The following is a 115,343-nucleotide window of genomic DNA, read 5'->3' on the forward strand; positions in this document are numbered from 1 at the left end:
CCACCGGCCTCGACCCGGCCAGCCGGGCGACGCTGTGGGAGATGGTGCGGGAGCTGGTGCGCGACGGGGTCGCGGTGCTGCTGACCACCCAGTACCTGGAGGAGGCGGATCAGCTCGCGGACCGGATCGCGGTGATCTCCGCCGGTGAGGTCGTCGCCGACGGCACTCCCGACGAGCTCAAGCGCAAGGTCGGCGGCGAGTGGCTGGAGGTCGTCGTGTCCGCGCCGGAGCGGGCGGACGCAGCGCTGGCCGTGCTGCGGCCGGTGGCGGTGGAGGCTCCGCTGCTCGACGACGCGGACGGCCGGATCCGGCTGCGGCTGCGCGACGGGGTCGCGGGCCTGGAGCGGGCGGCGGGCGCGCTGCGGACCGCGGGGGTGGAGGTCAGCGACTTCGCGCTGCGCCGGCCGACGCTGGACGACGTGTTCTTCGACCTGGTGGGGCGCTCGGCGAAGTGATCCCGGTGCCCGACGGCGCCCTGGCGGTGTATCCGCCGGGGCGCCGTTTCGCGTTGCGCGGCAAGGAAAAGGCCTGATCAGGAGCGGTCCGGGGGAGTCGGGGAGACCCGCCTTTGACAGCGGCTAGGTCACGTGTCAGTCTGTTATTACAGATGAAGCACTGGGGATGATCGAAACTTCCCGGGACGAGTGCGACCGGCACGGACTGCGGGAGCGCTCCTCGTCCCGGTGAGCACCGCCGCGCCCCGCTCGGTGGCGCCCGTCGAACGACCGGCGCCGAGCACGTGAACACCGGGCGGAGCGCAGCGGAAAGAGCCCCGGACAGAGAAGGGATCCCGGTATGGTCGGCGCCTTGATCGTGCTGGTGGTCGTGGGGGGAATCTCGGTGAGCCTGGTGTCGTACTTCCGGTTGCAAGCGCACCGGGTCGACGCCGTGGCCAACGCCCACTACCGCACCTTCGTCGAACGATCCGTGGCGGAGCAGGCCGGGCTGCGGTTCCGGTTGGGTGAGCTCTCCGCCCGGGTGGAATCCGTGGAGCAGTTGTTGAGGAGCTACGAATGACCGCCGCAGGCAGCGCGCACCGGACGCACGGCAATCCCCTCCGGATGTTCTTCTCACCCGCCCCCTGGGCGGCGACCGGATACCTCGCCACCTACATCGTCACCGGCACCCTGCTGTTCTCCGTCGCGCTGACCGTGGTGCTCACCGCGGGCGTGCTGAGCATCGTCTGGGTCGGGCTCCCGCTGCTGGTGGCCGCCGCGGTCGTGGTGCGCGGCAGCGCCAACGTGGAGCGCTTCCGCGCGGCCCTGGTCACCGAGCCGATCCCGGCCGCCTACCGGGAGGTCGTCGGCAGCGGGCTGTTCGCCCAGCTCAAGACCCGCTGGGCGGACCCGGCGACGCTGCGGGACCTGGTCTACCTGGTGCTGCTCTACGTTCCGCTGCTGGTGCTGGACACCGTGGTGCTCGCGGTGTGGCTCGCCTTCGTCGGCATGATCACCGTGCCGCTGTGGTTCTGGTCGATCCCGCAGGACTTCGACGGCGGCACCACCGCCCACGGCGTGATGATCGGCTACCTGGAGCAGCCGCGGAATTCCTTCGGTGGCGGCGAATTCGGCATCTGGGTCGGCGACCTGCCGACCGCGCTCGGCGTCGCCGCGGTGTTCTTCGTGCTCAGCCTCGCGCTGTCCTACGTGGTCACCGGCGCGGCCCGGCTGCACGCCGGGATCGCCCGCGCCCTGCTCGCCCCGTACACCGACCCGCTGGCCCCGGCCAAGCGGACGCTCGACGAGGCCGGGCCGCTCTCCCGCTCGGCCGTCGACTGATCCGGCGCCGGGGGCAGACCCCCGGCGCACCCCCTCTCCGAGAACCGAACCGAGATCCGCCCCGCATGCGCCGAACCGCGGCGCACGCGCGGGGAGACGTGTCCGCGCAACATCCCGACCGGAGTGATGACGCGACCGCTCCGGCAGCTCGCCGGATAGGAGTTGAGCAACGTGCAGAAGCGATCCGTGACAGTGCGGATGGCCCGATGGAGCGCCACCCATCCGTGGAAGGCGATCGTCGGCTGGGTGGTCTTCGTGGCCGTCTGCGTCGTCGGCAGCGGCATCGCGGGAACGGTCGACGCCACCAGCGCCGACTACCGCATCGGCGAGGCCGGCCGTGCCGAGGCGCTGCTGGCCGAGGGCGGCATGACCGACCCCGTCGTGGAGAAGGTGCTGATCACCTCGCCGTCCGGCGGGCTCCCGCCCGAGGCCGGCGCGGCGGCGCGCGAGGTCTCCGACCGGATGCGGGCGCTGCCCGCGGTCGCCGAGGTCGGCGAACCGGCCCCCGCCCCCAGCGGCGACGCGCTGCTGGTCCAGGTGCGGATGCACGGCGACGACAAGCAGGCCCTGCCCGAGGTCGGCGCGCTGCTGGAGCAGACCGCCGCCGTGCAGCAGGCCCACCCGGACCTCAAGGTCGAGCAGACCGGCCAGGTCTCCATCGACCAGGGCATCGACGAGCAGCTAGGCGAGGACCTGGCGCTCGGCGAGAAGATCACCCTGCCGGTCACGGTGATCATCCTGCTGATGGTGTTCGGCTCGCTGCTCGGCGCCGGGGTGCCGGTGCTGCTGGCGCTGTCCTGCGTGGTCACGGCCATGTCGTTGTCCGCGCTGACCTCGCACCTCATCCCCGACGTGGGGACCGTCAAGAACATCATCCTGCTGCTCGGCATGGCCGTCGGCGTCGACTACTCGTTGTTCTACATCAAGCGGGAGCGCGAGGAACGGGCCCGCTCGGGCGGCAGGCTCTCGCACTTCGCGGCGATCGAGGTGGCGGCGGCGACCTCCGGGCACACCGTGGTCGTGTCCGGCATCGCGGTGATGGTGTCGATGGCCAGCCTCTACCTGGCCGGTGACGTCGTTTTCGCTTCGCTGGCAACGGGTTCGATCGCGGTGGTGCTGGTCGCGGTGATCAGCTCGCTGACCGTGCTGCCCGCGGTGCTGGCGAAGCTCGGACCGCGCATCGACCGCCCCAAGGTGCCGTTCTTCGGCAAGCTCGCCGAGCGGCAGGGCCCCGGCAAGTTCTGGCCCGCGATGCTGCGCCCGTCGATGCAGCGCCCCGGAGTGACCCTCGCGGTCTCCGCGCTGGCGATGCTGCTGCTGGCCGCCCCGGCGCTGACCATGCAGCTGGGCCTGCCGGGCAACAACACGCTGCCCAAGGGCATCCCCGGGATCCAGGTGAACGAGCGCCTGGTCCAGGAGTTCCCGGCCGAGGGCGCCTCGAACTTCGTCGCCGTCCGCTCCGACCCCGCGCACGCGGCGGCGGCCGGGCAGGCGCTGGGGCGGCTGGCCGAGCAGGCCCAGCAGGACCCGGCGATCACCCGCGCGGCCGACGCCCAGGTGCGCACCTCCGCCGACGGGCTCGTGCACACCGTGCAGCTCGGCATCCCGTACGCGACGGACTCCCCGGAGGCCGCGAACTCGCTGCAGCGGCTGCGCGAACTCGCCCCCGCCGAGCTCGGCGGTGTGCCGGGCACCGAGTTCGCCGTCGGCGGCGGCGTGGCCCGCAACGTCGACACCGCCGGGCACCAGTCCGAGACGCTGCCCGGCGTGGTCGCCTTCGTGCTGCTGCTGACCTTCGTGATGATGCTGATCTCGTTCCGCTCGGCGGTGCTGGCGGCGATGTCGATCGTGCTGAACCTGCTGTCCGCGGGCGCCACCTTCGGCGTGCTGGTGCTGGTCTTCCAGAGCAGCTGGGCGGAGGGGCTGCTGGGCTTCGAGTCCGGCGGGTTCATCGTCTCGCGGGTGCCGCTGTTCCTGTTCGTGATCCTGTTCGGACTGTCGATGGACTACCACGTCTTCGTGGTCAGCCGGATCAGGGAAGCGGTGCGGCGCGGCCTGCCGACCTCGAAGGCGGTGCACGAGGGGATCACGTCCTCCGCGGGGGTCGTCACCAGCGCGGCGATCGTGATGGTCTCGGTGTTCCTGAGCTTCGTGTTCACCGGCCTGCCGGAGATGAAGCAGCTCGGGCTCGGACTGGCCGTGGCCGTCCTGCTGGACGCCTTCGTGATCCGCGTGCTGGTGCTGCCCTCGCTGATGGTGCTGCTCGGCGAGCGCACCTGGTGGCCCGCCCGGATCCGGTCGCCGCGCGGCGGTCGCGACCAGGACCGGGAAGCGGTCTCCGCCGCGGCGAGGTGAGGCCGGGCGGTGCCCCGGCGAACGCGCCGGGGCACCGCGTCCGCCGCGCAGGGCGGATGCGGCGAATCACGTATCTTGGCGTCGCCGGGATCGATGTCCGAAAGTGAGGAGGAGGGGTCGTGAACAGCGAAGAACTGCTGGCCCTGCTCTCCGCGATCGGGCACACCCAGCGGCTGCGGATCATCGCCGGGTTGTCGGACGGGCGGGTGCACGTGAGCGAACTCGCCCGCAGGCTCCGGCTGTCCCGCCCGCTGCTCTACATGCACCTGGAACGTCTGGAAGGTGCGGGCTTGGTCACCGGTAAGCTCGAACTCTCCTCGGACGGCAAGGCGATGAAGTACTTCGAGCTGGTGCCGTTCGAGCTGGACTTGACGGTGGACACGGTCCTCGCCGCGCTCCGCGCGGACGAGGAAGAGGACCACTGACCGCTCGCCCGCAGGCGCGAGCGGTCGACCCTGGGGAGGAAATCTCGACATGTCCGGAGCGTTCGTGGCCATCCTGATCGTGCTGATCGTCGTGGTCGGCATCACGGTCAGCGTCAGCGCGTACTTCCGCCTGCAACGGCATCGCGCCGACGCCGTGGCGATGGCCGCGTACCGGAAGCTCGCCGAGGAGGCCGTGGCGAAGCAGGATTCGCTGCGGGAGGAGATCGCTGAGCTCAGCGGGCGGATCGCGGAGGTCGAGCGGCTGCTCAAGAGCATCGACTGACCCGGTCACCGCCGGCGACGAGTCCGCCGCCCGGCCGTTCCCGGAATTCGGGCGCGGCCGGGCGGTTTCGCGTTTCCGGGGCTCGATCAGGCGCTCTCGGCCGCGGCCGCGCGGCCCGCCTGCCTGCCGGAGAACAGGCAGCCGCCGAGGAACGTCCCTTCCAGGGCGCGGTAGCCGTGGAAACCTCCGCCGCCGAAGCCGGACACCTCGCCCGCCGCGTAGAGGCCCGGGATCGGCCGCCCCGCCGAGTCGAGGACGCGACCGGACAGATCCGTCTGCAGCCCGCCGAGGGTCTTGCGGGTGAGGATGTTCATCCGGATCGCGATCAGCGGTCCCGCCGCCGGGTCGAGGATCTTGTGCAGCGGCGTGGTCCGGGCGAGGCTGTCGCCGGAGTACGCCAGCGAGTTGCGGATGCCCATCACCTGGGTGTCCTTGGTGAACGGGTTGTCGACCTGCTGGTCCCGGGCGGTGATCTGCCTGCCGAGGGCGTCCGCGTCGACCAGGTCCGAGCCCACCAGCGCGTTCATGCCCTTGACGAGCTCGGCGAGGTCGTCGGCGATGACGAAGTCCTCCCCGTCGTCCATGAACGCCTTGACCGGGGGCGGGGTGTCGTGGAACAGGCGCCCGGCCAGGTAGGCGGCGAGGTCCTTGCGGGTGAGCTCCGGGTTCTGCTCCGAACCGGAGAGGACGAACTCCTTGTCGATGATCCGCTTGTTCAGCACGAACCAGGAGTGGTCGTGCCCGGTGCGCGTGATCATTTCGAGGGTGCCGAGTGTGTCGTAGCTCGGGATGCCCGGATTGGGGAAGCGGCTTCCCTCGGCGTCGAACCACATCGAGGACGGGGCGGCGAGGACGCGGATCCCGTGGTCGGGCCAGATCGGCGAGTGGTTGATCAGGCCCTCGGTGTAGTGCCACATGCGGTCGCGGTTGACCAGGCGGGCGCCCGCGGCCTCGGTGATGCCGAGCATCCGCCCGTCCACGTGGGCGGGCACCCCCGTGATGAGGCGGGCCGGTGGTTTCCCGAGGTAGGACGGCCAGTTCTCGCGCACGAGGTCGTGGTTGGCGCCGATGCCGCCCGCGGTGACGATGACGATGGGGGCGCGCAGCTCGAAGTCGCCCACCTTGGTGCGCGAGCTCGGCGTGCCGCGCTCGGCGTCGCTGGGTTCCAGCACGCTGCCGCGCACGCCGTCGACGACGCCGCCGGTCGTGCTGAGCGAGTCGACCTGGTGGCGGAACCGGAACGCGACCTTCCCGGCTTCGGCCGCCTCGCGCACGAGCTTCTCGAACGGTTCCATGACGCCGGGCCCGGTGCCCAGGGTCAGGTGGAAGCGGGGCACTGAGTTGCCCGGACCGTCGGCCATCTGCCCGCCGCGTTCCGCCCAGCCGACGATCGGCACCCAGGTCATGCCCAAGCCGGACAGCCAGGACCGCTTCTCCTCCGCGGCGAACTGCAGGTACGCCTCCGCCCAGCGCGCTCCCCAGTGGTCCTCGCCCAGCGGGTCGTCGACGCCGCGGTCGAAACCGGCGTTGGAGAACCAGTCGGCCCGCGCCAGCTCCAAGGAGTCCTTGATGCCCGCGGCGCGCTGTTCGACGGAGTCGATGAAGAACAGCCCGCCCAGCGACCAGAACGCCTGCCCGCCCAGGCTCGCCTCGGGTTCCTGGTCCACCAGCAGCACCCGTCGTCCCGCGGCGACCAGCTCCGAGGTCGCCACCAGCCCGGCGAGGCCTGCTCCGACGACGATGGCGTCGGCCTCGGTGCCGGCGGCGGCACCGGCGGAGCCGGGGGACATGCCGAGGCCGGCCACCGCTCCGGTCGCGGCGAACGCGCTCCCGGCGGCCAGGACGTCGCGACGGCTGATACCTCGGTCTTCTGACGAACTCATCGTCGAGTCCTCCACATCGGCGTGAACGGGCTCCCGCGTGCGATCGCGACGTCCCGCGGCAGGCTCCGCACCGCCTCGTCGGAGTGCGGGCGAGCGCGGCCACCGGGGTCGGACGCGACGCCGGCTCCCACTTGCTACTGGAAAGTAGCAATCTTCGGCGGGCCGGTGCGTCTGCTGAATGGCGGGACCGCGCGCTGCTCCCGCGGCGCCGGTCAGCGCTCCGGGGCGAGGCCGCGGTGCGGTGCGGCGGCGTCCAGCCGTGCGTAGGCCTCGTGCGACGCGGTGAGCAGCGACTCGGTCGGCAGCAGCGCCGGGCGGATCTCGCCCGCCGCCAGCTCGTAGGCCTCGTGCAGCTCGACCAGCGCGCCGCGCAGCGCGGGCGGGTGGACCGGCTCCGCCGCGCTGAGCGTGCGCACGCGGGCCAGCGCCGTGTGCACCCGGGAGAGCCACGCGCGGTTCGGCAGCAGCCAGGAGATGCCGACGGCCACCGCCGCGCCCAGCAACGTCGCCCAGAACCGGTGGGAGGCGAGCACCGCCGGATCCGCCGGGGCGCCCAGCGCGCTCACGAGCAGCGCGACCGGCGTCGCGAACAGCAGGCCCAGCGCGTAGTTGAGGGTCACCGTCATCTCCGCGCCCCACTGCAGCAGCACCAGCGCGACCAGCAGCACCCACACCGCCGGGTGCGCGGAGAGCACGGCCACCCCGATCAGCACGCCGGCCACCGTGCCGGACACGCGCTGCACCATGCGCGGTACGGACGTCGCGGTGCTCGTCGCCTGCAGCACGGACACCGCGGACACCGCCGCCCAGTAGGCGTGGCCGATGCCGAGCAGGTCGGCGACGCCACCGGCGAGCAGCGCGGCCACGAAGACGCGGGCGGCGTAGGGCAGCAGCCAGGAACCGGCGCGCCGCGGGCGCACGGCCGCGCGCAGCACCTCGCGGATGATCCGCCAGCGGGACGCCGGGATGGGGGCGCGGACGTCGGCCGAACCCGCCGGGCGCAGCTCGGGGACCGCATCGCCCGCGCGGATCGCGGTCGCGGCGGTGCGCACGTCCTCGGCGGTGATCGCGGGAGCGTCCGGGCCGAGCAGCACCTCGCTCGCGTCCACGGCGCGGACCAGGCCCCGGTGCGCGGGGGAGTCGCGGTGCCGCCTGCCGACGAGCGCGACGCTGTGCCACGCCGACTCCACCGCCACCGCGGCCTGGTGCCGCGCCGCCAGGTCGGAGCGAGCCACCAGCGCGGTCGCGGTCGCGTCCAGCGCCGCCGCCACCGCCCGGCGCTGTGGCGCCAGGCCGATGACCGCCGCTCCGGTGACGTTGACGATCCAGGCGAACGCCGCGCACAGCGCCGCCGCCGCGAGGTGCGGCCCGAGGTCGGCGGCGACCAGCGGCAGGTGCGCGCACGCGCCGACGGCGAATGCGAAGATCAGCCCGCCGGGCGGACCGACCTTGACGGCCGCGCAGAGCACGGTGGCCGCGGCGCCGACCAGCGCGGTGGCCGCCAGCGCCACCGCCTCGTGCCACGGGGTGCCACCCGCGAACACGGCGATCACGTCGCCCACGGCCACGGCGAGCACCATGCCGACCGCCACCGCGCCCAGCGTCCTGGCGTGCCGGTAGTAGGGCTCGGTGCGGCCGTAGACGCTGCTCAACGCGCCGAACACGGCGCCGGGCAGCAGGTCTAGCCGGTCGATGAGCAGCAGCACGGCCAGCGGGACCGCCAGTGCCAGCAGGGCGCGGGCGGCGGGCCAGAGGAAGGGGCCGTTCCGGCGGAGCCGGAACGTGTCCCGAAGGTTGCGGGTCAGGACGGTTCCGGTCACCTGGGCAGTGTAGAGAAAATAGTTTACTAGTGAAACGATGGTGAGATGAAGCGGACACCGGATCTCATCGACGCGGCCCGGTCGCAGTGGGGCGAGGCGCGCCCGGACGTGGACACGACCAGCATCGACGTGATCGGGCGGGTGCTGCGCGCGGCGGCGGTGCTGCGGCGGCGGCTGGACGCGACGATCGCCGAGGGCGGCCTCAACCGCGCGGAGTTCGACCTGCTGTGCGCGTTGCGCCGCGGCGGTACGGCGGTCACCCCGGGGCGGCTCAACGAGCTGACCGTCTCCTCCGGCGCGGCGACCACGAAGCGGCTCCGCGAGCTCACCGAGCGCGGGCTGCTGGAGCGCTCCACGGATCAGCGCGATCGGCGCAGCGCGCGAGTGCAGCTCACCGAGCGGGGGGAGCGGCTCATCGACGGGTTGTTCCCGCAGGTCATGGATGCCGAGCAGGCGCTGCTGGCGGGGTTGAGCGCGCGGCAGCGGGAGTCGCTGGCGGGCGGACTCGCCGACCTGCTGCGCGCGGTGGAGGGTCCGGGCGAAGCGCGCTGACGGTCGCTCCTGCGGACGAGCAGGGACACATGCACCGTCAGCGAAAGAAAATCTTTCGTGAAGACCGGCATCTGGAGGAAAAATATTGTGATCTTGTCTGCGTGATGGTCATAATTTTTCGTGAACAGTGACGGCGCCACCGCGACCGCACTACGCACGAGGAGGCTGACATGACCGCACAGCAGGAAGCCGTTCTCGACCAGCCCACCACCGCGACCACCGAGGCCGAGCAGGCGGTGCCCGCGCTCCGCGCGCAGGTCACCGGTGACCTGCTGGACATCGTCGTCGACCTCGACTCCGGGCACGGCTGCCGCCTGCGCGACCTGCGCGACGGCACCGAATACCTCGACATGACGATGTTCTTCAGCTCCGCGCCGCTCGGCCACGGCCACCCCGGCCTGCGCGAACCCGAGTTCGAGGCCGCGCTGGTGCGGACCTCGCGGGTCAAGCCGGCCAACCCGGACTTCGCCACCGTCGAACAAGCCCGGTTCGCCGAGACCTTCCGCCGCGTCGCGGGCGTGCCGGAGCTGCCGCTGCTGTTCCTCATCGACGGCGGCACGCTCGCCGTGGAGAACGCGCTCAAGGTCGCCTTCGACTGGAAGACCAAGCACAACGCCCGCCAGGGCATCGGCGTCCGCGGCAGCAAGGTCCTGCACCTGGAGCGCGCCTTCCACGGCCGCAGCGGATACACGTTGTCGCTGACCAACACCGATCCGGCGAAGATCCGCGACTACCCGATGTTCGACTGGCCGCGCATCCCCAGCCCCGCGATCGAACCCGGCCCGCGCTGGGACGACCCGGAGCTGCTGGCGGAGGAGCGCGTCGCGCTCGACGCCGCCGAGGCCGCGCTGCGCCGGTACGGAGCCGAGATCGCCTGCTTCGTGTACGAGCCGATCCAGGGCGAGGGTGGTGACCGGCACCTGCGGCCGCGATTCCTCACCGCCGTGCAGGAGCTCTGCCGCGAGCACGACGTGCTCACCGTCGCCGACGAGGTGCAGACCGGCGCGCTGACCGGCGCGGTGTGGGCGCACCGGGAACTCGGGCTGGAACCGGACCTGGTGGCGTTCGGCAAGCGGCTGCAGGTGTGCGGGGTCATGGGCGGGCGCCGGGTGCTCGACATCGCCGACAACGCGTTCCGCGAGCCGAGCCGGATCAGCTCCACCTGGGGCGGATCGCTGGTGGACATGGTGCGGGCCACCCGGATCTTGGAGATCGTCGAACAGGACGGCTTGTTCGAGCACAGCCGCCGGATGGGCGAGCTGCTGCTCGGCGAGCTCGGCGCGCTCGCCGCCGAGTTCCCGGAGGTGATCCGCTCGGCGCGCGGACGCGGCCTGATGTGCGCGGTGAGCTTCCTCGAACCGGCTCGGCGGGACGCGGCGCTCGCCGTGGCGCGGGATCGGCACCGGACGCTGTTCCTGCCGTCCGGCCCCGACTCGCTGCGCTTCCGCCCGTCCCTGTCGGTGTCGCCGGAGGAGATCACCGAAGCCGTGGCCGCCCTGCGCGCCACGCTGACCGAACTCTCCTGACCCGCACCGCGACGACGTGCGCGGACCGCCCGGCCGCCGGGCGGTCCGCTGCACGCTCAGCCGGGGCGGGTCAACGCCAGGAGGGGAGCCAGAGCTCCGCCTGCCAGTGCTCCTGGGTGATCAGCGCGCCGTTCAGGATCGGCCACAGCCACACGAAGTTCGCCACCACGATGCCCACGTACAGCGCGACCACCAGCAACCCCGTCTTGCGGCGCTCGGTGTGCTCCTGGGCCGCGCCGAGGATCTCCCCCAGGACGAGCACGATCCCCAGCACCAGGAACGGCGCCATCGGCGTCGCGTAGAAGTAGTACATCTGCCGGTCCAGGTTGATGAACCACGGCAGGTACCCGGCGCCGTACGCGACGAGCACCGCCGTGTAGCGCCAGTCCAGCCGGCTCGTCGCGCGCCACACGGCCCACGCCGCCACCGGCAGCGCGAGCCACCACATGGCGGGCGTGCCCAGCAGCATCGTGGCCTGCACGCAATTGGACTCGCCGCAGCCGGTCAGCCCCGACTCGTAGTAGTAGAGCATCGGGCGCATGCCCATCGGCCACGCCCACGGCTTGGACTCCCACGGGTGCGGGTTGTTGCCGGTGTCCAGGTGGGTGTGGAAGTCCAGCACGTTGAGCTGGTAGAACAGCAGCGATCGCAGCGGATCGGGCAGGAAGTTCAGCCCCACGTCCTCGGAGATGATCGCCGCGTGCCGGTCCGTCGCCGTCTCGCTGGCGAACCAGTTCGCCCACGTCGCGAAGTACACCGCGATCGGCAGCACCAGCAGCGAGCCCAGTGCGGGCACCGTGTCCCGCAGCAGCGCGCCGACCCACGGCCGCTCCACCCCGGCGGTGCGCCGGGACAGCGCGTCCCAGAGCACGCTGAGCAGGCCGAAGGCCATGATGTAGTAGATGCCGTTCCACTTGACCCCGCAGGTCAGGCCCAACGACAACCCGGCGGCGAAGCGCCACCAGCGAAAGCCCATCCGCGGGCCCCACCTGCTGTCGCCGATGCGTCCTTCGGCGACGACCACGGCCAGCCGGGCCCGCATCTGATCGCGGTCGACCAGCAGCAGCGCGAACGCCGCCAGCACGAACAGCGCCTGGAAGATGTCGAGCATCCCGACGCGCGACTGCACGTGGCTGAGCCCGTCGCAGATCAGCAGCACCCCGGCGAGCGCGCCGAGCAGCGTGGACCGGGTGAGCCTGCGCGCGATGCGCACCAGCAGCACCACCATGACCGTGCCCGCCAGCGCCGCCGCGATGCGCCAGCTCCACGGGCTGTAGCCGAAGATCCACTCGCCGAGGGCGATCAGCTGCTTGCCGACCGGGGGGTGCGCGACGACCTCGTAGCCGGGGTTGTCCTCGTAGCCGCCGTTGCGCAGCATCTGCCACGCCTGGATGGCGTAGTACTTCTCGTCGAAGACCGGAGTGCCCTTGTCCGTGGCGCGCCCGAGGTCCCAGATCCGGACCACGCCCGCGATCAGCCCGATGACCAAGGTGATGATCCAGCTGCGCAGCCGGTCCGACGGCATCTTCGGGGCGAGCAGCGCTCGGGGGTCCCAGGAGCCGGGTTCGGCGGCGGGGGGAGTGCGGCCGGGCCCGACCATGTTCTCGGCTTGGCCGCCGGCGGAGTTCGGCACGAGCACGCTCACACCTGAATCGTAGGGTTGAGCTCATGGACCTCGAATCCGGATCGGGCACGTTGGTGCTCGCCGCGACTCCGCTCGGCGACGCCCGCGACGCGTCGGCTCGGTTGATCGACGCCTTGGGCTCGGCCGCGATCATCGCCGCCGAGGACACCCGCCGGGTGCGTGCGCTGGCGACTTCGCTGGGGGTGAGCCCGTCCGGGAAGATCGTGAGCTACTACGAGGACGTCGAGGCGGCCCGCACCCCGCGACTGCTGGAGGCGCTCCGGGACGGCCGCGACGTGCTGCTGGTGACCGACGCGGGCATGCCGAGCGTGTCCGACCCCGGCTACCGGCTCGTGTCGGCCTGCGCGGCCGACGGGCTCGCGGTGACCTGCCTGCCCGGCCCGTCCGCGGTGACGACGGCGCTCGCGGTGTCCGGGCTGGCCTCGGACCGGTTCTGCTTCGAAGGCTTCCCGCCGCGCAAGTCCGGGGAGCGGCGCCGCTGGTTCGGGCGCCTCGTGGCCGAGCAGCGGACCTGCGTGTTCTTCGAATCGCCGCGCAGGCTCGGCGACACCCTGGCGGACGCGGTGGAGGTGCTCGGCGCGGATCGCGCGGCCGTGGTGTGCCGGGAGCTGACGAAGACCTACGAGGAGGTGCGCCGCGGCGACCTCGGGTCGCTGGCGGAGTGGGCGACCGGCGAAGTGCGCGGCGAGATCACCGTGGTCGTCGCGGGCGCGGTGCCCGTCTCGCAGGACCCGGCCGACCTCGTTCCGCAGGTGGAGGAGCGCGCGGCGGACGGCATGCGCTTGAAGGACGCCGTCGCCGAGGTCGCCGAACTCAGCGGAGCCCGCAAGAACGACCTGTACACAGCAGTCCTCGCCTCCCGGCAGTGAGTTCTTGGTCCCGGCCTGCGTAGGGGTCGGGTGGCGGAACCTCAGCTGCTTCCTCGCTGCGGGATCATTTTTCCAAGTGGCTCCGCCACGAGGAAAAATGCTGTCCTCGCGAGGAAGCAGCTGAGAACCCGCGGGTGGTCACCTTGCTCAAGCCGGTCACTGCTCAGCGGCTTCGCCGCTGACAAGACACGAGAGACACGTGGGACGTGGGTGTTGCTCGGGGTGGATGAGCGCACCGGGTGGGGCCGGAGAACGTAGCGTTTCGGGCATGGTTCGGGTCATCGGGACTACCAAGCTGGCGGCGATCACGGGGGCGGAGTCGCGGAACGCGGGCTCCGGGGTCACCGCGACCGATCTCGGCATCCTGTGGGACGACGGGCGCGGTGGCGTGCTGGCCGCGTTCGGCGACACCTACGGCGACCGCTGGGGCGGCAACGGCGCGGGGCCGAAGCGCGCGGACTGGCGGTACAACGTGCTCGCCCGGTCCACCGACACCGATCTCGACTCCGGTCTCGCCTTCGACTGGGTCGTGCGGCGCGCGGACGGCTCGGCGGGCCAGTTCCTGCCCGGCGACCGCACCGGGACGCGCGAGCACACCGTGATCCCCACCGCGGGCATCGCCATCGGACGGCGCAACTACGTGCACTACATGTCCGTGCGGCGCTGGGGGATGCCCGGTGTGTGGCACACCAACTACGGCGCGCTGGCCTACTCCGACGACGGCGGGCGGAGCTGGACGAAGTCGCCCACGGCGGTCTGGCGCAACCACGGGCAGCGGTTCCTGAGCCGGTTCCGCCGCCGCGACCAGGGCGGGCACCCGTTCCAGCTGATCGCGTTCGCCGGAGTCGTCGACGGTCGCGTGCACCTGCTGGGGACGCCGAGCGGGCGCTTCGGCGCCGGGCAGCTCGCGCGGGTCGGCGCGGACGACCTGCTGGAGCCGGCGGCCTACGAGTACTGGACGGCGCGGGGCTGGGCCGCGGATCCGCACGAGGCGCTGCCCGTGCTCGGCGCCCCCGTCGCGGAGCTGTCCGTGCAGTTCAACGAGCACTTCGGCCGCTGGTTCGCGGTGCACCTGGACGAGCGTCGCGCCGCGATCGTGCTGCGCACCGCGGATCGGCTCACCGGGCCGTGGTCGGCCGGGCAGGTGCTGGCGGCGGGCTCGCGGTTCCCGGCGCTCTACGGCGGATTCCAGCACCCGTGGGCGGCGGACCGCGCTGCGGTCTACTTCACGATGACCCAGTGGCGGCCGTACAACGTGTCCTTCCTGCGCGCCGACCTGGCGTGATGCCCGTTCCCGGAGGCCTCTCGCGGGGACCGTAGGCTCGGAATCGCCGGTGGCGGCGCCCGGCCGGGACCGCGTCGGCAGGAGTGCGGCACGGAACGGGGCCCGCGCGGCCCGCGAGGGGTGAACGGTGAGCAAGAAGGACAAGAAGGAACGACCGCCGATGCCGGAGGCGCTGCCCGCGCCCGCGGTGGACGCGCACACCCACCTCGACGCGTGCGGCGCGAAGACGGCCGAGGACGTGCGGGAACTGGTGGATCGCGCGCACGCGGCCGGGATCACCAGGGTGGTCACGGTCGCCGACGACATCGAAGCCGCGAACTGGGCCGCCGAAGCGGCCACGTGGGACGACCGGGTGTTCGCGGCGGTCGCGCTGCACCCGACCAGGGCCAAGGACTTCACCGACGCGGACCGGCGAGTGCTGGAGGAACTGGCGGAGCGGCCCCGGGTCGTCGCCATCGGCGAGACCGGGCTGGACTACTACTGGGACTTCTCGCCGCCGGAACCGCAGCACGAGGCGTTCCGCTGGCACATCGACCTGGCCAAGCGCACCGGCAAGCCGCTGATGATCCACGACCGGGACGCGCACGAGGACATCCTGCGCATCCTGACCGAGGAGGGCTCCCCGGAGACGGTGATCTTCCACTGCTTCTCCGGCGACGCCGAGTTCGCCCGCGCCTGCGTGGACCGCGGCTACGTGCTCTCGTTCGCCGGCACCGCGACCTTCCGCAACGCCAACGCCGTCGGCCTGCGCGAAGCGGCCCGGCTGGTCCCGGTGGAGCAGATGCTGATCGAGACCGACGCGCCGTTCCTCACCCCGCACCCGTTCCGCGGCCGGCCGAACGAGCCGTACTGCGCCAATTACACCCTTCGGGACCTGGCGGAGCTGCGCGGCGCGGATCTCGCTGAACTGATCGTGGCCACGACCGCCACGGCCGAGCGGGTCTTTCGCCTCGATCAGGTAGCAGCCTCCTGACCTGCTCTGACTGAGCGTGTTGTGTTATTGCGCCGAACACGCGCACTGACTTGCGGTCACCTCCCGGCGACCTAGCGTCCCCTCCGGAAGCCGGGAGGGGACGCACTCGGCGATCGGCCACAGTGGACCGGGAGGTTCGCGGCGAGGCCGGGGCCTCTGCCCGGAAGCACGGCAGTCAGGACCTGTATGCGCATCCGTGGCATCACCAGGATCGGAATCGCCGCTGTGATCACGTTGTGCGGCGCTCCACTCGCCACCGCCGCTCCCGCGGCGAACGGCCCGGGACTCGAGCCGGAGACTCGTTCCGGCTCGGTGTGGGACCGGCTCGCGCACTGCGAATCCGGCGGCGACTGGGCCACCAACAGCGGCAACGGCTACTACGGAGGTCTCCAGTTCGACCGCCGCACGTGGTCCGCGTACGGCGGCGGAGCCTTCGCCGGCCTCCCGCACCAGGCGTCGCGCGATCAGCAGATCTCGGTGGCGAGCTCGCTGCGCGAGGACCGCGGCGGCTACGGCGCTTGGCCGTCCTGCGCCCGCAAGCTCGGGCTGCCGCGCTGAGCGGTGCGCCACCCCGGCCCCGAGACCGCTCGACAGTGTGAGCAAGTGACGTTCGTCATCACCCTGCGCATCCGAGTGGCCGGTGTCGACCCCGACGCGGACGGCGGGAGATGACCGCGCTCTTCCGCCGTCCGTGCCCCAACCCCCCGTCGACGAGGTCGATCAGGCCCCGAGATCCCCTGGCCCCGTGATCCGCTCACCAGGAACGACCGTGATGTCCACATCGGACTGATCCGTGGATTTGCATGATCGGCTGAGAAACCGTTGGGGTAGTGGGAAAATGGGGATCGGACCGCGCCGGATCTCACTGTTCGATCACTGACGGTGCTCGGTTGCGCGGCATTTCGGCGTAACCCAGGTCACAGAGCAGGGTGGCCCCTTGGCGGGCCCGCTCGATCACGCTAGAGTCTCGGCCTCGTAACCGATGACAACGAAGTCACGGAAACGCCCGCTAGTCGCCGCCGGGTACGTCGGGGAAGTCGGTGCCACCGATCGGGCTGGGAACGAGACCAGCACGCATCAGGTATCGGCTGAAAAGGCGCTTGGCTACGGGAGTCGGATACGGAAACGAAGCACGAAGTCGCGTAGCGGCAGGTGAAGGAGTTCGTGGACAGGCATGTTCGGCGAACTCCCCATGATCACCCGCGCGCTGCGGGCGGCTTCTCGCTTTCGAGAGGTAGCGACCCTGTGAACGGACGAGGCATCCCCGGTGCCCACGGCAGTACTGCTTACAGCGATCGATCGCTGGGCGGTGCAGGCCAGGATCACGGCTATTGGGCCGAATCCTTCAACGCGTCAACGGACTGGTTCAGCCCGGTGAGCTCGGAGCAGCAGACCGCGGTCGGCCTGCTCGATCGCGAGAGCGACACCGAGATCACGGCGGAGCAGCCGTTCGCCCCCATCACCGGCCGGTACCCGGCCCAGGACCACCCGAGCTTCCCGCCCGGCGCGCTGGAGATCACGCCGGACGACGTGCTCGAGGCGCTCGGTCCGCAGGCCGACGAGATGCTCGCGACGGCCGACATCGACGTCGAGGAGCTCATCCGGCTCGTCAACGCCGAGACCGTGGTGATGCCGCCGCTGGTCCTGCCGGACGAGCCCGAGGGCGCGACCGCACCGTCCCCCGAGGTCGTCGAGGCGATCACCACGTGGAAGCAGCGCTTCCTCAAGGGCGCGGTCGCCGCGGTCATCCTCACCCTGACCGGCACCGGCGGCGCCGCGGCGGCGATGGACAAGTCCGTCACCGTCGAGGTCGACGGCAAGGAACGCCAGGTCAACACCTACGAGTCGACCGTCGGCGAAGTCCTCGAGGACGAGGGCATCAGCATCGGCGAGCACGACGCGCTGAGCCCCTCCCCGCAGTCCAAGGTCGGGCACAACGACACGATCACCCTCGACCGCGGGCGTCTGCTGAAGATGACCGTCGACGGTGAGCAGCGCGAGGAATGGGTCCGGTCGGTGACCGTCGGCCAGGCGCTGCGCCAGCTCGGCGTCGCCGACGACGGCGCCTGGGTCTCCTCGGCGCGCAGCATGGCCGTGCCCGAGCAGGGCATGGACCTCACGGTCAAGACCGCCAAGGACATCACCATCACCGATGGTGCCGGTGAGCCGCGGCAGCTGACCACCACCGCGGTGACCGTCGACGAGCTGGCCAAGGAGCAGAACCTCCAGCTCGGGCCGGAAGACCACATCACGCCCGGCGGCGACCAGAAGATCACCAGCGGCGCGCAGGTCCAGATCGTCCGCACCGGCAGCACCGTGGTGAACGTGACCATGCCGATCGAGCCACCGGTCAAGGAGATCGAGGACGACTCGATGCTCAAGGGCGAGGAGAAGGTCGAGGACCCGGGCGCGCCCGGCGAGAAGATCGTCTTCACTCGCGTGAGCACTCGCAACGGCGAGGAGACCGGCCGCGAAGCGGTGGGCGAGAAGGTCACCAAGGAAGCCAAGGAGAAGGTCGTCCGGGTCGGCACCAAGCAGCCGCCGAACGGCGCCGTCTGGGACAAGCTGGTCCAGTGCGAGGCCGGCGGCAACTGGGCGATCAACACCGGCAACGGCTACTACGGCGGCCTGCAGTTCGACAAGAGCACCTGGGACGCCTACGGCGGCGACCAGTACGCGGCCTACCCGCACCAGGCCAGCCGCGAGCAGCAGATCTCGGTCGCGACCAAGGTCCGCGACGCCCGCGGCGGCAGCTACGGCGCCTGGCCGGGCTGCTCCTCGAAGCTCGGCCTCTGATCCAAGAGACCCCCCCGATCGGCCACCGGCACCCCACCGGTGGCCGATCGTCTTTTAGCCCCAGGCAGCCGTGGGCGGCGAAGCCGTGCCGTGGGCTGCGAAGCAAGCCTGCCTTGCGGCCGAAGGCCGTGCCTGTATGTGCGAAGCACATAGCCCACGTCGAAAAGACGACCACCGGCGGGTTCTCAGGTGTCTTCTCGCGAGGACGGCTTTTTCCCTCGTGGCGGAGCCACTTGGGAAAAAGATCCCGCAGCGAGAAGACACCTGAGGTTCCGCTACCCGCCCCACTACGCAGCTCAAGCGGAAGCCCCGAGTAACTTCTCACCCGTGGAACAGCACGCGAATAGGGCGCGGTTGCTTGGGCCGGCCGATGTTCGCCGGCTGGCCGAGGAGCTGGGGATCCGCCCGACGAAACGACTCGGGCAGAACTTCGTGCACGACCCGAACACGGTCCGCCGCATCGTGGGCGCCGCCGAGCTCACCGCCGATGACGTGGTGCTGGAGGTCGGTCCGGGGCTGGGGTCGTTGACGCTGGCGCTGTTGCCCGCGGCGGCGGGCGTGGTCGCGGTGGAGATCGATCCGGTGCTGGCGGAGCGGTTGCCGCGTACCGCCGCCGAGTTCGCCCCGGACCACCAGGGCGAGTTGCGGGTGCTGGAGGCCGACGCGCTGCGCGTGCGCGGCGCGGACTTCGCGGAGCGTCCGCCGACGGCGCTGGTCGCGAACCTGCCGTACAACGTGGCGGTGCCGGTGGTGCTGCACCTGCTGGCCGAGCTGCCGTCGTTGCGCACCGGTCTGGTGATGGTGCAGTCGGAGGTCGCGGATCGGCTGGCGGCGAAACCCGGCAACCGGACTTACGGCGTGCCGAGCGCGAAGGCCGCGTGGTTCGCCGACGTGCGCCGCGCGGGGCCGGTGCCGCGCACCGTGTTCTGGCCGGTGCCGAACGTGGATTCCGGGCTGGTGTCGTTCACCCGGATCGATCCGCCGTCGGCGGCGCCGCGCGCGCAGGTGTTCGCGGCGATCGACGCCGCGTTCGCGCAGCGGCGCAAGACGCTGCGGGCGGCGCTGTCCGGCTGGGCCGGGTCGGCGGCGCGTGCGGAGCAGGTGCTGCGGGCTGCCGGGGTGGAGCCGACGACGCGGGGCGAGCAGCTCTCGGTGGCGGATTTCGCCCGGGTGGCCGATGCCGCCGCCCAGCTGGTGCGCTGAGTTCGCACCTGAACGCGCGGCGTTGCCCGAGCTTCGACCGAACGGGTCCAAAAGCGTTGCGATGCTCACATATGGTCACTGGAATAGTTGGGTTGATCAAGAATCCCTGCTCGTGAGGGGGATGTGATTTGTCAAACGATTCCACATGGTGACCGTCCGCAGCTTGCATTCGCCGACACCCCTGCGTTCTACTATGCGGGAAATCCATCCCGAGCGGCTGAGAGACCTGGCTCCACGACGCCGCAGCAACCACTCCACGAGTGAGCAGGTGCTAACGCCAGGGTCGATGGAGTTGTGGTGTCTGAAACTCTGCTCGAAGGCGAACGCGCGCCCCGGACCAGCCGTCGGCGTGCCCGCGGTGGTCGCGCCCGGACCGGATCCGGCCCGCACGGCCTCGCGCTGACCCAACGCCGAGTGATCGATCACGGACGCCGCACCACGACGGCCTGTCGCCGCGTCCGCTGACGACCGAAGTCGTCGCAGCCCCTTCCCCAGCCTTTCTGTTCCTCCTTCCCGGCCGATGCGGCATGCCCGCCGGTCCGGCGTGAGCTGATGCGGAGCGATCGTGATCACAGTCGAGAACCTCACCAAATCCTTCCGGCACGACCAGTCGAGTCGAGCCGACGTCGTCGCGCTCGACAACGTCTCGCTGGAGGTCCCCGCCGGTGCCGTGTGCGGCGTCGTCGGCCCCAGCGGAGCGGGAAAGTCCACCCTCGCCCGCTGCATCGCGCTGCTGGAGAAGCCCGACCGCGGCGCCATCCGCGTCGACGGCACCGACCTCGTGGCGCTCGAAGGCGCCGCGCTGCGTGCGGCGCGCCGCCACATCGGGGTCGTGCCGCAGGGGGATTCGCTGCTGCGCCAGCGCACCGCCGCGGGCAACGTGGCGCTGCCGCTGGAGGCGGCCGGGATGGCCGCGCCGCAGCGCCGCAGCCGCGTCGCCGAGCTGCTCGACCTCGTCGGGCTCACCGACAAGGCGCCGGTCTACCCGGACCGGCTCTCCGGCGGGCAGCGGCAGCGGATCGCGGTCGCCCGCGCCCTCGCCGCCAAGCCTTCGGTGCTGCTCGCCGACGAACCGACCTCCGCGCTGGACCCGAGCACCACGGACTCGGTGCTCACGGTGCTCGACCGCGCCCGCTCCGAACTCGGCGTCACGGTGCTCGTGGTCACCCACGACATGACCGTGGTGCGCCGCATCGCCGATGACGTCGCGGTCCTCGAAGACGGCCGCGTCGCCGAACACGGCAAGGTGCTCGACCTGGTCGCCGATCCCGGCAGCCGCGTCAGCACCAGCCTGCTGCCCGAGACCGACCAGGCGTCCGCCGTGCCCGGTGTGCGCCACGACGTGGTCGCCGAAGTGGTGCTCGTCGGCTTCGCCGCCGTCGGCGCGCTGCTGCCGGAGGCGTCGAGCCGCTTCGGGGTGGAGCTGTCCATCCTCGGCGGCGGCCTGACCCGGCTCGGCGACACGCCGGTCGCGAAGTTCCGCATCGGACTCACCGGTGAGCGCTCGGAGCAGGCGCTGAAATGGATGGTCGACCGCGACGCGCACGTGCGGCGCGCCCCGGTCAGCGTTGATGGAGTAGCTGCGTGAGTGATCCGACCCCTTGGGCGGAAGTCGTGGAGATGCTCGGTGAGGCCACCGGCGAAACGCTCTACATGGTGGTGGTGGCCACCGTGCTGGCAGTGCTCGGTGGCCTGCCGCTCGGCGTGTTCCTGCACTTGAGCTCGCCGGTCGGGCTGGACCCGCGGCCGACGCTGCACCGGATCCTCGGTGTGGTCGTCGACGTGGTCCGGTCCGTGCCGTTCGTGGTGCTGCTGGTGGTCCTCGCCTCCTTCACGCGGCTGCTGGTGGGCACTTCCATCGGCAGCACCGCGGTGATCGTGCCGCTGACCATCGGTGCGGTGCCGTTCTTCGCGCGGCTGACCCAGAACGCGTTGCGCGAAGTGAGCTTCACCGTCGTCGAAGCGGCTATCACCACCGGCTCCGGCCGGTGGCGGATCGTGTGGACGGTCCTGATCGGCGAGGCGCGCGCCGCGCTGGTCGGGGCCGTCGGCGTCACCGCGGTGGCGCTCATCGGCTACGCCGCGATGGCGGGCGCGATCGGTGGCGGCGGGTTGGGGACCACCGCCATCCAGGACGGCTACCAGGCCTACGACGAGCGGGTGCTCTACGGCTCGGTGGTGGTGCTCGCGGTGCTGGCCTTCGCGATGCAGCTGCTCACCGACTTCACGGCGAAGGCCGTGGACCGCCGTCGCACCGCGACCGGCTAGTCGCCACCGCACTTCAGTCGAATCGGCCGACGGCAGGGGTCCCCGCGGACCCGCTGCCGGTACCGGTGCGCGTCACCGGACGGCCTCCATTCCAGAAAGGACGCACTGATGCGTATTCGTTCCCTGGCGGTCGTGCTCACGGCCGCTTCGCTGGCGCTGGCGGGTTGCGGTGGTAGCGGCACGGAAGCCGCGCAGGACCCGAACGCTCCGCTGACCATCGGCGTGAGCCCGCAGCCGCACGGCGAGATCCTCAAGTACGTCGACGAGAACCTCGCTCCGAAGGCGGGCATCGACCTGGAGATCGAGCAGTTCGACGACTACAACCGGCCGAACGAGGCCGTCGCCAACGGCGAGCTGGACGCGAACTACTACCAGCACAAGCCGTACCTGGCGGAGTACCAGGCGCAGCGCGGCGGTGAGTTCGAGTGGGTGCAGACGGTGCACCTGGAGCCGCTGTCGATCTACTCCAAGAAGGTCAAGTCCCTCCAGGAGCTGCCGGACGGCGCGCGGATCGCGCTGCCCAACGACCCGTCGAACCTGACCCGCAGCCTGAAGCTGCTGCAGGACAACGGCGTGATCAAGCTCAAGCCGGGCGCCGAGCAGGGCGCCGGGGTGCGCGACGTCGCGGAGAACCCGAAGAAGATCGAGTTCCAGGGGCTCTCCAGCGACCAGCTGCCCCGCGCGGTCGACGACGCCGACGCGGCGATCGTGAACGGCAACTACGCCCTCAAGGCCGGTTTGAAGGACCCGCTCGTCGTGGAGAAGGCGGAGAACAACCCGTACGCGAACGGCCTGGTCGCGTCCCCGGCGATGGCCAAGGACCCCCGCATCCAGAAGCTCGCCGAACTCCTGCGCTCCCCCGAGGTCGAGGACTACATCAACAAGACCTACGGCGGAGTCTCGGTAATCCCGGCTTCCTGACCCGAAGGCCGTGAGGCAGAACGGCGAAAGCCCCAGCCTCACGGCCAAAGGCCGCGCCTGACGGCGAAGCCGTGCAGTGGGGCGGGCGAAGCCACGCCTGCCCTGCGGCCAAAGGCCGTGCTTCGCGGCGAAGCCGTGCCTGGGACGAGCGAAGCGAAGTCTGCCTTGCGGCGTAGCCGTGCCTGTATTCGCGCAGCGAATAGCCCACGTCACAAAGCCGACCACCGGCGGGTTCTCAGTCGGTCTCTCGCGAGGACAGCTTTTTCCCTCGTGGCGGAGCCACTCGGGAAAAAGATCCCGCAGCGAGAGACCGACTGAGGTTCCGCTACCCGGACACCCCAGCAACACCAGCCGTGGAAGCAATCCTGAAACCCGACCTTCCACGCACCACCGCAACCACACGCCCAAACCCGGGAAGGCTCTAAACCCGACCCCACACGCCAAGCCGAACGCAGCTCTAAAACCCAACCCACACGCCAAGCCGAACCCCACTCCAAACTCGACCCCGCACGCCGAGCAAGGCATTGCTGAGGTGCCCCAGAGGGGGCGTGCGCTGTGAAGTCGGTGCTGGGGCGGCACCGGGCTGTTGCGGACACGTACGCTCTAGGAGTGCTCTCCGTGGTACCCACCCCCATCACCGTGCGTGTCCCGGCCAAGGTGAACCTGCATCTGTCGGTCGGCGATGCTCGCCCGGACGGCTACCACGAGCTGGTCACCGTCTTCCAGGCGTTGTCGCTCACCGATGAAGTGACGGTGCAGACCGCCGACGAACCCGGCATCGAGGTGCACGGCGAAGGCGCCGATTCGGTGCCGACCGGGCCCAGCAACCTCGCGTGGACCGCTGTCCGCCTGCTCGCCGAACATTCCGGGCGCGACCCGGAGGAACCCGGTGTGCGGCTCTCGATCCGCAAGGGCATTCCCGTGGCGGGCGGCATGGCAGGCGGCAGCGCCGACGCCGCGGCCGCGCTGCTGGCGCTGAACACCTTGTGGCGCCTCGAAATCGGGCGCGACGAGCTCAGCGACATCGCCGCCAAGATCGGTAGCGATGTGCCGTTCTCCTTGCAGGGCGGCACCGCGTTGGGAACCGGGCGCGGTGAGCGGCTGGTGCCGGTGCTGGCCCGGCACACCTTCCACTGGGTGATCGCGCTGGACCGGCGCGGCCTCGAAACGCCCGGTGTCTACGGCGAACTCGACCGGCTGCGCGGGGACACCGGGCCGCACGGCGTCGGTGAGGTCGAGCCCCTCCTGGAGGCGCTGGCTTCCGGTGATCCGCGGCAGCTGGCGCTGCTGCTGGGCAACGACCTCCAGTCCGCGGCCGTGTCGCTTCGGCCGAACCTGCGCCGCACGCTGCGCGCGGGTGTCGAAGCGGGTGCCCTGGCCGGGATCGTGTCCGGTTCCGGGCCGACGTGCGCGTTCCTGTGCACCGACAACGACGCCGCGGTCCGGGTGGCCGCCGAGCTCTCCGGTGCGGGCGTCTGCCGCACCGTGCGGGTCGCGCAGGGCCCGGTGCCCGGCGCCCGGATCGTCAGCGATGAGCGCGCGGACCGGCCGACCCCGCCCCAGGTCCACGCCTGAACCACCCCTCACGTTCCTCTGGAGATCAACACCCCCGATGGCGAACCTGATCAATCTCGAATCGGTGAGCAAGAGCTACGGAGTGCGACCGCTGCTGGACGGCGTCTCGCTCGGCATCAACGAAGGCGAACGCATCGGGGTCGTCGGCCTCAACGGCGGCGGCAAGACGACGCTGCTGGAAGTCCTCTCCGGGGCGGAGGCCCCCGACTCCGGGCGGGTCAGCCACTCCCGCGACACCCGGATGGCCGTGGTCACCCAGCGCACGGAGCTGCCGCCCGAATCGACCGTGCGCAACGCGGTGCTCGATCCGCACGGATTCACCGCCGAGCACGAGTGGGCGGCCGACGCACGAGTGCGATCGGTGCTCACCGGGCTCGGCATGACGCGGCTCGGGCTCGACACGCCCGTCGCGAACTTCTCCGGCGGGGAACGCCGCCGCGTCGCGCTGGCCGCGGCCCTGGTGCGCGACCTCGACGTGCTGGTGCTGGACGAACCGACGAACCACCTCGACGTCGAAGGGGTGCGCTGGCTCGCCGACCACCTGCTGTCCCGGCGCTGCGCGTTGGTGATCGTCACGCACGACCGCTGGTTCCTGGACACCGTCTGCAACCGCACCTGGGAGGTCACCGGGGGCAAGGTCGAGCAGTACGAAGGCGGCTACGCGGACTGGATCTTCGCGCGGGCCGAGCGCAACCGGCTCGCCCAGCAGGCCGAGGACAAGCGCCAGAACCTGGCGCGCAAGGAACTCGCCTGGTTGCAGCGCGGGGCGAAGGCGCGCACGTCCAAACCGCGCTACCGGGTCGAAGCGGCCGAGGCGCTGATCGCCGACGTCCCGCCCGCGCGGGACACGGTGGAACTCGTGAGCTTCGCCAAGCGCCGGCTCGGCAAGACCGTGATCGACCTCGAAGACGTGGACCTGCGGATCGCGGACCGGACGTTGCTGGAGGGTCTGACCTGGCAGATCGGGCCCGGCGACCGGATCGGCGTCGTCGGGGTCAACGGCTCCGGGAAGACGACTCTGCTGCGGCTGTTAGCCGGTGAGCGCGAACCGGACGGCGGCACCCGCCGCGAAGGCACCACGGTGCGGCTCGCCCACCTCACGCAGGAACTGCACGACCTGCCCGGGGATTGGCGCGTGCTCGAAGCCATCGAGGACGTGGCGGAGCGCGTGCAGCTCGGCAAGTACGAGCTCACCGCCTCCCAGCTCGGCGAGCGGTTCGGCTTCGGCAAGGGCCGCCAGTGGACGCCGGTCGGCGACCTCTCCGGCGGGGAGCGCCGCCGGCTGCAACTGGCGCGGCTGCTGATGGGCGAGCCGAACGTGCTGGTGCTCGACGAGCCCACCAACGACCTCGACATCGACACGCTGCAGCAGCTCGAAGACCTGCTCGACGGCTGGCCGGGCACGCTGGTGGTCGTGTCGCACGACCGCTACCTGGTGGAGCGGGTGTGCGACAAGGTCGTCGCGCTGTTCGGCGACGGCAAGCTCAGCGACCTCGTCGGCGGCATCGAGGAGTACCTGCGGCGGCGCAGCTCGCTGCTGTCGGCCGACGACGGCGCCGTCGGCAAGCAGGCCGAGGACGTCGTGGCGGCCAAGCCGAACAAGCTCTCCGGAGCGGAGGACCGGGCCGCGCGCAAGGACCTCGCGAAGCTGGAGCGCCAGCTCGACAAGCTCGGCCAGCGCGAGGAGAAGCTGCACGTCGAGCTCGCGGAGGCGGCCACCGAGCCGAGCCGCTTGCAGAGCCTCAACGCGGATCTCCGGACCCTCCAGCAGGAGAAGGACGACGTGGAAGCGCGCTGGCTCGAACTGGCCGATCAGCTGGATTGATCCCGCGGCTCCGGGCGTTCGGGGCAAGCGCGGTGCGCCGGTTCCCGCGCCCGATTAGGCGCTGAGACGGTTCCGATGGTCCCGCGACGGACGTAATGTGCGTCACATGAGTCGGTTCGTGGACGGGATCGTGGCCTCGGCGCTCGACTGCGGCGGGGAAGGAGGCCGGGGTCTGGTCACGGGCGAACCCCGGCAGGGGCGACGCCGCACCTGGGCCCAGGTGCACGACGAGGCCCGGCGCATCGCCGCGGCGCTGCGCGACTCGGTCCGGCCCGGTGCCGCCGTCGCGGTGCTCGCCGCCGACCCGGGGCTGATCGCCCCCGCCGTGCAAGGCGGCTGGCTGGCCGGGAACAGCGTGACCATGCTGCACCAGCCGACCCCGCGCACCGACCTCGCCCGCTGGGCGCAGGACGCGGTGCGGGTGCTGGGCGTGGTCGACGCCGAGCTGGTGCTGCTGGGCTCGCCGTTCGAACCGCTCGCCGACCTGCTGCGCGCCCACGGCATCCGGTACCGCGAACTCGCGGAGCTCGCCGCGCACCCGGAGGCGCTGGATCGGCCGGTGCCCACCGCTGAGGACGCGGCGGCGCTGCTGCAGCTGACCAGTGGTTCCACCGCCGACCCGAAGGCCGTGCGGATCACCCACGGCAACCTGCACGCGAACACGGCGGCGATGGTCACCTCCGCCCGGCTCGACCCGGTGCACGACGTCGCCGTGTCCTGGCTGCCGCTGTTCCACGACATGGGCCTCGTCGGCACCCTCGTCGTGCCGATGACGATCGGGATGGAAGCGGTGCAGGTGACGCCGACGGACTTCCTCACCGCGCCGCTGCTGTGGCCGAAGCTGATCAGCAAGTACGGCGGCACCGTGACCGCCGCCCCGAACTTCGCCTACGCCGTCACGGCGCGCCGGATGGCTCATGCCGAGGACGGCGCGTTCGACCTGTCGGGGCTGCGGTTCGCGCTCAACGGGGCGGAACCCGTCGACACCGGCGCCGTGCGGGCCTTCACCGAGGCCGGGGCCCGCTTCGGGCTCGCGGAGACGGCGATGGTGTGCGCCTACGGCATGGCGGAGGCGACGCTGGCGGTGTCGTTCGCCGCGTTGAACCGGCCGGTGCGGGTCGACACCGTCTCCGCCGACGCGCTGGAACGCCGCCGCCTCGCCGACCCCGCCGACGACGGCGAGGAAGGCGGCACCCGGTCGTTCGCGCTGCTCGGCAGGGCACTGCCGGGGATGGAGATCCAGGTCGTCGACGACGCGGGCACCGAGCTGGGGGAGCGGCAGGTCGGCAGGCTGCGGATCCGCGGCGCGGCCGTCACCCCGGGCTACCTCACGGCGGACGGGCCGGTGGCGGCCCAGGACGCGGAGGGCTGGCTCGACACCGGCGACGACGGCTACCTCATCGACGGCGAGGTCGTCATCTGCGGCAGGCGCAAAGACGTGATCATCATGGGCGGGCGCAACATCTACCCGGTGGACATCGAACGCGCGGCCGGTGAGGTCGACGGGGTCCGCGCGGGCAACGCGGCGGCCGTCCGGCTCGACGCCGGCAGTCGCCGGGAGCGGTTCGCGGTCGTCCTCGAATCGAAGACCGCGGGCACCCTCGACGACGAGAAGGCGCTGCGCGCCGCCGTGGCCTCGCAGGTCGCTCGCGCCGTGGGGGCGCGTCCTGCGGCGGTGGTCGTCGTGGCGCCGGGAGATCTCCCGAAGACCCCGTCCGGCAAGCTCAAACGAGCGGCCACCGCGGCTCTGGTACCGGACTAGGCGCCGGAAGGGGTCAGTGGAACCGGTTCTGCGCGGGCTCCAGGCCGTCGGCCGCGAGCGCTTCGACGGCGTCGGCGCAGAGGTCCACGAAGTACCCGAGGTCCTTGCGCTCCGAGCCGGAGAAGTCCTTGAGCACGTAGTCGGCCGGATCCATCCGGCCGGGCGGCCGGTCCACGCCGAACCGCACCCGCAGGTATTCCTTGGTGCCCAGGGACTTGGTGATGGACCGCAGCCCGTTGTGCCCGTTCTCGCCACCGCCGCGCTTCAACCGGACGGTGCCGTAGGGCAGGTCCAGCTCGTCGTGCACCACGATCAGCGATTCGGGCGCGACCTTGTAGAACTTCGACGTCCCCGCGACGGGACCGCCGGAGAGGTTCATGAACGACCGGGGCTTGGCCAGCACCACCCGGCGAGCGCCCAACCGGCCTTCGACGACGTCGGAGCCGGCCTTGTGCGCCTTGAACTTGCCGCCGATGCGGGCCGCGAGCTCGTCGGCGACGAGGAAGCCCACGTTGTGCCGGTTGCCCTCGTAGCGCGGGCCGGGGTTGCCGAGGCCGACGATCAAGGTGGGCGCTTCAGGAGTGGTCACCAGGCTGCATCCTCGGAACGGGGGTCACGACAGGTGGAGCCGGGGTGCGGCGATGCCGCACCCCGGCCACCGGCCCGACGTCGTGGGCTCAGGACTCCGAGTCGGTCGTGCCCTCGGACTCGTCCTCGACGACGCCCGCACCCTCGGCGTCGATCTCGGACTCCATGTCCTCGGCGCTCGGGGCGTCGCTGATGTGGGCCACCAGCACCTCGGCGTCGGCGGACAGCGTGACCCCGTTGGGCAGCTTCACGTCGGAGGCGTGGATCTGGGTGCCGTCCTCGGCGCCGTCGACCGACACCTCGAACTGCTCGGGGATGTGCAGCGCCTCGGCCTCGACCTCGAGCTCGTTGAGGGTCTGGGTGACCAGGGTGCCGGAGGCGGCGTCGCCGACCAGCACGAGCGGCACGTTGACGGTGACCTTCTCGCCGCGCTTGACCAGCAGCAGGTCCACGTGCTCGATGTAGTTCTTGATCGGGTGCGCGGTGACGGTCTTGGTCAGCGCCAGCTCGTTGGCGGAGCCGGCGACCTCGAGGGTCAGCACCGCGTTCTGCCCGTTGTCGCGGACGGCGCGGGCGAACTCGATCGCGGGCAGCGACAGGTGCTTGGGGTCGGAGCCGTGACCGTAGAGCACCGCGGGGATCTTGCCGGCGCGGCGGGTGCGGCGGGCGGCGCCTTTACCGAACTCGGTGCGCGGTTCGACGGAAATACGTACCTCGGACACGGTGGTGCACTCCTCGTGACGTCGGGCGGAAATGAAACTGGTCGGCGGCCTGCGGCGGCGGGTGTGCCACTGGCGTGGGCGGCGCGTACCGGAATGGGGCGGCACCTGGTGCGAACGGCACCGGCGGCGTCCTTCGCGTCCACGAGGGCGAACACCGAGCCGCCGCGTCGATCACGCCGGGTGGAAGGAACCCGGCCTCGCCGAGGCAACCCGAACAGTTTAGAGCCTGCTTTCCTGGCGTGCGTTGCCCGGGGTGGCCCTGCGGCGGTCAGCGCTCGTCGCGGGCCGCGTCGTAGTCGGCGCGCGAGGCGACCACTTCGGCCATGTGCGCCTCGGCCCAGTCGGTGATGGCCTGGATCGGGGTGCGCAGCGAATGGCCGAGTTCGGTGAGCTCGTAGTCCACCCGCGGCGGCACTTCCGCGTGCACGGTGCGGCTGAGCAGGCCGTCGCGCTCCATCGCGCGCAGGGTCTGGGTGAGCACCTTCGGCGCGACGCCGCCGATGGCCGCGCGCAGCCGGGTGAAGCGCATCGGACCGGACGCCAGGTGCAGCACGACCAGCGACGTCCACCGGTCGCCGACGCGGTCGAGCACCGCGCGGGTGGGGCAGGCGGGGTCGTACACGTTCGGGACCAGGTCGGTAACCACGAGGTACTTATAGCACGTTGAAGTCACTGATTACCAATGGTTACCGTCGAGGTCAGGTTCTGGATCGAGGAGGTTTTCATGCGGATCGTTCTGTTCGGTGCCACGGGTTACGCGGGTGGCCGGATCTTGGCGGAGGCCCTGTCGCGCGGCCACGAGGTCGTCGGGGTCGCCCGCGACGTGAGCGGCCTCGCGGAGCGCCGCGGCCTCACGGCGCGCGCGGGTTCGATGCACGACGCGGACTTCGTGGTCGACGTGACGCGCGACGCGGACGCGGTGCTGATCGCGACGCCGGGGCGCCCGCTGGAGGGCGGCAAGAAGCTGCTCGACGCGGTGCCCGCGCTGTTCGACGCCGCGCGCAAGAACGGCTTCCGGCTCGGCGTCGTCGGCGGGGCGGGCAGCCTCCGGGTGGCCGAGGGCGGGCCGCGGGTGATCGACACCCCGGAGTTCCCGGAGGAGTTCAAGCCGGAGGCGAGCTCGCACGCGGAGGTGCTGGACGCGCTGCGCGAGGCCCCGCAGGAGGTGGACTGGTTCTACGTGAGCCCGCCCGCGGTGTTCGGCTCCTACGCGCCGGGTGAGCGCACCGGCGGCTACCGGGTCGGCGGGGACGTGCTGCTGTCGGACGCCGACGGGCGCTCGACGATCGGCGGGGACGACTACGCGCTCGCCTTCGTCGACGAGCTGGACCGGCCCGCGCACCGCCGCACCCGGTTCACGGTCGCGTACTGATCCGACTCCGCTCCGGGGGAGGCGGAGGAGCACCGCCGCCGAGGGGCGCCGGTCCGGCCATGTTGATCGCGCTCAGGCATGGTTCCACCGGACCGGTGTCACTCGCGGCAGTGAGCGATCCGCGCGCCGTCGGCGGAAAGTGATCAGCCTCGCCGGACTCCACAGAACCGGGGAAAGCACAAGCCACCGTCACGGTTTGGTCGCTTGCGGATGACCGCCGCCCGACTCGGCGATAGTTTGACGCGCATGTCCGCTGATACGAGCTCTGATCCCGGCTCCGAGAGCACCGCCGCCGGCCCCCCGGAGGTCGAACCGGCCACCGGCTGGGCCCGGTTCAAGCAGGTCGGTCCGGGCATCATGGCCGCCGCCACCGGCGTCGGCGCGGGCGACTTGGTCGCGACCATGGTGGCCGGAGCCCGCTACGGCTACACGCTGTTCTGGGCGATCTTGGTCGGCACGCTCTTCAAGCTGGCGCTCGGCGAAGCGGTCGGGCGCTGGCACCTCGGCGGCGAGCGCACCATGCTCTCCGGCTGGCGTTCCCTCGGCCGGTGGGCCACCACCTACTTCGGCGTCTACATCGTGATCTGGGGCTTCGTCTACGGCGCCACCGCGATGTCGGCCTCGGCGCTGCCGCTGAACGCGCTGTTCCCGGTGCTGCCGGTCGGCGGCTGGGCCGTCGTGTGCGGGCTGCTGGGGATCGCGCTGGTCTGGTTCGGCCGCTACGCCGTGCTGGAGAAGATCATGACCGTGCTGGTGGGGGTCATGTTCGTGACCGTCGTCGGCACCGCGATCCTGGTCGGGCCGAACCTGCCCGCGCTGGGGGAGGGCCTGGTCCCGACGCTGCCGGACGGTTCGGTGGCTTACGTGCTCGGCCTGATGGGCGGCGTCGGCGGCACCATCACGATGGCCGCCTACGGCTACTGGACCTTCGCCAAGGGCTGGCGGACGCCGAAGTGGCTGCCGATCATGCGGATGGACAACGCGGTCGGCTACGTCACCACCGGGATCTTCGTGGTGGCGATGCTGGTGGTCGGTGCGGAGATCCTGCTCGGGCAGGACCTCACCGAGAGCGACAAGGGGCTGCTCAACCTCGGCGACGTGCTCGCCGCGGACTACGGCCAGTGGGCCCGGATACCGTTCCTGGTGGGCTTCTTCGCCGTCGCGTTCAGCTCGGTGATCGGCGTGTGGAACGGCGTGAGCCTGCTGTTCGCCGACTGGTGGCGGACCTGGCGGCTGCCGAAGGACGCGCCGGTGGAGACCGCGGCGGCCTACGACCACAAGGCGGGCATGCACAGCGCCCCGTACCGGATCTACCTGCTGTGGCTGACGTTCCCGCCGATGCTCCTGCTGATCTTCAGCAAGCCGTTCCAGCTGACCTTGGTCTACGGCGTGCTCGGAGCGTTGTTCATGCCGTTCCTGGCGGGCACGTTGCTGGTGCTGCTGAACTCGCGCTCGATGATGCCCGCCGCGCACCGCTCCCGGTGGCTGTCGAACACGTTGCTGACGTTGTGCCTGGTGCTGTTCGTCGGCGTGGCGGTCAACGAGCTGATCGGGCTGTTCTGAGCCGCGGATGTGATCCGGAGCGGGTTCCGGAATGCTGGAAGCTTCAAATACGTTGGGCGGAGAAACCCCGAGCAAGGAAGTGATCATGACTTCGACCGACGCCACCACCGGGCTCCAGCTCTCCGCGGAAGCCCAGGACCTGCTGTTCAGGGATGCCCGCACCGCCAACACCTTCAGCTCCGAAGACGTCACCGACGAGCAGCTGCGGGCCATCCACGACCTGGTCAAGTGGGGGCCCACCTCGATGAACCAGCAGCCGCTGCGGATCGTGCTGGTGCGGTCGGACGAGGGCAAGCAGCGCCTGCTGCCGCACCTGTCCGAAGGCAACCGCGCCAAGACGGAGAGCGCGCCGCTGGTCGCGGTGCTCGCCGCCGACACCGACTTCCACGAGAACCTGCCGCGGATGTTCCCGCACGCGCCGAACGCGAAGGACATGTGGGCCGGTGACGACGGCTTCCGCGCCGACCACGCCAAGCTCAACGGCACCCTGCAGGTCGCGTACTTCATCCTCGGCGTGCGCGCCGCCGGCCTGGTGGCCGGCCCGATGACCGGGTTCGACGCGGCCGGCGTCAACGCCGAGTTCTTCCCCGGCGGGCGGGAGAAGGTGCTCGTGGTGGTCAACATCGGCAAGCCCGGCGAGGACCCCTGGTTCGACCGCCTCCCCCGCCACGACTACGACGAAATCGTCACCACCGTCTGAAGCGCGCCCAGAACGGCCTGCGCAGCAGGTCGGGTAGCGGAACCTCAGCGGCTTCCTCGCTGCGGGATCGATTTCTCATGTAGCTGCCTACACAGCGAAATCGCTGTCCTCGCGAGGAAGCCGCTGAGAACCCGCCGGTGGTCTTCTTGCTCAAGCTGGTCACTGCTCAGCGGCTCCGCCGCTGACAAGACGACGACCAATAGATCGTTCTGCACGGACCCCGCGCGCAGCGGCGAGGGCCGGTCCGCGCGCGCGGAAGGCCCGGCCCCGAGGGGGGACCGGGCCTTCCGCGGCTGATCAGGCTCAGGCGTGGCCGTCGAACAGGCTCGTGACGGAGCCGTCCTCGAACACCTGGTGGATCGCTTCCGCGACCAGCGGGGCGATCGAGAGCACGCGCAGCGTGTCGAACTGGTGCTCGTCGGAGATCGGCAGCGTGTTCGTCAGCACGACCTCCTTCGCGCCGCAGGAGGACAGCCGCTCCACCGCGGGGCCGGACAGCACGCCGTGGGTCGCCGCGATGATGACGTCCTTCGCGCCGGACTCCAGCAGCTGCTCGGTGGCCTTGGTGATCGTGCCGCCGGTGTCGATCATGTCGTCGACCAGCACGCACAGCCGACCCTCGACGTCACCGACGACGCGGTTCGCGACGACCTGGTTCGGCTTCGTGGGGTCCCTGGTCTTGTGGATGAACGCCAGCGGTGTCCCGCCGAGGTTGTCCGCCCACTTCTCCGCGACCCGGACCCGGCCGGAGTCCGGCGAGACCACGGTGATCTTCTCGTCGACGTAGGTCTGGCGGATGTAGTCCGACAGCACCGTCTGCGCGAGCAGGTGGTCGACCGGTCCGTCGAAGAAGCCCTGGATCTGGTCGGTGTGCAGGTCCACCGTCATGATCCGGTCGGCGCCCGCGGTCTTGAACAGGTCCGCCATCAGCCGTGCCGAGATCGGCTCGCGGCCCTTGTGCTTCTTGTCCTGCCGGGCGTAGCCGTAGAACGGCATGACCACGGTGATGCGCTTCGCGCTGGCGCGCTTGAGCGCGTCCACCATGATCAGCTGTTCCATGATGGCGTCGTTGAGCGGCGTGCAGTGCGACTGGATCACGAAGGCGTCGCAGCCGCGGACCGACTCGTCGTAGCGGACGAAGATCTCGCCGTTCGCGAACTTGTATGCCGCCTGGGGCGTGACCGTCACGTCAAGTTGCTTGGCCACCTCCTCGGCAAGTTCCGGGTGGCTGCTCCCGGAGAAGAGCTTGAGGCTCTTCTTCGGGGTTGCAGACATGGCACTCACGGTCATCGTCCCTCCCCGTTGACCCCCGTCATCGGGTGTCACTCATCGGATTGGTGGTCAGGTCAGATCCGGACCGCTCCTGCGCCTGCTGAGCGGCCTGGTCGGCGGCGGTGTCCGGGCGGCGTCGAGCCACCCAGCCTTCGATGTTGCGCTGCCTCCCGCGGGCGACCGCCATGGCGCCCGGGGGGACATCTTGGGTGATGACCGAACCGGCGGCGGTGTAAGCGCCGTCCCCGACCTCGACGGGCGCGACGAACATGTTGTCCGCCCCCGTCCGAGCGTGGGAACCGATCACGGTGCGGTGCTTGGCGACGCCGTCGTAGTTCACGAAGACGCTCGCCGCGCCGATGTTGCTGCCTTCACCGATCTCGGCGTCCCCGACGTAGGTCAGGTGCGGCACCTTGCTGCCGGTGCCGATCTCGGAGTTCTTGACCTCGACGAAGGTGCCGATCTTGCCCTTCTCGCCGAGCCGGGCGCCGGGGCGCAGGTAGGCGAACGGGCCGACGGAGGCTCCGGGCCCCACTTCCGCGCCTTCGCCGTGCGTGCGCACGACGGAGGCGCCGGGGTGCACGGTGCAGCCGGTGAGCGTGGTGTCGGGGCCGATCAGCGAGCCTTCGCCGACGGTCGTCCCGCCGCGCAGCTGCACACCGGGCTCCAGCGTCACGTCGCGGCTCAGGGCCACGTCGCAGTCCAGCCACACCGACGCCGGATCGGTGACGGTGACGCCTTCGCGCATCCAGCCGAGCACCAGCCTGCGGTTGAGCTCCGCGCCGAGCCGGGCCAGCTGCACCCGGTCGTTGACGCCCTCGACGAGCCAGGTGTCCGCGCACACCAGCGCGCCCACGGAGTGGCCGTCGGAGCGGGCGATGGAGAGCACGTCGGTCAGGTACAGCTCGCCCTGCGCGTTGTCGGTGGAGAGCCGGTCGAGCGCGTCGGAGAGCACGGTCGCGTCGAACGCGTAGACCCCGGAGTTGATCTCGCCGATGGCGGCCTGGGCCGCGGTGGCGTCCTTCTGCTCGACGATGCCGGTGACCTGGCCGGCGTCGTCGCGGACCAGCCGTCCGTAGCCGGTGGGGTCGTCGACCACCGCGGACAGCACGGTCACGGCGTTGCGGCGTTCGTGGTGCTCGGCGAGCAGCTCGGTGAGCGTGGCGGTGTCCAGCAGCGGTACGTCGCCGTAGCTGACCAGCACGGTGCCGTGGCGCTGGTCCGCCAGCGCGGTCAGCCCGCAGGCCACCGCGTGCCCGGTGCCGAGCTGCTGGTCCTGCACGACGGTGTGGACCTTGCGGTCGAGGTCGTCGGCGACCCGCGCGAGGTGCTCGCCGACGGCGTCCCGGCCGTGGCCGATCACGACGACCAGATCATCCGGCCCGGTGCCCGCCGCGGCCCGCACCGCGTGCTCGACCAGCGGCCGGCCGGCGATGGGGTGCAGCACCTTCGGCGTGGCCGAGCGCATCCGAGTGCCCTCGCCCGCGGCGAGCACGATCGTGCTGACCGCGGAGCCGAGTGCGGAGTGGGAATCGGAGGAAGCCGCGCCGGACGTGCTGCGGGGGGCGGGCCGGGCGTTCTCGCCCTGAGGCATCAACGCACTCCCTTGGGTCTCAAGCGGGTTCGACGCCGACACGCCGGAGTCGCCCTGGTCGGTGCGGTCACGGTGAGCATTCTCGTCGTGAACCGGCTGCTGGTGGCGTCCAAGCGGGTGAAGGGTAACCGGGGCGTTCCGTTCTCGCGCCGGTGGCCCTTGCCGCTTGTCCGGCGGAAGCCGATGCTACCCGTCCGGTCCACCGGCCTCCGGCTGCCACAGCCTTCCCGAGCTGCGGCTTTGTGATCAAGCGCCGTGAAACGTGGCGGGTTGTCGCCAGCCCGGCGGCGCGGTTTCCCCGGCCCGGCGGCGCCTCCCCGGCTCGGCGATACGACGCTCACGCAGAGTGCGCGCGCAAGCATCTCGTAGGCCGATCCGGGTGAATCGACCATTTCGCCTGACCGGGTTCGCGTGCCGTGTAACGAGGCTCACCGGGGAGCCGCGGCAGCGTTCGCGTCGAACCGATCAGCGCGGTTGCGGGGGGATCCAGGACTCCTGGTCGTCGGGATCACCGGAGCCCGAGTCGACCGCGAACGTCGCCACCTGGTTCCCGCCGCCGCGTTTCGCCTGGTACATCGCCGCGTCCGCGCGGGCCTGCACCTGCGCGCCGGACTCCTGCGGTCGCCGCGCGACCACGCCGATCGACAACGTCACCCCGCGCGAGAGCGCCTTGGGCAGCCGCGCGATCGCCTCCACGGTGCGCTGCAACGCCGACTCCGCCGCGTTCAAGGTCACACCCGGCAGCAGCACCACGAACTCGTCGCCGCCGTAGCGGGCCACGAAGTCGTCGACCCGCAGCGTGTCCCGCAGCGTGCTCGCCACGACCCGCAGCACGTCGTCGCCCTCGGCGTGCGAGCAGCGGTCGTTGACCTCCTTGAACCCGTCCAGGTCCACCAGGGCCACCGACAGCGGCTGGGACTCGGGCGTGTCCAGCAGCGAGTCCAGCCGCTCGTCGAGCGCCCGCCGGTTCGACAGCCCGGTCAGCGGGTCCTGCAGCGCCTGCTGGGTGATCGCGTCGTGGCGCAGGTTCAGCCGGGAGTTCTCCAGCCGGGTGCTCAGCGTCAGGTAGCGGCCTTCCCGCATGGCCCACAGCTCGTTCTCCAGGTCCAGCACGTAGTCGTGCACCGCGTCGCTGGTCGGCCGGTCCTGGTCCATCTCGGTGAGCTGCGCGTACTCGCGGGCGAGCGAGATCCGCAGCGTCGGATCGGCCGCGTCGCCGGTGACCTTGGAGCGGGTGTCCGAGAGCATCCGCACCGCCTCGGTCCGCTGCCCGGCGTTGACCAGGCAGCGGGCCAGCGCGATCGCCACGATGATCTTCTCGCGCGGGTGGATGGCGCGGTCCAGCGACCGCAGCCGCCGCAGCCGCTCGATGTGCTCCGAGCTCGGCTGGGCCAACGCGTGCGCCGCGCCGAGCACCGGGATCTGGTCGGCCGCGGAGCGGTCGGCGAGCCGCGGGAACAGCGACTCCCGCCACGGCACCTCCACGCCGAGCGCCAGCCCGGAGGCGGTGGCGAACCGCTCGCCCGCGGCGTCCTGCTGCCCGATGCGCTCCAGCCGCAGGCCCCAGCCCAGGAACATCCGGCAGCGGTTCATCATGTGCAGCGCGATCTCGTGCGGTCCGCCGCTCTCCCGAATGCGGTGCAGCGCGCGGGCCATCACCTCGTCGGCGGTCTCGTACACGCCGAGCTGCGTGAGCACCGACCCCAGGTCGATCAGCGCCGTCGCCAGCAGCCGGTCCCAGGAGCGCCTGCCCAGCGCGGTGTCCGGGACGGGCTCGTCCTCCAGCATCGCGAGGCCGCTGGCCACCTCGGTGATCGCGTTGTCCTCGCTGCCGGTGAGCAGCGCGCGCCTGCCGCGCAGCGCGTAGGCGTCGGCCTCCAGCACGGTGAGCCCGTGCCGCCTGCTGTGCGTGAGGAGTTCGTCGAGCAGCGGTTCCGCGCCGTGCGCGAGCCCGGAGGTGGACAGCCGCATCGCGGCGCAGTGCCGCAGCAGCTGGGCGACGATGCGCGGCTCACCGCGCCGCTGCGCCTCGGCGAGCAGTCCGTCGGCTTCTCGGATGGTGCTGCGCTGGCCCAGGGCGTCGCTGTTCTGGCCGACGGCGTTGAGTTCGCGAGCGCGACCTACCAACCACGCGTCGCTGACCTCGCTCAGCGCGGTTGCCGCGTCGTCGCGTACGTCCGTCGTGTCCTCGCGCAGCGGCGCACACCCCCTGCTGGCATCCAGGCCCGGCCGGGGCCGGGAGGTCGGCGATCGACCACGGTTCCCACCGGGCATCCCGGTGACCACGAGCTCGTCGTACCAGGTTCGCCCGCGGGGACCGTTGCTCCGCCGCCAGGACTCGAACCTGGACCATCAGAACCAAAATCTGAGGTGCTGCCTTTACACCACGGCGGATCGGGCGATGTGGTCCGCGGACCCGGCGCCAGAGCTTACCGCCACGCCGGTCGACCGTGTCCGCCCAGTCGACATCGTGGCATGCCCGTCCAGCGTGATCGTTCCCACGGGTGCACGAACGATCAGCGCCGCCCGACCCGGACACGCCCGACAGGTAGCGACACGCCGTAATTCCGTCGCCGGGGGGTGACGATTGCGCATCCACCAACTTACGCTTGCGTAGGTTACGGTCCCGTAGGATCTGCGGGGTCGACGCCGGATTCCCCCGGCTCTGCCGACCGTTTTCCACCACCCGACCCAGTTGAGGTAGTGAGTATGACCGCAGCGACCGACGTTGCTCCCGAAGCTTCCGGAGCCGAGTCCGCCGGACCGAAACCCCTGACGGCGGGCGACCGTCCCAGGCTCGCCCAGTTCCTCGTCTACGTATTCGTCCTGGTCCCGTGCGTCGCGCTGGTCGCGGCCGTCCCGTTCGCCTGGGGCTGGGGTCTGGGATGGGTGGACGTCGGCTTGGCGGCGTTCTTCTACGTGTTCAGCGGGCTCGGCGTGACCGTCGGGTTCCACCGGCTGTTCACGCACGGCTCGTTCAAGTCCAACTGGCCGGTCCGCGCCACCCTCGCCATCGCGGGCATGACCTCGCTGCAGGGGCCGGTGATCACCTGGGTGGCCGACCACCGTCGCCACCACGCCTACTCGGACCGCGAGGGCGACCCGCACTCGCCGTGGCGCTTCGGCAGCACGCCGGGAGCGCTGGCCAAGGGCTTCTGGCACGCGCACATGGGCTGGCTGTTCGACCGCAGCATGACCAACGAGGAACGGTTCGCGCCGGACCTGCACAAGGAAGAGCGGCTGGTCCGCCTGAACAAGCTGTTCCCGTTGTGGACCTTGCTCAGCCTGGTGCTGCCCGCAGTGCTCGGCGGCCTGCTGACCTGGTCCTGGTGGGGTGCGCTGACCGGTTTCTTCTGGGCCGGGCTGGTGCGCGCGTCGCTGCTGCACCACATCACGTGGTCGGTGAACTCGATCTGCCACATGATCGGTGAGCGCCCGTTCAAGAGCCGCGACAAGGCGTCGAACTTCTGGCCGCTGGCGATCGTGTCGTTCGGCGAGTCCTGGCACAACTCCCACCACGCCGACCCGACCTGCGCCCGGCACGGGGTGCTGCGCGGGCAGCTGGACATCTCGGCGCGGGTGATCTGGTTCTTCGAGAAGGTCGGCTGGGCCTGGAAGGTCCGCTGGCCGAACGACAAGCGGCTGGCCCGGATCGCGGTGACCGACTACAAGGGCTGACGCCCTCGGCTCTGGCTCGGAACGGGGCGGGTGGCGAGACTCCGGGGTCCTTCGCGCGTGATCGCGTGGAGGGCCCCGGATTTCCGCGCCCACGCCGGTGGGAGCGGCGATCCACGCTCGCCGGCCCCGTCAGGACCGAGCCGTTGCACTGGTGAATCCCCCACGATGTGTGCGGCGATCCGGGGAGGTTCGGACTGCTCCCGGCCCGCACGGATAGGGTGAACTCGTGGCGGGACGGCGCAGGCGCAGCTCCCCGGACTCGGAGGCGAGGCGCAGCTCGGCGCGCACGACCCGGGTCCGGATGACCGGTGAGGAACGACGGCAGCAGCTGCTCGACGTGGCCAGGGCGCTGTTCGCCGAGAAGGGCTTCGAAGCCGCCTCCATCGAGGAGATCGCGCATCGGGCGGGCGTGTCCAAGCCGGTCGTCTACGAGCACTTCGGCGGCAAGGAGGGCATCTACGCGGTCGTCGTCGATCGCGAGATGCGCGCGCTGCTGGACTCGATGGTCTCGGCGCTGTCCGCCGGGCACCCCCGGGCGCTGCTGGAGCAGGCCGCCGGGGCGTTGCTGGAGTACATCGACACGTCCACCGACGGATTCCGCATCCTCGTGCGCGACTCGCCGGTGGCCAGCACGACGGGCACGTTCTCGTCGCTGCTCAACGACATCGCCAGCCAGGTCGAGCACATCCTCGGGCTGCAGTTCAGCGCGAAGGGCTACGACGCGAAGCTGGCCCCGCTCTACAGCCAGGCGCTGGTGGGCATGGTGGCGCTGGTCGGCCAGTGGTGGCTGGAGGCGCGCAAGCCGAAGAAGGACGAGGTCGCCGCGCACCTGGTCAACATCGCCTGGAACGGCCTCTCCCACCTGGAGCACAAGCCGAAGCTCGGCAGCTGGCGCTGATCGGTGTCGGCCCAGGCGGGCCGGTGGTTCGAGCGGGCGCGTTGATCCGTTAACCGTCGAGCGAATGCGTAATATCAAGCGCAGGGCCGCGCCGACATGGGGTGATCACAGTGTGCAACAATGATGACACTATGAGTAGTGCACTCGCGTACGCTAGCGGCCCGCCCTTCACGCTGGCCGACTGGGAGTCGCTCGAACACGACCCGGACGGCAACCGGGTGGAGTTGATTGGCGGACATTTCCAGGTGACTCCCGCGCCCAGCTATGTCCATCAGGGCCTGAACGACGAACTGCGGCTCGTGTTGCGCCAAGCGTTGCGCGCGGAAGGGCGATCGGACCTCTTCGCGGTAAGCGGGATCGGGGTCAGCCTGTTCGAGGGTATGGGATTCATCCCGGACATCAGCGTCCTTCAGGCGCAGCGGGACGGAACGGTCAAGGTCGAGGCAGCGGAAGTGCTGCTCGCCGTGGAGATCGTCTCCCCGCGCACGCGGAAGGACGATCGCATGATCAAACCGGACGCCTACGCGCAAGCGGGTGTCCCGTTCTACTGGCGGGTCGAACCGATCCCCGGCGATCCGCCGACGATCTTGTGCTTTGAACTGACCAACGGGGTCTACGTCAAGTCGTGCGTCGTTGAGTCCGGTGTTCCTGCCACGGTCAAGGCCGCGCCCGTTCCTGTGGACCTCGATGTGGATGTTCTGTACGACTTGGTCTTCGGCGGGGCGTGAGGCTCAGGCCGAGGTGATGCGCAGGATGCGGTCGTCGGTGCCGTTGGACGTGGTGACGTAGAGGGCGCCGTCGGGGCCTTGGCGGGCGGCGCGCAGTCGTCCGTGCAGGCCGTCGAGCTCCGGTGGCACCAGCACTTCCCGCACGGTCCCGTCCGGGCCGAGGCCGAACAGCAGCAGCTTCGAGCCCTTCAGCGCGGTGACCGCGAGCATCCCGTCGAACCGGTCCCACCGCGGCCCGGTGAGGAACGTCGCCGCGCACACCGCCTCCGTCGAGCGCCCCGAGGACCACACCGCGGGCACCGCGTCCGGGAACCGCCGCAGGTCCGTCATGGGCACCGACTCGTCGTAGGTGTCCGAGCGGCCGCCGCGCGACGGGTCCCAGCCGTGGTTCCCGCCCGCCCGCAGCAGGTTGATCTCGTCGTCGGAGTCCGGTCCGTGCTCGGCGACGAACACCTGCCCGCCGGGGCGCGGGGCGATGCCCTGCGGGTTGCGGTGCCCGTAGCTGAACAGCAACCGCTCGGCGGGGTTCGGCGCATCGAGGAACGGGTTTCCGGGCGCGGGCTCGCCGGTGCGGAGGTCCATCCGCAGGACCTTGCCGCCGAGTCCGGCGCGGTCCTGCGCGGCTCGCGGATCAGCCGCGTCACCCGTGGTGACCAGCAGCGATCCGTCCTCCGCCAAGGTCGGGCGGCAGCCGGAGTGCCTGCCGTTCGCGTTCACCGGAAGGCCCGTCAGCAGCGGAGGGCCGACGCGTTCGGCGCTGCCGCCGTCGTCGGCGAGGCGCCAGGTCACCAGCCGCACGTCCACGGCACGCCCGTCCTCCTGATGAGTCTGGCAGGTGACGAACCGCCTGCTGTCGGCGAAGTCCGGGTGCACCACCAGGCCCAGCAGGCCGCCTTCGCCTTCGGCGAGCACGTCGTCGAGGTCCGCGCGCACCGGGCGCAGCTGCGCGCCGGGGCTGGTGTCGGCGAGCAGCGCCAGCCTGCCGGGGCGCTGCGCGATCAGCGCCGTGCCGTCCGGGAGGAAACCCACGTCCCACGGGTGTTCGAGACCGCGGCCCAGGACCTCCACCCGCAACGTCGACGGGACCGGATCGGGCGCCCGGGTGCTCGGCGGGGGAGGTGCGCCGCCCGGTGCGCCGCACGCCGCGAGCAGGGTGACCAGGGCGAGGGCGGCGACTCGGCAAGCGCGCATCACCACAGTGTGGCACCGGCCGGGCACCGCACGTGGTCATCTCGGCGCGGCGGGTGCGGGGCGGCCGGACGGTGTCGGTGCGGAGTCGTAGGCTGGACGACGACTCCCGTCACCCGGCATCGCGTGGTCCGCCTGGGAAGAGCCGGTCCCGGCTCGGTCGCGAGCGGTCGCCCGGCAGGCCGGTCCCGCCGCGAGCCGGACACGCCCGCGGACTCGTCAGCGGTCGTCCCGGGGACGGGTCCGTGCGCGTTCGGCGATGTTTTCTCGGTGCGAGGGATTGCGATGACCCAGGCTGGTCCTGCCACGGCGACGGATGCGGCTCCGGCCGCGTTGCACGGGCTGCTCGACGCGGTGCTGCGGGAGGAGACCTTCCGCCGCGTGGTGTCGTCGGCGGGCCGCCCGCACCTGGAGCTGGAAGGCCCGGTCGCGGCTCGCCCGCTCGCGACGGCCGCGCTGGCCGCGGACTCCGGGGCGGCGGCGCCGGTGCTGCTGGTGACCGCCACCGGCCGCGAGGCCGAGGAGACCGCGGCGGCGCTGGAGGACCTCATCGGCCCGGACGGCGTGGCGGTGTTCCCGTCCTGGGAGACGCTGCCGCACGAGCGGCTGTCCCCGCGCGCGGACACCGTCGGGCGCAGGCTCGCGGTGCTGCGCAGGCTCGCCCACCCGGAGGAGCACGCCGAAGGCCCGGTCCGGGTGCTCGTGACGACGGTGCGCAGCCTGATCCAGCCGATCGCGCCGGGCCTGGGGGAGCTGGCCCCGGTGCGGCTCGCGCTGGGCGACGAACACGACTTCGAGCAGCTGGTGGAACGGCTCGCCGGCCTCGCCTACAGCCGCGTCGACATGGTGGAGAAGCGCGGTGAGTTCGCGGTGCGCGGCGGCATCGTCGACGTGTTCCCGCCGACGGTGGAACACCCGCTGCGCGTGGAGTTCTGGGGCGACGAGGTCACCGAGATCCGCCCGTTCTCCGTCGCCGACCAGCGGTCCCTGCCGGACGCCCCGGACGCGCTGCTCTACGCCCCCGCCTGCCGGGAACTGCTGATCACGCCCGAGGTAGCGGAACGCGCGGAGGAACTGGCGCGCCTGCACACGGCCGACGCGCAGCTCGCCGAGATGCTCGGCAAGATCGCCGGCGGCGCCGCCGTGGAGGGCATGGAGGCGCTGATCCCGGCGCTGTGCGAAGGCGAGATGCGGTTGCTCACCGAACTCGTCCCGGACGGCACGCACGTGCTGCTGTCGGATCCGGAGAAGGTGCGGGCGCGGGCCGCGGACCTGGTGCGCACCGGCCAGGAGTTCCTGGAGGCGTCCTGGATGGTCGCCGCCGACGGCGGCAAGGCGCCCATCGACCTGGGGGCCTCGGCGTACCGCGGGCTCGCGGAGGTCGCCGAGCGCACCAGGGAGATCGGCCTGCCCTGGTGGACGTTGACCCAGCTCAGCAGCGACAGCGCGGACGACGGCGTGGTGCATCTGGGCCTCAAGCAGGTCGAGGCGTACCGCGGTGAGGTGGAACGCGCGTTCGCCGACCTGCGCGCGCACACAGCTTCCGGCGGCGCCGCCGTGCTGGTGGTTCCGGGGCAGGGAACCGCGCAGCGGGCGGTCCAGCAGTTCCGGGAAGGCGACCTGCCGGTGCGCCACGCGGCCGAGGGGATCGCGGGCGAGCCGGAGACCGGCGTGATCACCGTGGTGCGCGGCGACCTGGAGGACGGGTTCGCCGCACCGGGGGTGGGTCTGGTGGTGCTCACCGAGACCGACCTGACCGGCGGTCGCGGCGGCACGTCCACCAAGGACATGCGCCGGATGCCGTCGCGGCGGCGCAACGCGGTGGATCCGCTGGCGCTGAAGGCCGGTGACTTCGTGGTGCACGAGCAGCACGGCATCGGCAAGTACGTGGAGATGGTGCAGCGCACCGTCGGTGGCGCGACCCGCGAGTACCTGGTGCTGGAGTACGCCTCCAGCAAGCGCGGCCAGCCCGGCGACCGGCTGTTCGTGCCGACCGATCAGCTCGACGAGGTGTCCCGCTACGTCGGCGGCGAGCTGCCGACGCTGAACAAGCTCGGCGGCTCCGACTGGAAGAACACCAAGGCCAAGGCTCGCAAGGCGGTCAAGGAGATCGCCGCCGAACTGGTGCAGCTCTACGCCGCGCGCCAGTCCGCCCCCGGTCACGCGTTCGGCCCGGACACCCCGTGGCAGCGGGAGTTGGAGGACGCCTTCCCGTACACCGAGACCGGTGATCAGATGGCGGCGATCGACGAGGCCAAGTCGGACATGCAGCGGCCCGTCCCGATGGACCGGGTGATCTGCGGCGACGTGGGCTACGGCAAGACGGAGATCGCGGTGCGCGCCGCGTTCAAGGCCGTGCAGGACGGCAAGCAGGTCGCGGTCCTGGTGCCGACGACGCTGCTGGCGCAGCAGCACCTGAACACCTTCGCCGACCGGATGCGCTCCTTCCCGGTGACGATCAAGGGCCTGTCCCGGTTCACCGATCCGCGGGAGTCGGAGCAGACGGTGCAGGGCCTCGCCGACGGTTCGGTCGACATCGTGATCGGCACGCACCGGTTGTTGCAGACGGGCGTGCGCTACAAGGACCTGGGCCTGGTCATCGTCGACGAGGAGCAGCGCTTCGGCGTCGAGCACAAGGAGCACATCAAGGCGCTGCGCACCCACGTGGACGTGCTGACGATGTCGGCGACGCCCATCCCGCGGACGCTGGAGATGAGCATGGCGGGCATCCGCGAGATGTCCACGATCCTCACCCCGCCGGAGGAGCGGCACCCGGTGCTTACCTACGTCGGCGCCTACGACGAGAAGCAGGTCGGCGCCGCGATCCGCCGCGAGCTGCTGCGCGACGGCCAGGTGTTCTTCGTGCACAACCGGGTCTCGACGATCGAGAAGGCCGCCCGGTCGCTGCGCGAGCTGGTGCCGGAGGCGCGGATCGTCACCGCGCACGGCCAGATGAACGAGGAACGGCTGGAGAAGATCATCCAGGGGTTCTGGGAGCGCGAGCACGACGTGCTGGTGTGCACCACGATCGTCGAGACCGGGCTGGACATCTCGAACGCGAACACGCTGATCGTGGAGCGTTCGGACATGCTCGGGCTCTCCCAGCTGCACCAGCTGCGCGGTCGCGTCGGCCGCGCTCGCGAGCGCGGCTACGCGTACTTCCTGTACCCGGGCGAGAAGCCGCTCACCGACACCGCGCACGACCGGCTCGCGACGATCGCGCAGAACTCGGAGCTGGGCGCGGGCATGGCCGTGGCGATGAAGGACCTGGAGATCCGCGGCGCGGGCAACATCCTCGGCGCCGAGCAGTCCGGGCACATCGCGGGCGTCGGGTTCGACCTGTACGTGCGGCTGGTCGGGGAGGCCGTCGAGGCGTTCAAGCAGCACGCGGGCGCGGAAACCGGTGACTTGGAACGGGAATTGGCCGAGGTGCGGGTGGACCTGCCCGTGGACGCGCACATCCCGCACGACTACGTGCCGGGCGAGCGGCTGCGGCTGGAGGCGTACCGCAAGATCGCCGCCGCCGCCGATCAGGAGGCGCTGGACGCGGTGCGCGCCGAACTGGAAGACCGCTACGGCCCGCTGCCGGAGCCGGTGCAGCGCTTGCTCAAGGTCGCCACGTTCCGGCAGGTGTGCCGCGAGCACGGCGTCACCGAGGTGACCTTGCAGGGCTCCTCGCTGCGCATCGCACCGGTGGAGCTGGCCGATTCCCAGCAGATGCGGCTCAAGCGCCTGTACCCGAAGGCCGTCTACAAGGCCACGGTCCGCACGATCTCGGTGCCGCGCCCCACGGAAGGAGCCGCCGGTGGCCGCATCGGAGCTCCCGCACTGCGGGACGAGGCGTTGCTCGACTGGTGCGCCGACCTCCTCGCAGCCCTAGCAGGCCGCCCAGCCCTGACCGTCTGACCAACCCCCCGCAGCACCCCCGCACCTCAACAAGCCCAAAAGGGGCGGACGAAGCCACGCCTGCCTCGCGGCCGAAGGCCGTGCTCTTGCGGCGAAGCCGTGCAGTGTGCGGGCGAAGCCACGCTTGCTTTGCGGCCGAAGGCCGTGCCTGTAATCGCGCAGCGATTAGCCCACGTCGAAAAGCCGACCACCCGCGGGTTCTCAGCGTTCTTCTCGCGAGGACGGCTTTTTCCCTCGTGGCGGAGCCACTCGGGAAAAAGATCCCGCAGCGAGAAGAACGCTGAGGTTCCGCCACCCGACCACACGCCCAAACCGACCGGGCGGGCCTGGCAAACCCCCGACCAACGGCGCATGATCGACCTGCGTTAAGACGGGGCCGATCGGTGGTCATCCTCCGCCACGAGGCAACCAACGCGCCCGTGACGCGTCTGCATTCGTGGGTGGACTCGCCGGTTCGACGTGCCGCCTGGTTCTGCCGGTAGGGGAAAGGACGAGGTGTGGATCGTGCGAGAGGACAGCGGCGGCCGAGTGCTCCTCGTCGTCCGGGACCGTCCCGGCCGGGGGAGGAGACGACGGTCCGCAGGCCCGTCGTAGCGCGCGTGGACGAGCGGGATCACCGCAGGCCCAAGCCGAAGCGCCGCGCGGGGCGGGTGTTCGGCCGCGTGCTGATCGCTCTGCTGTCCGTCGCGGTCCTGAGCACCAGCGCGTACGCGTGGGGCACGCTCAAGGGCTGGACCGGGGGGATCACCGGGAGCGACGTGATCGGCGGCGGGGTCAGCGCTCCGGACGGCGCCGTCGACATCCTGCTCGTCGGCAACGACAGCCGCACCGACGCGGAGGGCAACCCGCTGCCGGAGGACGTGCTGCGCGAGCTGCGCACCACCGATGACGAGGGCGGCGATCTCACCGACACGATGATCCTGATGCGCATCCCCAACGGGGGTCAGCGCGCCAGCGCCGTGTCCTTCCCGCGCGACACGCTGGTCGGCCTCGGCAACGGGCACGGCGAGCACAAGCTCACGGAGGCCTTCAACACCGAGCGCATGGCCGCGTTGCAGGAGTTGGAGGACGACGGCGTGACCGATCCGAAGGAGCAGGAGCGGCAGGCGCGGACCGCGGGCCAGAAGTTCCTGATCGAGACGATCGAAGACCTTTCCGGCGTGACCATCGACCACTACGCCGAGGTGAACCTGCTCGGGTTCTACGAGATCACCAAGGCCGTCGGCGGCGTCGATGTGTGCCTGGTGGACGATGTGGACGACAGCAGGTTCTCGGGCGCGGTGTTCAACGCGGGCCCGCAGACCGTCGCCGGCGCCGACGCGCTGGCGTTCGTGCGCCAGCGCCACGGCCTGCCGCGCAACGACCTGGACCGCGTGGTGCGCCAGCAGGTGTTCATGTCCGGTCTGGCGAGCAAGATCTTGTCCGCGGGCACGTTGAGCAACCCGGTGCGGCTCGGCGAGCTGATGGCGGCGCTGCGCAAGTCGGTGGTGCTCGATTCGGGCTGGGACGTCGTGGACTTCGCGCAGAACATGCAGGGCATCGCGGGCGGCGACATCGATTTCCAGACCATCCCGGTGGAGCTGGTCGGGGAGTCCGGCAAGGAGGACGTGACGGTCGACGAGGCGGAGGTGCGGCGGTTCGTGGCGAACCTGCTGCTGTCCCCGCAGGAACGCGCGGTGCGCCAGCAGGCGGAGCGCGCTCCGCAGGAGCAGACCTCGCAGGCGGAGACCTCGTCGGAGGAGACGAGCCGGAGCCCGTCGAAGACGACGGTGAGCGTGTACAACGCTTCGAGCGTCACGGGGCTCGCGGCGAGCGTGCTGGAACGCCTCACCGGTGAGGGGTTCCGCTCCGGTGCCACGGGCAACGCCGAGGCGATGAGCTCGTCGTCGGTGCGGGTCGCGGCGGGTGAGGAGGCCGCGGGCGAGCAGGTCGCGGAGGCGCTCGGCGGCCTGCCGGTGCGCACCAGCGGCGCCGTGGAGTCCGGCAGCGTCGAGGTGTACTTGGGCGCGGACTACGCGGGTCCGGGGGCGCAGAACTTCGCCGGTGCGCGTCCGCTGCGCCTCGACGGGCTCCAGCGGGCGCAGGTCCCGGACCAGCCGATCACCGCGGCCGGTGTGCCGTGCGTGAATTGACGGGGCGGGGATGAGGGTTCACCCCGAGATGATCTCGTGAGAGGGTGATCGCTGTGAGCTCCGTCATCTCCCGCCTCCGTCCGCTCGCGTTGGTCGCGCTCTCGTGCGCGCTGCTCGCCGGTTGTGGTGTCGAACCCGGCCGGGTCGGTGCGGCGGCCTTGGTGGGCGACGCGCGGATCCCGGTCAGCGAGGTGCAGGGCCGGTACCGCGCCGTGCTGGACAAGGAGCCGGAAGCCAAGGCGCAGCTCGCGGAGCAGGAGCAGCTCGGCGAGTTCGGCCGCAGGCTCGCCGGTGATCTGGCGCGCCGGGCGCTGGTGGACCAGGCCGCGAAGGACGAGGGCCTGCGGGTGGACGAGCGGCGGGTCCGCGAGGTGATCGACTCCGCGGGCGGCGAGCAGGCCGCCAGCGCCGGGCAGATCTACACCGCCGACGACATGGCGGCCGTGGTGCGCAGCAAGCTGCTGACCGCCGAGCTCGGCCGCCGCTACATCGACCGGGTCTCCATCACCTACGACGTCACGTCCGCCGCCACCCGCGGTGAGGCGGAGCAGAAGGCGCGGCGGATGGCGCGCGGCGACGCGGAGTCGACCGCCGTCGTCACGGCCGATCAGCAGGCCGGCCAGGGCGCGGCGGCGGATCAGCGGCTGCGTTCGGCGGATGTGCCCGACTTGGCGGCGGGCACTCCGCTGTTCGGTGCGCGGGCGGGCACCGCGATGGCCTTCGAGCTGCAACCGCAGTCCGGCCAGTGGTCGGTGGTGCGGATCAAGCGGCGCGACGTCGCCCCGGCACCGCCCAAGCCGAGCGCGGCGGGTGCGGACGAGATGCGGATGCAGTCCTTCGGCGATCAGCTGCTGCGGGTGACCGCCCAGCGGGTCGGTGTCGAGCTGAGCCCGCGCTACGGAGTCTGGGACCAGCTCGCGCTGGGGGCGGCTCCGAACAAGGACGAGACGATCGGGTTCGTCTTCCCCGCCGCCGACCGCTCCTGATCGCCGGTCCGCTGCCGGTTTCCGGGCGGCCGCGCCGATCTCGATGAGCCGCCCGACCACCGAAGATCACCCGCATGGGGTGACGCGCCGGTGTGTCGGACGGGGTGCGCCGGTGCGCCGGGGGCAGGCTCGGCGATATGGATCAAGCGTTGCGGCGAGGGCGAGAATCGTGGTTGCGACAATCGCACCATGCAGAGTGCACGTTCGGCGGATCACGTGACCGGCGACCGTCCGAACACCCCGTCCGGGGCGTTCGGGACGAGCGCGGATTCCCCATCCCGGCCGGTGGTTCCGGGGTCGGCGGTGGTCGTCGTGGACGACCGGCTCGGGGACGTGATCCCGGCGGCGGCGGTGCCCGCGCTGCGCCGTGCGGCGGCGGTCTACGTCGCACCGGGTCTGTCGGCGGCGACGGTGGAGGCGCTCGACGAACCCCCGGCTCCGGCCGTGGAGGCGTTGCTGGACCAGGCCGCGCGGGAGCCGATCGTCCTGGTCGCGCCGGACCTGAAGTCGACGCAGGCGCAGGCGTTGCGCGAAGCCGGTGCGGCGTTGCTCGGTTCGCATCCGCCGGTGGGCGTCGAGCTGCTGGACGCGGTGACGGTGATGGATCGGCTGCGCTCTCCGGGCGGTTGCCCGTGGGACGCGCAGCAGGACCACGATTCGCTGCGCCGCTACCTGGTGGAGGAGACCTACGAGCTGCTGGACGCGATCGACCAGCGGGATCGCCCGTCGTTGCGCGAGGAACTGGGCGACGTGCTGCTGCAGGTCCTGTTCCACGCCCGGATCGCGGCCGAGGACGCCGCCGATCCGTTCGGGGTGGACGAGGTGGCCGCCGACCTGGTGGGCAAGCTGGTGTCCCGGCACCCGCACGTGTTCACCGAGGTCGAGTCCGTGCACGACGCGGAGTCCCAGCAGCTGCGCTGGGATGAGCTCAAGCAACGGGAGAAGCAGCGGGAGTCCATCGTGGACGGTGTCGCGACCGGTCAGCCCGCCGCCGCGCTCGCGGCGAAGCTGGTGCAGCGGGCCGAGCGGGCCGGAGTGCCGCGCGAACTGGTCTCGGTCGGGGAATCACCCGGTGCGGTCTTGTTCGACCTCGTCGCCCGCGCCAGGCTGGCCGGAGATGATCCGGAGGACGACCTGCGCACCGCCGCGCTCGCCTTCGCCGGCCGGGTCCGGGACGCCGAGGCCGCCGCGCGCAACGACGGTCAGGACCCGCACGCGCTCGGCTCCGAGCAGTGGAGCCGCTACTGGAGCACGGCCGTCGGGGAGTGACGCGGAACGCGGGCTCCTTCGCGCCACGCCGCGGGAGGAGTCGGCTCGGCTTCGAGGATTGACGGGCCGATGGGTCGCCACCTGCGGAGATCGTTCCGATGTGTCCTCAGTGGACAGATGTGGTCGCCTCCGCTCACGGAGCGAACCGCGAGGCCGCCGGAATCGTTGTCCTGGTCGGTGCTCGCATCGCAACGTGCGAAAAGTCCGGTTCGCCACTGAGCACGACCTGACATGTGCACACTGGAGTGGGAGAGGGAGGACATTCGTGTCGCAGCAACTGAGCACGTGCAGACCGTGGCGGCTCGCCGGAGTGGTACCGATCATCGCACTGCTCGTCTCGTGCGGCTCGGAACCGAGCAGTTCTCGCCAACAGACCCAGCCGAGCGTGCAGGCCGATCCCCCCACCGCGGTGGCGCCCCCGGACGGCGGCGTCACCCCGCCACCGCTGACGGTCCTGCCCGCGGGTACCCCGCCGCTGCCTACCACCGAGCGACCGCAGCTCCAGCTCGAAGCCTGGTCGGAGTCGATGTCCGACGAGCTCAACATCCCCCGGGCGGCATTGCAGGCCTACGGCTACGCGGCCCGCGCGGCCGAGGCCAGCCACCCGGGTTGCGGGCTGACATGGACGACGCTCGCGGGCATCGGCGCCATCGAATCCAGCCACGGCCGCTTCAACGGTGCTCGCCTGGACGAGACGGGCAGGCCCAGCGTGCCGATCATCGGCCTGCCGCTGGACGGCAGCCACGGCGTCAAGCGCATCGACGACACCGACGGCGGACTGCTCGACGGCGACCCGGTGTTCGACCGGGCCATCGGGCCGCTGCAGTTCATCCCCACGACCTGGGAGCGGTGGGCCGCCGACGCGGACGGCGACGGCGTCGCGGACCCGCACGACATCGACGACGCGGCGCTCGCCGCGGCGCAGTACCTGTGCACCGTCGGCGGCGACATGAACGACCCGGACCGGTTCTGGGCCGCGTTGCTCGACTACAACGAGAGCCACGACTACGGCCAGGACGTGCTCGACCACGCCGACCACTACGGCAAGACCAGCCGGACCCTGAGCGCGGAGGGCGGACGATGATCCCGTGGCGCGCGGAGGGACGGTTTCCGCTGGGTGCGGTCGTCTCCGGAAGTGGGTCGATTTGTGCTCGCTCCTAGTTCTCCCGGATACCGCCAAGTAACCTGATCGCGTGACCGTCCCCACCGCATCCCGGCTGCGTGGCGTAGTCGCCGCCGTCGGGCGGTTGGCCGTCGCGCTGGCCCTCGTAGCCGCGATGGGGGCCGGCGTCGCGCTGGCCTCGACCCTGAGCCGCCCGGAGGCCGCGCCCGAAGCCGGTCCGCCGCCGGAACAGGTCGTGGAACCGGCGCCGGTCCTGCCCGGCTCCGCCGCGCCGCTCGCGCAGGAACCCGCGCAGCAGCCCGCCCCCGTCGGTGAAGACCCCGTGCGGGAGTGGGCGGATCAGGTCGCCTCCGTGGTCGACGTGCCGTCCCGCGCGCTGCTCGCCTACGTCAACGCGGACCTGGCGATGCGCCAGTACAAGCCGGACTGCCGGATCTCCTGGGCCACCATCGCCGGGATCGGCCGCATCGAGTCCAACCACGGCCGCTACGGGAACCGGGTGCTCGGCGACGACGGAATGCCCTCGCAGCCGATCATCGGGATCGCGCTGGACGGCACTCCCGGCGTGCGTGCCATCGGCGACACCGATGGTGGCGCGCTGGACGGTGACCCCACGCACGATCGCGCGGTCGGGCCGATGCAGTTCATCCCGTCGACCTGGCGGAAGTGGGCCACCGACGGCAACGGCGACGGGCTCGGCGACCCGCAGAACCTCGACGACGCGGCGATGGCCGCCGGTCGGTACCTGTGCTCCAGCGGGCGCGACCTGACCACCGGTGACGGTTGGTGGGGCGCGGTGATGTCGTACAACAACTCCGTCGAGTACGGGCAGAAGGTCTACGCGATCGCCGAGAGCTATTCGAAGGCCGCCAGCAGGCGGCAGTGACCCTCCCGCGCGGAGGAGCACGCCGCGTCCGGATCACCGCGACCCGCCGGGCACGACGTGCTCGGCGGATCGCGGTCAGCCGTCGCGGCGGGCGAGCCTGGCGTTGATCTCGCCCAGCGCTTCCTGGTACGCGGGAACGGGGTGCATCGTGGCGGCCATCTTCACCTGGCTGCGGGCTTCCCGGAGCCGGCCCTGCCGCTGGAGCGTGCGGCCCAGGACCAGCCGGGCGTAGTGGTCGGACGGGTCGAGTTCGATCACCCGCAGGAACGCGAGCTCGGCCCGGCGGAATTGGGCGGAGAACAGGTAGGCCCTGCCGAGCAGCAACTGCACGGAGGGCTTGTCCTCGGCGATGTCGAGTACGGGTTGCAGTGCGCGGAGAGCTTCCCAAGGTCGGCGCTGGGCTACCAGGCTCTCCGCCCGGCGGAACGCTTCAACGGTGCCTTCGCTGCTCATGACCCGGACAACGGTACGTGCCGACCCCGGTGCGCATCGACGTCCGAGCGGATGTTATCGCCCGCCGTCCCAGCATGTGGTGATCACGCCCCGTGGTGACCTGATCGATCACGACGGGCGGGGCGTACGACACACCAAGTCGGCCGCGTCGACGCCGACGCCACCGATAGGCTCATGGTCGGTCGTCGGGCGTTCGGCGCCCGCTCGCGCGTCCAACGGCGAGGCGGGCGGGCCGCCCATACCTCAAACCCTGGTTAGGAGCACACGTGGCGATCATCGAGCAGGTCGGCGCCCGCGAGATCCTGGACTCGCGCGGTAACCCCACCGTCGAGGTCGAAGTGGCACTGGAAGACGGCACGCTGGCCCGCGCCGCGGTCCCCTCGGGCGCCTCCACCGGTGAGCACGAGGCGGTCGAACTGCGGGACGGCGACGCCGAGCGCTACGGCGGCAAGGGCGTCGAGAAGGCCGTGGAAGCGGTGCTGGACGAGATCGGCCCCGAGCTGGCCGGTCTCGACGCGACCGAGCAGCGCGTGGTGGACCAGAAGCTCGTCGACCTCGACGGCACCCCCGGCAAGTCCCGGCTGGGCGCCAACGCGATCCTCGGCGCCTCGCTCGCGGTCGCCAAGGCCGCGGCGGACTCCGCGGGGCTGGAGCTGTTCCGCTACGTCGGCGGACCGAACGCGCACGTGCTGCCGGTCCCGATGATGAACATCCTCAACGGCGGCGCGCACGCCGACACCGGTGTGGACGTGCAGGAGTTCATGATCGCCCCGGTCGGCGCGGACTCCTTCTCCGACGCGCTGCGCTGGGGCGCGGAGACCTACCACGCGCTGAAGTCGGTGCTCAAGGCCAAGGGCCTGCCCACCGGCCTGGGCGACGAGGGCGGTTTCGCCCCGGACCTGCCGAACAACCGCGAGGCGCTGGACCTCATCGCCGTCGCCGTGGACAAGGCCGGCTTCAAGCTGGGCACCGACATCGTGCTCGCGCTCGACGTGGCCGCCACCGAGTTCTTCGAGGACGGCGCCTACACCTTCGAGAAGGCCAAGCGCAGCGCCGAGCAGATGACCGGTTACTACACCGAGCTGCTCGACAACTACCCGCTGGTCTCCATCGAGGACCCGCTGGGCGAGGACGACTGGGACGGCTGGGTGCAGCTGACCAGCGAGCTCGGCGAGCGCGTGCAGCTGGTCGGCGACGACCTGTTCGTCACGAACCCGGAGCGCCTCGAAGAGGGCATCAACCGCCGCGCGGGCAACGCGCTGCTGGTGAAGGTCAACCAGATCGGCACGCTCTCGGAGACGCTGGACGCGGTCAACCTGGCCAACTCCTGCGGTTACAAGAGCATGATGAGCCACCGCTCCGGCGAGACCGAGGACACCACCATCGCCGACCTCGCGGTGGCCACCGGCTGCGGCCAGATCAAGACCGGTGCCCCGGCGCGCAGCGAGCGGGTCGCCAAGTACAACCAGCTGCTGCGCATCGAGGAAGCGCTCGGGGACGCCGCCCGCTACGCGGGTGAACTGGCTTTCCCGCGGCTCAACCCCGAGGCGTGACATCCTGGTCACCAGCGGTCGGAACGGCCGGGTGACCACGACGACAGGTGCGGACGATGCCGAGCGGGCGATCTTCTGATCGACAGCAGCGCCGTCGGGCAGGCACGGCCTCCTCGACGCGCGGGAACGGCGCGAAGCGCCGTTCGGATGCGCAGACCCCTGCGAAGCGGTCCGGGACGCGGCCGGGAACCCAAGCGGGTTCCCGGCCGCGGCCGAAGAACAAGTCCCGGTCGGAGACCGCGGGTGCGTTCAAGCTGTCGTCGACCAGGCGGGCCGCGCTGCTGGCGCTGCTGCTGTGCGCGATGGCGCTGAGCGTGTCCGTCCCGCTGCGCACCTACCTCAGCCAGCGCGGCGAGCTGGCCGCGCAGGAGCAGCACCGCGCCGAGCTCACCCAGCAGGTGCGGGAGCTGGAGATGCGCAAGGAGCAGCTTTCCGACCCGGAGCGGGTGGAAGCCGAGGCCCGCTCCCGGCTGGGTTACGTCCGGCCCGGCGAGACGCCGTACATCGTGGAACTGCCCGGCCGACCGACGGCGCCGCCGGCGACTCCGGCACCGGAGGACGACGGTGCCTGGTATTCGGATCTGTGGAAGTCGCTGACAGGGAACTGACGTGATCAACACTTCGACGGTCGCCGCGAGCGACCGGGACAGCATCGCCCGCCAGCTGGGCAGGCCGCCGCGCGGTCTGCGCGCGGTCGCGGCGCGCGACGTGGCGGGGGAACCCACCGTCGTGCAGACCAACCCGCGGCTGGAGGACGGCACGCCGTTCCCGACCTTGTACTACTTGACCTCGCCGAGGTTGACCGGTCACTGCTCCACGCTGGAGGCGGAGGGCCTGATGCGGGAGATGCAGGACCGGCTCGCCGAGGACCCGGAGCTGGCGCGGCGCTACGCCGAGGCGCACGAGGCGTACCTGGCCGAGCGGGACGCGATCGAGTCGCTGGGGACCCGGGTCACCGCGGGCGGCATGCCGGACCGGGTGAAGTGCCTGCACGTCCACGTGGCGCACTCGCTGGCCAAGGGCCCCGGCGTGAACCCGTTCGGCGACGAGGCGCTGGAGATCATCGAGCGGCGCTGGCCGGAGAAGCCGAGCACCGATCCCGCGAGCTGAACCGCCCTCCGGTGATCAGCTCGCGGGCGTGACGCGGTCGAGCAGGTCGAGGCCGAGGCCGTCCGCGGCGGTGCCGAAGGAGCGTCCCACGTCGGGGACCAGCCGCGTCGCCACGAAGGCGTCGGCGACCTCGTTCGGCGCGTGCCGCCGCAGCAGCGCGGCCTGCAGGGTCAGCGCGATCAGCTCGGCCAGGCGCCGGGCCCGGACAGGGCTCGGCGCGGCCAGTTCCGCCCGCAGCCGCGCCAGCGCCTCGTCGTAGCGGGCGTCGCCGCCGCGGGCGGTGTCGAGCTCGGCGAGCAGCGCCGCCGCCGACTCGGGCTGCTTCTCCAGCGCGCGCAGCACGTCGAGCGCGGTGACGTTGCCGGAGCCCTCCCAGATCGACATCAGCGGCGCCTCCCGGTAGAGCCGCGGAAGGCCCGACTCCTCGACGTACCCGTTGCCGCCGAGGCATTCCAGCGATTCGGCGACCGCGGTCGAGGCGAGCTTGCACACGTGGAACTTCGCCGCGGGCAGCGCCAGGCGCAGCAGGGCGCGTTCGGCGGGGTCGGCCTGCCCGTCGACCGCCGCCGCCAGCCGCAGCGCGAGCACCGTCGCCGCCTCCGACTCCAGCGCCAGGTCCGCGAGCACCGCCCGCATCAGCGGCGCGTCGGCCAGCGGTGCGCCGAACGCGCTGCGGTGCCGGACGTGGTGGGCGGCCTCGGACAGCGCGATCCGCACGTTCGCCGCCGAGCCGAGCACGCAGTCCAGCCGCGTCATCGACACCATCTCGATGATGCAGCGCACGCCGCGGCCCTCTTCGCCGACGAGGTGCCCGAGCGCGCCGGTGTACTCCAGTTCGGCGGAGGCGTTGGACTTGTTGCCGAGCTTGTCCTTGAGCCGCTGCAGCCGGATCTCGTTGCGCCTGCCGTCGGGCAGCACGCGGGGGAGCACGAAGCAGCTCAACCCGCCGGAGGTGCGCGCCAAGGTGAGGAACAGGTCGTTCATCGGCGCGGAGGTGAACCACTTGTGCCCGGTGAGCCGGTAGGTGCCGTCGGCGAGCGGTTCGGCCGCGGTGCTGTTGGCGCGCACGTCCGAGCCGCCCTGCTTCTCGGTCATCGACATGCCCGCCAGCAACCCGGCCTTGTTCGCGGCCGGCCGCAGCCCGAAGTCGTACGTCGTGGAGCGCAGCCCCGGCTCGTACTGCTGGGCCAGCGCGGGGGAGTGCCGCAGCGCGGGGACGGCGGCGAAGGTCATCGAGATCGGGCAGCCGTGCCCGGCTTCGGCCTGCGACCAGAGGTAGAACCCGGCGGCCCGGCGGGCGTGCGCGCCGGGCCCGGCGTCCGGTGCCCAGGGCGCGGCGTGCAGTCCGTGGTGGACGGCGCGCTCCATCAGGTGGTGCCAGGAGGGGTGGAAGTCGACTTCGTCGGCCCGGTGCCCGTAGCGGTCGTGGGTGCGCAGCGCGGGCGGGTTGTCGTTGGCGGCGCGGCCGTGCTCGCGGAGGGCGGCGGAACCGGCTTCGGCGGCGATTTCCCGCAGTCCGGGCAGCGCGTCGGCCCCGGCGTACCGGGTGATCGCGTCGCGCAGCGCCGGGTCGCAGGCCAGCGGGTCGAAGCCGTCGAGCGGCGGCGGCTGGTTGGTCACCCGGTGGGTGGACCAGCGTGCGGCGTCCGGATCCGCGGGACGGGAGGAACTGGAGCGAGGCTCGCCGCTGAGCATCATGCTCCGCAGCGTAGGTCACGTGGCTACCGTTAAGTAGCCTCCGCGATCTTGCCGGGTGGCCGCACGAGTGGAGATCCACTCCATCGTGTTCACGAGGACTCGATCAGTCGGCGTTGATCACAGTGCATGATCGAACCCGCTATTAATGCCACTCGATGGAGTGAGCGCGAGAGTCGCAACGCGCCGCTTCGTGCCACCGTAGTGACGGATCCACCGCTGGGAGCGATGCCCGAGCGCGGACGATCTCGTGGGGGCTGGAGGCACCGTGGCAGTTCGCAACACCCGTCCCACCGCTCGCCGCCGGAACCGGCGCAGGTGGCGGGCGGCCACCGCGCTCACGCCCACGCTGCTCCTCGTCGCCGCCTCCAGCACCCTGCTGTCCTTGCCACCGCCCACCATTCGCGACGGTCGCGCCGAGTCCGCTCCGGACGGCGGCCTCTACGGAGCCAGCGGACACCTGCCGCAGACCAGGGAACCCGGCACGCACGTCCTCGACCTCGCCGGACGACCGCAGCGGATGCCGGGCCCGCCCGACGACGCGCCGCGCGGACGCCTCGACATCCCCGAACCGATGATGGCCGCCTACGTCGGCGCCGCCGACCGGCTCGCCGGATCCCATCCCGGCTGCGGAGTGCACTGGTCGGTGCTCGCGTCCATCGGCCGCATCGAATCCGGGCACGCCCGCGGCGGGGAGATCGACGTCAACGGCACCACCCTCTCGGCGATCCTCGGGCCGCGGCTCAGCGGTGGCCCCGGCGTCGCCGCCATCCCGGACACCGACGGCGGCACCCTCGACGGCGACCCGGTGTGGGACCGCGCGGTCGGAGCCATGCAGTTCATCCCGGGCACCTGGAACAAGTTCGCCATCGACGGCAACGACGACGGCGAGCTCAGCCCGCACAACGTGCACGACGCGGCGGCCACCGCGGGCGCCTACCTCTGCGACGGCGGCGGGGACCTGCGGGAACCGCGCGCGCTCGCCGAGGCGGTGTTCCGCTACAACCACTCCGACGACTACGTGCGCACCGTGCTGCGCTGGGCGGACGCCTACGCGGGCGGCGCGTTCCCGCTGCCGCTGGAACCGCTGCCGGAGGTCGACGGGCACGACGTGCTGGCGGGCAGCCGGTTGCCCGCCGCGCAGTCCGAGCGCCCGGTGGCGGCCTCGCCGGAGGCCTTCGGCTCGGGGGCGTCGGCGCTGAGCCCGCCGTCGCCCGCCGCGCCGCCGGAACCGACCGTGGACGCGCGCCCCACGTGGCCGGGTGCCTCGGCCGGGCCGGTGGACGTCGAACCGTGGCCCGGCGCGGCGCCTCCGCCGGCGAGCGGCGAGACCGTGCCGCCCGGCGACGCCGACCCGGTCGTGCCGCCCGGTGCGCAGGACCCGGTCCCGCCGCAGCCCCCGGCGAGCGAAGTGCCGCCGTCGGAGGGCGCACCGCCCGTCGAACGGCCGCCGTCCACCGAGGCACCGCCCGAGCCGCACCTCCCGCCGGCCGATGGCGCCGCGCCTCCGGTGCCGCCCGCGTCCGAGGTGCCGCCCGCGTCTGAGGTGCCGCCGGAACCGGGCTCGTCGACCACGGCTCCCGGATCGGCGACGACGCCACCTCCCGGCTCGCAGCAGCCGGAGCCGTCCGGCTCGCAGCCGGTCCCGCCTCCTCCGGCGGGCGCGGTGACGCCGCCGTCCGCGGAACCGAGCTCGCAGCCGTCTGCGACGTCCGAACCTTCGGAGTCGTCGGTGAGCCCGTCCACCGAGCCCTCGCACCTGCCCGGTTCGGTGCCGCCGAGCCAGAGCGGAACCTCGACCCAGCCGAGCACGCCGGTCGCGACGGAGCCGGTGGCGCCGGTGCCGTGCGAGATCACCGCGCTCGACGAAGGCCGGTTCGTCCCGCGCGAGCAGGCCGAGACCGCGGGCACTCGCCTGGAGCCCGGCACCACCGACCCGCGCACCGCGGTCCCCGGCGAGGTCGTGTTCGTGGAGTCCGCGACGTCCGGACCGCTGGAGCCGTGCGAGATCCCCGCGGAGTTCAAGCCTGCCTCGTGATCATCCGATCAGGTGATCGAGTTCTGCCGCGGAGCCGGTGCGTCCGGTCCGCGGGACCTGGTTGCGCAGGGGTCGACGGCGTTCACCCTGGTCGGTGATGATCTCGGTGGCACGCGGTGCCGACACGCCACCGGTGAGTCCGCGCACGTCGATTCGGGGCAGCCGCTAGCGTGGTCGCCGATCGAGGACGGGGCGCCCGCGCGCCGCCTCGGAGCACCGACCAGAGCAAGGAGTACCCCATGTCACGGGTGGCCGCGATCGACTGCGGAACGAACTCGATCCGGCTGCTGGTGGCGGACGTGACCACGAGCTTCGACGGTGCCCGCGACCTGCGCGACGTGCACCGCGAGATGCGCGTGGTGCGGCTCGGCCAGGGAGTGGACGCCACCGGCAGGCTCGCCGAGGAGGCGCTGGAGCGCACCCGCGCGGCGCTCGTGGACTACGCCGCGATCGCGCGGCGCAAGGGCGTGGAGCGGGTCCGGATGGTCGCCACCTCCGCCACCCGCGACGCGGCCAACCGCGAGGACTTCTTCGCGATGGTCCGCGACACGCTCGGCGTGGACGCCGAGGTGATCACCGGCGACGAGGAGGCGCGGCTGTCGTTCATCGGCGCCGTCGGCGACTTCGACCCGTCCGACGGTCCGTTCGTGGTCACCGACGTGGGCGGCGGCTCGACCGAGCTCGTCGTGGGCCGCTGGGACGGCGCGCGGGCCGAGATCGAGGCGGCGTACTCCGCCGACATCGGCTGCGTGCGGCTCACCGAGCGGTGCCTGCACACCGATCCCGCGTCCGAACAGGACGTCGCCGAGGCCGAGCGGGTCGCCCGCGCGATCCTGGACGACGCCTTCGCCGCGGTCGACGCCTCCGGTGCTCGAACCTGGGTCGGAGTGGCCGGAACGGTCACCACGCTCTCCGCAGTGGCGCAGAACTTGCCGGACTACGATCCGGCGGCAATTCACCTTTCCCGTTTATCCCAGAAACAGCTCGAAGAAACGACTTCGGAGCTGTTGACGATGAGTCATGAAGAACGTGCCGCGATCGGTTCCATGCATCCCGGGAGAGTCGACGTGATCAGCGGCGGAGCGCTCGTCGTCAAGGTCATCGCCGACGAGCTGGCCGAACGCGCCGGTATCCGCGTGATGTCGGTCTCCGAGCACGACATCCTCGACGGCATCGCGCTGTCTATCAGCTAGTTCTCACAGTGTGGTCGTCCGGCTCCGGGGCGTGGGTCCTGGGTTTCTGGACCGAACCAGAAAGTGACGGATTTGTGACAGGGCAACGCAAGTGAGGGTTTCTCACATATGTTTACGCTCGTCTATCGCGGCGGTGAACAACTCCGTCGTGCGTGATGCCCCCAAGAATGGTCCTCGGGGCAGGGGTGGAAGTGGGAGGGTATTGATGCGTAAGCGACGTTTGACCGCCTGTGTGGCGGTCCCGCTGGCAGTCGGGCTGCTTGCCAGCGGTTGCGGCGGAGGGGGCAGCGCGACCGAGGAGGGCTTCATCTCGGTCAACTCCACGGAGCCCGAGAACCCGCTGGTTCCCGCCAACACCACCGAGACCGGCGGAGGCAACGTCGTCGACGCGATGTTCACCGGTCTGGTCGGCTACGACCCCGAGACCAGTGAGCCGTACAACGAGGTCGCCGAGTCGATCGACACCCAGGACAACAAGGTCTTCACCATCAAGCTGAAGCCGGGATGGACCTTCCACGACGGAAGCCCGGTCACCGCGAACAGCTTCGTGAAGGCCTGGAACTACGCCGCCTACGCGCCCAACGGCCAGTCCACGACCTCCTTCTTCGAGCAGATCCAGGGCTACCGCGACGTCAGCCCCGCCGACCCGGACGGCGACACCGGCCCGCAGGAGCCGCCGCAGCCGACCGCCCAGGAGATGTCCGGGCTGCGCGCCGTGGACGACAGCACCATCTCGGTCACCCTGGACGCGCCGTTCGCCACCTGGCCGACGATGCTCGGCTACACGGCCTTCTCGCCGATGCCGGAGAGCTTCTTCGCCGATCCCGAGGCGTTCGAGGAGCACCCGGTCGGCAACGGGCCGTTCAAGTTCGAGTCCCGGCAGCCGAACACCGACATCAAGCTGGTCACCAACGACCAGTACGCGGGGCAGAACAAGCCGCAGATCCGCGGCGTCGAGTTCCGCATCTACAACGAGCTGGAGACCGCCTACCAGGACCTGGTCTCGGGCAACCTGGACTTCGTCGACCAGGTCCCGCCGTCGGCGCTGGTCGGTAACAAGTGGCGCACCGATCTGCAGGACCGGGTCGTGGACAAGGAGATGCTGAGCAACAACGCGCTCCAGCTCCCCCTGTACGACCCGAAGCTCAAGGACCCGCGCGTCCGCCACGCGCTGTCGATGGCGATCGACCGCAAGCAGATCACCGACACCGTCTTCGAGGGCTCCTACCTGCCCGCGACCGGCTGGGTGCCCAGCGGCCCGATCAAGGGCTACGAGGCCGGCGGTTGCGGCCAGTACTGCGAGTACAACCCGCAGGAGGCCAAGAAGCTGCTCGACGAAGCTGGCGGCTTCAACGGTCCGCTGACGATCACCTCCAACGCCGACGGCGGGCACAAGGAGTGGGTCGAGGCGATCTGCAACCAGCTCAACACCAACCTCGGCGTCCAGTGCGCGTTCAACCCGGTGCCGACGTTCGCCGAGTTCCTGAAGATGCACGACGAGAACGCCCACACCGGCCCGTTCCGGTTCGGCTGGCTCGGTGACTACCCGGCGGCCGAGACCTTCCTCGGCAAGATCTACCGCACCGGCGCTTCGTCGAACTACATGCGCTACTCCAGCCCCGAGTTCGACGCGGCGATGAGCCGGGCCGACCAGGCTCCGAGCGAGGAGGAGGGCCTGCGGCTCTACCGCGAGGCGGAGAACATCCTGGCCAAGGACATGCCGTCGATCCCGCTGTGGAACCAGAAGGCCCAGTCCGGCTACTCGGACCGGATCAGCGACGTGCACGTCAGCTTCGACCGGAAGCTCGACCTGGAACTGGTCAAGCTCAATCCCTGATCGCATTGCTGCGGGTCCGGTCCGCGAAATCGCGGGCCGGACCCGCCTGCGTCCTAGAGGAGGTTCGGCGTGGGGCGCTACGTACTGCGGCGGTTGCTGCAGCTCATCCCGGTGTTCATCGGGACCACTTTCATCATCTACTGCCTGGTGTGGGCGCTCCCCGGCGACCCGTTCGCGGGTCGGTGCGGCGATCGGCCGTGCCCGCCCGCCTACATCGCGGAGATGACCGAGAAGTACAACCTCAACGACCCCGTCTACGTGCAGTACTTCAAGTACCTGTGGCAGCTGCTGCAAGGCGACTTCGGCGACACGTACTCGGGGCTGGCGGTCAACGAACTCGTCGGCAACGCCTACCCGATCACCATTCGGTTGGCGATCGTCGCGCTGGTCATCGAAGCGGTGATCGGTATCGGAGCCGGCATCCTCGCCGGTCTGCGGGGACGCGGCTTCCTCGACAGCCTGGTGTTCATGTCGACGCTGTTCCTGATCTCGCTGCCGGTGTTCGTGACCGGCTTCGTGCTGCAGGTGCTGCTGGGCACCGAGTGGGGGCTCATCCGGCCGAGCGTCAGCTCGCAGGCCACCTGGGGTGAGCTGATCGTTCCCGGACTGGTGCTGGGCAGCCTGTCGATGGCCTACGTGTCGCGGCTGATGCGCACCTCGATGATCGAGAACAAGCGCGCCGACTACGTGCGCACGGCCACCGCGAAGGGCCTGCACCCGCGCCGCGTCGTCGGGGTGCACCTGCTGCGCAACTCGATGATCCCGGTGATCACGTTCCTGGGCACCGACCTCGGGGCGCTGATGGGCGGTGCGATCGTCACCGAAGGCATCTTCAACATCCGGGGCATCGGCGGGCTGATCTACGACGCGGTGCTCACCAAGGAGGGCACCACCGTCACGGGCATCGTGACCTTGCTCGTGCTGGTGTACCTGCTGATGAACCTGTTGGTCGACCTGCTCTACGCAGTGCTGGACCCGAGGATCCGATATGCCTGAACCGACTGTCTCCGCCACCACCGCGCAGCCGACCGACTCCGAGCGGACGGCGGCCGAGCCTGCCTCGGCCGCTCGCCCCGAGAAGCCCCGCGGGCTCTGGGGCGATGCCTGGCAGGACCTGCGCAGGCGACCGATGTTCCTCGTCGCCTCCGCGATCATCCTGCTGCTGCTGGTGATGGCCGCGTTCCCGCAGCTGTTCACCTCGCTGGACCCCACGCGGGGTTCGCTCTCGCACGCGCGGGAGCTGCCTTCGGCCGAAGCGTGGTTCGGCTACGACACCCAGGGGCGCGACATCTACGCGCGGGCGATCTACGGAGCGCGCGCCTCGATCATCGTGGGTGTGCTCGCCACGGTCGTGACCGTGCTGATCGGCTCCATCTTCGGCCTGGTGGGCGGCTACCTGGGCGGCTGGCTGGACAACCTGCTCTCGCGGTTCGCCGAGATCTTCCTCGGCCTGCCGTTCGTGCTGGGCGCCATCGTCATCCTGACCACGCTGAACCCGGCCACGGGCATCCCGGACCCGGTGCGGATCATCACGCTGGTGATCCTGTCGATCTCGGCGCTGTCCTGGCCCATCGCGATGCGGATCATGCGTTCGGCCGCGATCTCGGCCCGCGAGCAGGACTACGTGAAGGCCGCGCGAGCGCTCGGTGCGAGCCCGGCGCGGATCATCTTCCGGCACATGCTGCCGAACTGCCTGGCTCCCGTGCTGGTCTACGCGACCATCGCGCTGGGCGGTTTCATCGGCGCCGAGGCGACGTTGTCGTTCCTCGGGCTGGGCCTGCGCTCACCGGTGGTGTCCTGGGGCGTGATGATCGCGGATTCGCGCGATTACATCTCCGTCGCCCCGCACCTGCTGATGTTCCCCGCAGGCTTCCTGGTGGTGACCGTGCTGGCATTCGTGATGCTCGGTGACGCCGTCCGCGACGCGCTCGACCCGAAGCAGAAGTAGGAGGTACCGCTGTGTCCGAGAAGGGCGACAACGCAGGCGGACGGCTGCTCGACGTCGAGGACCTGCACGTGGAGTTCCGCACCCGCGACGGCGTCGCGAAGGTGCTCAACGGCGTGAGCTACCACGTCAAGGCCGGTGAAACGCTGGCGGTGCTGGGCGAATCCGGTTCCGGCAAGAGCGTCACCGCGCAGACGGTGATGGGCATCCTCGACACCCCGCCGGGGTTCGTCACCGGCGGCGCGATCCGCTACGACGGCGAGGACCTGCTCACCGCCACCGAGGACCGGCGCAGGCAGCTGCGCGGCGAATCGATGTCGATGATCTTCCAGGACGCGCTCTCGGCGCTGAACCCCGTCTACACGGTGGGGTTCCAGATCGCCGAGCAGCTGCGCACCCGGCGCGGCATGTCCCGCAAGGACGCCACGGCGCGCGCGGTGGAGCTGCTGGACCAGGTCAAGATCCCGAACGCCAAGCAGCGCGTGAAGGAGTACCCGCACCAGTTCTCCGGCGGCATGCGGCAGCGCGCGATGATCGCGATGTCGCTGGCGCTGGACCCGGAGCTGCTCATCGCGGACGAGCCGACGACGGCGCTGGACGTGACGGTGCAGGCGCAGATCATGGACCTGCTCGACGAGCTGCGCCGGGACCGCGGGATGGGCCTGATCCTCATCACCCACGACCTGGGCGTGGTCGCGGAGGTCGCGGACCGGATCGTGGTGATGTACGCGGGTCGCATCGTGGAGTCCGCGGACGCCTACGGGCTCTACGAGCAGCCCGGCCACCCGTACACCGAGGGCCTGATGCGGTCCATCCCGCGCCTGGACCTCAAGGGCCAGGACCTGGAGACGATCAAGGGCCTGCCGCCGAACCTGATGAAGATCCCGAGCGGCTGCCCGTTCCACCCGCGTTGCCCGCGCGCCGAGGACCGCTGCCGCGAGCAGGTGCCCGAGCAGCACCAGCTGGGTTCGGGCCGGACCAGCGCCTGCCACTTCGCCGAGGAGCTGATGACCAGTGAGTGAGCCGATCCTCGAAGTGCGGGACCTGGTCAAGCACTTCCCGATCAACCGGGGCGTCGTCTTCCAGCGGACCGTCGGGCACGTTCGGGCCGTCGACGGCGTGTCCTTCGACCTGAACAAGGGCGAGACGCTGGGCATCGTCGGCGAGTCCGGCTGCGGCAAGTCGACGCTCGCACAGGTGCTGATGCGGCTGGAGAAACCGACCAGCGGCACGGCCACCTTCGAGGGCCGCGACATGTTCAAGATGAGCGGTCCGGAGCTGCGCAAGTTGCGCCGCGACATGCAGATCGTGCTGCAGGACCCCTACACCTCGCTGAACCCGCGCCGCACCGTCGGCGACATCATCGGGGAGCCGTTCGAGATCCACTCCGAGGTGGCGCCGAAGGGCGATCGGCGGCGCAAGGTGCAGGAGCTGCTGGACCTGGTCGGGCTCAACCCGGAGCACATCCAGCGCTACCCGCACCAGTTCTCCGGCGGTCAGCGCCAGCGCATCGGCATCGCGCGGGCGCTGGCGCTGCGGCCTAAGGTGATCGTGTGCGACGAGCCGGTGTCCGCGCTCGACGTCTCGATCCAGGCCCAGGTGATGAACCTGCTCGGTGAGCTGCAGCAGGAGCTCGGGCTGTCGTACGTGTTCATCGCGCACGACCTCGGCGTGGTGCGCCACCTGTCGGACCGGGTGGGCGTGATGTACCTGGGCAAGATGGTCGAGGTCGGCACCGACGAGCAGATCTACGAGCACCCGCAGCACCCGTACACGCAGGCGCTGCTGTCCTCTGTCCCGGTGCCCGATCCGACGTTGCGCGGCAAGCGCGAGGTCATCCGGCTCACCGGTGACGTGCCCAGCCCGGCGAATCCGCCGTCGGGCTGCCGGTTCCGCACCCGCTGCTGGAAGGCGCAGGACATCTGCGCGGAGAAGGTCCCGGAGCTGGAGGTCCGGCTGGGAGACCACCCGTCGGCCTGCCACTTCGCGGAGGAACACCCGCACGTCGTGGCGTGACGGTCCGGACGGCGCCGGGTGGCGGGATCGAATCCCGTGCCCGGCGCCGTTCGTTTTCTCCGGGGCGTTGAGCGGATCTGCTCAGCCGTCGAGCAGGCCCACTCCGCCGTAGGCGTTGGCCTGGGCGGCCTCGCCGAAGCTGATCTGGGTGTCCGGGCGCCACAGCGGTGAGAGCACCAGGCCCGGATCGGCGAGCCGGTAGCCGTTGAACAGGCTCGCGATGCGGTCGCGGTCGCGCCACAGCACGGGCGTCGGGGTGCGGCCCATCACCTCGTGCGCCACCCGCACCTGCTCGTCGGTGGCCGACACCTGCGAGATGTGCGAGATCGCCAGCCAGCTGCCGGGAGCGCTCACCGCGCGGTAGCTCGCGACCAGCGCGTGCGCTTCGGCGTCGTCGGGCACGAACGGCAGGATCGCGATGGCCAGCACCGCCACCGGGCGGGAGAAGTCGAGCATCCCGGCGACTCCGGGCGCGGTGAGCACGCTTTCCGGGTCGCGCACGTCGGCTTGGGTGATCGTGACGTTCGACTGGCCGGCGAGCATGCGCTGCGCGTGCGCCACGGCGACCGGCTCGTGATCGACGTAGCCGACCTTGGCGGCCGGGTTGATCCGGTGCGCGATCTCGTGCACGTTGCCGACGGTGGGGATGCCGGAGCCGAGGTCGAGGAACTGGTCGACGCCCTGGGAGAGCAGGAAGCGCACCGCCCGGCCGAGGAACGCGCGGTTCGCCTTGGCGTACACCGCCGACTGCGGCAGGACTTCCAGCGCGTCGTCGGCGGCCTTCCGGTCGATCGCGAAATGCGCGGAGCCGCCCAGGTAGTAGTCGTACATGCGGGCCGAGTTGGGACGGTCGGTGTCCGGTACCGAAGGCATCGACGGTGGCCCGGTGCGTTCGTTCTCGCCCATACCTTTGATGTTGCAACAAAAAATCGATCTTGACCATGCCGTGTTGGTCACTCCGCCGGGACCATGGCGGATTTCCGCCACGTCAACGCGGTGGTGCAACCGAATCGTCTTGATGCAATTCGTGATCGCATTTTCACGGAAAGTGAATAATGGTCGCGCGAAATGAGACCGCACCGTCGTCCGGGGCCGCCCGCGCATCTGCGGCAGGCGGCCCCGGAATCGCCGGCTAGGAGTCCTGCCGGATGAATTCGGCCAGATCAGCGGACTGCTGGAGCCGGGACGGCTCGTGCACGTACATCATGTGGCCCGCGTCGTAGTAGCGGACGTCGATGTTCGCGCGCAGCTCCTCCGGAATCGGCAGCCGGGCCAGCACGTGCTCCGCGGCGTAATACGGCGTCGCGCCGTCGGTGTAACCGGCGGCGACGTGCACCCGCAGATGCGGATTGGCGCGCATCGCGGCCCCCAGCTTGTCCACCACCGAGACCGAGGAACCTTCGAACTCCTTGTACGACCACGGCTGCACCCGATTGCTCAGCAATGCGTAGGGCAGGTCGTTGGCGTAGTCGAGTTCCTGACGCAGGTAGTGGTTGATCGCCGCCGAATAGGCGCCGATGATCCCGGACACGCTCGGATCGTCGGTGAGGCGTTCCCCCGCGGAGTCGGGTTCCCAGCCGAGGAAGCGCCCGTCCATGCGGCCCACGGTGCGCCGCTCGTCGCGCAGCAGCTCGGTGAAGAACCGCAGGTGCTCGATGCGCAGGTTCGCGCGGTCCACGTACTCCTCGGACAGGCCGGTGAGCTCCGCGGTGCGCCGGATGATGTCGGCGCGTTCGAACGCGGGCAGCCGCGCGCCGCGGGACAGCGCCCACGCGTAGTCCCCGGAGGCGAACTTCTCCGCCTCGTCCAGCACTTCCCGCAGCGGCCGGTCGCCGTGCCTGCCGTGGTGGTGCGCGATGGCCGCGTACGTCGGCAGGTACAGCTGGTACGGCAGGTCGTTGCCGTCGGTGAACCGGATCGTGCCCATGTCCAGCACGGACGAGATCAGCAGCAGCCCGTTGAGGTACAGCCCGTGGCGGTCCTGGAGGTGCTCGGCGAGCGCCGCCGCGCGCAGCGTGCCGTACGACTCGCCCGCGAGGTACTTCGGCGACAACCAGCGCCCGTTGCGCGAGGTCCACAGCCGGATGACCTCACCGACCGATTCGATGTCGCGCTGGTAGCCGTGGAAGTCGGCGGGTTCGCCGCCGTTGACCGCGCGGGAGTACCCGGTGGAGACGGGGTCGATGAACACCAGGTCGCTGTGCGCCAGCAGGGTTTCCGGGTTGTCGGCGAGCCCGTAGGGCGGGGCGGCGAGCGACCCGGTGTCCCCGGACACCACTCGTCGCGGCCCCAGCACCCCGAGGTGCAGCCACACGCTCGCCGATCCGGGACCGCCGTTGAAGGCGAAGGTCACCGGGCGCGGCTCGGCGCTGTCCACGACGTAGGAGGTCAGGTGGACTTCGGCCTTCGCCTTGAGCCCGTCGAACTTGCCGTCGGTGGTCGCCTCTTCGCGCAGCACGATGCGGCCGGTCGTGGCCGTGTAGGAGAGCTCACCGCCGTCCGCGGTGATCGTGTGGTGCGTGCTGACCAGGTCATCCGCCGGCTCCGCCGGGGTCGTCGTTTCCTGCCCGGCTTCGCCGGTGCTCGTTTCGGTGGCTGCCATGACCGAACTCTACGTGCCGGAACCCGCGCCCCGGCGCGGATTCTGCGACGGTGGACGCGTGATCCCCGAGCTGATCGACGACCCCGTCACCGACCCCGCCGGCGCGGCGCGCGGTGCCCGCGACCTCGGAGACCTCGACGACGCGGTGCCGCACTGCGCGGCGTGCCCGCGGCTGGTCGAGTGGCGCGAGCGGGTCGCGCGGGAGAAGCGGGCGGCGTTCCGCGGCGACACCTACTGGGGTCGCCCGGTTCCCGGTTTCGGCCTGCCGGACGCGGCGATCGCGATCGTCGGTCTCGCTCCCGCCGCGCACGGCGCGAACCGGACCGGCCGGATGTTCACCGGTGATCCTTCCGGTGACGTGCTCTACCAGGCCCTCTACGACGTCGGTCTCGCCTCGCAACCGGACGCGCACCGGCTCGGCGACGGATTGTCCTTGCGCGGCACCAGGATCACCGCGCCGGTCCGGTGCGCCCCACCGGAGAACAAGCCGACTCCCGCCGAGCGCGACACGTGCCGCCCGTGGCTGGCGCGCGAACTCCTGCTGCTGCGCGAGACGGTGCGGGTGGTGCTGGTGCTCGGCGGTTTCGGCTGGCAGGCCGTGCTGCCGGTGCTGGGGGCGGCGGCGTGGCAGGTGCCCGCGCCGCGCCCCAAGTTCGGGCACGCCGCCCAAGTCGTCCTCCCCGCCACCGACGGCGGCCGAGATCTCCACCTGCTCGGCTGCTACCACGTCAGCCGGCGCAACGTGCAGACCAAGCTGATGACACCGGCGATGCTGCGCACCGTCCTGGAACAGGCGAAAGACCTGGCGGGCCTCGGCTGATCGCGGTCGCTGGCCGACGGAGGCCGATCGATCCGGGCTGATCTCCACGGCACCGCCGGGGGCACGTATCAGGCGGAGTGGTCGTCAGCGGTGCGCAGTGCGGTGACGAACGCCGGGTGCGGGGCCGTCAGCACGACTTCGGAACCGTCCTCCGAGGTGCGCGCGCCGGTGATCCGGGGCAGCGATCCGAGCACGAACGGCACGACCGAGACGATCGCCGCGAAGAAGCCGCCGAGCAACGCCGCGCCGAGGGCAGGGCTCTGCACCCCGGTGATCAGCCGCGCCGCAAGCGCCCCGGCGATCAGCACCACCCCGCCCCAGAACAGCGCGTTCGCCAGCACCAGCCCGGCGGTCCGCTGCCGAGCGCACGTCGTGCACAGCGGCCAATCGCGCACTCTGGTGATCCGCACCTTCTGCGCGCGTTCACCGAGCCTGCCCGCCACGCCGAGCGGGTTGGCGCTCATGGCTCGGCTGCCCTGTGGTTCGGCGCGCGACTGGAGGGCGAAATCGACCGAGCGGGCCGAATTCCGCCCGTGCCGAGCGCAGCACCCCGGCAGCGCGCCAGGGGTCTCCGCCACCTGCGCGGGCACTCTGACCTGCTCCGGCAGCTCGTTCTTCCGCATGTTGACCCCCGTACGACGAGACGGACATTTCACTCTATCGGTGTGGTAAAAAGCAGCCGCCAAGCGGTTTCCTGCGAGGGTGCGGCTGCCCGCCGGGCACTCGCGGGAGCGCACATCTGGGGGAAGGAGTACCGCGCTGAGATGGGTTTCACCGCGGATCCGAAGAGCATCGGTGACTTCGCCAGCAGTCTTGGTGAACGCGTCAGCGACGCCAACAAGGCCGTCGACTACGTCGAGGAGTGGATCAGTTTCGGCTACTCCGAGGGGCGCATGTTCGTCACGGCGGTCGAGGCGGCAGAGGACGCGAAGGCGGCCTTGACCGCCAACTACCGGAAGTTGGCGGAATTGCAGCGAACCGCGTCCTCCGAGGTGGACAAGGCCGCGCAGTTCTACCGGGACACCGACAGCGACCAAGCCGAGCGGCTCGACCGCTCCTACGAATGAGAATCAGAGGTTTCCGCGATGGGGGATTCACCTGCGTCGGTGCTGACCGCGCCGACGCCGTCCGATCCGATACCCGACCTGGTCGAGAACGTGCTCGGGGCGAGCCAGTACATCAGCTTGTCCTACTGGGTCGGTCAGGCCGCGGACATGGTGTGCGGGACGAATCCGTGGGCCTGGGTCGCCGAGCAGTTCGCCGGTGACTGGGAAACCGTGCAGAAGGCCGGGGTGGCGCTGGAGAACTTGGCCGAGTTCAACGTCGAGTTCGCCCGTGCCAACACCACCGGGATGGACGGGGTCGCGCACGACTGGACGGGTATCGCAGCCGACGGTGCTGCCGCCTACTTCGGTGAGTTGAGCAAGGCGATCAGCGCGCAGGAAGAGACGTTGCGCCAGCTCTCCTCGCAGTTCAACGACATGGCGGTCGGCATGTACGAGGCCGCGAACTCGATCAAGAGCTTCCTCGAGATGTTGTTGGACCTGCTGATCGCGATGGGCCTGGAACTCGCCGCCGCGGCTGCGAGCAGCTGGACCGTCATCGGCCCGGTCCTGTCCGGGGCGGCGTTCGCGGCGACCTTGACCAAGGCGATGGGGGTGTGGGGTCAGGCACTGCAGGCGCACACGATCGCGTGGAACGCCGCCCAGGGTTTCGTCGGCCTGGTCGCGGGCTACGCCACCGCGCTGCGGGACCTGGACCAGCACGAGCTGCCCGAATCCGGCTACCACCACCCCGGGGTGTGACGTGCGGGAAGAGGACGAGGCCACGCTCGACGTGGCGCGTGGCGACGTGGCGTTGTCGAAGCACCTGAAGAACTCGCTGGGCGTGCTGCGGGACAAGGTCGACGACCCGAACTTCAAGCGTCTGGTCGACGACGTGCTGGCCGGGAAGCAGGGGCTTCGGGACGCGTTCACCTCGGATGCTTTCTCGGCCGCGCTCGACCCGCTGGTCCGCAAAGGTGCGGAGGACTACGACAAGCTCTCCGAGCAGGAACGCTCCGAGCTGGCCAAGACCGGCGAGCAGCAGTTCGCCGAACTGCGCGAGCAGGAGCGGACCGCGGCACCGCCGAACCGGTCGCGTCCCGAGGTGCCGGAGGAGGACGAGGACTTCAGCCAGCGAAGCTGGCTCGAATGATCCCCTCGCGCGCGGACGTGCCTGCGTCGGCTGCGTCAGCGACCGGGCGCACCTGACGGGCAGGTCTCGGCTCGAGGGGCGAGCAGCACGAACCCGGCAGGTCCGCCCCGGGAAGCACGGTGCTGGAGATGATCGGCGAGGGCTGGCCGCGGCTGCTCTCGGACCTCAAGACCCTGCTAGAGACCGGTGACGTCCTGCCGTTCGCTTGATCGGAACGGCGCTGTCGACGCTGATCACTTGATGGGGTGATCTGCGGGTTCGGTGCTGGATCGGCGGTTACCACCGCCGGTAGCATCGAGTCATGGATGCGGAGACGAACGGCGAAGGCGACCTGCGGACCCCTGCTCTGCAAGGGCGGAAGTTGCCCGAATTGGCGGATCGGCTGGCGGAGCTGCTCGACCGGTACCGGGCGGCGGATCCACCGCCGGGTATCGCCGATGTCGTGCTGCCCGCGGCGGCCGGTGAGATCCGGACGTCGGGTCGGGCGCGCAAGGTGAGCGTGTCGATCCCGGAGGACCTCACCGCGGCGGTGCAGCGCCGGGCCGGGCCGGGCGGGTTCAGCCAGTACGTCACGGACGCGGTGGCGCGACAGCTGGAACTGGACCTGCTCGCGGAGCTCGCCGACCTGATGGAGGGCGAACACGGCCCGGTTCCGGCGACGGCGTTGGCGGAGGCGAGGTGCGCATGGGCGGACCGCGAATAGCGGCGGGCGGAACGCTGATCTTGGACGGATCCGCGGTGGCCGAGCTCGCCGCGGGTGGTGCACGAGTCCGCGCGCATCTGGAGATCGCTCGTGAGCGCCGAGCGCGGGTGGTCATCAGCGCGGTGACGCTCGCCGAGTCGTTGCGCGGGGATGCGGTCGGGGCGGCGCTCGACGAGGTGCTCGCTCGGATCACTGTGCTGCCCGTGACTTCGGAGATCGCTCGACTCGCGGGAAAGCGCTCGGCCCGCGGACCGGGTGATCAGGCCGAACGGTCAGGTGTCGATGTGGATGCGCGGACCGAGTCCACAGTGGACGCCATCGTTGCGGCGACCGCACTGCGGTGCGCCCGTCCGGTCGTGCTGCTCACCGCGGTGCCCGAGGTGATGCGTCGCCTGCTCGCGGAACTTGCGGTGCTCGGGGAAGTCGAGCCGTCGGGGATGTCGGAGACCGCGAAAGTGCAGGCAGGAGAGGAGATTTTCATGGACGAACGCGGCGGCGGGGCGGTCCGGCGAGCGGGTCGGCCACGGGTGGCCATCGCGCAGGCGTGACCGGTGTTCGTGACCGATGTTGCCGCGTCAGATGATCGGTACCGGTTCAGGTCGTCTGACCACTGGTGTTGTGATCGAAAGTCTGCGTGGTCTTCGGTCGAATCAGCGGCCGCGTTGATCAAGCTGGCAGTGATTCACCTGGTCAGTGCCGCTGAAAGCCGAACAATCGCCGAAGTCGCCGGAACGCGGGAGATGCTGCGGCGAGTTGGCTTTCCGGCCGCAAAAGTCGGTAGGGTGGCGATCACTCCGGCCCTCTCGTCCACCGCGCGATCCATACCGAGCGCAGCCGTCCGCGCACAGCCTGTTGATCGTGATCAGTGCCACGCGCGACTGGCGTCACATTAGGGGGGGTCTGCGGAGTGTGTCCCACTCCAGTGGTGCGACCATGTCGGCATGGCTGGTAAATCCGAACCCACCCGGATTCTCATCCTCGGCGGCGGCTATGTAGGCATGTACACGGCACTTCAGCTTCAGTCGAAGCTGGGGCGTCGCGAAGCCTCCGTCACCGTGGTCGACCCTCAGCCGCACATGACCTACCAGCCCTTCCTTCCGGAAGCGGCAGCGGGCTCGGTCGAGCCTCGCCACGTGGTAGCGCCACTGCGACGAGTCCTGAAGCGGTGCCATGTGATCACCGCCAGTGTCACCGAGATCAAGCACGCCGATCAGGTCGTGACGATCGAGAACCCGCAGACAGGCCCCGAAGAGCTTGCCTACGACGTCCTCGTCGTGGCGCTCGGTTCGGTGTCCCGACTTCTGCCCATCCCCGGCCTGGCGGAACAAGGCATCAGCCTCAAGACCGTCGGTGAGGCCATCTACCTGCGCAACCACGTGCTGGCGAAGATGGACGCCGCGGCCAACACCTCCGACGAGGAGCTGCGCAAGCGGCTGCTCACCTTCACCTTCGTCGGCGGCGGATTCGCCGGCGCCGAGGCGTTGGCGGAGCTGGAGGACATGGCCCGCTACGCCACCCGCTACTACGAGTCCATCTCGCCGGAAGACATGCGGTGGGTCCTCGTCGAGGCCGCCGGGCGCGTGATGCCCGAGGTCAGCGAGAAGATGGGCGTCTACGTCGTTAAGGCCCTGGAAGAGCGCGGCATTCAGGTCTACCTGAACACCTTCCTGAAGTCCGTCGAGGGCGGGCACGCCATGCTCTCCGACGGGACCGAGTTCGACACCGACACCTTGGTGTGGAACGCGGGCGTCAAGGCGAACCCGGTGCTCAAGAACACCGACCTGCCGCTCGACGAGCGCGGCCGGATCAAGTCCACCTCGCACCTCCAGGTCGAAGGCCTGCCGGGCGTGTGGGCCGCCGGGGACTGCTCCGCGGTCCCGGACCTGTCGAAGATCGACGACGACCCGAACGCGACCTGCGCCCCGTCCGCGCAGCACGCGGTGCGCCAGGCCAACCAGCTCGGCAAGAACCTGCTGGCGAGCCTGCGCAACAAGCCCACCAAGGAGTACCGCCACGCCTACGCCGGTTCGGTGGCGGGCCTCGGGCTCTACAAGGGCGTCGCCGACGTCTACGGCTTCAAGGCCAAGGGCTTCATCGCGTGGTTCATGCACCGCACGTACCACGTGAGCCGGATGCCCACGTTCAACCGCAAGATGCGGATCGTCATCGACTGGACGCTGGCGTTCCTGTTCAAGCGGGAAGCCGTGTCGATGGGTCAGATCCAGAACCCGAAGGCCGACTTCGAGCGGGCCGCTGCGAGCTGATCCGCACTCCGAGTGATCACCGCGTGCTCCCTGAGCACGCGGTGATTCGCGTCCGAGTTGGGGACTGCTCCGTGCAGGCGATCAGGTGACCCGCTACCCTTGACAATGAGTAGCGAGTAATCGAAGACTGACGGGGCGTCTTCACCTGAAAGGATGCCTCACGTGGGGAAGGGGTGAATCCTTTGACTCTCCAGGAGTTAGCGGCTCTGCTGCGCAGCGGCGAAGTGCAGGACGGCCCGCTCGCCGATTTCGCGACCGAGTACCAGGCCGCGTCCGAGGTGTTCCGCAAGAAGGACGATTGACGCCGACCCGCATCACCGGCCACCGATGATCGCGGCATCGCAGGAGGACTGGGGCTATGACCGAGGGGGCGGACGACTTCGCGCACCCGTTCGGCCCCATCCCCGGCCCGTCCACCGCTGACTTCCGGCCCGGCCCGCTGCTGCTGCAGGGGCAGGACTACTTCTTCCGCTCCGACGACACCAGCCTCGACTTCCAGGAACGCGTGCACAGCGCGGACCTGGTCAACGACGGCGACGGTGACCCGATCCCGTGCGTGCTGGTGCTGGCGCGGGCCGCGGACATGGAGATGAACGAGCTGTCGCTCGCCCTGGCCGAGCGCGGCATCCGGATGGTCCGCATCGACGCCGACCGCTGCCTGGACATCGCGCTCACCGTCTACACCGACACCCCGCTGATCGAGTTCGAGCGCTGGCTGCTGCGGCCCGTCGTGGTGTGGCGGCGGCACTTCGACATCACCGCGCTGCCGGTCGACCCGACGACGGTGCACGGTGCCTACGTCCGCGAGCAGTGGCGCGCGGTGTCGAACTGGCTGTCCTGCCGGGCCGACTGGGAGCAGATCAATCCGGTGCGCTCCAGCTCGCACCTGGATCGGCTCACGCAGCTGCGCGACGCCACCGCGTTCGGTTTCCTGGTGCCGCGGACCGCGGTGACGACCCTGCCCGGGCGCAGCCGGCCGGGCGGTGGCCGGTGCATCGTCAAGACCGCCGGACACCACATGCTGGAGCCCGAACCCGGCGCGCTGCGCGGCCTTTTCCCGCGCCCGCTGGACATCCGCCACTCCGCCGAGGCCAGGGAGCCCGCGCCGGTGCTGGTGCAGCAGTTCGTGGACTCCGAGCACGAGATCCGCGCGTTCGTGGTGGGCGACGAGGTCATCGGCTACCGGGTGGACAAGCTCGACCCGGCGCAGCTGTGGGTGGATCCGGATTCGGTCGTGGTGGAGCGGATCGAACTGCCCTCCGGCCTGGTGACGCGGCTGCTGGCGCTGTGCCGGTTCTGGCGGCTGCACGTGGCCGCGTTCGACCTGCTGGCCACCGGTTCGGAGCACGTGTTCCTGGAGGTCAACGTCAACTGCGATTGGCGCTGGTTCGAGCACCGGGCCCAGGACGACGCGGTCTCCACCGCGGTGCACGCCTGGGTCGGGGAGCGGTTCGAGCACCTCGCCGCGTCCGCTCCGGCGCCGCGGTGGGACCGATGATCCGCGTCCGCGGTCGAGCACCGCGCGGACGGGGGCACGGCTTGCTCTGCTCGGCGGTTTTCGATCACCGGGAACCAGGTGCAGAGTCGGTGCGTCCGATCCGGCGACCGAGATCCGGCCCGGCGGTACCGAGCCGGCGTCCAGGACGCGCGTCCCCGGACGTGTGCTGAGGACCCAGCCCCCGTAGCCCAATTGGCAGAGGCAGACGACTTAAACTCGTCAGAGTGTCGGTTCGATCCCGACCGGGGGCACCACGAACCGCGCGTGCACCGCGCGGAACTCCGCGCCGCGCGGCGTGATCCGCGCCGGCTCGCCGGTCGCGCGGGATCCGCGTGCAGCGAACTCGCCGAGCCCCGGCCGCCGCCCACGAGAGGCCCGGTCCGGTCCCATTAGGGTCACTACTCCAAGTGATGCAACCGTTGCGCCCGTTCGGTCGTCGCCATTCTGCGGTGCGGTTTCGCCGTTCGGGTCGGGTCCGGTTTCCGGCAAGGCGGATACCCCGACCACCGTGGGTGGTCGGGGTATCTCCGCGTACTCTCGTGATCGTCGGTGGCGGTCGGTTCGATGCGGGTCGTGACGGGTCGGACTTCGCCTGCTATCGGCGAGGCCATGTGGTGTGGTGTGCCGCTGACGAAACCCCCAGGCACCTCAGCGGCACACCTCCCGCCACTTGACTGCTGTCCGGATCCTTCGGACGATTCGCGCGCTCGACCGTCCGTGGCCCGTTCGGCGCAGCATGTGACAGAGCATGGCAGGCAACGGAGCGGACGTGGACCAGCTCGCGTCCGGAGCTCGGTGAAGTACCTGCTCAACGGCGGGTACCGGATTTTCCGGTCCGGATCTGGACCGGAGGAGGACGGGGATGACGGACCGGAAAGCGGGAACTTCGGCGGCGGGCTCCGGCACTCGTGCGCTGTTCGCGGAACGGTTCGCCCTGCTCTACGTCACGGCCGGAGATCCACCGCTGAAGCGGGTCGCCGACGCCGTGGAACGGGTCCGGCGGCTCGACGAGCGGGGCAGGCCGATCCGTTCGACGGCCCAGCGGATCAGCGACTGGCGCCGGGGACGCAACGTGCCCGCCAGGTTCGCGGCCCTGTCGGTGGTGCTGGAGATCCTGATCGGCGAGGCGCGGAAGAACCAGCCGCAGCCCCCGGTGGACGGACTCTACGACCTGGCGGTGTGGCGGGCCCGGTGGGAGGAAGCGCTGACCAGCCCGCTGGCCGCGCCGGAGGCGCCACCTGCGGCCGAAACCGGTGAGACGAACGGGACTCGGCCGGACGGCGGCCTGCCGACCGACGAAGGGCTCTGCCCGTACCGCGGGCTGGCCGCGTTCCACGAGGGCGACTCCGGATGGTTCTTCGGCCGGGAACGCGCCACCACCACGCTGGTGGAGCGGCTCGCCACCGCGGCCGACGACGGCGGCATCACGATGCTCGTCGGCGCTTCGGGAGCGGGGAAGTCCTCGCTGCTGGGGGCGGGCCTGCTCCCAGCGCTGACCGGTGGGGCGCTGGCGGACCAGGGGTCCTCCTCGTGGCCGGTGCGGACGATGACGCCGGGCGAGGATCCGCTGCGCTCGCTGACCGAGCTGATCCCCGAGCTCAACGAGGTCCTGGCTGCAGCGGAGCGTGACGACGCGGAATCGGACGACGACGACTCCGACGCGGAATTCCGGTTCGCGGAGTCGGTGCGCGACGCGGTCGCCGGGCACGTGCGGGACGCGGTCGGTGACGAGGCCCGGCTGGTCCTGGTGGTGGACCAGTTCGAGGAGACGTTCACGGTGTGCCGGGACGAGCACCGGCGAGCCCTGTTCGTGCGGGTCCTGCAGGCCTGCTGCACCACGGGATTCGCGGGCGGCACCTCGCCGGGGCTGGTGGTGCTGGGGTTGCGCGCCGACTTCTACGCGCGGTGCCTGGACTTCCCCGAGCTCGCGGAAGCGCTGCAGCACCGGCAGATGGTGCTCGGCGCGATGACCGTCGCCGAACTGCGCAAAGCCATCACGGGCCCCGCGAAGGCCACCGGGCTGCAGATCGAACCGGGCCTGGTGGACGTGCTGCTGCGCGACCTCGGGGTGAGCGTGGGCCGCGCCTACGGCAAGCCGTCGCAGCGGGCGTACGACGCGGGGGCGCTGCCGCTGCTCTCACACGCGCTGCTGGTGACCTGGCAGCGCAGGCAGAGCGGCAAGCTCACCATCGCCGGGTACCGCGCGGCGGGCGGCATCCAAGGTGCGGTGGCCGCCACCGCGGAACGGGCGTGGGCGGAGCTCGCCGAGGACGGGCAGGCCGCGGCGCGGCAGGTGCTGCTGCGGCTGGTGCACGTCGGCGAGGACACCCAGGACACCCGTAGGCGCGCGACGTACGCGGAGATCGTCGAGCACGCCGAGAACCGCGAAGCGGCCCGGCAGGCGCTCAACGTGCTGACGGCGGCGCGGCTGGTGACGCTGGACTCCGAATCGGCCGAGATCAGCCACGAGGCGCTGCTGTACGCGTGGCCCCGGTTGCGCGGCTGGATCGACCAGGACCGCGCGGGGAACCTGGCGCGGCAGCGGCTGGAACGCGACGCGGAAGCGTGGCGCCAGGAAGATCGGGACGTCTCGCTGCTCTACCGCGGGGCGCGGCTGGAAACCGCCCGGCACTGGGCGGCGCAGGTGGATTCGGCGGAGCTCTCGGCGGTCAGCCACGAGTTCCTCGCCGCCTCGCTGCGGCACCTGCGCCGGACGGGCTGGTTCCGGCGGGCCACGGCGGCGGCGGTGTGCGTGTTCGCCGCGGTGGCCGCGGTGGCGGCGGTGCTGGCGGTCCGCGAGCGCGACGACGCCGAGTTCCGCCAGGTGCTCGCGCAGGCCGACCGGTTACAACCGGTCGATCCCTCCGCGGCGGCGAAGCTGGACCTGGTGGCCAAGCGGCTCCGGCCGGACGACCCGGCGGTGGACACCCGCCTGCTGTCCACCCAGAACTCCGCGCTGGGCACGCCGCTGCACGGGCACCAGAGCTCGATCTACCTGACCACGTTCAGCCCGGACGGCCGGACGCTCGTGACCGCCGGCTACGACCGGACCGTGCGGCTGTGGGACGTCACCGACCGGAACCGGCCGAAGGCCCTGGGCGAGCCGCTGCGGGACTTCGGCAGCTGGGTGACGTCGGCCGTGTTCAGCCCGGACGGGCGGACGCTGGCGGCGGCGGGCGACGACCACCGCGTCCGCCTCTACGACGTGGCCGATCCCGCTCGCCCGAAGCCGCTCGGAGCCCCGCTGAGCGCCGACGACGGCACGATCTACCTGATCGAGTTCAGCCCGGACGGGCGCACCCTGGCCACGGCGAACGAGAACAAGACCGCGCGGTTGTGGAACGTCGCCGACCCGGCCCACCCCGCACCGCTGGGCGGCCCGCTGACGGGGCACACCGCGCAGGTGCGGACCTTGGCCTACAGCCCGGACGGGCGGACGCTGGCGACCAGCGGTGACGACCGGACCATCCGGCTGTGGAACGTGGCCGACCCGGCTCGGCCGGTGCCGATCGGGGCGCCGCTGGAAGGGCACACCGAAGGCATGCACTCGGTGGCGTTCAGCCCGGACGGGCGGACGCTGGCCTCCGGCAGCGTCGACAAGACGATCCGGCTGTGGGACGTGCACGACCCGGGCGACGTGCGCCAGCTCGGGCCCGCCCTCATCGGGCACGACGCGCCGGTGTGGTCGGTGAAGTTCAGCCCGGACGGGCGGACGCTGGCCTCCGGCAGCGCGGACAGCTCGGCGTTGCTGTGGAACGTGACCGACCCGTCGAACGCGACGCAGATCGGGCAGAGCCTCAGCGCGGGCAGCAGCACGGTGTTCGCCGTCGGCTTCAGCCCGGACGGGCGCACGCTGGCCACCGGCGGCGACGACGGGGCAGTGCGGTTGTGGTCGGTGCCGGAGCAGGTCCTCGCCGGGCACAGCTCGAGCGTGAACGACGCGGTGTACCGCCCGGACGGCAAGGTCCTCATCACCGCGAGCGAAGACCGCACGGTGCAGGTGTGGGACACGACGAACCCGCGGCTGCCGCGTCCGCTGGGCGCTCCGCTGACGGTCTACTCCGGCCCGGTCGGTTCGGTGTACGCGGCGGCGTTCAGCCCGGACGGGCAGGTGCTGGCGACCGGCGGCGGAGCCGGGACGGTGCGGTTGTGGGACATGCGCGATCCGGCGGCGCCGAAACCGCTCGGCGCCCCGCTGGAGGTCGGCACCCGGTACATGGGGGAGGTGGCGTTCAGCCCGGACGGGCGGACGCTGGTCACCGGCAACGACGACCTCAGCGCCCAGCTGTGGAACGTCGAGGACCCGGCGCACCCGGTGCGGGTCGGGACTCCGCTGCTCGGGCACCGCGGCTACATCAACAGCGCCCGGTTCAGCCCGGACGGGCGGCTGCTGGCGACCGCCAGCAGCGACGGCACCGTCCGGTTGTGGAACGTCGCCGACCGGGAGCACCCCGCGCTCGTGGGGCGGCCGTGGGACATGGACGACTCGGCGACGTACTCCGCGGTGTTCAGCCCGGACGGGCGGACCCTCGCCACCACCGGTGGGGACAAGGCGGTGCGGCTGTGGAACATCGAGAACCCGGCCGCACCGGAAGAGCTCGGATCGCCGCTGCTCGGGCACTCCCAGAACGTCAAGTCGGCCGAGTTCAGCCCGGACGGCAAGACCCTGGCGACCGGTAGCGAGGACCGCACCGTCCGGTTGTGGAACGTCGAGGACCCCGAGCACGCCGAGCCGATCGGCATCTCGCTCAGCGCGCACCGCGCGGCGGTGCATTCGGTGGCGTTCAGCCCGAACGGCGGGTTCGTGGCGTCCGCCAGCGGCGACAACACCGCCTACCTGTGGGACCTCGACGTCGACCGGGCCGTGGAGCGGATCTGCGACACCACGCGGGGTGTGCTGACGCGCGCCCAGTGGGAGCAGATGATCCCGCAGGTACCGTACGCACCGCCGTGCGAGTGAGTTAGCGGCCGAACAGCCGCCGCACCCGATCGCCGAAGTCGAGCACCGTCTCGCGGCATTCCCGCAGCGCGTCGGGGTGCGTCCGGGTGTCGGCGAGCGCGGCGCGCCAGCCGTCCCCGGACACGACCGGCACGGGGTGGTGGAAGCCGAAGAACTTCGAGGCGAACGGATCGACGACCACGACCCGGCGGCGCATCAGGGTCGCCCAGTAGGCGCCGTGGTACGAGTTCGTCAGCACCGTCGCGCCGGAGGCGAGGAACGCCAGCGTTTCGCCCAGGTCGTGGTGCTGGTTGGTCAGCAGCGGCAACCCGTCGATGTCGGCGGGGAACGGGAGCTTCCGGTCGCGGTGGCGGTAGGCGACGATCTCGTGCCGCGGTTCACCGGGGTCGGCGAGCTGCGGCAGCAACGCGCTCACGCACGGCACCCACTCGTACGGGCCGGGCCCGGTCCGGTCGCGCAGGCCGACCAGGTCGAACCGGTCCAGGTACCCGGGGTCGGTGATGGTGTGGTGCTCGTTGTTGTTGTGCCCGGCGCCCCAGACGACGAGCTTCGGCGGGCGCAACCCCATCAGCTGGTCGAGCTGGCGGTCGAAGAACCCGGTGCCGATGAGCCCGCCGCCGCCGTAGATGACGTGGGCGTGGCGCAGCCGGTCCGCGTAGCGCGGGATGTCGTGCTCGATGTCGATCGTGGTGGCGTCGGCCAGCCACGGGAAGTGCTCGGGGTGGTTCGACGGCGGGCACGCCATGTCGCCGATGTTGTCCGGGTCGCGCCGATGCACAACGAAAATCTCGGTCATGGCTTGATTCTGGGGTCGGGGTCTTTTTGCCTTGGTGGTCGGGTGGCGGAACCTCAGCCGGTCTCTCGCTGCGAGATCTTTTTCCCGAGTGGCTCTCCGCCACGAGGGAAAAAGCTGTCCTCGCGAGAAGAACGCTGAGAACCCGCGGCGGTGCCGGTTGCTCTGGTGGTCGCTGCTCAGCGGCTTCGCCGCTGACAGGACTAGTGACAACGGCCGGCGTGGGCTCAGGCCGTGGTGGGGCGGGTTCGGGACTGGTGGATGAGGTCGGTGAGGACGGTGGGGAGTTCGGCCGCGTCGAGGTGGGTGCGCACGGCGGTGTGGTTGGCGTCGAGCCGTGCCTCCGTCGCGGCCGGGTCGCGCAGCAGCTCGGCGATGTCCGCCACGTCGTCGGGGGAGGGGACGTGCAGGCCGAGGGCGCGGAGTTCGTCGAGCACCGGGTACGGGCCCGCGACGACGAGCCGCCGGGCGGCGGCGGCCTCGGCGACCGGCAGGCCCCAGCCCTCCCACGTCGACGGCAGCAGCACCAGGTCGGATGCCGCGTACATGTCGGCCTGCTCGGCGACGTGGCCGCGCAGCGGACCGGGCGCGGCGGCGAGCGCGTCCGCCACCGGTCCGGCGGGAGCCGGGGTGGCGTCGGTGAGCCAGTAGCGCACCGGGGAATCCCACTGCCGGTCGAGGGCGCCGGCGAACGCGACGGCGCCGGGGATGTTCTTGTTCGGTCCCTCCACCCGAGCCGGGTGCACGATCAGCAGTTCGCCCGGTGCGACCCCGAGCCGCGAGCGGGTGCCGTCGCGGTCGCCGCCGCCGAGCCCGTCGACGTCGACGCGGTTGTGCACCACGCGCAGCGCCCCGGCCCGGTCCAGTTCGGGCCAGCGCTCCGCGAATTCGCGCGCGGTCCGCTCGTTGATCAGGACGTGCAGGTGCGCCGGGTGGTGCAGCGGCACGGTGTCGCCGTCGACCGCGCGCAGCGGGGTGCCCTGCCAAGCCGGGTCGTGGTGTCGCAGGATCACCGGGATCGCCGCGTCGAGCGCGTGCCGCTGCCAAGCGGCGGAGGCGTCGGGGGCGCTCCAGAGCGAACCCGCGTTGTCCAGCACCAGCAGGTCGTGCTCGGCGCAGAGCCGTCGGATCGTGCCGTGCGCGACGGGCGGCGGGTCGCCGCCGGGGCGGTCCGCCCACATGCCGGTGACCTCCACGTCACCCGGTTCGTGGTCGACGAAGTGGCCGGCGGCCCGGGTGACCCGATGCCCCAGGGAGCGCAATGCGGAGATCCACTTGGCGGCCTCGATGCTCACCCCGTCGAACCCGCCCAACCGGTGCGAGACCAGGCACACCCGCATGTTTCCTCCGTTGTCCGTCCGATGCCGGTGTCCAGCATGGAGTATTGCGATAGCAGCACGTAAAGGGTCTCGTCACCGGAACCTTGCGTACAGTCCGCCGCATGCGTCTTCTGGCAACGTTGGGGAGTCTGCGCGCGGTGATCACGGTGATGGTGGCCATCTCCGCCGTGCAGATGGGGCTGGTCGCCTTCGGCAACCTCACGGACTTCGGAACCAATGCGGAGTTCGTGCAGCACGTGTTCGCAATGGACACGACTTTCAATTCACCCGACGCGATGTGGCGGTCGATCACGCATCCCGGACTGGGGACGACCGCGTACATCCTGGTGATCGGATGGGAGGTTCTGATCTCGGTGGTGCTCATCGCGGCGCTCGTCGCGTGGGTCCGCCCGCACGCCGACGCGCGGGCCGTCGAACGCGCGCGGCAGCTGGCCAGCTTCGGCTGGCTGCTGGAGGTGCTGCTGTTCGGCGGCGGATTCATCGTCATCGGCGGTGAGTGGTTCATGATGTGGCAATCGGACAAGTGGAACGGTCTGCAGCCCGCGCTGCAGAACCTGATCATCGCGTCGATCGGTTTGCTGCTGGTTCACCTGCCGGACAAGGAGAAGGCCGCGGCCTGACCTTCGACGGCTCCACCGCGGCGGTCGTGCCGCGGTTTCCGCACTGGGGGCCGGGTGATCGTGGCAGGAGGGCCGCGATCACCCCGGCTCGAATCAGATTCGCCGGGGCTTTCCGGTCATTTCGGAATGCGGGCGCCGCTTTCGCGCGGAATTCGCCGCGCACCTGCGCGCGGCGACTAGTGTCGGCTTCGTGCGCATTCTCCTTTCGAGCCTGTCCGCTCATGGTCACGTGTTTCCACTGGTCCCGTTGGCGCGCGCCGCACGCGCGCACGGACATGAAGTCCTCTTCGCCACGGGCGCGCAGTTCGAGCCGACGTTGAGCGGTCTCGGACTGCGAACGGAAGCGGTGGGCGTGCCCATCGGCGCGGGTTTCGCCGCCGCGAGCGGGAATTCCCCGACCCGGCCGGAACCCGGTTCGGACGAGTGGCTCTCGTTGGTGGTGCGGGTGTTCGGCGCCGAGCTGCCGCGCAGCTACGCCGCCGATCTGCTGCCGGTGCTGGAGGGCTTCACCCCGGACCTGGTGGTGCACGAGGCGGGCAACCACGGCGCCGCCCTGGCCGCGCGGCACGCCGGGATTCCCGGCGTCTGCCACGGGTTCGGGAAGCAGAACCCGGCGCACTTCCCCGGTTTCGACGCGGCGCTGCGCGGTATCGCCGACGAGTTCGGGATCGCGCTGCCCGCGGGAGATCTGCGCACCGTCGGCAATCCGTACCTGGACATCTTCCCGGCTTCGCTGCAGGACGCCGAATTCCTCGCCGCGGTGGATCGGACGCCGCTGCGCCCGGTGCCGTTCGCGGGCGGGGGCGAGCTGCCGCCGCAGGCGGTGGGGCCGCGGACGCGCCCGCTGGTGTACCTGACGCTGGGCACGGGTTTCGGCGACCCGGCGGTGCTGCGCGCGGCGATCGGCGGGCTCGCCACCCTCGACGTGGACGTGATCGTGGCGGCGGGTCCGAGCGTGGCGGCGGACGCGCTGGGCGGGCTGCCCGCGAACGTGTCGGTGCACGAATGGGTGCCGCAGGCCGAGCTGCTGGACCACGTCGACCTGGTGGTGCACCACGGCGGCAGCGGAACGACGCTGGCCGCGCTGGGCGCGGGACTGCCGCAGCTGGTCTTGCCGCAGGGCGCGGACCAGTTCGGCAACGCGGAGACGATCAGCTCGGCCGGCGCGGGGGCGCAGCTGCTCGGCGCGGAGGTCACGGCGGAAGCGGTGCACGACGCGGCGCGGGCCCTGCTGGCCGACGAGAAGCCCCGCGAAGTCGCCGAGCGGGTCGCCGCCGAGATCGCCGCGATGCCCTCCCCGGAGGAGATCGCCGCCCGCCTCGCGGACTTCACCTGATCCGCAGACGGCCGCACGTCACCCCCAGCGGACGTGCGGCCGTCTCCGGTTCCGACGGTGCGCGCGGGCGGGATTCATCGCGGGTCGCGGCCGAGGAAGCCCAGCAGGCGGTCCGGTGCGCTCGCGCCCGGCGGCAGCGCGATCGGCGCCTCGAACCGGCCCGGCCGGTCCTCGTCGGCGACGAGCAGCGCGACCAGCGGCAGCAGGTCGTCGGCGAGCGCCGTCGGCAGCGGCCGGTGTTGCCCGCTGGAGCGGGCGATGTCCCAGCCGTGCACCGCGATCTCCAGCGCACCGGTGCCGACGACGACGCACCGGGGCACTTCTGCGCCGAACACCGCCACCGGGTCGACGTCGACCGCCGCGTTCCACGCCCCGAGCAACCGCCTGGAGCGGTCCCGCAGCGACCGCGTCGGATCCGCTTCCGGCTGAGCCTGCGCGGCGAGCCCGATCCGGCCGCCGACGGCCTCGCCGAGCACCGCGACCGAGTCGTCCAGGTGCGCCAGCAGCGCCCGCAGGTCCCATCCCGCGCACGGCGTCGGCCTGGTCAGCGCCGCCACCGGCACCTCGTGCAGCACGCCTGCCAAGTAGTCCACGGCGCGTTCCAGCAGGGCGACGCCGCCGAGCACGCGCGGCGCCACCGGATTCCCCTCCACGGCGCGGTCAGCGCGCCGCGCGGATGTCGGCGAGCAGCTGCGCGGGCAGGCCGAACGTCTCGAACAGTGCGGCGTCGAAGAACGCCGCGACGTGCTCGACGAGGTCCCCGCGCATCGTGAGCACCTGCAGCTGGAACGGCTGGAAATCGCCGCGCTCGTCGCGCATGTACACGCCGAACGCGGGCTGGCCGTTCGCGGCGGTGCGGACCAGCCGCATGTCGCCGGGGCCCGCGGGGCAGCGCTGCGCGATGAGCCTGCCGATCGGTTCCGGCCCCTGGTACCAGCCGGTGAACGGCGGCATCTCCCACACCGCGTCGGAGGTGAACAGCTCGACGATGGTCGGCACGTCCTTCGCCTCGAACGCGGTGACCCACTGCTCCAGCAGGGCGCGCTGGTGCGGCGTGGCCGGACCGGTGGTGCTCTCCGGAGCGGGCGCGACCTGGTCGAGCTGGGCGCGGGCGCGTTGCAGGCTGCTGTTGACCGACGCGGTGCTGGTGCCGAGCAGCTCGGCGACCTCCGCCGCGCGCCAGCGCAGCACCTCCCGCAGCAGCAGCACCGCGCGTTGCCGCGGCGGCAGGTGCTGCAGCGCGGCGACCAGCGCCAGCCGGGTGTGCTCCCGGGAGGTCACCACGTCGGCCGGGTCGTTCCCGGCGGGCAGCATCGCGTCCGGCACCGGTTCCAGCCAGGGCACTTCGCCGCGTTCCACCAGGTCCTCCGCCGGATCGGAGCTGGGATTGCCGAGCCCGGTGGGCAGCGGTCTGCGTCCCCTGCTCTCCAGCGCCGTCAGGCACGCGGTGGTCGCGATCCGGTGCAGCCAGGTGCGCAGCGACGACCGGCCTTCGAACCGGTCGTAGGCGCGCCAGGCGCGCAGGTAGGTCTCCTGCACGAGGTCCTCGGCGTCGTGCACCGACCCGAGCATCCGGTAGCAGTGCGCCAGCAGTTCCCGCCGGAACGGGTCCGCCTGCCGCAGGAATTCGTCGTCTTCGAGGTGCTTCGCCATGGTCATGGCCTTCCGCCTCCAACAGGGAGTTCCACTGTAGGTGGGTCGGAAATCGCCTACGAGGTGTTCGGACCGGATCGGGCCGCGGAACTCATCGCGGATGCGACGGAAGTCGTGAAGCAGGTGACGAAAGTAGTCGAGCGCGCGCCGAACCGGCCGGTGCGGGCGGCCGGGTGCCTATCCTCTCCGCGTGGTCACCAGCGATGAGCCGCCCCGCACCGACGAGGCACGAATCCGCCGCGCGCACCGGGTGCTGTTCCGGCTCACATTGGCGCTGGCGGTGCTGGGCGCCGCGTTCGGCTACCTGGTGCTGTCCGGCGATCCGGCGCAGGGCGGTTTGCCGGTGGCGCTGCCGCTGGGCGTGGTCGCGCAGCTCGCCGCGACGGTCGTGATCGGCCGCTCCGGCTCCCGCCCGCACCTGGGGCTGCTCGCGGTGCTCCTGGTGGCGGCGCTGATGTACCTGCTGGACACGCCGTGGCGCGCGCTGATGGTCGCGGGCGCCGTGCTGTGGGTGCCGCTGGCGCTGTCCTGGGCGGCGGCGCGCGTGGCCGAGCGGGCCCGCGCGCGGTGGGAGATCGCGACGTCCGCGGTGGCGGTGCTGGCCTACGCGGTGGTCGCGGGCGCGGGGACCGAGTCGTTCGGGCCGGCCGCGTCGCTGGCGGCGATCGCCCCGGTGCTCGGCGGCATCGCGACGGTGCTGGCGCGGCGGCTCGCCCAGGCGCGCCGCGATCGGGCGGAGGCGCTGACCCGGGAGCGGGTCGCGGTGGCCCGCCAGGAGCAGGCGGCGGAGCGGGAACGGCTGTCCGCGGACATGCACGACAACCTCGGGCACGTGCTGACCTTGCTGGTGCTGCACGCCAACGCGCTCGCCGTGAGCAGTTCGGATCCGGCGGCGCGGGAGGCGGGGCGGCGCATCGGCGAGCTCGGCGGCTCGGGGATGACCGAGCTGCGCCGGTTGCTGGCGCTGCTCGACGACCCCGATTCGGCGACCGAGCGCCATGCCGCCGGGGAGTCCGAATCGGTGTCCGACCTGGTGGAGCAGGTGCGCGACGCCGGTCAGGCGGTGGAGTTCACCGACGCCGGAGCGGAACGCGACCTGCCCGCCGTGCTCGCCCGGACCGCGCACCGGGTGGTGCAGGAGGGGCTGACCAACGCCCGCAGGCACGCGCCGGGAGCGACGGCCGAGGTGGAGGTGCGCGACGAGGACGAGGCGGTGCGCGTCTGCGTCCGCAACGGTCCGGGCGGTCCGGGCGAACGGGGCGCGGGGCGCGGTCTCGACGGCCTGCGCAGGCGGGTCGAGCTGCTCGGCGGCGAGCTGCGCGCCGAACCGCACGAGGACGGCGGGTTCACGCTGCGCGCCACGCTGCCGGTGACGGCGGCGGCGCGGAGTTGATCGCGGCGCGAGCCCGTCCGACACACCGGTGCACGATGGCCCGGATCCGGTCGGGGGCCGCTTCGTAGAATCGCCGGGTGACTTCCGCGCAGAGCAGTCCCGTCGCCGATCCTGCCGCGCCCGACGCGCTGGGGGTGTTGAACCGCGTCTTCGGCTACGACTCGTTCCGGGGGCCGCAGCAGGACATCGTCGAGCACGTCATCGCCGGCGGTGACGCGCTGGTCCTGATGCCCACCGGTGGCGGGAAGTCGCTGTGCTACCAGGTTCCGGCGCTGGTCCGGGACGGTGTCGGCGTGGTCGTGTCGCCGCTGATCGCGCTGATGCAGGACCAGGTGGACGCGCTCACCGAGGTCGGCGTGCGAGCCGGGTTCCTGAACTCCACGCAGGACGCGGGGGAGCGCCGCGCCGTGGAGGCCGCGTTCCTCAACGGGGAGCTGGACGTGCTCTACCTGGCGCCGGAGCGGTTGCGCGTCGAGTCGACGTTGTCCTTGCTGGACAAGGGGAACATCTCGCTGTTCGCGATCGACGAGGCGCACTGCGTGGCGCAGTGGGGCCACGACTTCCGCCCGGACTACCTCGCGCTGTCCATGCTGCACGAGCGCTGGCCGGACGTGCCGCGCATCGCGCTGACCGCCACCGCCACGGAGGCCACCCGCGGTGAGATCGCGACCAGGCTGGACCTGACGCAGGCGCGGCACTTCGTGGCGAGCTTCGACCGCCCGAACATCCAGTACCGGATCGTCGGCAAGAACGATCCGAAGAAGCAGCTGCTGAACCTGCTGCGCACCGAGCACGCCGGGGACGCGGGGATCGTCTACTGCCTGTCGCGGTCGTCGGTGGAGAAGACGGCGGAGTTCCTCAGCCAGAACGGGATCCCGGCCGTGCCGTACCACGCGGGCCTGGACGGGCGGACCCGCGCGACGCACCAGTCCCGGTTCCTGCGCGAGGAAGGGCTGGTGGTGGTCGCCACCATCGCGTTCGGCATGGGCATCGACAAGCCCGACGTGCGGTTCGTCGCGCACTTGGACCTGCCGAAGTCGGTGGAGGGCTACTACCAGGAGACCGGCCGAGCGGGGCGCGACGGCCTCCCGTCCACCGCGTGGCTGGCCTACGGCCTGCAGGACGTCGTCCAGCAGCGCAAGATGATCAACAACTCCGAGGGCGACGACGCGCACCGCAGGCGGCTGGGCACGCACCTGGAGGCGATGCTCGCGCTGTGCGAGACGGTGGAGTGCCGCCGGGTGCAGCTGCTGGCCTACTTCGGCCAGGACGGCGAGCCCTGCGGCAACTGCGACACCTGCCTGGCTCCGCCGGAGTCCTGGGACGGCACGATCGCGGCGCAGAAGCTGCTGTCGGCGGTGTACCGGCTGCAGAACGAGCGGCGGCAGAAGTTCGGCGCCGGGCACGTCATCGACATCCTGCTCGGCAAGCGCAACGACAAGGTCGACCAGCACCGCCACGACGAGCTCACCGTCTTCGGCATCGGCACCGACCTGCGCGAGGCGGATTGGCGCGGAGTGGTGCGCCAGCTGCTCGCGCAGGGCCTGCTGGCGGTGGAGGGCGACTACGGCACGCTGGTGCTCACCGCGGCCAGCGGCGAGGTGCTGGGCCGGGAGCGCTCGGTGCGGTTGCGCCGCGAACCGGAGAAGCCCGCGAAGCAGCCGAAGGCCGCCAAGGCGCGCAAGGCGGACCAGGTCGAGATGCCCGCCGAGGCGGCACCGCTGTTCGAACGCCTCCGCGCCTGGCGCGCGGCCACCGCGAAGGAGCAGGGCGTGCCCGCGTACGTGATCTTCCACGACGCGGTGCTGCGCCAGGTCGCGGCGCAGCGTCCGTCCACACTGGACGAACTGGGGACCATCAGCGGAGTCGGCCAGAACAAGCTGGACAAGTACGGCGAAGCCCTCCTGGGCGCCCTCGCCGAGGAGTGAGTCCGCGCACTTCCCGCGGTGCCGGCCGCGGCGGTGCGCGCAGTGGGGCGGACGGGGCTCGTGGGGTGGACGCTCCGCGTCGGGGCGATCACGCTGCGTGGTAATGCCCCGCCGCGGCTCGTCCGGGTGCGCGGGCATGGCACCCTGGTAGGGCTGAGGCCGGTACGCACAGGGCGGGCGCGGCCGTGCAAGCGGGCCCGGGGTTTGACTGCCGGGCGATGACCAGGAGTGGTTGAGTGTTCGACTTTATCCTCTATCCCGTGTCGGCCATCTTGTGGTTCTGGCACAGGGTTTTCGGCACCATGCTGGGGCCGGACAACGGGTTCGCCTGGGCACTGTCGGTGTTCTTCCTGGTGTTCACGCTGCGCGTGGTGCTGCTCAAACCGGCGATCAGCCAGATGCGCGCCGGCCGGAAGATGGCGAAGTTCTCCCCGCAGATCCAGAAGCTGCGGGAGAAGCACAAGAACGACAAGCAGCGCATGGCGCAGGAGATGCAGAAGCTGCAGTCCGAGCACGGGGTCAACCCGATCGGTGGCTGCCTTCCCGCTCTGCTGCAGATCCCCGTGTTCCTGAGCCTGTTCCACGTCCTGCGCGGGTTCACGCCGCAGGCGCCGAACAACTACATCTTCGACCGCGCCGGGGTCGAGTCGTTCATCAACGCCGACATCTTCGGCGCGAAGCTCGGCAACTGGCTGAGCCAGCCCACCGCGGTGCTCGAAGCGTTCGGGACCACGCGGCTGAACATGATCTCGGTCGGCCTGCCGCTGATGGTGATCGCGTCCATCGCGACGTTCGTCACGATGCGCATGTCGATGAAGCGCCAGACCGACGCCTCCATGGCCAACCCGCAGACGGCCATGATGGGCAAGTTCATGATGTACGTCGCGCCGATCGGCACCTTGTTCTCCGGCTGGGTGCTGCCGATCGCGATCGTCCTGTACTTCATGGCGAACAACATCTGGACGCTGGGCCAGCAGCACTTCCTGAGCAACAAGATCGACCGCGAGCAGGAGCGGGAGAAGCAGAAGGAGATGGCGGCGAAGAAGGACGCGCCGCGCCCGAAGCCCGGCCAGAAGCCCGGCCAGGTGGTCAAGAAGGACGCCGAGGACGACGCCTCCGATGACGAGGCCGCGTCCGAGGAGGAGACCGGTTCCACCGCCACCAACGGCTCCACGCCCGGCAAGGCCACCGCGGCAGCCGGGCAGCGCACCGACGGCCGACAGGTCAACCGGCGCCCGCAGCAGAAGAAGCGACCGGGCAAGCAGGCCGCGTCGGCGAAGAAGAGCCAGAAGAAACGCCGCTAGCGGCTAAGCAGTCGAACGAAGAGCGGGGCCCCCGACATGGGGACCCCGCTCTTCTCTTTCCAGCTCTTCATCTCGTCAGCGGCGAAGCCGTGCCTCGTGGCGGAGCCACTTGGGAAAAAGATCCCGCAGCGACAGACCGACCGAGGTTCCGCTACCCGACCACTACGCAGCTCATCCGCGTCATGCCGGAGTAGCCACGACGATGCGGTTTTCGTCGTATCCGAGGTCGCCGCCGACGTACCGGCCACCGCAGGTGACCAGCACGAGCCGGTGCTCGCCGCCTTGGCCGAACAGGTCCGCCGCGCGGGCGGGCAGTTCTTCCTTGGTCAGCGTGACGATCTCGGAGACGCGGTAGCGCCACTCCGTGCCGTCGTCGTCGACGACGGTGACCTCCTGGTCCGGAGCGGAGTCCCACAGCTCTTCGAACGGTCCGACGGCGCCCTTCCAGTTCACGTGCCCGGCCAGCACCGTCGCGCCCTTGGGGGAGTCCAGACCGGCACCCCACCAGGTGGCTTCGCCGACGCCGTCCGGCACCGGGAGGGTCCCGGACCGGTCGATCTCCTTGCGCACCAGCTCCGCCTGGCCGCCCTGCGGCAACCGGACGGTGCCCGGCGGTTGGCCCGCCGGGACGTGCACCGGCTGCGGCGGCAGGTCCGCGACCTGCACCGGAGCCGGTTGCGCCGGTGGTGGTGCCGCGGCCGGGGCCGACTGCTCAGCGCCACCCCGGAGCAGCGTGCCCGCCACGACGGCGACCACCGCGACCAGCCCGACCACGCCGGCCAGGACCAGCGTGAGCAGGCGCCGCCGCTGCGCGATCAACGCTCACCCGCCGATACGAGCCGCTTGCGCCACGCCGCGCCACCGGCCACCGCGGCGCCGGTGAGCGTCAGCGCACCGAGTCCGAGCAGTCCGGGGGACAGGGCGCCGGTGTCCTCGGCGGCCACGACGCCACCGCTGACACCCGGGTCACCGGCCGGGATGAAGATCGGCACGGTGGGGGTGTTGGCCTTGTTCGTCACGGTCAGCGTCAGGGTGCCGCCGGGTTCGACGGTGCCCACGACCGACGGCGGGTTCGCCGCGTCGAACGCTTCCTCGTAGCCCTGCGCGGGAGCCACCTCGGTGATCTTGATCTCTTGCGGGGTGCGCAGGTCCGCGATCTCCACCGTGCCCTGGTCGCCGGTGGTGACCACGGCGGGCTGCCCGTCCGGGCCGGTCAGCTCGGTGCCGTCCTGCTTCAGCGCGGGCTTGTCGTCGGGCAGGCTGACGCGCAGCGGGACGCCCGCGATGCCCGCCTTGCTCTCTTCGTCGATCTTGCCGACGGCGACCTTGCCGGGCGCGGTCACCGCGGTCGTGACGTCTTCGACCTTGACCTGGTTCTCCCCGCCGGTCGACACCACGCGCTGCACGCCGTCCGGGTTCTCGACGGCCTGCTGCACGTAGGGGCGCTCGGCCGGGGTGGCCAGCTCGCCCTCCAGCTTCGGGTTCGGCCCGGTGGGCGTCACCTTCAGCTGGAGCGGGTCACCGCTGTCCGGCGTGGTGATCGTGCCGTCCTCGCCGAGGCCCTCGACCTCGGCGTCGGTGGCGGTGATCTTCACCGGGACACCGGTCACGCCGGTGCCGTCGGGGTGGCTGACCGCGAAGGTCCAGTCCGCCGCCTCGCCGATGACCTGGGGGTCCTCCGGCGCGGTCAGCGCGGCCTCCCACGGACCGCGGTTCTTCTCCGCGTCCGCGCGCAGGGTCTCGACGGCGTCCTTGGCGCCCTGCGGCAGCTTGCCCAGCTGGAAGTCGATGTCGTAGCCGATCTTGTCGAAGGGCAGCCCCGGGTCGAGGTCGCCTTCGTCGCGCGGCGCCGACGTCCACGAGTGCAGCAAGTGCGCGAGCGCAGCCGCCTCGTCCGCGCTCTCCGTGTTGCCGTAGCGCAGCAGCAGGTAGGAGATGTTCGCCGCGACGTCGTCCTCCAGCGGGGTGCCCCACTTGGTCAGCAGCTCGTCACCCGGCTCGTACTGCTCGCCGGTGTCCGGTGCCTTCAGCGCGAACCGGACGCACCACACCTGGTTGCCGCCGACGATGTAGGAACCCAGCCAGTCCCGGTCCCGTTCGATGCCCGCGTAGGGCTGTCCTGGTGTGGTCTCGTGGCCGATTCCTTCCTCCGGCGCGGCGATGGCCGTTCCCGTGGTCGCCAGCAAACCGCTGCCGGCGAGCACAGCGGAACCCACCACCGCTGTGAGCAACTTCCTGAACGTGCGCATGCAAGCTCCAGTCTCGGTCTGGGAGAGAGGGCATCGGCGTGCTGCGATCCGGTCACGTGCAGAGCGACATGGCGTTGACCGGCGCGAAAGCCCCCCGACATGGCACGCGGACACCCAGGCGCATCCTTTCGGTCACGCGCGGTAGCTACAAGAGGTCATTCGGTGTAATCGATCTCATTACCCGGAGCGAGATTTCGCCGTGTCCTGAGGCGGCTCGTGCTCGTTCGGCCGCAGCGCAGCGGCCATTTCGGTGGTGACCGGGCACTCGCGGCCACACCTCGAAAAGGTTGCGACGGTGAGTGATCGTCATTTCACCGTTTATCCCGCGGGAGTAGCTTCCGGACAGGCGGGAACCGGCTACCGCCAAGCGGGTAAAGTCGGTTTTACCAGTGGGGAACCGACCGGCAGGTTCGGTCGTTGTACCGGAGACGGCGCAAAACACGCCCAGGAGGACGAGTTGCGCACTACGAGCAACCCAGCGTTCAAGAACCTGCCGACCAACGGCGGGTACGCGAACTTCAACCATGGCCAGGGCGGCTTCGGCGCGCCCGGCCAGGCACCGGCCGCGCCGCCGAAGGCGACGCGCCCGATGACGATCGACGACGTGGTCACCAAGACCGCCATCACGCTCGCCCTCACCGTGGGCACCGGCGCCGCGACCTACATCACGGGCGCCTACGCGCTCGCGCTGCCCGCGGCGATCATCGGCCTGGTGCTGTCGCTGATCATCATCTTCAAGAAGAAGGTCAGCCCGGCGCTCGTCATCGCCTACGCGGCGGTCGAAGGCGTGTTCCTCGGCGGCATCAGCTACGTCATCGGTGGAGCCGTCGACGGCTTCACCGGCGGTGGCGGCTCCGGCATCGTCATGCAGGCGATCGCGGGCACGATCGGTGTCTTCGCGGCGATGCTCGTGGTCTACAAGACCGGCGCCGTCCGCGTCACGCCGAAGCTCACCAAGTGGATCATCGGCGCGCTCGCGGGCGCGGCCATCCTGATGCTGCTCAACCTCGTCGCCGGCTTCTTCATGGAAGGCGGCCTCGGCCTGCGCGACGGCGGCCCGCTCGCCATCATCTTCAGCCTCGTCTGCATCGGCATCGCCGCGTTCAGCTTCCTGCTGGACTTCGACGCCGCGGACAAGGCCATCAAGAGCGGCGTCGATGCCAAGTTCGCCTGGTACGTCGCCTTCGGCCTGATGACCACCCTCGTCTGGCTCTACCTGGAGATCCTGCGCCTCCTGTCGTACTTCCAGAACGACTAGCGAGAGCCGGTCTAGCTCCAACGCGAACAAGAAGGGCCTCTCCCACCACGGGAGAGGCCCTTCTGCATCTCACGGCGAAGCCGTGCCTGTATGTGCGAAGCACATAGCCCACGTCGAAAAGCCGCTCACCGGCGGGTTCTCAGGTGTCTTCTCGCGAGGACAGCTTTTTCCCTCGTGGCGGAGCCACTCGGGAAAAAGATCCCGCAGCGAGAAGACACCTGAGGTTCCGCTACCCGGACACCAAAGCAAACCGGCCGGGGCACCTTCAGGAAAGCCGCTCCAGGACCATCGCCATGCCCTGGCCGCCTCCGACGCACATGGTCTCCAGGCCGAACTGCTTGTCGTGCCACTGGAGGGAGTTGATCAGGGTGTTGGTGATGCGGGCGCCGGTCATGCCGAACGGGTGGCCGACGGCGATGGCGCCGCCGTTGACGTTGACCTTCTCCAGCGGGAAGCCCAGTTCCTGGTAGGAGGGGATGACCTGCGCGGCGAACGCCTCGTTGATCTCCACCAGGTCGATGTCCCCGACGCCCAGCCCGGCGCGCTTGAGGGCCTGCTTGGAGGCCTCCACCGGGCCGAGGCCCATGATCTCCGGCGACAGGCCGGACACGCCGGTCGACACGACCCGCGCCAGCGGGGTCAGGCCCAGCTGCTTCGCCTTCACGTCGCTCATGATCACCAGCGCGGCGGCGCCGTCGTTGAGGGAACAGCAGTTCCCGGCCGTGATCCGGCCGTCCGGGCGGAACACCGGCTTCAGGCCGGACACGGCCTCCTTCGTGACTCCGGCGCGCGGGCCGTCGTCGGCGTCGACGATCGTGCCGGAGGGCGTCGTCACCGGAGTGATCTCCCGCGCCCAGAACCCGTCCGCGATGGCCTTCTCCGCCAGGTTCTGCGAGCGCACGCCGAACTCGTCCATCTCGTCGCGGCTCACGCCCTTGGCCCGCGCCAGGTTCTCCGCGGTCTGGCCCATCGGGATGTAGACGTCGGGCACCTTGCCGAACTCGCGCGGGTCGACCCACTCGTCGGCGCCCTGCTCCCCGGTGGCCTGGGTGCGGGCCTCAGCGTCGGCGAACACGGGGTTGTGCGTGTCGTCGAGCGAGTCCGAGTTGCCCTTCGCGAATCGGGACACCGCTTCCACACCGGCGCTGATGAACACGTCACCTTCACCGGCCTTGATGGCGTGCAGCGCCATCCGCGTCGTCTGCAGGCTCGACGAGCAGTAGCGGGTGATGGTGGTGCCGGGCAGCTGGTCGTAACCCAGCAGCACCGACACGACGCGGGCCATGTTGAAGCCCTGTTCGCCGCCGGGCAGGCCGCAACCGAGCATCAGGTCGTCGATCTCGGTGGGGTCCAGCTGCGGGATCTTGTCCAGCGCGGCGCGCACCATCTGCGCGGCCAGGTCGTCCGGGCGCACGTCGACCAGCGAGCCCTTGCCCGCGCGGCCGATGGGCGAGCGCGTGGCGGAGACGATGACTGCTTCGGGCATTCGGGAACTCCTTCGTTCGCCTACGGGACGCCGCGCCGGCGGCGGCACGGCTGGGCCGGCTACTCGCGCCACCTTAAGACCGACATCGGTCCCGACGTGCTGAGACGACCGTCACCAGCAACTCCGCCCCGGCGCCGCTCGTTACCCGGAGGCACCGCCCGAACCGGGCGAAGCCCGCCGCCGAAGCGGAGCGCTCACGTGGCCTGGCGGCGGCCGAACCTCCGGTTCAGGCGGGCCACGACGCGGCTGGTGGGGCGACGCGCTTCCGCCGCCGACGAGCGGACCGGTGGCTGCGGTACCGGCGGGCCCTGCCACTCGCCGATCGCCGAGCACAACGCGGGCAGCAGCAGCCCGGCGGCGGCCTCGTAGCCCGCGGCCGACGGGTGGAACCGGTCGGGGCTGAACAGCTCCTGCGGCCGGGTCAGGAACTCCGGGGACAGCAGGTCCGCCAGCGGCACCGCGCCGCCGCCCGCGGCTTCCACCGCGTGGCGCTGGGCGCGGCCCAGCGCGAGGCTCCACGAGGAGGCCACCGAGCGCAGCGGCTGCGGGATCGGCCGGATCGCCCCCAGGTCCGGGCAGGTCCCGGCGACCACGCCCACCCCGGCTTCCCGCAGCCGGGCCACCGCGGCACCGAGCAGCGCCGCGCACTCCGCCACCGACAGCCGGGCCGTGACGTCGTTCGCGCCGATGATCACCAGCACCAGCTGGGGCGGGGCCACCAGCGCCGCGTCCACCTGCGCCGCCAGGTCCCGCGACGTGGAGCCCACGATCGCGTAAGTGGTCAGGTCGACCGGCCGCTCCAGCTCCGCCGCCAGGCCCCGGGCGATCCGCACGCCCGGCAGTTCGTCCGGCGCCTCCACACCGAGCCCGGCCGCCGAGGAGTCGCCGAGGACCGCCAGCCGCAGCGGCGCATCGCCCTCCGGCGGCGACGCGACCGGACCGGTGCCGTCCGGCAGGTGGACGCCGTCCGAGCGGAACGGGACGCCGACGGGTTCGCCGATGGCTCGCCGCGCGTACCAGGACTGCCCGTTGAGCAGCCCGTACGCGGCGCCCGACACCCCTCCGACGGTCCCCGCCGCGACCATCGCCAGCCGTAACACCCGCGCCCCGACCATGCCCCGCTCCTCCTCGCGCCACCCCGACGCGTCCCTACTACTGAATACGCCTTCGAGGTGAAAAACGTTCCCACCCGCTTGTCGCCCCGCGGCGAAGCAGGGTTAGCCGGGGACCACGCCGCGTGGAACGGATCACCTCGCGCCGGTGTCGAAACCGCCCGAACGGCACGCCACCGGACCACCCGTGCGACAAGATGCGGGAATCGGGCACTTAGGCTCAGCCCCACATCGTCACGGAGAGCGAAAGGGACTCGCTGTGGACTACGTCGAGCACGTCATCGACCTCGTCGGCAACACCCCGCTGGTGCGGCTGAACTCGCTGGCCGAGTCCGCCTCGACGCCGGTGCTGGCGAAGGTCGAGTACCTCAACCCCGGTGGCAGCGTCAAGGACCGGATCGCGCTGCGCATGGTCGAAGCCGCGGAGGACTCCGGGGAGCTCAAGCCCGGCGGGACCATCGTCGAACCCACCTCCGGCAACACCGGTGTCGGCCTGGCGATGGTGGCGCAGCGCAAGGGGTACCGCTGCGTGTTCGTCTGCCCGGACAAGGTCAGCGAGGACAAGCGCAGCGTGCTGGAGGCGTACGGCGCCGAGGTCGTCGTCTGCCCGACGGCGGTGCCGCCGGAGCACGCCGAGTCCTACTACAGCGTCTCCGACCGGCTCGTCACCGAGATCGACGGCGCCTGGAAGCCCAACCAGTACGCCAACCCCGCCAACCCCGAGTCGCACTACCTGAGCACCGGCCCGGAGATCTGGCGCCAGACCGAAGGCCGCATCACGCACTTCGTGGCGGGCATCGGCACCGGCGGCACCATCTCCGGCATCGGGCGCTACCTCAAGGAGGTCTCCGGCGGGAAGGTGCAGATCATCGGCGCCGACCCGGAGGGCTCGGTGTACTCCGGCGGCGGCGGGCGGCCGTACCTCGTCGAGGGCGTCGGCGAGGACTTCTGGCCGACGACCTACGACCGCGACATCTGCGACGAGATCGTGCCCGTCTCCGACGCCGACTCGTTCACCATGACCCGGTCCCTCGCCCGCGAGGAGGCGCTGCTCGTCGGCGGTTCCTGCGGGATGGCCGCCGCGGCGGCGCTGCGGGTGGCGGAGCGCACCGGGCCGGACGACGTGATCGTGGTGCTGCTGCCCGACGGCGGCCGGGGTTACCTCGGCAAGGTCTTCAACGACTCGTGGATGGCGAAGTACGGCTTCCTGTCCCCGGACCACGCGGGCGCAGCCATCAAGGACGTGCTGCTGCGCAAGGACGGCACCATCCCCGAGCTCGTCCACGTTCACCCGAACGAGACCGTCGCGGAGGCGGTGGCCATCCTGCGGGAATTCGGGGTGTCCCAGATGCCGGTCGTCAACGCCGAACCGCCGATCATGGTCGCGGAGATCGCCGGAGCGGTCAACGAACGCGATCTGCTCGACGCGCTGTTCGCCGGTCGCGCGCAGCTCGCCGACCGCATCGAGGAGCACATGTCCCCGCCGCTGCCCACCATCGGCGCAGGTGAGGAGGTCAGCGCGGCGATGTCGGCGCTGGCGGGCGCCGACGGAGCGATGGTCCTCATCGGCGGCAAGCCCGCCGGTGTGGTCACCCGCCAGGACGTGCTCGCGTTCATCGCCGGGCGTTGACTTTTCGTTACGGACGGCCGCTACGCTGCTGACATATCGGATAGCGTGTGGACGATCAACTCGCTTCAGACGTCATGCTTCACGCCCAAGGGGGTCAGGAAACCCGATGAGCTCTCCGCAGCCGCCGGACGGCGGTCAGCAGGGACAGCAACCGCAGGGGACCGAGTCGGAGGCGCAGGCCGCCGAGTCGCAGATCAGTTCCCAGCTGGACCCGCAGACCCCGGCCACCGACCAGTCCTCCGGCGCGGACGCCACTCAGGTCGTCCGCCCCGCGCAACTGGACCAGAACGCGGGCCAGGCGTCCGCGGACTCCACCCAGGTCGTGCGTCCCGCGCAGCCGTCCGCGGGTGGGGACTCCACGCAGGTCGTGCCGCCGTCGATGCAGCCGCCGCAGCCGATGTACGAACAGCCCGGCAACGCGGGCGGCGGTGAGTCGGCGACGCAGATGGTGCCGCCGTCGATGCAGCCCCCGCAGCCGATGTACAGCCAGCCCGGCACCCAGAGCCAGCCCGGCGGCTTCCCGCAGCAGCCGCCCGCCGGTACTCCCGGTGGCGGCTTCCCGGCGCCGCAGGCCGGTTTCGGCGCACCGCCGCCGCAGGCCGCTCCCGGGCAGCCGGGGTTCGCGCCGCAGATGCCCGGCGGTCCGGGCCAATCCGGTGCGGAGAACGGCACCCTCGCCAAGGTCACCGGCTGGGTGGCCGCCGTTCTTGGTGGGCTGAACGTCCTCGGCGTTCTCGTAATGAGCATCTTCGCCGGCCTTCCAGGCGGCTTGCAGTTGCTGAGCCTCCTCGGCGTGATCGTGATGCTGGTGGGTGGCGTATTCCTGATCTTGCGCAAGCCTCTCGGGCCGTACTTGACGGCAGGTGGCGCCGGGCTCGCCGCGTTGATCGCGTTGATCAGCGCGATCGGATTCGCCACCACCGTGCCGGAGGTCATCGGCAACATCGTCGGTGCGATCCTTCCGATCGCCATCGCGGTACTGGCGATGCTGCCCGCGACACGGGAATGGATTGACGCCGGTCCCGCCGCGCAGGGCGGCCCGCAGGCCGGTTACGCGCAGCAGCCGTACGGCCAGCCCCAGTTCGGCCAGCCGCAGCCGGGCCAGCCGCAGCCCTACGGCCAGCCCCAGCCTGGCCAGCCGCAGTTCGGAGAACCGCAGCAGTTCGGGCAGCAGCCGGGGCAACCGCAGTTCGGGCAGCAGCCCGGCCAGCCCAACCCTTACGGCCAGCCGCAGCCGGGGCAGCCGAACCCCTACGGCCAGCCCCAGCCTGGCCAGCCGAACCCCTACGGTCAGCCGCAGTACGGGCAGCCGCAGTACGGGCAGCCGCAGCCGGGACAGCCGCAGTACGGCCAGCCCCCGCAGTACGGGCAGCCGCAGTACGGCCAGCAGCCGCCGCAGCCCGGTGGCTACCCGCAGCAGCCGGGGCAGCAGCCGCCCCAGTGGTGACCCGCTGAACCAGCCACGACGGCCCTCGACCACCTCGGTCGGGGGCCGTCGTCGTGCGCGCGGCGGTCTTCGCCCGAACGCGTCGGATCGCAACGGCGACCTGCCGAACGGCGCAGGGGCGTGTGGTCCGTACGCTGCGACACATGAGTGATGGCTTCGCCACCCGCGCGATCCACGCGGGCCAGCAACCCGATCCGACGACCGGTTCGGTGATCGTCCCCATCCACGCCACCTCCACCTACGCCCAGGACGGCGTCGGCGGCATGCGCTCGGGGTACGAGTACTCGCGCACCGGGAACCCGACCCGCACCGCGCTGGAGCAGTGCCTCGCGGAGCTCGAAGGCGCCAAGCACGGCCGTGCCTTCTCCTCCGGGATGGCGGCCACCGACGCCGTGCTGCGCGGGACGCTGCGACCCGGCGACCACATGATCATTCCCGATGACGCCTACGGCGGCACGTTCCGCCTGGTCGACAAGGTGCTCACCGAGTGGGGCGTGCAGTACACGCCGGTCCCGGTCTCCGACGTCGACGCGGTGCGGGCGGCGGTGCGGCCGGAGACGAAGGTGCTCTGGGTCGAAACGCCCACGAACCCGCTGCTGACCATCGCCGACATCGCCGCGCTGGCGCAGGTCTCGCGCGACGCGGGCCTCAAGCTCGTCGTCGACAACACCTTCGCCACCCCGTACCTGCAGCGTCCGCTGGAGCTCGGAGCGGACGTGGTCGTGCACTCCACCACCAAGTACCTCGGCGGCCACTCCGACGTGGTCGGCGGCGCAGTGCTCACCTCCGACGACGCGCTGGCGAGCTCGGTGGCGTTCCTGCAGAACACCGCGGGCGCCGTCCCCGGGCCGTTCGACGCGTGGCTGACGCTGCGCGGTGTGAAGACGCTGGCGGCGCGGATGGACCGGCACAGCGCCAACGCGGCACGCATCGCCGCGGCCCTGCGCGAGCACCCGAAGGTCTCCAAGGTCTACTACCCGGGCCTGCCCGAGCATCCCGGTCACGAGGTCGCGGCGAAGCAGATGCACGGTTTCGGCGGCATGATCTCGTTCATCCACGTCGACGGCGAGCAGGCCGCGCTGGACGTGTGCGCCAAGACCCGCCTGTTCACCTTGGCGGAGTCGCTCGGCGGGGTCGAGTCGCTGATCGAGCACCCCGGCAAGATGACCCACGCCAGCACCGCGGGCTCCGTGCTGCAGGTGCCCGGCGAGCTGGTGCGGCTGTCGGTCGGCATCGAGGAAGCCGACGACCTCGTCGAGGACCTGCTCGCGGCGCTCTGACCCGTTCGGACCAGCGGCCCGTTCGCCCGGCATCGGCCGGGTGGACGGGCCGTCGTCGCCGAGCCGTCCGGATCAGGGAGCGATCGACGGGTCGATGTCCGCGGGCGGCGAGTGCGGCGCGTCGCCGAGCTGCGGCGCCGGGGTGACGGGCAGGTCCTCCGCTTGCACGCACCCGCCGATGAGCTCGACGACGCCGTCCCGCTCGCGGTACGTGCCGGGGTCGTCGCAGCCGCTCTGAGCCACCGCGAACACCGCCGCCGCGGACAGGACCGTCGCCAGCGCGATGCCGCCCACCAGTGACAACGTCCCCGTCGAAGCCATCGCCGGTGCCATACGTCCTCCCCGCCAGCGCCTGCTCCGCGCGCCGCCGCGCAGTAGTGGGTCCGCCGCGTGCGCCCGGCAGAGCCCCGGTGCCGCAGGTCGATCACGCGTACTGCGCAGCGTACCCAACACCTCGCTCGGCGGTCGTGGTTCGCGCTGGTGCACGATTGGCGGTATGCACCTGATCAGCCTGGACCGGATCCACGCCGCGGCCAAGGAGCTCTCCGACGTGGTCCGGCGGACCCCGCTCGCGCACTCCAGGGTGCTCAGCGATCACGTCGGCGGTGACGTGCACCTGAAGTGCGAGAACCTCCAGCGCACGGGGGCGTTCAAGTTGCGCGGCGCCTACGTCCGGTTGCGCGCGCTCGACGAGCGGCAGCGCGCCGCCGGGGTGGTGGCGGCCAGCGCGGGCAACCACGCGCAGGGCGTCGCCTTGGCGGCGTCGCTGCTGGGCATCCGCTCCACCGTGTTCATGCCGGAGCGCGCGACGCTGCCGAAGCTGGCGGCGACCCAGTCCTACGGCGCGACGGTGCGGGCGGAGGGCGCGGTGCTGTCCGAAACCCTCTCCCTGGCCAAGGAGCACGCCGACCGGACGGGCGCGGAGTTCATCCACCCGTTCGACCACCCGGACGTCCTGGCCGGGCAGGGCACGGTCGGGCTGGAGATCCTCGAACAGCTCCCGCACGCAGGCACGGTGGTGGTGCCGACCGGCGGCGGCGGCCTGATCAGCGGAGTGGCCGCCGCGGTGAAGGCCGTGCGCCCCCAGGTGCGGGTGATCGGCGTGCAGGCCGAGCAGGCCGCCGCCTGGCCCGCGTCGCTGGAGCGGGGCGCGCCGGTGCGCATCGAGGACACCCGCACGATGGCCGACGGGATCGCCGTCGCCGAGCCCGGCGAGGTGACGTTCGCGCACGTGTCCGCGCTCGTCGACGACATGATCACGGTCAGCGAGCAGGCCTTGTCGCGGGCGTTGCTGCTGTGCCTGGAGCGGATGAAGCTGGTCGCCGAACCGGCCGGGGTCGCCGCCGTCGCGGGAATCCTGGAGCGCCCGGACCTGATGACGGCGCCGACGGTGGCGGTGCTCTCCGGCGGCAACATCGATCCGCTGCTGCTGTTGCAGCTGATCCGGCACGGCATGACCTCGGCGGGCCGCTACCTGTCGCTGCGGGTGCGCCTGCCGGACCGGCCGGGGTCGCTGGCGGGACTGGTCGCTCAGCTCGGGGACTTGGCGGCGAACGTGCTCGACATCGAGCACTCCCGGATCTCCGGCGCCCTCGCGCTCGGCGAGGTCGACGTGGAGATCAGCCTGGAGACGCGCGGGCCGGAGCACCGCGAGCACGTGGTCGCCGAGCTGACCCGCGCGGGCTTCACCGTCACCTCCGAACGCTGAAGCACTGATCGTGCGGCGGCGATGCCGGTGATCACGCGCACCGGCACCGCCGCAGGCCCCGGCGGGTCCGCGCGCGAACGGCGCGGGACCCGCCGGGGTTCAACCCGACCCCCTGCGTGGGACGGCGAGGCGACCTCGGAGGTTGCCTTCGATCTTCGTCGCGAAGGATCGGAGGCAGCGTGCCTCAGAGGTTGCCGCGCAGTTCCTGCTCCCTCTCGATGGCTTCGAACAGCGCCTTGAAGTTGCCCTTGCCGAAGCCCAGCGAGCCGTGCCGCTCGATGAGCTCGTAGAACACCGTCGGCCGGTCGCCGATCGGCTTGGTGAAGATCTGCAGCAGGTAGCCGTCCTCGTCGCGGTCGACGAGGATGCCGTGCTCCTTCAAGGTCTCGATCGGCAGCCGCACCTCCCCGATGCGGGCCCGCAGCTCCGGGTCGTCGTAGTACGAGTCGGGCGTGGCGAGGAACTCCACGCCGGCGGCGCGCATCGCGGTGATGGTGCGCAGGATGTCGCCGGTGGCCAGCGCGATGTGCTGGCAGCCCGCGCCCCGGTAGAACTCCAGGTACTCGTCGATCTGCGACTTCTTGCGCCCGGCGGCGGGCTCGTTGAGCGGGAACTTGACCCGGTGGTTGCCGTTGGCGACGACCTTGCTCATCAGCGCGGAGTACTCGGTGGCGATGTCGTCGCCGACGAACTCGGCCATGTTCACGAAGCCCAGCACCCGGTTGTAGAACCCGACCCAGCGGTCCATGTCGCCGAGTTCGACGTTGCCGACGCAGTGGTCGACGGCCTGGAACAGGCGTTTCGGCGCCCCTTCCGGTTTGACGTAGCCGCTGCTGCGGGCGACGTACCCGGGCAGGTACGGGCCGGTGTAGCGGCTGCGGTCGATCAGCGTGTGCCTGGTCTCGCCGTAGGTCGCGATGGCAGCGGTGCGCACCACCCCGTGCTCGTCGGTGAGGTCGTTTGGCTCGTCGAGCACCGTCGCGCCCTGCGCGCGGGCGTGTTCGACGCAGCGGTCCACGTCCTGCACTTCCAGCGCGAGGTCGACCACGCCGTCGCCGTGCGCCCGGTGGTGGTCGGCGAGCGGGCTGTCCGGATCGACGGCTCCCTGCAGCACGAAGCGGGCGGAGCCGGACTTGAGCACGTAGGACTTGTGGTCGCGGTAGCCGTGTTCGGGGCCGCGGTAGGCGACGAGCTCCATGCCGAACGCGACCTGGTAGAACAGCGCGCTCTGGGTGGCGTTGCCGACGACGAACACGACCGCGTCCATCGCCCGCACCGGGAACGGGTCGTGGCTCGTGTCGTGGTCGACGAGTCCGACGAGTCGGCGCATCTGATCGAAGGTGACGTCATCGAGCTTGCCGGTGGTGCCGATGTCGTCGTGGTCGACGGTGCCGGTCACGATGGCCTCCCTGCCTTGTGCGAGGTTCGTGCGCTGCAGCGTGAGCCGGTCGGGCATGCTGCGCAAGGGACTTCCGTTCTGCTGGGCAAGGTGTGCAGAAGTGCCGATCGGCGGGCGGATCGGCTGGTCAGGTTGTGCAGGGAGGCGCTGGTGGACTTCGAGGAGACCGAGCTGGACGCGCTCGACGCCCGGCTGCTGCTGTTGCTGGCCGACGAGCCGCGCCTCGGCGTGCTGGAGTGCTCGCGGCGCCTCGGCGTGGCGCGCGGGACGGTGCAGGCTCGGCTGGACCGGATGCGTCGGCGCGGGGTGCTGCGCGGTTTCCCGCCGGATCTGAACCTGGCGGCGATGGGGTACGGGTTGACCGCGTTCGCGGTGCTGGAGATCGCGCAGGGGCAGCGCAACGCGGTGGCGCAGCGGCTGGCCGCGATCGACGAGGTGTGCGAGGTGCACACGACCACCGGCGAGGGCGATCTGTGGGTGCGGTTGGTGGCGCGTTCGAACGCGGACCTGCAGCGGGTGATCGACGAGGTGGTGGCGGCGCCGCAGGTGTTGCGGACGTCGACGTCGATCGCGTTGTCCACGCCGGTGCCGCCGCGGGTGCGGCCGTTGCTGGAGCGGCTGGCGGGTGATCCTCCGGCCGCGCCTTGACGATCTCGCGCGGGGCTGAGTATCTTTCTTTTTGAAACGTTTTAAGATCACTGCGCCCGCTGGGGTTCGACTCGGCCCGGCCCGTTCCTCGCGGTGATCGTTCGTCGCTGCCCCTGACCGCATGCGATTTCGTTGCAAATCCGAGGCAACCTCTCGGTTCGCACCCGCGCCGCCCGTCCAGCGGTGTTGATGCGCAGGCATGAAACGTTTAACTGATCCGTCCGAGCTCACTCCGGAACAGCCCAGCGCAGTGCTGATCCGCGGTCCCCGCCGGCGAAGATCCACCCGCCCGTGATCGCCACCGGCGCCCCGCGCTGGGAGAAGGAAGGCGACATGGACCGTCCTTGACCGACCCGGCGCACCGTCCTCAAAGCCACCGCGGGCACCGCCGCGTTCGTCGCGATGAGCCCCGGCGGCACGGCCGCCGCCGGGCCCGGCATCCGCGTGACCGGCACCGGCGTGGAACACGCGGCCGAACCGCTCGGCCTCGACGTGCCCCGGCCACGGCTGAGCTGGCACCTCGGTTCCGATGCGCGTGACCAGGTGCAATCCGCCTACCGGCTGCTCGTGGCGACCTCCGCCGACCTGCTGCGCGAAGGCTCCGCCGACGTGTGGGACAGCGGCGAGGTGCCCGCGGGGGACTCGCTGCTCGTCGAATACGGCGGCCCCCCGCTGCGGCCGCGCACCCGCTACTGGTGGTCGGTCCGGGTCTGGGACGCGCAGGGCACCGCCTCGCCGTACGGAGAACCGGCCTGGTGGGAGACCGGTCTGCAGGACGCGGCGAACTGGACGGCCCGCTGGATCCGGCCACCCGACGGCGGCACCGCGCAGCTGCGCAAGGACTTCCACGTCGCCGCCCCGGTCGTGCGCGCCCGGCTCTACGCCACCGCGCTCGGCGTCTACGAACCGGAGCTCAACGGCCACCGCGTCGGCGATCACCGGCTCGCGCCTGGCTGGACCGACTACCGGGTGCGGGTGCAGTACCAGACCTACGACGTGACGGAACTGGTGCGCGACGGCGACAACGTGCTCGGCGCGCACCTCGGGCCCGGCTGGTACGCGGGGCACGTGGGCATGTTCGGTCCCGGCCAGTACGGCGACCGGCCGCTGCTGCGAGCGCAGCTGGAGCTCGACCACGCGGACGGGAGCCGCAGCACCGTCGGCACCGACGACGGCTGGCGCACGACGACCGGAGCCATCCGCTCCTCCGACCTGCTGATGGGCGAGGAGCAGGACGCCCGCGCCGCGACCCCGGGCTGGAGCTCGCCCGGCTACGACGCGAGCTCCTGGACCGCCGTCGAAGTCGACGACGGCATCGCGGTCGCCCCCGTCGCCCAAGCCGATCCGCCGGTGCGCGCGACCGAGCAGCTGCCCGCGGTGAACCGGACCGAACCCGCCCCCGGCACCTTCGTCTACGACCTGGGCCAGAACATCGTGGGCGTGGTGCGGCTGCACGTCGACGCGGCGGCGGGCACCGAGGTGCGGGTGCGGCACGCGGAGGTCCTCAACCCCGACGGCACCGCCTACACCGACAACCTGCGGGAGGCCACCGCCACCGACACCTACGTGCTCGCCGGCGGCGCCGCGGTCCTGGAACCGAAGTTCACCTTCCACGGCTTCCGCTACGTCGAGGTCACCGGCGCCGCCCCCGAACCCGCCGACGTGGTGGGCCTGGTGCTGCACAGCGACCTGCCGCAGACGATGTCGCTGAGCACCGATCAGCCGATGCTGGACCGGTTGCAGCGCAACATCACCTGGGGGCAGCGCGGCAACTTCCTGTCCATTCCCACCGACACCCCGGCCCGCGACGAGCGGCTCGGCTGGACCGGCGACATCAACGTGTTCTGCGGGACCGCCGCCTACGTCGCGGGCTCGGCCGGGTTCCTCGCGAAGTGGACCACCGACCTGCGCGACGCCCAGAGCGCGGACGGCGCGTTCCCCGACGTCGCTCCCGCCGTCGGCGACCTCGGCGCGGGAACGGCCGGGTGGGGCGACGCGGGCGTCACGGTCCCGTGGTTGCTCTACGAGCGCTTCGGCGACCGGCGGGCGCTCGCGGAGAACTACCCGGCGATGCTGCGCTGGCTCGACCACCTGACCGCGACCAGCGACGGGGACCTGCGCCCGGCGGACGGGGCGCGCTACGGGGACTGGCTCAACGTGGACGAGGAGACGCGGCGCGACCTCATCGCCACCGCCTGGGTCGGCTACGCGGCGCGGGCGGCCGCGCAGGCCGCCGACGCGCTCGGCGAAACGGCCGACGCGCAGCGTCACCGCGACCACCACGGACGAGTGCGCGAGGCCTTCCAGCGGGCTTACCTGGACGAGACCGGCCGCTTGCGCGACGACGCCGCGGCGGGCCGTGGCGACACCCAGACCGGATACGTGCTCGCGCTGTCGTTCGACCTGGTGCCCGCGGAGCTGCGCGCCGCCGGGGCCGATCGGCTGGTCTCGCTCATCGAGCAGCGCGGCGGGCACCTGGCCACGGGTTTCCTCGGCACCCCGTACCTGTTGCCGGTGCTCACCGACACCGGTCACCTCGACACCGCTTACCGGCTGCTGGAGCAGCGCGAATTCCCCTCGTGGGGGTATCAGATCGACCGCGGTGCCACGACCATGTGGGAGCGCTGGGACTCGATCCGGCCGGACGGCGAGTTCAACGATCCGTCGATGAATTCGTTCAACCATTACGCCTACGGTTCCGTCGGCGAATGGATGTACCGGACGATCGCGGGCATCGAACCGCTCGACCCGGGTTTCCGCAGGGTGCTCGTGCGACCGCGCCCGGGCGGCGGCGTGCGGCGGGCGGCCGCGCGGTTCTCCGGGCCGTACGGGGAGATCGCGACGCGGTGGTCCCGGGTGGACGGCGGGTACCGGCTCGAAGCGGAGGTTCCGGTGAACACCACCGCCGAGGTCCACGTGCCGATCGCGGTGCGCGCCGATCCGAATGCGTCATTCATTCGACGGGACGCTGAATACGATGTGTACGAGATCGGTTCAGGAAAGTGGGAATTCACTTCCTGACGTTTTCGATGCGAAATCCACGATGCGCGGCAACGGGAGCCGAACGGGTTGGTCTCGCTGATCGAGTGGTCTGCGAGACCAAGCGCGTCGTGTTATCGGGGGCGTGATGCGAAGACGTGCGCGCGCCGCCCGGAGTGCGCGATAAAGCGAGCGCCGATAAGCGGAGCGGGCGTGCTCAGGTCACGCCCGCTACCGCTGATGGTTCAGCCGGCGAAAGGCTCGGCCTTGACCAGGGTCACCTTCATGGTGCCGCCGTTGGGCAGTTCGTACTCCCGCGTCTCGCTTTCCTTGGCCTCCAGCAGCGCCTGGCCCAGCGGGGAGGTCGGGGAGTACACCTCGAGGTCGCCGTGCGCGCCCTCTTCCCGGTTGGCCAGCAGGAACTGCTCGGTGTCGTCCTCGCCGTCGTAGCGCACGGTCAGCACGGATCCGGGCTTGGCCACGCCGGACTCCGTGGGCACGTCGCCGACCTGGGCGGTGCGCAGCAGTTCCTGCAGCTGGCGGATGCGCGACTCGAGCTGGCCCTGCTCCTCGCGAGCGGCGTGGTACCCGCCGTTCTCCTTGAGGTCGCCTTCCTCCCGGGCCTCGTTGATCTTCGCGGCGATCACCGGGCGGTTGGCCACGAGCTCATCGAGCTCGCCCTTGAGCCGCGCATAAGCATCCTGGGTCAGCCAGGTCACCTGGGTATCGCTCACGGTCACCACTCCTCGTCGACGGCGACCCGCCTTCCGCGGGCCGACAACTTCCGTCCTTGCGAATTCCGGGTACTGCTAGGAACGGAAAAAACACGGCCCGCGCGGGACCGTGCTGCTGATGACGATAGCACAAATCAGCCCACCGAAGGAGTGCATTATCTCAGCATCCGGGGCCGACTAGAGTTGTTCACCCGGTTGGCCGCTGGTGGGTGGACAAATATTCAGGAACGCGGTAGGTACAGCCGTACACCTCCCCGATGGTCGCTCGATGAGAGGTACGGAGCACCGTGCCCAGCTGGATCGTGCCGTCCGCCGGGGGCACCAGAATCTCTTTTCGCCCGACCTCTTCGCCGGATTCCGCGCGACCCCGGATCACGCACGCGGCGGGCTTGGCCGGATCGTCGCGCCGCACTTCGGCGGTGACCTGGACGGAACCGTCGTCGAGCACTTCGAACGCGGTCTGCTTGCCTTCGATCGGCGGGCTGCCCAGGTTCTGGTACCCGACGAGCGCCACGGCGATGAGGACGACGACCGCGACGGCTCCGAGCGCCCAGCGGGCCACCGGCGGGACGGTTCGCCGGGCGCGAGACCCGTACCGCCCTTCGGGGACCTGGCTGCTCACCGTCCGCCGCCTCCTGCTCCGATCGGGGTTAGCCGGATCGGACGATGCCCGCCCGGCCGTTCGGGAATGTCGGCCCATTGGGAACAATGGGTGGCGACACCCTCGTTGAGTATCCCTGTGGGTGTCCGGCCGGCAGTCAGCGGGGCCGGGTGTGACGTGAGCAGGAAGGAACATGCCTCCGATGGCCGAGAAGCTGCGTCTGATGACGGTGCACGCGCACCCGGACGACGAGTCCAGCAAAGGGGCGGCGACCACCGCGCGCTACGTGGCCGACGGCCATGACGTGATGGTCGTCACCTGCACGGGTGGTGAAGCGGGCAGCATCTTGAACCCGGCCATGGAACGACCGGACGTGCTGGCCAACATGCAGGCGATCCGCAGGCAGGAGATGGCGGAGGCCGCTGCGATCCTCGGCGTCCGGCACCGCTGGCTCGGCTACGTCGACTCGGGCCTGCCCGAGGGCGATCCGACGCCACCGCTGCCGGAGGGCTGCTTCGCCACGGTCGATCCCGCGGGGCCGACCGCCGACCTGGTGGCGCTGCTGCGCGAGTTCCGCCCGCACGTCGTGATCACCTACGACGAGAACGGCGGTTACCCGCACCCCGACCACATCCGCTGCCACGAGGTGTCGATGGCCGCGTTCGACGCGGCGGGCGACCCGGAGCTGCACCAGGACGCGGGCGAGCCGTGGCAGCCGTTGAAGCTGTACTACTCGCACGGCTTCTCCCGGAAGAAGATGCAGCTGTTCCACGACGCCCTGCTGGAGCGCGGCCTGGAGTCGCCCTACGGCGACTGGCTCGCGAAGTGGGACGGCAGCAGGCCCGACAACGACGAGCGGGTCACGACCCGCGTCGAGTGCGGGGCATACTTCGAGGTGCGGGACAACGCGCTGCGCGCGCACGCGACCCAGATCGACCCGGACAGCCGGTGGTTCGCGGTCCCGCTGGACATCCAGCGAGCGCTGTGGCCCACGGAGGACTACGAGCTGGTGCGCTCGCTGGTCGATTCGACGTTGCCGGAGGACGACCTGTTCTCCGGAGTGCGGGAGAAGGTGTCGGCATGAACGCGCACGAGGCGCTGACCTGGGTGGTCGCGCAGTCGCCCGCTCCGCCGGCGGACCCGGGTGGTCAGGGCGAGGACTTCGGCAAGTCCTCCCCGGTGGGGCTGTTGCTGCTGGTCGTGTTCGCCATCGCGGTGGCGTTCCTGATCCGCTCGATGACCAAGCACTTGAAGAAGCTGCCGGTCAGCTTCGACGAGCAGCGCGCCGCCGCGGCGGCCCCGGCCCGCGTCCAGCGAGCCGAAGCCGCAGCCAAGGCGAAGGCCGAAGCGGACGCGGCGGGTGACGCCGACCCCGAAGCGGCCGACGCCGAAGCCAAGGGCGGCGGTACCACTACCCGCTAGCCCCCGTCCGAGCGCCGGATCGACCCTGCGAGCAGGGGTGTTCCGGCGCCGGGCCGGATGGGTGCGGTGATCACCGGCGGGTGGGAGGGTTGCGGCATGAACCGGCTTGAAGACGCGACCAGCCCGTACCTGTTGCAGCACGCGGACAACCCCGTGCAGTGGTGGCCGTGGTCGCCGGAGGCGTTCGAGGAGGCCCGCCGCCGGGACGTGCCGGTGCTGCTGTCGGTCGGCTACGCCGCGTGCCACTGGTGCCACGTGATGGCGCACGAGTCCTTCGAGGACGCCGACATCGCGGCCGTCATGAACGAGCACTTCGTGAACATCAAGGTCGACCGGGAGGAGCGTCCCGACGTCGACTCGGTGTACATGGAGGCCACCCAGGCCATGACCGGGCAGGGCGGCTGGCCGATGACGTGCTTCCTCACGCCGGACGGCGAACCGTTCCACTGCGGCACCTACTACCCGCCGAAACCGCTGCACGGGATGCCGTCGTTCCCGCAGCTGCTCGACGCCGTGGCCGCGGCGTGGTCGGAGCGCGGCGCCGAGGTTCGGCAGGCCGCGACCCGAGTCGTCGAGCAGCTCGCCGGGCAGCGCCCGCCGCTTCCCGAATCCAGCCTGGACGACGAGGTGCTGGAGTCGGCGGTGTCCCGGCTGGGCTCCGAGTTCGACGAGGCGAACGCCGGGTTCGGCGGGGCGCCGAAGTTCCCGCCGTCGATGGTCGTGGAGTTCCTGCTGCGCCACCACGAGCGCACCGGCTCGGCCGAGGCGCTGCGCCTGGCGCAGCGGTCCTGCGAGGCGATGGCCCGCGGCGGGCTGTACGACCAGCTCGCCGGTGGTTTCGCGCGCTACAGCGTCGACGCCGAATGGGTCGTGCCGCACTTCGAGAAGATGCTCTACGACAACGCCCTGCTGCTGCGCGCCTACGCCCACTTGGCACGGCTGGACACCGACTCGGCTGAGTCGGCGCGGCGGGTGACCCGCGAGACCGGTGAGTTCCTGCTGCGAGACCTGCGCACCGCCGAAGGCGCGTTCGCCGCGTCCCTCGACGCCGACACCGAGGGCGTCGAAGGGCTCACCTACGTCTGGACGCCGGAGGAGCTGCGCGAAGTGCTCGGCGAGCAGGACGCGCAGTGGGCCGCGGAGCTGCTCGCCGTGACCCCGGACGGCACCTTCGAGCACGGCGCCTCCACCCTCCAGCTGCACCGGGATCCTGACGACCCGGTGCGGTGGCGCCGGGTTCGCGAGGTCCTCGCGGACGCCCGCGCCCGCCGGCCGCAGCCGGGGATCGACGACAAGGTGGTCACGGCGTGGAACGGCATGGCGCTGACCGCGCTGGTCGAAGCCGCCGCGGTCCTCGACGAACCGCAGTGGATCACCGACGCCGCCCGGGTCGCCGAGCTGCTGGTCGAGCGGCACCTCGTCGACGGGCGGTTGCGCCGCAGCTCCCGCGACGGCGTCGTGGGCCATGCGGCCGGGGTCCTGGAGGACCACGGCTGCCTCGCGGAGGGGTTGCTCGCGCTGCACCAGGCCACGGGTGAGCGGCGGTGGCTGGACGCGGCGTGCGAGCTGCTGGACACCGCGCTGGACAAGTTCGCCGATCACGAGAACCCCGGCGTCTTCTACGACACCGCCGCGGACGCGGAGGCGCTGGTGCGGCGACCCTCCGATCCCACGGACAACGCCAGCCCGTCGGGTGCTTCGGCGACCGCCGCCGCGCTGCTGACGGCCGCCGCGCTGGCCGGCTCGGACCGCGCCACCCGGTACCGCGAGGCCGCCGAGCAGGCGGTGTCCAGGGCGGGACTGCTGGGGCAGCGCGCGCCGCGCTTCGCCGGGCACTGGCTGGCCACCGCCGAGGCGCTGGCACACGGGCCCGTGCAGATCGCCGTCGCCGGAGACCAGGACGCGGACCGGGCCGAGCTGCTGGCCGTCGCCCGCAGGCACGCGCCGGGCGGCGCGGTCGCGGTGGCGGGACCACCGGAGGCGGACGCGGTGCCGCTGCTGGCCGGGCGCGGCCTCGTCGACGGGCGCACCGCCGCCTACGTCTGCCGCGGGTACGTATGCGATCGCCCGGTCACTTCGGCCGACGAGCTGATGTCCGCGCTCGCCCGCTGATCAGCGCGCCGCCCGCCTGCCCTCGTGCGGCAGGCGGGCGGTGCGTCCCAGGTCAGGCGTAGAGGGCGAGCCAGATCGACACGTGGTGGCAGATCGCCGCCACCGTCACGGCCGCGTGGAAGAACTCGTGGTACCCGAAGGTCTTCGGCCACGGGTCCGGCCACCGGCTCGCGTAGCAGATCGCGCCCAGCGAGTAGAGCACGCCGCCGACCACGAGCAGCACGAACGCCGCCACGCCCGCGTTCGACAGCAGCTCCGGCAGCACGAACACGGCGACCCAGCCCAGCGCGAGGTACACCGGCACGCCGACCCAGCGCGGCCCGTTCGGCCACGCCAGCTTCAGCACCACGCCGCCGAGCGCGCCGCCCCACACCACGGCCAGCACGACCGCGCCGGTGGTGGGCTGCATCGCCAGCATCGCGAACGGCGTGTAGGTGCCCGCGATGAACAGGAAGATCATCGAGTGGTCCAGGCGGCGCATCCAGGTCCGCGCGTCCACCGAGTTCCAGGTCTTGCGGTGGTAGAGCGCGCTGACCCCGAACAGGCCGAGCACGGTCGCCACGTAGATGGAGGTCCCGAGTGCCGCGGCGGCACCCACGGTGGCCGCCGCGAGCGAGATCAGCGTCGCGCCCGAAGCGACGGCGGCGACCAGGGACCAGAGGTGGATCCAGCCGCGCATCCTCGGCTTGATGTCGGAGGTGGCGCGTCGAGCTGTCAGGGCGCTAGTCACAGCGCAAGATTACGGGACCGTAGGTTGTGCGCCTTCCCCCAATGGCGGTGATGTCCGTTGCAGCTCCGCGGCGCGATTCCGGCCGTCACCGTCCGCATTCGGCGGAGGGACCGTCGGGGCTGGACAGGGGCGCGCGTAGTCTCAGGGAGCGTGGCGCTCAAGGTTCGTGTGCGAGAACTCATCTATGACGTGTACGAGAGGCGGCTGCGCCGCAAGCTCAGAGGCGCCAGAGCGCCGCGACATGTGGGCGTGATCCTCGACGGCAACCGCCGATGGGCGAAGGAAGCCGGGCTCGACATCGCGCACGGCCACCGGGCGGGTGCGCGCAAGATCAGCGAACTGCTCGGCTGGTGCCAGGAGGCCAAGGTCGAGGTGGTCACGCTGTGGCTGCTGTCGACCGACAACCTCAACCGCTCCAGCGCGGAGCTCGACGCCCTGCTGGAGATCATCGCCGGGGTCGTCGACGAGCTCACCGACGCGAGCAACCCGTGGCGGGTGCGCATCGTCGGGGCGCTGGACATGCTGCCCACCGAGACGGCCGCCCGGCTCTCGGCCGCCGCGCTGCGCACCGAGGGGCGCACCGGGATGCAGGTCAACGTCGCCGCCGGTTACGGCGGACGGCAGGAGATCGCCGACGCGGTGCGCAAGCTCCTGCAGCAGCACGCGGAGACGGGCACCACCATCGAGGAGCTCGCGGAGTTCCTCACCGTGGACCACATCTCCGAGCACCTCTACACCTCCGGCCAGCCGGACCCGGACCTGCTGATCCGCACGTCCGGTGAGCAGCGGCTGTCCGGTTTCATGCTGTGGCAGTCGGCGCACTCGGAGTTCTGGTTCTGCGAGGCGTACTGGCCGGCGTTCCGGCGAGTCGACTTCCTGCGCGCGTTGCGCGAGTACTCGGCGCGGCACCGCCGCTACGGCGCGGGCTGAGCGTTCGACCGGTGCGCCC

The 115,343-nt window shown here is 71.1% G+C and carries 94 protein-coding genes, 2 tRNA genes, 1 pseudogene and 1 riboswitch (1 of these 98 only partly in view); of the genes and pseudogenes, 68 read left to right on the forward strand and 29 right to left on the reverse strand.

Annotated features, from left to right (window positions below; translation table 11 throughout):
• The 6 genes from BJ969_RS01670 to BJ969_RS01695 all read left to right on the forward strand — a co-directional run.
• Nucleotides 1–455, forward strand: partial view of an ATP-binding cassette domain-containing protein gene (locus BJ969_RS01670; RefSeq protein ID WP_184484628.1) — the end only. It extends 481 nt beyond the left edge of the window; the window shows 455 of its 936 coding nt (coding positions 482–936); its start codon lies beyond the left edge, outside the window; it ends in the stop codon at nt 453–455.
• Nucleotides 456–795: 340 nt separating this feature from the next.
• The gene (locus BJ969_RS01675; RefSeq protein WP_184476646.1) at nt 796–1,017 is read left to right on the forward strand and encodes a hypothetical protein; all 222 of its coding nucleotides are present in this window, start codon (nt 796–798) and stop codon (nt 1,015–1,017) included.
• Nucleotides 1,014–1,778, forward strand: coding sequence for a sensor domain-containing protein (locus BJ969_RS01680; RefSeq protein WP_184476648.1), 765 nt, complete (start codon nt 1,014–1,016; stop codon nt 1,776–1,778). Before BJ969_RS01675 ends, BJ969_RS01680 begins: the two co-directional genes overlap by 4 nt.
• Nucleotides 1,779–1,949: 171 nt before the next feature.
• Nucleotides 1,950–4,133, forward strand: a complete 2,184-nt coding sequence (locus BJ969_RS01685) for an MMPL family transporter (RefSeq protein ID WP_343071172.1) — start codon at nt 1,950–1,952, stop codon at nt 4,131–4,133.
• Between the two features lie 119 nt (nt 4,134–4,252).
• Nucleotides 4,253–4,558, forward strand: a complete 306-nt coding sequence (locus BJ969_RS01690) for an ArsR/SmtB family transcription factor (protein WP_184476650.1) — start codon at nt 4,253–4,255, stop codon at nt 4,556–4,558.
• Between the two features lie 49 nt (nt 4,559–4,607).
• The gene (locus tag BJ969_RS01695) at nt 4,608–4,841 is read left to right on the forward strand and encodes a hypothetical protein (RefSeq protein ID WP_184476652.1); all 234 of its coding nucleotides are present in this window, start codon (nt 4,608–4,610) and stop codon (nt 4,839–4,841) included.
• An 86-nt stretch (nt 4,842–4,927) separates the two neighbouring features.
• Here the strand turns inward: BJ969_RS01695 and BJ969_RS01700 are convergent, their stop codons facing one another.
• Nucleotides 4,928–6,631 carry an FAD-binding dehydrogenase gene (locus BJ969_RS01700; protein ID WP_221316038.1) on the reverse strand — a complete coding sequence of 568 codons (1,704 nt, stop codon included), beginning with the start codon at nt 6,629–6,631 and terminating at the stop codon, nt 4,928–4,930.
• 305 nt (nt 6,632–6,936) lie between these two features.
• Nucleotides 6,937–8,544 (reverse strand): FUSC family protein, encoded by a 1,608-nt coding sequence (locus BJ969_RS01705; RefSeq protein ID WP_184476656.1) that lies wholly within the window; start codon nt 8,542–8,544, stop codon nt 6,937–6,939.
• 45 nt (nt 8,545–8,589) lie between these two features.
• On the opposite strand from BJ969_RS01705, the gene BJ969_RS01710 reads away from it, so the two are divergent.
• Nucleotides 8,590–9,096, forward strand: coding sequence for a MarR family winged helix-turn-helix transcriptional regulator (locus tag BJ969_RS01710; protein WP_184476658.1), 507 nt, complete (start codon nt 8,590–8,592; stop codon nt 9,094–9,096).
• Nucleotides 9,097–9,266: 170 nt separating this feature from the next.
• On the forward strand, nt 9,267–10,622 hold the full coding sequence (lat, locus tag BJ969_RS01715) for an L-lysine 6-transaminase (RefSeq protein ID WP_184476661.1): 1,356 nt from the start codon (nt 9,267–9,269) through the stop codon (nt 10,620–10,622).
• A gap of 70 nt (nt 10,623–10,692) precedes the next feature.
• On the opposite strand, the gene BJ969_RS01720 is transcribed toward lat, so the two are convergent.
• Entirely contained in the window at nt 10,693–12,267 is a 1,575-nt protein-coding gene (locus tag BJ969_RS01720) for a dolichyl-phosphate-mannose--protein mannosyltransferase (protein WP_425503512.1), read from the reverse strand.
• 23 nt (nt 12,268–12,290) lie between these two features.
• Between BJ969_RS01720 and rsmI the strand changes: the two genes are divergently transcribed.
• The 12 genes and pseudogenes from rsmI (at nt 12,291) to BJ969_RS01780 (ending at nt 27,744) form a co-directional block, all read left to right on the forward strand.
• The gene (rsmI, locus tag BJ969_RS01725) at nt 12,291–13,136 is read left to right on the forward strand and encodes a 16S rRNA (cytidine(1402)-2'-O)-methyltransferase (protein ID WP_184476663.1); all 846 of its coding nucleotides are present in this window, start codon (nt 12,291–12,293) and stop codon (nt 13,134–13,136) included.
• A gap of 268 nt (nt 13,137–13,404) precedes the next feature.
• The gene (locus tag BJ969_RS01730; RefSeq protein ID WP_184476665.1) at nt 13,405–14,421 is read left to right on the forward strand and encodes a glycoside hydrolase family 183 protein; all 1,017 of its coding nucleotides are present in this window, start codon (nt 13,405–13,407) and stop codon (nt 14,419–14,421) included.
• Between the two features lie 160 nt (nt 14,422–14,581).
• On the forward strand, nt 14,582–15,394 hold the full coding sequence (locus BJ969_RS01735; RefSeq protein ID WP_184484634.1) for a TatD family hydrolase: 813 nt from the start codon (nt 14,582–14,584) through the stop codon (nt 15,392–15,394).
• Nucleotides 15,395–15,685: 291 nt separating this feature from the next.
• Nucleotides 15,686–15,952 (forward strand): annotated as a pseudogene (locus BJ969_RS01740) (transglycosylase family protein); the annotation flags it as partial.
• A 687-nt stretch (nt 15,953–16,639) separates the two neighbouring features.
• A complete protein-coding gene (locus BJ969_RS01745; RefSeq protein WP_425503513.1) occupies nt 16,640–18,190 on the forward strand; it encodes a resuscitation-promoting factor in 1,551 nt (516 codons plus the stop codon).
• Nucleotides 18,191–18,517: 327 nt separating this feature from the next.
• Complete coding sequence (gene rsmA, locus BJ969_RS01750; RefSeq protein ID WP_184476669.1) at nt 18,518–19,393, forward strand: 16S rRNA (adenine(1518)-N(6)/adenine(1519)-N(6))-dimethyltransferase RsmA; 876 nt, start codon at nt 18,518–18,520, stop codon at nt 19,391–19,393.
• 201 nt (nt 19,394–19,594) lie between these two features.
• A riboswitch (SAM riboswitch) is annotated at nt 19,595–19,686 on the forward strand.
• Nucleotides 19,687–19,958: 272 nt separating this feature from the next.
• The gene (locus tag BJ969_RS01755; RefSeq protein WP_184476671.1) at nt 19,959–20,981 is read left to right on the forward strand and encodes an ATP-binding cassette domain-containing protein; all 1,023 of its coding nucleotides are present in this window, start codon (nt 19,959–19,961) and stop codon (nt 20,979–20,981) included.
• Nucleotides 20,978–21,661, forward strand: coding sequence for an ABC transporter permease subunit (locus BJ969_RS01760; protein ID WP_184476673.1), 684 nt, complete (start codon nt 20,978–20,980; stop codon nt 21,659–21,661). Before BJ969_RS01755 ends, BJ969_RS01760 begins: the two co-directional genes overlap by 4 nt.
• 108 nt (nt 21,662–21,769) lie before the next feature.
• Nucleotides 21,770–22,582: a MetQ/NlpA family ABC transporter substrate-binding protein gene (locus BJ969_RS01765; RefSeq protein WP_184476675.1), complete on the forward strand. Its 813-nt coding sequence runs from the start codon at nt 21,770–21,772 to the stop codon at nt 22,580–22,582.
• Nucleotides 22,583–23,200: 618 nt separating this feature from the next.
• Nucleotides 23,201–24,157: a 4-(cytidine 5'-diphospho)-2-C-methyl-D-erythritol kinase gene (locus BJ969_RS01770; protein ID WP_184484638.1), complete on the forward strand. Its 957-nt coding sequence runs from the start codon at nt 23,201–23,203 to the stop codon at nt 24,155–24,157.
• 37 nt (nt 24,158–24,194) lie between these two features.
• Nucleotides 24,195–25,982 carry an ABC-F family ATP-binding cassette domain-containing protein gene (locus BJ969_RS01775; RefSeq protein ID WP_184476677.1) on the forward strand — a complete coding sequence of 596 codons (1,788 nt, stop codon included), beginning with the start codon at nt 24,195–24,197 and terminating at the stop codon, nt 25,980–25,982.
• A gap of 106 nt (nt 25,983–26,088) precedes the next feature.
• Nucleotides 26,089–27,744 (forward strand): fatty acyl-AMP ligase, encoded by a 1,656-nt coding sequence (locus BJ969_RS01780; RefSeq protein ID WP_184476679.1) that lies wholly within the window; start codon nt 26,089–26,091, stop codon nt 27,742–27,744.
• 13 nt (nt 27,745–27,757) lie between these two features.
• Here the strand turns inward: BJ969_RS01780 and pth are convergent, their stop codons facing one another.
• From pth to BJ969_RS01795, 3 genes are all read right to left on the reverse strand, one after another.
• The gene (gene pth / locus BJ969_RS01785; RefSeq protein ID WP_184476681.1) at nt 27,758–28,333 is read right to left on the reverse strand and encodes an aminoacyl-tRNA hydrolase; all 576 of its coding nucleotides are present in this window, start codon (nt 28,331–28,333) and stop codon (nt 27,758–27,760) included.
• A gap of 88 nt (nt 28,334–28,421) precedes the next feature.
• Nucleotides 28,422–29,054 (reverse strand): 50S ribosomal protein L25/general stress protein Ctc, encoded by a 633-nt coding sequence (locus BJ969_RS01790; RefSeq protein ID WP_184476683.1) that lies wholly within the window; start codon nt 29,052–29,054, stop codon nt 28,422–28,424.
• A 268-nt stretch (nt 29,055–29,322) separates the two neighbouring features.
• Entirely contained in the window at nt 29,323–29,700 is a 378-nt protein-coding gene (locus tag BJ969_RS01795; RefSeq protein WP_184476685.1) for a winged helix-turn-helix transcriptional regulator, read from the reverse strand.
• Nucleotides 29,701–29,778: 78 nt separating this feature from the next.
• On the opposite strand from BJ969_RS01795, the gene BJ969_RS01800 reads away from it, so the two are divergent.
• From BJ969_RS01800 to BJ969_RS01810, 3 genes are all read left to right on the forward strand, one after another.
• Entirely contained in the window at nt 29,779–30,426 is a 648-nt protein-coding gene (locus BJ969_RS01800) for an NAD(P)-dependent oxidoreductase (RefSeq protein ID WP_184476687.1), read from the forward strand.
• A 246-nt stretch (nt 30,427–30,672) separates the two neighbouring features.
• On the forward strand, nt 30,673–31,989 hold the full coding sequence (locus BJ969_RS01805; protein ID WP_184476689.1) for an Nramp family divalent metal transporter: 1,317 nt from the start codon (nt 30,673–30,675) through the stop codon (nt 31,987–31,989).
• A gap of 85 nt (nt 31,990–32,074) precedes the next feature.
• The gene (locus tag BJ969_RS01810; RefSeq protein ID WP_184476691.1) at nt 32,075–32,689 is read left to right on the forward strand and encodes a malonic semialdehyde reductase; all 615 of its coding nucleotides are present in this window, start codon (nt 32,075–32,077) and stop codon (nt 32,687–32,689) included.
• A 303-nt stretch (nt 32,690–32,992) separates the two neighbouring features.
• Here BJ969_RS01810 and BJ969_RS01815 read toward each other — a convergent pair whose 3' ends face one another.
• The 4 genes from BJ969_RS01815 to BJ969_RS01830 form a co-directional block, all read right to left on the reverse strand.
• On the reverse strand, nt 32,993–33,964 hold the full coding sequence (locus BJ969_RS01815) for a ribose-phosphate diphosphokinase (RefSeq protein WP_221315679.1): 972 nt from the start codon (nt 33,962–33,964) through the stop codon (nt 32,993–32,995).
• A 37-nt stretch (nt 33,965–34,001) separates the two neighbouring features.
• Nucleotides 34,002–35,429, reverse strand: coding sequence for a bifunctional UDP-N-acetylglucosamine diphosphorylase/glucosamine-1-phosphate N-acetyltransferase GlmU (gene glmU, locus BJ969_RS01820; protein ID WP_246457241.1), 1,428 nt, complete (start codon nt 35,427–35,429; stop codon nt 34,002–34,004).
• A gap of 591 nt (nt 35,430–36,020) precedes the next feature.
• Nucleotides 36,021–37,829 (reverse strand): GGDEF domain-containing protein, encoded by a 1,809-nt coding sequence (locus BJ969_RS01825; protein ID WP_184484642.1) that lies wholly within the window; start codon nt 37,827–37,829, stop codon nt 36,021–36,023.
• 49 nt (nt 37,830–37,878) lie between these two features.
• Nucleotides 37,879–37,949, reverse strand: a tRNA-Gln gene (locus tag BJ969_RS01830).
• A gap of 315 nt (nt 37,950–38,264) precedes the next feature.
• Here BJ969_RS01830 and BJ969_RS01835 point away from each other — a divergent pair.
• From BJ969_RS01835 to BJ969_RS01845, 3 genes are all read left to right on the forward strand, one after another.
• Entirely contained in the window at nt 38,265–39,233 is a 969-nt protein-coding gene (locus tag BJ969_RS01835) for an acyl-CoA desaturase (protein WP_184476694.1), read from the forward strand.
• A 301-nt stretch (nt 39,234–39,534) separates the two neighbouring features.
• Entirely contained in the window at nt 39,535–40,131 is a 597-nt protein-coding gene (locus BJ969_RS01840) for a TetR/AcrR family transcriptional regulator (RefSeq protein ID WP_184484644.1), read from the forward strand.
• 131 nt (nt 40,132–40,262) lie between these two features.
• Nucleotides 40,263–40,859, forward strand: a complete 597-nt coding sequence (locus BJ969_RS01845) for a Uma2 family endonuclease (RefSeq protein ID WP_184476696.1) — start codon at nt 40,263–40,265, stop codon at nt 40,857–40,859.
• A 3-nt stretch (nt 40,860–40,862) separates the two neighbouring features.
• Here the strand turns inward: BJ969_RS01845 and BJ969_RS01850 are convergent, their stop codons facing one another.
• Nucleotides 40,863–42,050: a PQQ-dependent sugar dehydrogenase gene (locus BJ969_RS01850; protein WP_184476698.1), complete on the reverse strand. Its 1,188-nt coding sequence runs from the start codon at nt 42,048–42,050 to the stop codon at nt 40,863–40,865.
• Nucleotides 42,051–42,332: 282 nt separating this feature from the next.
• Here BJ969_RS01850 and mfd point away from each other — a divergent pair, with 282 nt between their 5' ends.
• The 6 genes from mfd (at nt 42,333) to BJ969_RS01880 (ending at nt 52,349) form a co-directional block, all read left to right on the forward strand.
• Nucleotides 42,333–45,953, forward strand: a complete 3,621-nt coding sequence (gene mfd / locus BJ969_RS01855; RefSeq protein WP_184476700.1) for a transcription-repair coupling factor — start codon at nt 42,333–42,335, stop codon at nt 45,951–45,953.
• Nucleotides 45,954–46,552: 599 nt separating this feature from the next.
• A complete protein-coding gene (locus BJ969_RS01860) occupies nt 46,553–48,085 on the forward strand; it encodes an LCP family protein (RefSeq protein ID WP_343071174.1) in 1,533 nt (510 codons plus the stop codon).
• Between the two features lie 53 nt (nt 48,086–48,138).
• The gene (locus BJ969_RS01865) at nt 48,139–49,071 is read left to right on the forward strand and encodes a SurA N-terminal domain-containing protein (protein WP_343071175.1); all 933 of its coding nucleotides are present in this window, start codon (nt 48,139–48,141) and stop codon (nt 49,069–49,071) included.
• A gap of 189 nt (nt 49,072–49,260) precedes the next feature.
• Nucleotides 49,261–50,340, forward strand: coding sequence for a nucleoside triphosphate pyrophosphohydrolase (locus BJ969_RS01870; protein ID WP_184476702.1), 1,080 nt, complete (start codon nt 49,261–49,263; stop codon nt 50,338–50,340).
• A 265-nt stretch (nt 50,341–50,605) separates the two neighbouring features.
• Nucleotides 50,606–51,424, forward strand: coding sequence for a lytic murein transglycosylase (locus BJ969_RS01875; RefSeq protein ID WP_343071176.1), 819 nt, complete (start codon nt 50,606–50,608; stop codon nt 51,422–51,424).
• Nucleotides 51,425–51,533: 109 nt separating this feature from the next.
• A complete protein-coding gene (locus BJ969_RS01880; RefSeq protein ID WP_343071177.1) occupies nt 51,534–52,349 on the forward strand; it encodes a lytic transglycosylase domain-containing protein in 816 nt (271 codons plus the stop codon).
• A 75-nt stretch (nt 52,350–52,424) separates the two neighbouring features.
• Here BJ969_RS01880 and BJ969_RS01885 read toward each other — a convergent pair whose 3' ends face one another.
• Nucleotides 52,425–52,802, reverse strand: a complete 378-nt coding sequence (locus BJ969_RS01885; RefSeq protein ID WP_184476704.1) for a tetratricopeptide repeat protein — start codon at nt 52,800–52,802, stop codon at nt 52,425–52,427.
• A 266-nt stretch (nt 52,803–53,068) separates the two neighbouring features.
• On the opposite strand from BJ969_RS01885, the gene eno reads away from it, so the two are divergent.
• From eno to BJ969_RS01900, 3 genes are read left to right on the forward strand one after another with little or no spacing between them, the layout of a single operon-like run.
• Nucleotides 53,069–54,355 carry a phosphopyruvate hydratase gene (eno, locus tag BJ969_RS01890; RefSeq protein WP_184476706.1) on the forward strand — a complete coding sequence of 429 codons (1,287 nt, stop codon included), beginning with the start codon at nt 53,069–53,071 and terminating at the stop codon, nt 54,353–54,355.
• A gap of 56 nt (nt 54,356–54,411) precedes the next feature.
• On the forward strand, nt 54,412–54,963 hold the full coding sequence (locus tag BJ969_RS01895; RefSeq protein WP_184476708.1) for an FtsB family cell division protein: 552 nt from the start codon (nt 54,412–54,414) through the stop codon (nt 54,961–54,963).
• A gap of 4 nt (nt 54,964–54,967) precedes the next feature.
• Nucleotides 54,968–55,465: a DUF501 domain-containing protein gene (locus BJ969_RS01900; RefSeq protein ID WP_184484654.1), complete on the forward strand. Its 498-nt coding sequence runs from the start codon at nt 54,968–54,970 to the stop codon at nt 55,463–55,465.
• Between the two features lie 15 nt (nt 55,466–55,480).
• On the opposite strand, the gene BJ969_RS01905 is transcribed toward BJ969_RS01900, so the two are convergent.
• A complete protein-coding gene (locus BJ969_RS01905) occupies nt 55,481–57,163 on the reverse strand; it encodes an isovaleryl-CoA dehydrogenase (protein WP_246456655.1) in 1,683 nt (560 codons plus the stop codon).
• Nucleotides 57,164–57,428: 265 nt separating this feature from the next.
• Here BJ969_RS01905 and BJ969_RS01910 point away from each other — a divergent pair, with 265 nt between their 5' ends.
• From BJ969_RS01910 to BJ969_RS01940, 7 genes are all read left to right on the forward strand, one after another.
• The gene (locus BJ969_RS01910; protein WP_343071178.1) at nt 57,429–59,198 is read left to right on the forward strand and encodes a lytic transglycosylase domain-containing protein; all 1,770 of its coding nucleotides are present in this window, start codon (nt 57,429–57,431) and stop codon (nt 59,196–59,198) included.
• Nucleotides 59,199–59,437: 239 nt separating this feature from the next.
• The gene (locus BJ969_RS01915) at nt 59,438–60,391 is read left to right on the forward strand and encodes a Ppx/GppA phosphatase family protein (protein WP_184476710.1); all 954 of its coding nucleotides are present in this window, start codon (nt 59,438–59,440) and stop codon (nt 60,389–60,391) included.
• 205 nt (nt 60,392–60,596) lie between these two features.
• Nucleotides 60,597–62,228 (forward strand): peptide ABC transporter substrate-binding protein, encoded by a 1,632-nt coding sequence (locus tag BJ969_RS01920; protein WP_184476713.1) that lies wholly within the window; start codon nt 60,597–60,599, stop codon nt 62,226–62,228.
• Between the two features lie 69 nt (nt 62,229–62,297).
• A complete protein-coding gene (locus BJ969_RS01925; protein ID WP_184476715.1) occupies nt 62,298–63,224 on the forward strand; it encodes an ABC transporter permease subunit in 927 nt (308 codons plus the stop codon).
• Entirely contained in the window at nt 63,217–64,176 is a 960-nt protein-coding gene (locus BJ969_RS01930; RefSeq protein WP_184476717.1) for an ABC transporter permease, read from the forward strand. Before BJ969_RS01925 ends, BJ969_RS01930 begins: the two co-directional genes overlap by 8 nt.
• Before the next feature lie 11 nt (nt 64,177–64,187).
• Nucleotides 64,188–65,195: an oligopeptide/dipeptide ABC transporter ATP-binding protein gene (locus BJ969_RS01935; RefSeq protein ID WP_184476719.1), complete on the forward strand. Its 1,008-nt coding sequence runs from the start codon at nt 64,188–64,190 to the stop codon at nt 65,193–65,195.
• The gene (locus BJ969_RS01940) at nt 65,188–66,189 is read left to right on the forward strand and encodes a dipeptide ABC transporter ATP-binding protein (RefSeq protein ID WP_184476721.1); all 1,002 of its coding nucleotides are present in this window, start codon (nt 65,188–65,190) and stop codon (nt 66,187–66,189) included. Before BJ969_RS01935 ends, BJ969_RS01940 begins: the two co-directional genes overlap by 8 nt.
• Nucleotides 66,190–66,270: 81 nt before the next feature.
• On the opposite strand, the gene BJ969_RS01945 is transcribed toward BJ969_RS01940, so the two are convergent.
• A complete protein-coding gene (locus BJ969_RS01945; RefSeq protein ID WP_246456656.1) occupies nt 66,271–67,095 on the reverse strand; it encodes an SAM-dependent methyltransferase in 825 nt (274 codons plus the stop codon).
• A gap of 226 nt (nt 67,096–67,321) precedes the next feature.
• On the reverse strand, nt 67,322–68,791 hold the full coding sequence (locus tag BJ969_RS01950) for a S10 family peptidase (protein ID WP_184476723.1): 1,470 nt from the start codon (nt 68,789–68,791) through the stop codon (nt 67,322–67,324).
• On the opposite strand from BJ969_RS01950, the gene BJ969_RS01955 reads away from it, so the two are divergent.
• Entirely contained in the window at nt 68,790–69,611 is an 822-nt protein-coding gene (locus BJ969_RS01955; protein WP_184476725.1) for a uracil-DNA glycosylase, read from the forward strand. The genes BJ969_RS01950 and BJ969_RS01955 overlap by 2 nt on opposite strands.
• 68 nt (nt 69,612–69,679) lie before the next feature.
• Here the strand turns inward: BJ969_RS01955 and BJ969_RS01960 are convergent, their stop codons facing one another.
• Nucleotides 69,680–70,234 carry a hypothetical protein gene (locus tag BJ969_RS01960; RefSeq protein ID WP_184476727.1) on the reverse strand — a complete coding sequence of 185 codons (555 nt, stop codon included), beginning with the start codon at nt 70,232–70,234 and terminating at the stop codon, nt 69,680–69,682.
• Nucleotides 70,235–70,375: 141 nt separating this feature from the next.
• Between BJ969_RS01960 and BJ969_RS01965 the strand changes: the two genes are divergently transcribed.
• The 9 genes from BJ969_RS01965 to BJ969_RS02010 all read left to right on the forward strand — a co-directional run bounded on the left by BJ969_RS01965 (nt 70,376) and on the right by BJ969_RS02010 (nt 81,232).
• Nucleotides 70,376–70,678 carry a type VII secretion target gene (locus BJ969_RS01965; RefSeq protein ID WP_184476729.1) on the forward strand — a complete coding sequence of 101 codons (303 nt, stop codon included), beginning with the start codon at nt 70,376–70,378 and terminating at the stop codon, nt 70,676–70,678.
• A gap of 18 nt (nt 70,679–70,696) precedes the next feature.
• Complete coding sequence (locus BJ969_RS01970; RefSeq protein WP_184476731.1) at nt 70,697–71,416, forward strand: hypothetical protein; 720 nt, start codon at nt 70,697–70,699, stop codon at nt 71,414–71,416.
• Nucleotide 71,417: 1 nt separating this feature from the next.
• Complete coding sequence (locus BJ969_RS01975; protein WP_184476733.1) at nt 71,418–71,807, forward strand: hypothetical protein; 390 nt, start codon at nt 71,418–71,420, stop codon at nt 71,805–71,807.
• 301 nt (nt 71,808–72,108) lie between these two features.
• Nucleotides 72,109–72,510 (forward strand): hypothetical protein, encoded by a 402-nt coding sequence (locus tag BJ969_RS01985; protein WP_184476735.1) that lies wholly within the window; start codon nt 72,109–72,111, stop codon nt 72,508–72,510.
• Complete coding sequence (locus BJ969_RS01990) at nt 72,492–73,058, forward strand: type II toxin-antitoxin system VapC family toxin (RefSeq protein WP_184476737.1); 567 nt, start codon at nt 72,492–72,494, stop codon at nt 73,056–73,058. Before BJ969_RS01985 ends, BJ969_RS01990 begins: the two co-directional genes overlap by 19 nt.
• 393 nt (nt 73,059–73,451) lie before the next feature.
• Nucleotides 73,452–74,774, forward strand: a complete 1,323-nt coding sequence (locus tag BJ969_RS01995; protein ID WP_184476739.1) for an NAD(P)/FAD-dependent oxidoreductase — start codon at nt 73,452–73,454, stop codon at nt 74,772–74,774.
• A 358-nt stretch (nt 74,775–75,132) separates the two neighbouring features.
• Nucleotides 75,133–76,272: an ATP-grasp domain-containing protein gene (locus tag BJ969_RS02000; protein ID WP_184476741.1), complete on the forward strand. Its 1,140-nt coding sequence runs from the start codon at nt 75,133–75,135 to the stop codon at nt 76,270–76,272.
• A 177-nt stretch (nt 76,273–76,449) separates the two neighbouring features.
• A tRNA-Leu gene (locus tag BJ969_RS02005) sits at nt 76,450–76,526 on the forward strand.
• 608 nt (nt 76,527–77,134) lie between these two features.
• A complete protein-coding gene (locus BJ969_RS02010) occupies nt 77,135–81,232 on the forward strand; it encodes a WD40 repeat domain-containing protein (RefSeq protein WP_184476743.1) in 4,098 nt (1,365 codons plus the stop codon).
• A 1-nt stretch (nt 81,233) separates the two neighbouring features.
• Here the strand turns inward: BJ969_RS02010 and BJ969_RS02015 are convergent, their stop codons facing one another.
• The gene (locus BJ969_RS02015; RefSeq protein WP_184476746.1) at nt 81,234–82,028 is read right to left on the reverse strand and encodes a polysaccharide pyruvyl transferase family protein; all 795 of its coding nucleotides are present in this window, start codon (nt 82,026–82,028) and stop codon (nt 81,234–81,236) included.
• A 224-nt stretch (nt 82,029–82,252) separates the two neighbouring features.
• Nucleotides 82,253–83,365, reverse strand: coding sequence for a glycosyltransferase (locus BJ969_RS02020; protein ID WP_184476748.1), 1,113 nt, complete (start codon nt 83,363–83,365; stop codon nt 82,253–82,255).
• An 83-nt stretch (nt 83,366–83,448) separates the two neighbouring features.
• Here BJ969_RS02020 and BJ969_RS02025 point away from each other — a divergent pair, with 83 nt between their 5' ends.
• Nucleotides 83,449–83,985: a DUF2165 domain-containing protein gene (locus tag BJ969_RS02025; protein WP_246456657.1), complete on the forward strand. Its 537-nt coding sequence runs from the start codon at nt 83,449–83,451 to the stop codon at nt 83,983–83,985.
• A 247-nt stretch (nt 83,986–84,232) separates the two neighbouring features.
• Entirely contained in the window at nt 84,233–85,321 is a 1,089-nt protein-coding gene (locus BJ969_RS02030; protein WP_246456658.1) for a glycosyltransferase, read from the forward strand.
• 74 nt (nt 85,322–85,395) lie between these two features.
• On the opposite strand, the gene BJ969_RS02035 is transcribed toward BJ969_RS02030, so the two are convergent.
• On the reverse strand, nt 85,396–85,959 hold the full coding sequence (locus BJ969_RS02035) for a TIGR03086 family metal-binding protein (RefSeq protein WP_221315680.1): 564 nt from the start codon (nt 85,957–85,959) through the stop codon (nt 85,396–85,398).
• Nucleotides 85,960–85,981: 22 nt separating this feature from the next.
• Nucleotides 85,982–86,980, reverse strand: coding sequence for a sigma-70 family RNA polymerase sigma factor (locus BJ969_RS02040; RefSeq protein WP_184476754.1), 999 nt, complete (start codon nt 86,978–86,980; stop codon nt 85,982–85,984).
• 184 nt (nt 86,981–87,164) lie between these two features.
• On the opposite strand from BJ969_RS02040, the gene BJ969_RS30455 reads away from it, so the two are divergent.
• The 3 genes from BJ969_RS30455 to yidC all read left to right on the forward strand — a co-directional run bounded on the left by BJ969_RS30455 (nt 87,165) and on the right by yidC (nt 91,599).
• Complete coding sequence (locus BJ969_RS30455; RefSeq protein WP_184476756.1) at nt 87,165–88,367, forward strand: histidine kinase; 1,203 nt, start codon at nt 87,165–87,167, stop codon at nt 88,365–88,367.
• A gap of 77 nt (nt 88,368–88,444) precedes the next feature.
• Nucleotides 88,445–90,295: a DNA helicase RecQ gene (recQ, locus tag BJ969_RS02050; RefSeq protein WP_184476758.1), complete on the forward strand. Its 1,851-nt coding sequence runs from the start codon at nt 88,445–88,447 to the stop codon at nt 90,293–90,295.
• A gap of 260 nt (nt 90,296–90,555) precedes the next feature.
• Complete coding sequence (gene yidC, locus BJ969_RS02055) at nt 90,556–91,599, forward strand: membrane protein insertase YidC (RefSeq protein ID WP_425503514.1); 1,044 nt, start codon at nt 90,556–90,558, stop codon at nt 91,597–91,599.
• Nucleotides 91,600–91,779: 180 nt separating this feature from the next.
• Here the strand turns inward: yidC and BJ969_RS02060 are convergent, their stop codons facing one another.
• Nucleotides 91,780–92,418, reverse strand: a complete 639-nt coding sequence (locus BJ969_RS02060) for a class F sortase (RefSeq protein WP_184476762.1) — start codon at nt 92,416–92,418, stop codon at nt 91,780–91,782.
• Nucleotides 92,415–93,848: a collagen binding domain-containing protein gene (locus BJ969_RS02065; protein WP_184476764.1), complete on the reverse strand. Its 1,434-nt coding sequence runs from the start codon at nt 93,846–93,848 to the stop codon at nt 92,415–92,417. The genes BJ969_RS02060 and BJ969_RS02065 overlap by 4 nt, the downstream gene beginning before the upstream one ends.
• A 457-nt stretch (nt 93,849–94,305) precedes the next feature.
• Between BJ969_RS02065 and BJ969_RS02070 the strand changes: the two genes are divergently transcribed.
• Nucleotides 94,306–95,106: a Bax inhibitor-1/YccA family protein gene (locus BJ969_RS02070; protein WP_184484663.1), complete on the forward strand. Its 801-nt coding sequence runs from the start codon at nt 94,306–94,308 to the stop codon at nt 95,104–95,106.
• A gap of 265 nt (nt 95,107–95,371) precedes the next feature.
• Here the strand turns inward: BJ969_RS02070 and BJ969_RS02075 are convergent, their stop codons facing one another.
• Together BJ969_RS02075 and BJ969_RS02080 are read right to left on the reverse strand one after the other, a co-directional pair.
• On the reverse strand, nt 95,372–96,592 hold the full coding sequence (locus tag BJ969_RS02075; protein ID WP_184476766.1) for an acetyl-CoA C-acetyltransferase: 1,221 nt from the start codon (nt 96,590–96,592) through the stop codon (nt 95,372–95,374).
• Nucleotides 96,593–96,786: 194 nt separating this feature from the next.
• Complete coding sequence (locus BJ969_RS02080) at nt 96,787–97,707, reverse strand: SGNH/GDSL hydrolase family protein (protein WP_184476767.1); 921 nt, start codon at nt 97,705–97,707, stop codon at nt 96,787–96,789.
• Between the two features lie 256 nt (nt 97,708–97,963).
• Between BJ969_RS02080 and BJ969_RS02085 the strand changes: the two genes are divergently transcribed.
• The 3 genes from BJ969_RS02085 to BJ969_RS02095 all read left to right on the forward strand — a co-directional run bounded on the left by BJ969_RS02085 (nt 97,964) and on the right by BJ969_RS02095 (nt 102,061).
• Nucleotides 97,964–99,334 carry a cystathionine beta-synthase gene (locus BJ969_RS02085; RefSeq protein WP_184476769.1) on the forward strand — a complete coding sequence of 457 codons (1,371 nt, stop codon included), beginning with the start codon at nt 97,964–97,966 and terminating at the stop codon, nt 99,332–99,334.
• Nucleotides 99,335–99,440: 106 nt separating this feature from the next.
• Nucleotides 99,441–100,781, forward strand: a complete 1,341-nt coding sequence (locus BJ969_RS02090) for a hypothetical protein (RefSeq protein WP_184476771.1) — start codon at nt 99,441–99,443, stop codon at nt 100,779–100,781.
• Nucleotides 100,782–100,924: 143 nt separating this feature from the next.
• Nucleotides 100,925–102,061, forward strand: a complete 1,137-nt coding sequence (locus BJ969_RS02095) for a cystathionine gamma-synthase (RefSeq protein WP_184476773.1) — start codon at nt 100,925–100,927, stop codon at nt 102,059–102,061.
• A 72-nt stretch (nt 102,062–102,133) separates the two neighbouring features.
• Here the strand turns inward: BJ969_RS02095 and BJ969_RS02100 are convergent, their stop codons facing one another.
• Entirely contained in the window at nt 102,134–102,382 is a 249-nt protein-coding gene (locus BJ969_RS02100; RefSeq protein WP_184476776.1) for a hypothetical protein, read from the reverse strand.
• Between the two features lie 175 nt (nt 102,383–102,557).
• On the opposite strand from BJ969_RS02100, the gene ilvA reads away from it, so the two are divergent.
• Nucleotides 102,558–103,769, forward strand: a complete 1,212-nt coding sequence (gene ilvA, locus BJ969_RS02105; RefSeq protein WP_184476777.1) for a threonine ammonia-lyase — start codon at nt 102,558–102,560, stop codon at nt 103,767–103,769.
• A 184-nt stretch (nt 103,770–103,953) separates the two neighbouring features.
• Here the strand turns inward: ilvA and hppD are convergent, their stop codons facing one another.
• Entirely contained in the window at nt 103,954–105,099 is a 1,146-nt protein-coding gene (gene hppD / locus BJ969_RS02110) for a 4-hydroxyphenylpyruvate dioxygenase (RefSeq protein WP_246457285.1), read from the reverse strand.
• 219 nt (nt 105,100–105,318) lie between these two features.
• Between hppD and BJ969_RS02115 the strand changes: the two genes are divergently transcribed.
• Nucleotides 105,319–105,816, forward strand: a complete 498-nt coding sequence (locus BJ969_RS02115) for an Lrp/AsnC ligand binding domain-containing protein (protein WP_184476779.1) — start codon at nt 105,319–105,321, stop codon at nt 105,814–105,816.
• 402 nt (nt 105,817–106,218) lie between these two features.
• Nucleotides 106,219–108,837 carry a glycoside hydrolase family 78 protein gene (locus BJ969_RS02120; RefSeq protein WP_184476780.1) on the forward strand — a complete coding sequence of 873 codons (2,619 nt, stop codon included), beginning with the start codon at nt 106,219–106,221 and terminating at the stop codon, nt 108,835–108,837.
• A 203-nt stretch (nt 108,838–109,040) separates the two neighbouring features.
• Here BJ969_RS02120 and greA read toward each other — a convergent pair whose 3' ends face one another.
• Entirely contained in the window at nt 109,041–109,529 is a 489-nt protein-coding gene (greA, locus tag BJ969_RS02125) for a transcription elongation factor GreA (RefSeq protein WP_184476781.1), read from the reverse strand.
• 187 nt (nt 109,530–109,716) lie between these two features.
• Nucleotides 109,717–110,151 carry a DUF4307 domain-containing protein gene (locus BJ969_RS02130; protein WP_266091285.1) on the reverse strand — a complete coding sequence of 145 codons (435 nt, stop codon included), beginning with the start codon at nt 110,149–110,151 and terminating at the stop codon, nt 109,717–109,719.
• Nucleotides 110,152–110,332: 181 nt separating this feature from the next.
• Between BJ969_RS02130 and mca the strand changes: the two genes are divergently transcribed.
• The 3 genes from mca to BJ969_RS02145 all read left to right on the forward strand — a co-directional run bounded on the left by mca (nt 110,333) and on the right by BJ969_RS02145 (nt 113,664).
• Nucleotides 110,333–111,214, forward strand: coding sequence for a mycothiol conjugate amidase Mca (gene mca, locus BJ969_RS02135; protein WP_184476783.1), 882 nt, complete (start codon nt 110,333–110,335; stop codon nt 111,212–111,214).
• The gene (locus BJ969_RS02140) at nt 111,211–111,552 is read left to right on the forward strand and encodes a hypothetical protein (RefSeq protein WP_184476784.1); all 342 of its coding nucleotides are present in this window, start codon (nt 111,211–111,213) and stop codon (nt 111,550–111,552) included. The genes mca and BJ969_RS02140 overlap by 4 nt, the downstream gene beginning before the upstream one ends.
• A 96-nt stretch (nt 111,553–111,648) precedes the next feature.
• A complete protein-coding gene (locus tag BJ969_RS02145; RefSeq protein ID WP_184476786.1) occupies nt 111,649–113,664 on the forward strand; it encodes a thioredoxin domain-containing protein in 2,016 nt (671 codons plus the stop codon).
• A 52-nt stretch (nt 113,665–113,716) separates the two neighbouring features.
• Here BJ969_RS02145 and trhA read toward each other — a convergent pair whose 3' ends face one another.
• Nucleotides 113,717–114,343 (reverse strand): PAQR family membrane homeostasis protein TrhA, encoded by a 627-nt coding sequence (gene trhA / locus BJ969_RS02150; RefSeq protein WP_184484667.1) that lies wholly within the window; start codon nt 114,341–114,343, stop codon nt 113,717–113,719.
• Between the two features lie 201 nt (nt 114,344–114,544).
• Here trhA and BJ969_RS02155 point away from each other — a divergent pair, with 201 nt between their 5' ends.
• Nucleotides 114,545–115,324: an isoprenyl transferase gene (locus tag BJ969_RS02155; protein WP_184476788.1), complete on the forward strand. Its 780-nt coding sequence runs from the start codon at nt 114,545–114,547 to the stop codon at nt 115,322–115,324.
• Nucleotides 115,325–115,343: the final 19 nt, after the last annotated feature.

This window comes from Saccharopolyspora gloriosae (assembly GCF_014203325.1).
Taxonomy (GTDB): domain Bacteria; phylum Actinomycetota; class Actinomycetes; order Mycobacteriales; family Pseudonocardiaceae; genus Saccharopolyspora_C; species Saccharopolyspora_C gloriosae.

Excerpts from the sequence above, each read along its gene's own strand:
- BJ969_RS01675 (WP_184476646.1), top strand. The coding sequence starts at position 796 with ATGGTCGGCGCCTTGATCGTGCTGGTGGTCGTGGGGGGAATCTCGGTG.
- BJ969_RS01680 (WP_184476648.1), top strand. The coding sequence starts at position 1,014 with ATGACCGCCGCAGGCAGCGCGCACCGGACGCACGGCAATCCCCTCCGG.
- BJ969_RS01695 (WP_184476652.1), top strand. The coding sequence starts at position 4,608 with ATGTCCGGAGCGTTCGTGGCCATCCTGATCGTGCTGATCGTCGTGGTC.
- BJ969_RS01700 (WP_221316038.1), bottom strand. The coding sequence starts at position 6,631 with ATGTCCCCCGGCTCCGCCGGTGCCGCCGCCGGCACCGAGGCCGACGCC.
- BJ969_RS01710 (WP_184476658.1), top strand. The coding sequence starts at position 8,590 with ATGAAGCGGACACCGGATCTCATCGACGCGGCCCGGTCGCAGTGGGGC.
- lat (WP_184476661.1), top strand. The coding sequence starts at position 9,267 with ATGACCGCACAGCAGGAAGCCGTTCTCGACCAGCCCACCACCGCGACC.
- rsmI (WP_184476663.1), top strand. The coding sequence starts at position 12,291 with ATGGACCTCGAATCCGGATCGGGCACGTTGGTGCTCGCCGCGACTCCG.
- BJ969_RS01730 (WP_184476665.1), top strand. The coding sequence starts at position 13,405 with ATGGTTCGGGTCATCGGGACTACCAAGCTGGCGGCGATCACGGGGGCG.
- BJ969_RS01735 (WP_184484634.1), top strand. The coding sequence starts at position 14,582 with ATGCCGGAGGCGCTGCCCGCGCCCGCGGTGGACGCGCACACCCACCTC.
- BJ969_RS01765 (WP_184476675.1), top strand. The coding sequence starts at position 21,770 with ATGCGTATTCGTTCCCTGGCGGTCGTGCTCACGGCCGCTTCGCTGGCG.
- BJ969_RS01775 (WP_184476677.1), top strand. The coding sequence starts at position 24,195 with ATGGCGAACCTGATCAATCTCGAATCGGTGAGCAAGAGCTACGGAGTG.
- BJ969_RS01780 (WP_184476679.1), top strand. The coding sequence starts at position 26,089 with ATGAGTCGGTTCGTGGACGGGATCGTGGCCTCGGCGCTCGACTGCGGC.
- BJ969_RS01800 (WP_184476687.1), top strand. The coding sequence starts at position 29,779 with ATGCGGATCGTTCTGTTCGGTGCCACGGGTTACGCGGGTGGCCGGATC.
- BJ969_RS01805 (WP_184476689.1), top strand. The coding sequence starts at position 30,673 with ATGTCCGCTGATACGAGCTCTGATCCCGGCTCCGAGAGCACCGCCGCC.
- BJ969_RS01810 (WP_184476691.1), top strand. The coding sequence starts at position 32,075 with ATGACTTCGACCGACGCCACCACCGGGCTCCAGCTCTCCGCGGAAGCC.
- BJ969_RS01815 (WP_221315679.1), bottom strand. The coding sequence starts at position 33,964 with ATGTCTGCAACCCCGAAGAAGAGCCTCAAGCTCTTCTCCGGGAGCAGC.
- glmU (WP_246457241.1), bottom strand. The coding sequence starts at position 35,429 with ATGCGCTCGGCCACGCCGAAGGTGCTGCACCCCATCGCCGGCCGGCCG.
- BJ969_RS01825 (WP_184484642.1), bottom strand. The coding sequence starts at position 37,829 with ATGCCCGGTGGGAACCGTGGTCGATCGCCGACCTCCCGGCCCCGGCCG.
- BJ969_RS01835 (WP_184476694.1), top strand. The coding sequence starts at position 38,265 with ATGACCGCAGCGACCGACGTTGCTCCCGAAGCTTCCGGAGCCGAGTCC.
- BJ969_RS01840 (WP_184484644.1), top strand. The coding sequence starts at position 39,535 with ATGACCGGTGAGGAACGACGGCAGCAGCTGCTCGACGTGGCCAGGGCG.
- BJ969_RS01845 (WP_184476696.1), top strand. The coding sequence starts at position 40,263 with ATGAGTAGTGCACTCGCGTACGCTAGCGGCCCGCCCTTCACGCTGGCC.
- BJ969_RS01850 (WP_184476698.1), bottom strand. The coding sequence starts at position 42,050 with ATGCGCGCTTGCCGAGTCGCCGCCCTCGCCCTGGTCACCCTGCTCGCG.
- mfd (WP_184476700.1), top strand. The coding sequence starts at position 42,333 with ATGACCCAGGCTGGTCCTGCCACGGCGACGGATGCGGCTCCGGCCGCG.
- BJ969_RS01870 (WP_184476702.1), top strand. The coding sequence starts at position 49,261 with ATGCAGAGTGCACGTTCGGCGGATCACGTGACCGGCGACCGTCCGAAC.
- BJ969_RS01885 (WP_184476704.1), bottom strand. The coding sequence starts at position 52,802 with ATGAGCAGCGAAGGCACCGTTGAAGCGTTCCGCCGGGCGGAGAGCCTG.
- BJ969_RS01895 (WP_184476708.1), top strand. The coding sequence starts at position 54,412 with ATGCCGAGCGGGCGATCTTCTGATCGACAGCAGCGCCGTCGGGCAGGC.
- BJ969_RS01905 (WP_246456655.1), bottom strand. The coding sequence starts at position 57,163 with ATGATGCTCAGCGGCGAGCCTCGCTCCAGTTCCTCCCGTCCCGCGGAT.
- BJ969_RS01915 (WP_184476710.1), top strand. The coding sequence starts at position 59,438 with ATGTCACGGGTGGCCGCGATCGACTGCGGAACGAACTCGATCCGGCTG.
- BJ969_RS01920 (WP_184476713.1), top strand. The coding sequence starts at position 60,597 with ATGCGTAAGCGACGTTTGACCGCCTGTGTGGCGGTCCCGCTGGCAGTC.
- BJ969_RS01930 (WP_184476717.1), top strand. The coding sequence starts at position 63,217 with ATGCCTGAACCGACTGTCTCCGCCACCACCGCGCAGCCGACCGACTCC.
- BJ969_RS01945 (WP_246456656.1), bottom strand. The coding sequence starts at position 67,095 with ATGGGCGAGAACGAACGCACCGGGCCACCGTCGATGCCTTCGGTACCG.
- BJ969_RS01955 (WP_184476725.1), top strand. The coding sequence starts at position 68,790 with ATGACCGAACTCTACGTGCCGGAACCCGCGCCCCGGCGCGGATTCTGC.
- BJ969_RS01950 (WP_184476723.1), bottom strand. The coding sequence starts at position 68,791 with ATGGCAGCCACCGAAACGAGCACCGGCGAAGCCGGGCAGGAAACGACG.
- BJ969_RS01960 (WP_184476727.1), bottom strand. The coding sequence starts at position 70,234 with ATGCGGAAGAACGAGCTGCCGGAGCAGGTCAGAGTGCCCGCGCAGGTG.
- BJ969_RS01965 (WP_184476729.1), top strand. The coding sequence starts at position 70,376 with ATGGGTTTCACCGCGGATCCGAAGAGCATCGGTGACTTCGCCAGCAGT.
- BJ969_RS01970 (WP_184476731.1), top strand. The coding sequence starts at position 70,697 with ATGGGGGATTCACCTGCGTCGGTGCTGACCGCGCCGACGCCGTCCGAT.
- BJ969_RS01985 (WP_184476735.1), top strand. The coding sequence starts at position 72,109 with ATGGATGCGGAGACGAACGGCGAAGGCGACCTGCGGACCCCTGCTCTG.
- BJ969_RS01990 (WP_184476737.1), top strand. The coding sequence starts at position 72,492 with ATGGGCGGACCGCGAATAGCGGCGGGCGGAACGCTGATCTTGGACGGA.
- BJ969_RS01995 (WP_184476739.1), top strand. The coding sequence starts at position 73,452 with ATGGCTGGTAAATCCGAACCCACCCGGATTCTCATCCTCGGCGGCGGC.
- BJ969_RS02000 (WP_184476741.1), top strand. The coding sequence starts at position 75,133 with ATGACCGAGGGGGCGGACGACTTCGCGCACCCGTTCGGCCCCATCCCC.
- BJ969_RS02010 (WP_184476743.1), top strand. The coding sequence starts at position 77,135 with ATGACGGACCGGAAAGCGGGAACTTCGGCGGCGGGCTCCGGCACTCGT.
- BJ969_RS02015 (WP_184476746.1), bottom strand. The coding sequence starts at position 82,028 with ATGACCGAGATTTTCGTTGTGCATCGGCGCGACCCGGACAACATCGGC.
- BJ969_RS02020 (WP_184476748.1), bottom strand. The coding sequence starts at position 83,365 with ATGCGGGTGTGCCTGGTCTCGCACCGGTTGGGCGGGTTCGACGGGGTG.
- BJ969_RS02040 (WP_184476754.1), bottom strand. The coding sequence starts at position 86,980 with ATGACCATGGCGAAGCACCTCGAAGACGACGAATTCCTGCGGCAGGCG.
- BJ969_RS02065 (WP_184476764.1), bottom strand. The coding sequence starts at position 93,848 with ATGCGCACGTTCAGGAAGTTGCTCACAGCGGTGGTGGGTTCCGCTGTG.
- BJ969_RS02075 (WP_184476766.1), bottom strand. The coding sequence starts at position 96,592 with ATGCCCGAAGCAGTCATCGTCTCCGCCACGCGCTCGCCCATCGGCCGC.
- BJ969_RS02080 (WP_184476767.1), bottom strand. The coding sequence starts at position 97,707 with ATGGTCGGGGCGCGGGTGTTACGGCTGGCGATGGTCGCGGCGGGGACC.
- BJ969_RS02090 (WP_184476771.1), top strand. The coding sequence starts at position 99,441 with ATGAGCTCTCCGCAGCCGCCGGACGGCGGTCAGCAGGGACAGCAACCG.
- BJ969_RS02095 (WP_184476773.1), top strand. The coding sequence starts at position 100,925 with ATGAGTGATGGCTTCGCCACCCGCGCGATCCACGCGGGCCAGCAACCC.
- BJ969_RS02100 (WP_184476776.1), bottom strand. The coding sequence starts at position 102,382 with ATGGCTTCGACGGGGACGTTGTCACTGGTGGGCGGCATCGCGCTGGCG.
- ilvA (WP_184476777.1), top strand. The coding sequence starts at position 102,558 with ATGCACCTGATCAGCCTGGACCGGATCCACGCCGCGGCCAAGGAGCTC.
- hppD (WP_246457285.1), bottom strand. The coding sequence starts at position 105,099 with ATGCGCCGACTCGTCGGACTCGTCGACCACGACACGAGCCACGACCCG.
- BJ969_RS02120 (WP_184476780.1), top strand. The coding sequence starts at position 106,219 with ATGAGCCCCGGCGGCACGGCCGCCGCCGGGCCCGGCATCCGCGTGACC.
- mca (WP_184476783.1), top strand. The coding sequence starts at position 110,333 with ATGGCCGAGAAGCTGCGTCTGATGACGGTGCACGCGCACCCGGACGAC.
- BJ969_RS02140 (WP_184476784.1), top strand. The coding sequence starts at position 111,211 with ATGAACGCGCACGAGGCGCTGACCTGGGTGGTCGCGCAGTCGCCCGCT.
- BJ969_RS02145 (WP_184476786.1), top strand. The coding sequence starts at position 111,649 with ATGAACCGGCTTGAAGACGCGACCAGCCCGTACCTGTTGCAGCACGCG.
- trhA (WP_184484667.1), bottom strand. The coding sequence starts at position 114,343 with ATGCGCGGCTGGATCCACCTCTGGTCCCTGGTCGCCGCCGTCGCTTCG.